Here is a 115,343-nt window from a genome sequence, read left to right as displayed (position 1 = left end):
CGCCCGCTGCTCGAGGCGGACGCCGAGGCCGCGCGGCTCGATCGCGGCTATCGTTTCCTGATCCTCCGCCAGGAAGCGCCGGAGCAGGTCATCGGCACCATCGCGCTTTCCGGCGTCGTGCGCGGCGCGTTTCACTCCGCCTTCGTCGGTTACAAGCTGGACGCCGCCTGGCAGGGCCGCGGCTACATGACGCAGGCGCTGCTCGCCGTGACCGGCTTCGCCTTCGGCGCGCTCAATCTGCACCGGCTGGAGGTCAACGTCATGCCGAGAAACCCCGCCTCCCAGCGCGTCGCAGAAAAGGCGGGCTTTGTCCGGGAGGGCCTGTCCCCGCAGTACCTGTACATCGGCGGCGTCTGGGAGGACCACCTGCACTTCGTGCGGCTGAACCCCGACTGGCGGCCGTAAGGGCAAAGCGCGGCGGCCAGGCGCCTTTCCCCGCGCGCGCCTCCGACGCGGCCGGTCAGTCCGCGGCCTCCAGGCGGCGGCGCGGCACCGTCACCACCATCTCCACCCGGTCGCCCAGGTCGCGCAGCGTATAGTCCACGGTGATGCCCGAAGCCTTCATCTGCGAGACGATGCCCCGGATCGCGTTGAGATAGAGCCGATGGTCGCGCATGAGGGGAATGACCTTGCGCCCGCCCTGCCCGGCTGGCAGCGCGCCCCGCTCGCGCTGTACCGCGCGCTCCACCAGCACCTCCGTGTCGCGCACGCTGAGCACGCATTCAGACGCCTGCCGGGCGATCGACAGCCTGTCCTGCGTGTCGGTCAGGCGGAGCAGCGCGCGCGCGTGGCGCTCGCTGAGGTGCCCCTGGCGAATCACCTCGCGCACCGGCTCCTCCAGGCGCAGCAGGCGCAGCTTGTTGGCGATGGCGGACTGGCTCCTGCCCACGCGCACGGCGAGCTCCTCCTGCGAGAGCTTGAACTCGCGGATCGCGCGCGCGTAGCCCTCCGCCTCCTCGAAGTAGTGCAGCCGCCCTCCGGCGAGGTTCACGATCAGCTCGCCGAGCTCGCCCTCGTGAATGCCCTCCGGCATGACGATCGCCTCCACCTGCGTCACGCCCGCCTGCTTCAGCGCGCGCAGCATCCGCTCGCCCGCGATCAGCTCGTACCTGCCGTCCTCCGCCGTCGCGCGCACCGTGACGGGCTGTATCTCGCCGGTGCCGGACCATGCCGCGTGCCGTGCGCTCTCGCGCATCTGTATCGACTCCACGTCGATCCAGCACACCTGTTTGCAGGGCACTCCGCCCAAAAAGACCATCTTTTCCTCCGAACGCAGCATGCGTATCCCCCTCCCTGGGGGACGCCGCCCCCAGCCATCGTACCCGCCGTTTTCTCTTTTTCACCCCCCAATTCCTGCTCAAAAGGGCGTTCCCCCGCGGCCAATCGTTCGCCGGGAAACGCCCTCTTTTTTCTTTTTCGACGCGCATGCGCCGTGTTTTTGCCGCAGCCGCCCTTTATCCGAGCGGATTTTTGCCCGGCGTGCCCGCCCTGCGCGGATACTGTCGAGCGGTTTTCTGTTTTTTCCCGCACACGAGCAGCACGTGCTGCCAGTCCCTTCCGGGGACCGGCGCTTCCAGCACGCCGCCGATCTCGCCGCCCAGCAGGTGCGCGGCCCGCTTCCCCTGCGCCAGCTCCTCCTGCACGCCCGGCCCCTTCCAGGCGATGGCGCTGCCGCCCACCTTTAAAAGCGGCAGCATGAGCTCCAGCAGCACCGGCGTCGCGGCCACCGCGCGCGACACCGCGAGGTCGTATGCCTCGCGGAAGCCGGGGCTCCTGCCCGCGTCCTCGGCGCGCATATGCACGGCCGTGGCCGAAAGGCCCAGCTCGTCGATCACCGCCTGCAGGAAGTCCACGCGCTTTCTGAGGGCGTCCAGCAGCGTCACGTGCAGGTCCGGCCGCAGAATCGCGAGCGGAACGCCCGGAAAGCCCGCGCCCGTGCCCACATCCACGACGCGCGCGCCCTGCGGGATCAGGCCCTTTGCCAGCGGCGCGGCGGAGTCGAGATAATGCCTGTCCGCCATCTCGACCGGGTCCAGCACCGCCGTCAGGTCGATGCGCGCGTTCCACTCCATGAGCAGCGCGTGGAAGCGCAGAAGCTTGCCCAGCGCCGCCCCGTCGCAGCAAACGCCCATCGCGGCAAAGCCCTCTTCCAGCCGCGCCTTCACCCTCTGATCTTCCATAGCACACTCTCCACGATAAATTTTGCCCAGCTCAGCGTCTCGCGCACGTGGTTCTTCAGCCAGTATTCGGGCTTGCTCTCGCTGCCCGCGCCCGTCGCCTCGATGCCTACCTGGCGGCAGAGCGACAGCGCGCGCGCCACGTGGTAGTCGCTCGTCACCACCGCCGCGCGGGAAAGGCCGCGCCGTTCCATGATCTCCTTTGCGAAGAGCAGGTTTTCGCGCGTGTTGAAGGACGCGGTCTCTGCGATCACGTCCTCGGGCCGCGCGCCCCGCGCGATCAGCCACGCGCGCATCACGTCGCCCTCCGGCGCGGGTTCGTCCGAGCCCTGCGCGCCGCACACGATGACCGTCTGGCGCTTTTCCCGATAGATGGAAAGCGCCAGCGTCAGCCTGCGCTCGAGCGCCACGGAGGGCGTCCCATCCGCGAGCACCTGTGCGCCCAGCACGATGACGACGTCCGATTCGCCCCGCGGGGGCAGGGCGGCCTCCCTGTACACGACATAGCCCATCAGCGCCGCGAACGCCGCGGCGCACGCAAGGATCGTCCCCATCAGCGCCATGCACAGCCTCCTGATGCCTTTATTCCGTCTCCAAAATGCCATGGTAATCCTCCACCGCGCCGTCCTGCGGAGGCGCCGCGCACTCCGCATCCGGCAGTGTCGCCATGCGCACGCGGCCGTCGAATTCCTCCGGAGCGGCGAGCTTTCCCTGGTCGATCATCTCCATGTTCGCCATGGAGCTATAGGCGGTATCCCCGACGATCACGTGATCCAGCAGCCGCACGTCGATCGCGCGCAGCGCCTCGATCACGCGCCGCGTCGTCTCGTAATCGCCGCGCGAGGGCATCGCCCCGCCGCCGGGGTGGTTGTGGCACAGCAGCACGGCGTAGGCGTTGTGCAGCAGCGCCTCGCGCACGACCTCGCGCGGATAGACCGCCGATTCGTCGATCGTGCCCCTGCGCAGCAGCACGCTCTTGAGCAGGCGTCCCTGCGCGTCCAGGCACAGCAGGTAGACGCACTCGTCCTTCTCGCCGCGCAGCAGCGCGCGGCAGTACGCGCCCGCTGCCTTGAAGTTGCGAAGGCAGGGGCGTTCCTGCCGGCGGTCGCGCTCGTAATAGCGCATCAGCTCGGGCAGGAGCGTGAGCAGCGCGGCCGCGTTCGGGCCGATGCCCGGCACCTGCATGAGCTCCTCCGCCCGCGCCTCCAGCACCGCGGAGAGCGAACCGAAGCGCTCGATGAGGCTGTGCGCGAGGGGATTGACGTCCTTCTGCGGGATGGCGAAGCAGAGCAAGAATTCCAGCGCCTCGTGCGGCGCGAAGCCCTGCAGCCCCTCCCGCAGGAACCGCTCCCGAATGCGCTCGCGGTGTCCGCTGTGCATCATGGCCTTACGCCTCCATCAGGATCGGCAGGACCTTCGTGATGTCCTGCGCGACCGGCATGCCGCATTGGCAAAGGCGCCTGCGCGTGTTGTGGCCGCCCTCCACCAGGATGCAGCGGCAGCCCATGTGCGAGGCGACGAAGGCGTCGGTCATCATGTCGCCCACGAGCACGGCCTCCTCCGGCGCGACGCCGAGCGTGGCGAGCTGGTGAAGCCCGCGCTCTTCCTTCGTGCCGCCGCGGTTGTCCTCAAGGCCCGTCACCGCGCGCATGAAGGGCAGGAGCCCCAGATCCTCCGCCTGCCGCCTCAGCGTCGGCTCGTAGCTCGAGGAGAGGATGGACTGCGTGTAGCCCGCGTCCCGCGCGGCCGCGAGCGACTCCAGCGCGCCCGGCATCAGCCCCGCGCGCAGCACCTCCCGGTCGAACTCCTCGAGAAACGCCTCGTTGATTTGGGCAAAGTCGTGCTTTTGAAGGTCCACGCCCAGGTCCTGATAGAACAGCTCGACCGGGTTTCGCATGAACGTGCGGTATTCCTCCAGCGTGATCGGCTCCATGCCCATCTGCCGCAGCAGCCTGTTGTCGATGGACAGCGCCAGCTCCGCGTCCTGCAGCAGCGTACCGTTGAAGTCCCATATAATATGACGAACCTTCGGCTTCATTTGTTGCTCCTTTCCTTTGGGGAGGGCGCTGCCTCCGGCGCGCCTTGACAGAGGGCGCGGGCGCGCTCAATCCCCCGCGAGCGCGTCGTCGAACAGCGCCCGGATGTCCGCCTCCGAAAGCTGGGTGGGCATCTGCTCCCCCGCCGTCACCATGGCGTCGAACAGTCTGCGCTTGCGCTCGCCCAATCGGACGACCTGCTCCTCGATGGAGGCGTGGGTGATCAGCCGGATCACCTGCACCTTGTTCTTCTGGCCGATGCGGTGCACGCGGTCCGTCGCCTGGTCCTCGGCCGCCGGGTTCCACCACGGGTCGTAGTGGATGACCATGTCCGCGCCCGTCAGGTTGAGGCCCGCGCCGCCCGCCTTGAGCGAGATCAGGAAGACCTGGCCCTCGCCCGCGTTGAACTGGTTTACCAGCGCCATGCGCTTCTTGGGCGGCGTCTCGCCGTCCAGGTACAGGCAGGTGATGCCCGCCGCCTCCAGCCTGCGCTGCAGGATGCGCAGCATGCGCGTGAACTGCGAGAACACCAGCGCGCGGTGCCCCGCCTCCAGCGCGCCGGGCAGCACGTCCAGCAGCATGTCCAGCTTGCCGCTCGACGCGGAGTAGTCCGGCAGGCACAGCGCCGGATGGCAGCAGATCTGCCGCAGCTCCGTGATCGCCGCCAGCACCTCCACGCGCCCGCGCTGCACGCCCTTTACGCGCAGCAGGTCGTCCACGTGCCCGCGCAGCCGCAGCAGCGACGCCTGATAGACCCTTCGCTGCTCCTCGGTCATGTCGGCCAGCAGCTGGGTCTCCATCTTCTCCGGCAGCTCGCGCAGCACGTCGCCCTTGAGCCTGCGCAGCAGGAACGGGCGGATGCGCTGGCGCAGCGCCTCGCTGTTCTGCCCCTCCCCATGCCTGTGCATGAACTGCGCGTAGCTCATCAGATAGCCCGGCAGCACGAAGTCGAACAGCGACCACAGCTCGCCCGGATGGTTCTCCATGGGCGTGCCCGTGAGCGCCAGGCGCGTGTCCGCCGTCAGCTGCTTCACCGCCGCCGCGCCCACGGACATGGCGTTCTTGATGTGCTGCGCCTCGTCCAGCACCGCGAAGCGGAAGGGAATGCCCGATAGCAGCGCGATGTCCCGGCGGATCAGGGGGTAGGAGGTGATGAACACGTCCACGTTCCCGTCCTCCCGCAGGCGGCGAATCTGCTCCTGACGCGCGGCCTGCCCGCCCTCGGCGATCAGCACGCGAAGCCCCGGCGCAAAGCGCACGAGCTCCGCCTGCCAGTTGTACACCAGGGACGTCGGCGCGACCACGATGGAGGCGCGGCCGTCCTTCTTTTCGCTCGCCCACATGAACAGCGCGATCACCTGCAGCGTCTTGCCCAGGCCCATGTCGTCCGCGAGGATGCCGCCCATGTGCAGCCGGTGCAGCGCCTGCATCCAGGCAAAGCCGCGAAGCTGATAGGGCCGCAGCACCTGCGACAGCGGCTCCGGGCAGGGATCGCCCTTCGCGCTCAGCTGCTCGGTCACCTCGCGCACCGATTCGTCCACCGCGATGGGCAGCTTGCCGCCGTCCAGCAGGCTCGTCAGGTACGCCGCGCGATACGCGGCCATGTCCACCGTGCTCGCGTGATAGCCCTCGTTGTCCGGCACGTCGGTCACGCTGCTGTCGGCCACCGTGTCCGCCAGCTCGAACCACTCGTCCAGGCCGCTCAGGTCCAGGAACGTGCCGTCCTTGAGGTGGAAGTAGCGCTTGCGGTCCCGCAGCGCCTGCAAGATCAGCAGCAGCTCCTCCACGGGCTCGCCGCTCTCCTCCAGCCTCAGCTGCAGCACGCCGCCCTGCATGTGCAGCGCGCCCGCAAAGCGCGGCTTGCGCGGCGTCATGCGCTTGAAGTCCTCCGAGCAGAAGACCTGCGCGTTTCGCTGCAGCTCCTCCAGCCCCTCGGTCAGAAAGCCGTAGACGGCCTCCGTCGCCGCCAGGTACACGCGCCCCGCGCGCACCCGGAATCCGGCGCTCGCCAGGCAGTCCAGCACGCGGTGCTCGCCCTGGGCGTCGCGCATCAGCAGGAGGCGCGACCCGCTGCCCGGCGCCTCGCGTCCCTGCGAGGCGGCGATCTCCGCGGCAAAGGGATCGATTTCCTCGTCGCCATACGCGAAGACCGTGCGCGCCGTTACCGCGCGCCCCTCCCGGTCGAGGTAGACGCGCGCCTGCAGCGGGCGGCGCACGATGCGCTCCGCCAGCGCGCCGTCCAGCGCCACGTCTCCCGCGCGCGCGAGCCTTGGCAGCAGCTCGGAGATCACGCGCTCCACCGCGCCCGCCTCGAAGCGGAAAGCCGCCTGACCGCGCTGCGCGTTCCGGAGCAGCACGCGCAGCACCTCGCGCTGCTCCGCCGGGGGCTGAAGCACCTCTCCGTCGCAGAGCACGAACTCGCAGCCCGACGTCAGCGCCCGAAGCGCGGGGGACATGTCTGCCGTCACCTGCAGCTCCCGCCCGGAGGCCTGCGCGCCGAAGTGCAGCTGTACCGGCCCCTGCACCACGTGCGGCAGCGAAAGCAGCCGGTCGCCCACCGCCAGGCGGAAGGGGCGCGCCAGCAGCAGCCGCAGCAGCCGTACGGCGTGCGCGTCCGGCAGCAGCATGTACTTCGCCTCGTCGGGCTTGACCGGGGCTGTCCCGGCCATGCGCTGGATGTATTCCACCTCGTCCAGGACGCGCAGCATCAGCGCGTCCACGCGCTCAAACGTCATCCACGTGGGCTGATAGGTAAACCCCTTGCCGAAGACGAGCGTCGTCTTTTCCTCGATCGCCTTTAGAAACTGCGCGATGCTGCGCACGACGTAAAGCCTGTCCTGTCCCACGCGCATCGCAAGGCGCAGCCGTTCGCCCGTCTGGGCCTCGCCGATCACCTGCAACGTCCATTCGATCTGGATGGGGGAATCCATCGGCAGCGCGGGCTCCATCGCGCTCATCAGCTCGTCCGCCGCCTGGCGCGCGCGCCGCCTGCGCGCCTCCTCCACCGTGCCCGAGCCGTGCGCCAGCAGCATCGCCGCCACCACGTGGCGGCAGGGGCGGTGTGTGCCCTCGAACGTCTCGCAGCTGCACTTGCCGGAAAGCCGCTGGCCGATGCCCACGCGCACCATGCGGCGCGGCTCCCCGTCCACGACGTAGCGCAGGCCGTCGCGCTGCTCCTCGAGGGGGCGCACCGCGCCGCGCCTGTATATCGCCATGCCCGCCTCGAACTCTTCCTGAGGCGTCATGCGTTTTAGCTGTTCCAATTCGGGTGTCAACCGAGCCACTCCATTTCGCAGTCGAAGGGCACTCCAAAAATGCCCGTCAAATAGGGTAACCTTTCTACTATTCTGCGGCGCGCGCGAAAACTCCTGCCGCGCGCAAGCCGTCCTTCAGCATTTTTTCGTCCCTTTTCTACCCAGTATAGCGCCCATGCCTTGAAATATGTGCGCGCGCAAGCCTTCCGCCGAAGGGGAAAACGACAAAACCCCCGCGGGGCAATGCCCTTTGGGGGGGAATAAAGGGAGGGGGATTTACTTGATTTCGATGCGCCGCGGCTCCGCCACGGTTTCCTGCGGCGTCACCTTGGGCAGCGTCAGCTTGAGGACGCCGTCCTCGTACTTGGCCGAAATCGCATCTTCTTTGATGCCGGCCAGGTTGAAGCTGCGCTGGAACCTGCCCGTGCGCCGCTCGCTGTACACGTAGTTGTCGCGCTCTTCCTTCTGTTCGCTGTTCATGTTGGCGGCAATCGTCAGCGTGCCGTCGTCCACCGTCAGCTCGATGTCATCCTGCTTGACGCCCGGCAGCTCCGCCGAGAGCTCATAGGCTTCCTTGCCCTCCTTCACGTCCACGCGGAACGCGGAAGTGCCGAACATGTCGCCCATGTCGAAGAAGGAATTGAAAAAGCGGTCGTCCCACAGGCTCGGAACCGCGCTGCGGCTGGAGAGAGAACGGTTGCTGTGAAGTGGAATCATGGAGAACATAAAGCAAAACCTCCTTTGATGTTGCCTCGTTAACCCGTCTGGTCCGTCCAAAGTTCCGGGACCCTTTATGTCCTTTCCCTTTTGACAAGTTTATTATACGCAAAAGATCAAAGATAGTCAATTTTATTAAGATCAAAGAAGGTCAATTCAGAGGCGGCAAAAACAATGTGCTCAAAAAATCGCCTTGTTTTGGACTATTTCAGGCTTTTTCTCCGTTTTTCTCATGTTTTTATTTTTTGTTTTTCTGCCTGTCCGGCGAGCCTAAAGGCGGCGGCAAAAAGAGGGAGGCGGCGCTTCCTGCCGTCACGCAGGAAGCGCCGCCTCTCCGATTGTATCCTTTCGCTCACTCGTGCGAGCGTTTCTTGGCGTACATCTTAATGTAATCGCGCAGCTCGTCCATGGGCATGGGCGGCCCGATCATGTAGCCCTGCCCCTTGAGGAAGTTCAGCTGCTCGAAGAACTCCATCTGGTCGTCTGTTTCGATGCCTTTGGCGCAGACGAACAGGTCGAGCGTATCGGCAAAGTGCGCCACCGCGACCAGCAGCTTACAGGTCTGCTCGTCGTCCGGCACGCCGGAGGCGAAGGAGCGGTCGAGCTCCAGCCCGTCAAAGTGCACCTCGCGCAGCAGGTCGATGTTGGAATGGCCGGTGCCGAAGTTGCCCAGCAGCATGGAGATCCCCTGCTCGTCGTGCAGACGGTTGATGTTCTCGATGCCCACGCGCGTCAGGCCCTGGGCTTCGCTCAGCTCGAATTGCAGCTTGTAGGGGCGCATCTTCGTCTTCTCCATGGTGGCGAGCACCTGATCGAAGAAGCCGGGCTCGTTCGCCTGCGCCGCCAGCACGTTGATGGAAAGGGTGACGTTGCTGTCCGTCTCCGCGGTGAGGCGCACGGCGGTCTGCATCGCGCGCTCCATGAACCAGGCATAGAAGAGGCGGGTCAGCTCCTCGTCGGCCTCCACCGCGTCGATGAGCTCCCGAGCGGGAACACTTTCCCCATTCGGCTGACGGATCTTCTCCGCGAATACCTCGTACGTGTTGCAGGTGTTCTTGCCGAACGTCCATTTCGGTTGACCGTAGAGTTCCAGAGCGTCCTCTTCGATCAGTTTCAAAATGCGCTCCCGATCCATTGTCATGTTGGTGTTCCCTCCCGTCTGTGTTGCGTCGGCCGCTGGCCGCGTCTGATAAATGTCAAACGCATCCATTCTGTCATCCTCTATTCGCTGCTTTCGTTCCAAATACCTCCCGTTTTACCAGTCTATTCAAATATTTTTCGACAATTTTGTCCGTTTTCCGCCTGGGTCACCCTTCTTTCTCCGCGACATACACCGGAGCGGACAGCGCCAGCACGCTCTCCCGCCCGCAGGCCTCGCCCCGGATTTCCAGACGCACGAAGGGTGTGTCCTCCAATCGGACGTCCATCGTTCCAGACGGCGCAGCCGCCCGGGCGAGCACGCGCCCTTGCCGCCCCAGCAGCACCGCTTCCTTTGCGCGGATGCCGAAGCGTTCCCACCGGCTGCGCCGCCGCTCTCCGTCGATCTCAAACCGGCACGCATAGGCGCCGGGCTTCGCGGTATCGCCGGGCGCGTAGATGCCGTCCTCCCCCAGCAGGCTCCAGCGCACGTCCGGCCCCAGGGAAAGCAGCGTCCGTCCGCCCGCAATCGCTGAAAGCGCGGATGCCTCGTCCGCGGCCTCGGCCTCCAGGTAGGTGCAGCCGCGCGGCACGGGCGAGAAGGTCTCGCGATGCCAGTCGCGCCCATACGTCGGCGCGATATGGTAGCCCTGATCGAGCAGGGAGCACCACAGGGCTACGGCACGCCGGTTGTGCGGCGCGAGCGGCGGGAAATCCTCGTTCCAGACCTCTATGTAGTTCACCCGGCTCCAGTCGCGGACGCGAAAATCCCAATAGCAGCCCGTACACATGGGGCTGCCGGGCGCGAAGGGATGCGCGATCCCCACGAGCCCGTCCTGCGCGCGCACCTGGGCGATCTTTTCGTCGATGTTGTCCATCTCCGCATCCCGCCAGTCCACGAACGCGCGCGCGCCCAGCACCAGCATATGCCCGTAAAACGTCGTCCATTCGATGCCATGGATAAAGGGAAGGCCCGTCTGCTCCATCTGCGCGTAACCCGACAGGGTGTTGTGATCCGTGAGGGCGATCAGGTCGATCTGATTATCCCGCGCCGCCTCCGCCAGCTCCTCGGGCGTGAACAGGGCGTCGGAATGCAGGGTGTGACAGTGCAGCTCGGCACAAATTCTGCTCATAGCCGTTCCTCCTCGACCGTCAGGCGAACCGTGCAGGGGCGCGTGATGACGGCGTGCGCGCTGACGCCCACGCGCCACGCACCCGGAAGCATCGGCCCGTCGGCAAAGCCGTAGGAGCTGTCCGCCGCGCGGACGACGTGTTCCTGCTCGGGATCGTGCCGGTGCGCGGCGCCGCGGTATCCGTCCGGCGCATCGAGGCTGAGCGTCACCAGATTTACCAGAGGTTTAACCTCCCGGCGAAGCGAGTTCAGCGCCGCCCGATCCTCCGGCAGCACGTAGCGCTGAAAGCCCTCGTCGATGATCGCGTCCGCGGCTGCCTCATCCGCAAGTGCTTTGGGCGCGTAGGAAAAGCGGATGCGCAGCGCCTCGCAGCCCGCTCCTACCATAAAGGGGTAATACGTCGTGCTCCTGCTCTGTTCGGGCAGGAGCGCCTGGGTGATCTCAAGAAGGGTCTTTTGCATGTTCCCTCCCCTTTCCTTTTGCTGCTGTCATTATACAGTCTCAGGCGTTCCCTGCCAATCCCGCACAGTGCGCAAAATGCGGGCCGTGCCCGCTCGCATGCGCTGCATTCGCGCTGCGCCGCTCCATTCGCGCGCGAACTTCCCAAAACGACAAAAAAGAGAGCCACTTTCGACTCTCTTTTTTGAATGGAATCCGGCAGCGACCTACTCTCCCGGGCCGTCACCAGCCAAGTACCATCGGCGCATAAGGGCTTAACTTCTGTGTTCGGTATGGGAACAGGTGGATCCCCTTCGCCATTGCCACCGGAAATCTCTCAAGGTCTTCGTACCTTGAAAACTGCACACCCAGCCTTCCAACATCCTGCGCTCTTCAACCAATCTCGCTTTTCCGTACTCTCGTACGCTCTTTTACGTTGGCCTCTTCTAAGATTCTCTCGCGGCTCTTTCCAGCCGCTTCTTAGATCAAGCCCTCGACCGATTAGTATCATCAAGCTCCAAACATTACTGCTCTTCCACCGATGACCTATCTCCTGGTAGTCTTCCAGGGGTCTTACTTCTTTCGAATGGGACACTTCTTCTTGAGGGGGGCTTCACGCTTAGATGCCTTCAGCGTTTATCCCGTCCGCACTTCGCTTCCCTGCTGTGCCGTTGGCACGACAACAGTTGCACCAGTGGTGCGTCCACTCCGGTCCTCTCGTACTAGGAGCAGCTCCTCTCATGTGTCCTACGCCCACGATGGATAGGGACCGAACTGTCTCACGACGTTCTGAACCCAGCTCGCGTGCCGCTTTAATTGGCGAACAGCCAAACCCTTGGGACCTGCTTCAGCCCCAGGATGCGACGAGCCGACATCGAGGTGCCAAACCTCCCCGTCGATGTGGACTCTTGGGGGAGATCAGCCTGTTATCCACGAGGTAGCTTTTATCCGTTGAGCGACGGCAATTCCACTCTATACCGCCGGATCACTAAGTCCTACTTTCGTACCTGCTCGACTTGTCAGTCTCGCAGTCAAGCACCCTTCTGCCTTTACGCTCTTTGAATGGTTTCCATCCATTCTGAGGGTACCTTTGAGCGCCTCCGTTACTCTTTCGGAGGCGACCGCCCCAGTCAAACTGCCCGCCTGACACTGTCCTTCCGCCGGTTCACGGCTTGAAGTTAGAATTTCAATAACAGAAGAGTGGTATCCCAACGGCCGCTCCACGAAGACTGACGTCCTCGCTTCTTAGCGTCCCACCTATCCTGTACATCCGTTATCAAAATCCAATGTCAGGTTACAGTAAAGCTCTACGGGGTCTTTCCGTCCAGTCGCGGGTAATGTGCATCTTCACACATACTTCAATTTCACCGGGCCCCCTGTTGAGACAGCTCACAAGTCGTTACGCCATTCGTGCGGGTCGGAACTTACCCGACAAGGAATTTCGCTACCTTAGGACCGTTATAGTTACGGCCGCCGTTTACTGGGGCTTCGGTTCTCTGCTTCGGGTTTCCCCTAACACTTCCCCTTAACCTTCCAGCACCGGGCAGGCGTCAGCACCTATACGTCAGCTCTCGCTTTCGCAGATACCTGTGTTTTTGCTAAACAGTCGCTTGTGACTATTCTCTGCGACCTCTTTCGAGGCACCCCTTCTCCCGAAGTTACGGGGTCATTTTGCCGAGTTCCTTAACAGGGGTTCTCCCGTCCGTCTCAGGATTCTCTCCTCGCCCACCTGTGTCGGTTTCCGGTACGGGCACCTTCAGGCTCACTAGCAGCTTTTCTCGCCAGCGTGAACTCAGACGCTTCGCTACTTATTTTCGCTCCCCGTCACGCCTCAGCTTTTAGGACTGCGTACTTCACTACAGCCCAACCTCGACGCTTGGACGCGGTTGACCATCACCGCGCTCGTCTTATCCTTCTGTGTCACTGCTTCGCTCAATCGCCTGTCGGTGGTGCAGGAATCTCAACCTGCTGTCCATCGCCTACGACTTCCGTCCTCGGCTTAGGCCCCGACTTACCCTGGGTGGATGAACCTTCCCCAGGAATCCTTGGGCTTTCGACGCCCATGTTTCTCGCATGGGTCTCGCTACTCATACCGGCATTCTCTCTTCCATGCAGTCCACTGGTGCTCCCGCTCCAGCTTCCGCCCGCATGCAATGCTCCTCTACCGATGCTTACGCATCCCGCCGCTTCGGTGTTACGTTTTAGCCCCGTTACATCTTCGGCGCTGAACCACTCGACCAGTGAGCTATTACGCACTCTTTAAATGTGTGGCTGCTTCTAAGCCAACATCCTGGTTGTCTCTGCAATCCAACATCCTTTTCCACTTAACGTATACTTTGGGACCTTAGCGGACGATCTGGGGTGTTCCCCTTTTGACCGCGGAACTTATCTCTCGCGGCCTGACTCCCGGACATCAATTGTGCGGCATTCGCAGTTTGATAGGGTTCGGTAAGCTTTGTGGCCCCCTAGCCCATTCAGTGCTCTACCTCCGTCAATCTAATCCGAGGCTAGCCCTAAAGCTATTTCGAGGAGAACCAGCTATCTCCGGGTTCGATTGGAATTTCTCCGCTATCCACAGGTCATCCCCGCCTTTTTCAACAGACGTCTGGTTCGGTCCTCCATGAAACTTTACTTCCACTTCAACCTGCCCATGGATAGGTCACCCGGTTTCGGGTCTACGTCATGCAACTCGACGCCCTCTTCAGACTCGCTTTCGCTTCGGCTTCAGACCTTCAGTCCTTAACCTCGCTGCATAACGTAACTCGCCGGTCCGTTCTACAAAAAGTACGAGATCGCACCTTTATCGTGCTCTCTCTGCTTGTAAACACAGGGTTTCAGGTTCTCTTTCACTCCCCTCCCGGGGTTCTTTTCACCTTTCCCTCACGGTACTATGCGCTATCGGTCACTGGATCGTATTTAGCCTTGGAGGGTGGTCCCTCCTGCTTCCCACCGGATTTCTCGTGTCCTGCGGTACTCTGGTACCGGCTAGCCGTGTCCGCCTTTCGCTTACGGGGCTCTTACCCTCTCTGGCGGCGCTTTCCAGCGCTCTTCTTCTAAGCTTTCACGTACATGTCGCCGGCCCACAACCCCAGCCGACCGTAGTCTGCTGGTTTGGGCTCTTTCCCGTTCGCTCGCCGCTACTTAGGAAATCGATGTTTCTTTCTTTTCCTCCGGGTACTTAGATGTTTCAGTTCCCCGGGTGCCCTCTCCCCAGGCTATCTATTCACCTGGGAGTGACGGGACATTGCTCCCGCCGGGTTTCCCCATTCAGATATCCACGGATCTAAGCCTGCTTGCGGCTCCCCGTGGCTTTTCGCAGCTTGCCACGTCTTTCTTCGGCCTCCAGTGCCATGGCATCCACCCTGTGCCCTTAGTATCTTGATCGTCTTTCATACTCTCGTATGCTGAGAATCTTTCCTGAGACCAACTGCAAAATTGTTTCGCAACTGGTTGTTTTCTTCACAAGATGTTTTCCATCTGGTTGTGCAGTTTTCAAGGTGCAAATACCACACTGTCAGTGTGGATGGTGGGCTGAAGTGGACTCGAACCACCGACCTCTCGCTTATCAGGCGAGTGCTCTAACCAACTGAGCTATCAGCCCATATAAAAATTGGTGGAGATTAGCGGGATCGAACCGCTGACCTCCTGCTTGCAAGGCAGGCGCTCTCCCAGCTGAGCTAAACCCCCATATCTCTTCCGACAAGAAACAATCCCTGAAAACGATACAGCTTAGAGATTTCTCCGCATCCGCAACCGACAGTCTCTTCTTTGACGCTCTCGCGTCTTCAGTGCTTTACACTGTTTTCTTCTTCCACACAGTCTCCTGTGCTTCTTCGACCTAAAGATGAGCTCGGATGTTTCCATCCTCGCTTTCTCCCTAGAAAGGAGGTGATCCAGCCGCACCTTCCGATACGGCTACCTTGTTACGACTTCACCCCAGTCATTGGTCTCACCTTCGAAGGCTGACCCCTTTCGGTTATCTCACCCGCTTCGGGTGCTCCCAACTCCCATGGTGTGACGGGCGGTGTGTACAAGGCCCGGGAACGTATTCACCGCGGCATGCTGATCCGCGATTACTAGCAACTCCGACTTCATGTGGGCGGGTTGCAGCCCACAATCTGAACTGGGACCACTTTTATGAGATTCGCTCTACCTTACGGTTTCGCTCCTCTTTGTAGTGGCCATTGTAGCACGTGTGTAGCCCAGGTCATAAGGGGCATGATGATTTGACGTCGTCCCCACCTTCCTCCGAGTTGTCCCCGGCGGTCTCTCCAGAGTCCTCGCCTCTACGCGTTAGTAACTGGAAACAAGGGTTGCGCTCGTTGCGGGACTTAACCCAACATCTCACGACACGAGCTGACGACAACCATGCACCACCTGTCTCAGATTGAGCAAGCTCACACCGTATCTCTACGGCTTTACCTGGATGTCAAGACCTGGTAAGGTTCTTCGCGTTGCTTCGAATTAAACCACATGCTCCGCTGCTTGTGCGGGCCCCCGTCAATTCCTTTGAGTTTCAACCTTGCGGCCGTACTCCCCAGGCGGAATGCTTATTGTGTTTACTCCGGCACAGAAGGGGTCGATACCTCCTACACCTAGCATTCATCGTTTACAGCGTGGACTACCAGGGTATCTAATCCTGTTTGCTCCCCACGCTTTCGCGCCTCAGCGTCAGTTACAGTCCAGAAAGCCGCCTTCGCCACTGGTGTTCCTCCCGATCTCTACGCATTTCACCGCTACACCGGGAATTCCGCTTTCCTCTCCTGCACTCAAGCCCAGCAGTATCCAAAGCAATTCCCACCTTGAAAGCGGGACTTTCACTTCAGACTTACCAGGCCGCCTACGCGCCCTTTACGCCCAATCATTCCGGACAACGCTCGCCCCCTACGTATTACCGCGTTTGCTGGCACGTAGTTAGCCGGGGCTTCCTCCTATGGTACCGTCACTTGCTTCGTCCCATAGGACAAAGGTTTACGACCCGAAAGCCTTCTTCCCTCACGCGGCGTTGCTGGGTCAGGGTTCCCCCCATTGCCCAATATTCCCCACTGCTGCCTCCCGTAGGAGTTTGGACCGTCTCTCAGTTCCAATGTGGCCGATCACCCTCTCAGGTCGGCTACTGATCGTCGCCTTGGTGGGCCGTTACCTCACCAACTAGCTAATCAGACGCGAGCCCATCTCTCACCGGATTGCTCCTTTGACCCCTATGCCATGTGGCACTGTGGTCTCATGCGGTATTAGCGCATCTTTCGATGCGTTATCCCCCTGTGAAAGGCAGGTTGCTCACGCGTTACTCACCCGTCCGCCGCTAGAATCATTTCCGAGCAAGCTCTTCCTTGATCCCCGCTCGACTTGCATGTGTTAGGCACGCCGCCAGCGTTCGTCCTGAGCCAGGATCAAACTCTTGTGTTCAATCCTTTATCTCCTCTTGGTGTTCCGGTTTGCACCGGCTCACAAAAGATTCAAAACTCTTCTCAGAATTAACTGTCTTTTCCTTGCGTTTGCGTTTCTTTTCTCTATTCTGTATCGTTTTCAAGGATCGTTTCTGTGCAGCTTGCGAGAAGTTTTTCACTCGCTCGCTGACAGCTTGATTAGTATACCAAACTCCTCTCCCTTTGTCAACGCTTTTTGAAAAGTTTTTTGAGCGCCGCGAGGCATCTCTTCGCGCAAACCCGAACATTTCATTCGTAACATCCCATTCCCATTCGCGAAACCGCCCTGTTTTCATTCCACCTTCGCTCCAAATTCCACAAACAGCGAGGAAAATCCGTACATTCAGCAAAGAAAAAAAGTGCGCAGAAATCCGCGTTTCTGCGCACAAAAGATGCTTGAGGGCCCGTTTTTTCCGTTTTATTGAAAAAGTTGAGCGCCCTGTGTGGCCTGTTCCCGCTGGTTATCCTTGTAGGTATCGTACCATTCCGGCTTCTCGGTAGAGAAACGCTCGATAAACCAGTCGATCATCCTGACTGCGCCCTCCGGGTTCCCGGAATAAGCCGGGACCGCCAGGACCAGTCCGTCCGGATCGATGTTGTAGTCCAGCAGCCCGTACAGCGTATCCGCCGGGATCATGCAGACCACGCGGCCCGCCGCGCCGTCGGGGAGCTTGCCGCCCTCCAGATTGATGTCCTTCACGTCGATGGCGCCGCTGTCGATGTACTCCTGAAGCGACAGGAAGAGCCCGTCGTTCTCCGCGTAGCCCAGGGTCGTCGCGCGCGTGTAGGGCAGCAGGAACAGGTCGCCCTGCTGCGCCGCGACGTAGGTCGTAAACTGCATGGTGACGTTGTAGTCGTCCTGTGTGCCCATGGCGATGAGCATAAAGTTGAGCGCCTCCATGTCGGGGAAGGCCTCCTGCAGAGCGGGCATTTCCGCAGCCTCAAAGGCGTCCAGGTCCGCGCCGGCACGCACGACGTACATGTCGATCTTCTTGTCCGCCGGGGGCCGGTACGCGGTCATGTTGTAAATGAGATCCCAGGCGATGATGCTCAGGGCGATGAGCAGCACGTACTTCCAGGCGCTGTACGTGAAGTGGTGCTTCACGCGCGCCTTTGTAATCTTGTTGTCTACCATTCTCTGTGCTCCTTTATCCCGCGGGCAGCGTCCGTCACCGCCGGACGGCCGTTTCCGTCCCATGGCGTTTGGACGCGGGCCGCGGCGGCGTATAACAGATTTCAAAAAGCCATCCGGGCTGTGCCGGACGGCTTGCGAAAATCAGAGTTCGCGCGGCTTCATCGTCGGGAACAGCAGGACGTCGCGGATGGACGCCGAGTCGGTGAGCAGCATCACCAGGCGATCGACGCCGAAACCCAGGCCGCCCGTCGGGGGCATGCCGTACTCGAGCGCGTTGATGAAGTCCTCGTCGACCTGCGCGTTGACGCCCTGCGCGCGCTTCGCGGCAGCCTGGCGCTCAAAGCGCGCCCGCTGGTCGATGGGATCGTTCAGCTCGGTAAAGGCATTGCCGTACTCGCCGCCGTTGATGAAGAACTCGAAGCGTTCCGTGATGCCCGGCTCGCCGATCTTGCGCTTGGCGAGCGGAGAAATTTCCACCGGATAGTCGGTGATAAAGGTAGGCTGGATGAGCTCGTGCTCGACGAATTCGTCGAAGCACGCCGCGAGGCAGTCGCCGCGCGTGGCGTTCTTCTCCACGTGCACGCCCTTTTGGGATACCTCCAGACGCGCCTGCTCGTCCGTCTGCCAGGCATGGAAGTCCAGTCCGCTGTACTTCTTGACCGCGTCGGCCATGGTGATGCGCGGCCAGGGCGCGGTCATGTCGATCTCCTTGCCCTGATAGGGAACCTTGAGCGTGCCGCACACCTTTTCGGTGACGTACGCGTACAGTTCCTCGACCAGCCGCATGACGTCGTTGTAATCCGCAAAGGCCTGATACAGCTCCACGGAGGTGAATTCCGGGTTGTGGCGCGTGTCCATGCCCTCGTTTCGGAAGATGCGGCCGACCTCGTACACCTTCTCAAACCCGCCCACGATCAGGCGCTTCAAGTAGAGCTCCGTCTCGATGCGCAGGTACATGTCGATGTCCAGCGTGTTGTGATGGGTGATGAAGGGACGCGCGTCCGCGCCGATTTCCAGCGTGTGCAGCACGGGGGTGTCCACCTCGAGGAAGCCGCGCGCATCGAGAAACTCGCGGATGTGCCGGATGATCAGCGAACGCTTGATGAACGTATCGCGCACCTCGGGGTTGACGATCATGTCCACGTAGCGCTGGCGGTAACGCAGGTCGGTGTCCCTGAGGCCGTTCCACTTTTCAGGCAGGGGCTTTAAGGACTTGCACAGCAGCGTGATCTCGCTCGCGTGCACCGAAATTTCGCCCGTCTTGGTCTTAAAGACCGTGCCGCGAACGCCCACCAGATCGCCGATGTCGTAGGTCTTGAACTCCGCGTAGGCCTCTTCGCCCACGTCGTCGCGGCGCGCGTAGAACTGGATGTCCCCTTTGCCGTCCAGCAGGTGCGCAAAGGAGGCCTTGCCCATGATGCGCCGCGAGACCATGCGCCCGGCAATGGAAACTTCCTTGCCCTCGAGCGCCTCGTAGCCGGAGACGATTTCCTCTGAGGTATGCGTGCGGTCGTAACGGGTCAGCTTATAGGGGTCGCGCCCTTCTTCTACGAGGCGCTGCAGCTTCGCGCGGCGAATCTGTTCCTGCTCGCTCAGTTCCCGCGAAGCCGCTTCGAGGGGCGTGTTCTGTTCGTCCATGGGCGGACGCCTCCTTTGTTTTGAATTCTCCGTTTACTGGAGGAAGATGTCCTCGATGCGAACCTTCCAGGGGCCGCTGGGCGTCTGCACGACGACCTCCTCGCCCTTGTGGCGGCCCATCAGCGCCGCGCCGACCGGCGATTCGTTGGAAATCTTGTTGTTCATCGGGTCGGCCTCCGGGCCGCCGACGATGGAGTATTCCTCCTCGTCGCCCTCCTCGACGTCCACGATCTTGACGGTCGTTCCGAAGCCGACGACGTCCGTGTTGATGTCCGCCTCGTCCATGACGATGGCGTTGCGGATGGTATTTTCCAGCTCAGCGATCTTCTGCTCGAGGTTCGCCTGCTCGTTCTTCGCGGAATCATACTCTGCGTTCTCGCTCAGGTCGCCGAACGAGATCGCCACCTTGATCTGCTCCGCGATCTGGGTGCGCCGGGTGGTCTTGTTGTACTCCAGCTCGTCCATCAGCTTCTTGAGGCCTTCCTGGGTGACAACCTGATGCTTGACTTCATTGGCCATGATTCAAAACTCTCCTTTTAAGCGTGCGAGAAGCGCACAGATGAAATGACGCACCGGACAGAACCTGTCCGGCGCTTGCTCATATCGGTGGTTAGAGCGCGCATGCGCCCCCTTCGCCTATCATGGTTCCCTATTATAATCCATAATCATCGTCCCTGTCAACCGATGCCGCGCAACTTACCACTGACCCAGCAGGCATTCGCGCAGCGCCTCGTAGGTCGTGGCGCCGTTAGCCCGCTCGCGGATGCGCGCGGCGCCCTTCAGCCCCCGCACGTACCAGGCGATGTGCTTTCGCATTTCCCGCATGGCGACCGCCTCGCCCTTTAATGCCAGCAGCATGCGCGCGTGGCGAAGCGCCGTCTGCACGCGCTCCTGCGCCGCAGGCTCGCGGCCCGCGAAGAGCCAGGGATTGCCCATCGCCCCGCGCCCTACCATCACCGCGTCGCAGCCCGTCTCCCGCATCCTGCGCGCGGCGTCCGCGAGCGACAAAATGTCGCCGTTTCCGATGACCGGGATTTTCACCGCGCGCTTTAAGCGGGCGACGGCTTCCCAGTCGGCGCTGCCCGCGTAAAACTGCCTGCGCGTGCGCGCGTGCAGCGTCAGCGCCATGACGCCCGCGTCCTCCAGCCGCCGCCCGAGCGACTCGTAGACGGCGTGCTCCTCGTCCCAGCCCATGCGCAGCTTGACCGTCACCGGCAGGTCGACCGCCCTGACCACCGCCGCGGCGACGGCGACCGCGAGGTCCGGGTCGCGCAGCAGGCCGCTTCCCTCGCCGCTGCCCGCTATTTTGGGCGCGGGGCAGCCCATGTTGAGATCCACCAGGCAAAAGCGCCCGCTCTGCGTCAGCCGCCTCGCGGCCTCCGCCATCAATTCAGGCTCCTTGCCGAAGAGCTGCAGGGCGACCGGCCCTTCCTGAGGCGACGTGAGCAGCAGCTCGCGCGCGGCCCGGTTGCCGGGGGGCGCAAGCAGCATGCCCTTGGCGCTGACCATCTCCGTATAGGTGAGCGCGCAGCCCATCTCACGACAAAGCAGGCGGAACGGATAGTCCGTCACGCCTGCCATGGGCGCCAGAAATACGTTTCCTTTGAGGTGCACTTTTCCGATGTACATGGCGTTTCCTCTACGATAGACTTTCGATGAGCTGCAGATTGCTGATTTTCCATTGGCCGTTTACGCGGGTGAGCGTCGCGCGGTAGCGCGCCTTGGGCCACGCGGGGGGCTCAAGCGCCGCCTCGCCGCCCGCGGCCACGACCTCTTCACGCTTGGCGGACTTCACCTTGCCGTCGATGGAGGGAATCTCCTCAACGAAGTCCGCGCGGGCGACCGTCTCCCACGGCCAGCTCCACATCCACTCCATCGTCACGCGGTGGTCGAATCCGCGCACGTCGTAGTTCGCGTAGGGCGACGCGTCGCTCATGCCCACGCGCAGGCGCTCGTCGCTCTCCAGGTAATCGCGCTTAAAGAACTTCGTGAGCTCCGAAGCGTCTTCCTGCATCAGGACGACGCCCGCCCGCGCCTTCATGCCGTCGGTGAGCAGGATGTGGATGTTCGTCGCGTTCATGGACATGTAAAAGGCCACGATGAGCAGCGCGGAGATCACCGTCACCCAGAAAAGGCGCGATGTAATAAAGAACAGGAACCTGCGTAAATACTTCACGTTTCGCCCTCCAGGAGTTTATTCCCCGCCGGTCAGCCGGCGTATCGCCTTTGCGTCCATCTCCGGGCTGAGCGCGCGCATCCGCCCGGCGATCCTTGCGCGCGCCTCGCCTTGCGAAAGGCCGCACGCGCCCCATTCCCCCGGCATCCAGGCGTCCACCCTCGTGTACTCGATGGACGGCCAGCCCATCTCCTCGCCGCTCGGCGCGAGCTTCGGCACGGTGCCGCTGGGCGTGATGCGCATTTCCCCCTGAAGACGCGAAAGCGCCGCTTCAAAACGGGACTTCTCCGCCTTTCCCACGCGAAGACGCGCGGTCAGCTCGTGGCGCGGCCAGGCCGCGCGCTCCTCAAAGCATCGAAAGACCCTTCGCGTCATGGGATCCAGGTTCCCCGCAAGGTAGCGCGCCTCCAGATCGTCGTGCGTCTCAAACGCCGCGCGGAACACCGGGTACCACGCGGGCGAGATCAGCGCCGCGCGCCCCCGGAAGACGCGCGCATAGGCGCCGTCCCGCTCCCGCGCGATGCGGTCCTTCCAGTCCCAGGGATCCAGCTCGTCCCCGCGATGCCAGGCGGCGGGATCGGTCGCCGCCTCCAGCGACGGCAGCCCGGCGCCTCCGCCGAAGCTCATGAAGCCCATCTGCGAGAGCAGCTCCAGCATTTGCCCGTAGGTCGTGACGCGCACGCGCCCACCGCCTTCCTTCTTCTTTCGTTTCAGGGCGCCGCCGCGCTTTGCATTTAGTATACACCGCGCGCGCCCTCATAAGCAATGACGAAATAAATCCTCGTTTTCCTGCATGTAGTATGGCGCGGCGCCGGGAAACAATACGGGACGCCGGCGAAAGCGCCGAGCGTCCCGATCTTTTTATGCCTGCGCGGCCGCCTGTGCGTTCTCCGCCTCCGTCAGGCGCCGCACGAGGATTTCCAGCACGCGCCGGGCGTCCGTCTTCGTGACCGTGACCGACAGATTGCCGTACTCGAACGCGTCGCCCTCCTGCGGGATGCGGCCCATGCGCTCCAGCACCCAGCCGCCGACCGTGCTCGCCTCGCTCTCGTCGCTCAGGTCGAACAGCTCCTCGACCTTGTGCAGCTCCTCGCTGCCGACGATGCGCCAGGTGTCCTCCGAAAGCTGCTGAATGGGCTCCACGACCTCGTCGTGCTCGTCCCAGATCTCGCCCACCAGTTCCTCCAGGATGTCCTCCATGGTCACGATGCCGACCGTGCCGCCGAACTCGTCGGTGATGACCGCCATGTGCGACTTGTTCTTTTGCAGCATGCGCAGCAGCTCCGCGATCTTGATGGACTGCGTGATGAACGTCGCGGGCTTGATGACCGAATCGAGCGGATGCCCGCCCTTGACCACGTCGTTGAAAAAGTCCTTGTGGTGGATGATGCCCACGATGTCGTCGATCGATTCCTCGTACACCGGCAGGCGCGAATAGCCCGTGTCCGCGAACGTGTCTGCGATCTCGTCCAGCGTCGCTTCCTTGGACACGGCGGTCACGTCCACGCGGGGCGTGAAGATGTCCACCGCCTTGAGGTCGTTGAAGCCGATGGCGCTGCGGATGAGCTCGCTCTCCTGTTCGTCGATGCCGCCCTCCTGCTGCGCTTCCTCCACGATGGTGAGCAGCTCCTCCTCGGTCATGCCGGGGCTGTCGTCCGTGTGAAACACGCGCGAGAGCAGGCGCTTCCACTGGGAAAAGAGGAAGTTGAGGGGGGTGAAGAGCACGATCAGCACGCGCATCACGGGCGCGGAGAGCATCGCGAACTTCTCCGGGGATTCCTTGGCCAGGCTCTTGGGCGATATCTCGCCGAAGACGAGCACCACCACCGTCATGATGACCGTGGAAAGGGAGACGCCCGCGTCGCCCAGCCACCCGACGAACAGCACCGTCGCGAGCGACGCGGAGGTGATGTTCACGATGTTGTTGCCGATCAGGATGGTCGAAAGCAGCTTGTCGTAGTCCTGCGACAAATTGAGTACCAGCTGCGCCCGCTTGTCGCCGTCGGACGCCATGTTTTTGATCCGTATTCGGTTCAGGGATGAAAACGCCGTCTCCGTCGCTGAAAAGTACGCGGATAAAGCCACCAGCACGAGAAGCGTGCCGATCAATATGCCACTGCCCATGGAAAAAACTCATTCCTCCTACAGAAAATCACGTTACAGGCGGTCAGAAAGATACGGGGTTGCCGCAATCAGGACCTGTAACGGATCACCGGGGTGTTGAGCACGACCTTGGGAACGCGGCAGATACAATCCGGTAAAGGCGGTTCGTCCATAACGGCTGATTTCATCTCCCTCTTTTTATAACGATGCTTTAGTATATCAAAAAACGCGCCGCGTTGCAAGGGGCGCGTTCCCGCCGCGCCCGTCCGGTTAAAAGTAATCGGAGAAGTACGGCTGCTCTAGCGGGATGATCCCTTCGAGCAGGCGGATGGCCGTGTCGCAGGCGGTGATTTTTTCGATGCGGCGCAGGTACGAGGGCCGCCTGTAGCCCATGAGCATCGTGCACAGCGTGCGGATGGAGAGCGCAACGTTGAGGCCCTCGGTGCAGTCCCGCTGGCAGACGGTGTTGCCCTCGTCGTCCCAGGTGACGGAGAAGTCGCCCCGGTTCCACTCGGCCATGGGGTCTTCGAGGAAAAAGTGCAGCTTGCGCCCGCTGGGCCGCATGGCGAACGGGTAGTCGAGGATGAAGCGCTCGAAGTCCACGATGCGCGCCATGAAGTAGGGGCGGATGCTCTCGTAGATCTCGCTGTCCTCCAGCAGAAAGGCCATGGGCTCGTTGGTGTAGTTGTAGCCCTTGACCTTTTCGATCATCGAGAAGTGCGCGCCCACGTAGTTCCACAGGCCGTGGCGCGCCTCCTGGCTCAGGTAGATCAGCTCCTTGATCTTGAAGACGTCCTCCTCGAGCAGGTAGACCACATAGCCCTGCGCCACGTGCTCCTGGTCGTAGTAGAGCGCGACGACGATGTCGTCCGTGTCCCAGCGCCAGTATTCCTCCCACGCGAGGTCGTCGCGCAGCAGCATGCCATGGCGCTGGCGCGTATAGCGGTCGTGCAGCTCCAGGTAGTCGGGGTGGTTGTCGCTGACGCGCTCCACCATGCCAGGCACGTCCACGAACTTGGGAAGCTGCGTGTCCTTGATGGTGTAGCTCATCTTGTCGGAGATGATCTCCCAGCCCATCTTGCGGTAGAAGGGGATGGAATACGGGTACAGGAAGGAGATGGTCTGGCGGTTTTCGCGCATCTCCTCCAGCACGCGGCGCACCAGTGCGTGCATCAGGCCCATCTTGGTGTATTCGGGGTAGGTCGCCACGCCCGTGATGCCGCCCATGTCGTAAATCCTGCCGTGGATGTTCACCTTCATGGGATACACCGCGATCTGCGAGGCCAGCTTGTCCCCGTCAAACCAGCCGATCACGTTCGCCCGGTCTAGGACGGGCGATTTCGACTGGCGAATCTCCTCTTCATCCCAGCCGATGCTCTTGAGCTCTTTATCCGTAACCTGAAACGCATAGCGCAGCAGCGCGTTGAACTGCGTCAGGTGCTCCTTCGTCACGTGCTTCAGGGTAAGCCTTTCCCGGATGCTGTTTCTGTTCATAAGAATAAGCCCCTCTCTTTATCACAAGGATAATACAAGCGAAGGGGCTTTGGCAAGGGGGAAATGCTGCCTGGCGCCCCCGCGCGGCCGTTTTCACGAGCCCGTGGAGCGGTAGTGGCGCATGCCCAGCCGCCACACGCCGTAGCAGGGCAGCAGAAACCAGAGGGAAAGCAGCGGGCACAGCGCGTTCAGCAGGCTTTGCTGCCTGCCCGTCAGGTAGAGCAGCGGATAATACTGAAACAGTGCCAGCGGCACGGTGAACGTGAGCAGGCGCAGCACGCTTTCGCCGTAGACGGAAAGCGGGTACATGCCGAACTCCCGGCCGCCGTCCGTGAAGATGTTCATGAACTCCAGCCCGTCGGTCGTGAAGAAGCACAGCCCCGCGTACAGCACGAACAGCCCCGAAAAGACCGCCGTGCCGCAGAGCACCATCAGCGCGAGCACGCCCACCCGGTCCGCCGTCCACGCGACGCCGCTTGCGGGCAGCGCGTAGCAGAAGATCAGCAGCGCCTGCAAAAGCCTGCCCACCTTCGACAGCTCGACCTTGGAGGCGAGCACCTGAAAGACCTCGTTTCGGGGGCGCACCAGGATGCGGTCGAACTCGCCGTTGCCGATCATCTGCGCGAACGTGTCGAATCCGCGCACGAAGCACTCCGCGAGGGAAAAGGCCATCAGCACCACCGCGAAGCAGAGCAGCACCTCGCTGAACGAAAAGCCCTGCACGGCGTGAAAGCGGGTCATCATGAAGTACACGCCTAAAAAGGCGGTGAACGAGGTCAGAAACTGCCCCACGACGGTGAGGAGAAAGGAGGTCCGGTACTGCATCTGGCTCTTGAGGTGGATGGACAGGTATCGAAGGTAGATTTTCATGGCATCAGCCTCCCTGTACGACGACGCGGCGCAGCGAGACGCGCATCAGCCCAACGCCGAGCGCCAGCAGCGCCGCGAGCCAAAACACCTGCAGGCACACCGCGCGCGCCATCTCCGCGCCCGCGATGTTGCCGCTGTAGATGCGAAAGGGCAGGTTCTGCATGCCCGCAAACGGCGTCAGCTCCACGATGTGCCGCACCCGATCCGGCAGGAAGGGCAGCGGAATGATTCCGCCGGTCAGAAATTCGGTCAGCGACAGCGCGACGATGCGGATGCCCAGCGGGTTGAGCGTGTAGAACGTGGCGATGTACACCAGCATGCAAAAGGCGTTGACCAGCAGCGCGGCGAGCGCCATCGTCAGAAGGAACATGGAAAACGCCGCCGCGCCGTCCGGCAGCGACATGCCGTAGGGCGCGGGCAAAAACGCCGCCACGACGAGGATCGGCGCGCAGCGCAGCACCGCGCGGCTGAGCCGCAGGGCGATGTTCTTCGTAAACCACATGCCGTACAGGTCGAGCGGACGCGAAAGCTCGTAGGCGATGTTGCCGCGCGTGATGATTTCAAAGATTTCGTTGTCGAAAATCCAGGGGGCGAACAGCGCCAGAAACGCCTGCTGCAGCCAAATGTAGGCCGAAAGCTGCGAAAGCCCCATGGGGAAGTCGGCGGGGCTGGCCTGATAAAACGCGCGAAACAGCAGGATTTCCATCGCGCCCCACGCGAACTGGGTCGCCACGCCCGCGGCGGCTGCGGCGCGGTATTGGAGCCCCGCGGAAAAGCGGATGCGGAAAAAGCTCAGATACTTTTTCATATGTGGAAGTCCTCGTAGAGCCGCGCGACCATTTCCTCCGCAGAGGAGCCGGTCACGGAAAGGTCCTGAATCTCCGCCGTGCGCGAGATCGCCTCGATCGCCCCGGAGACGGCGAGCGTCTGCGTGTCCACCTCCACCGCGGCGCGGCCCTGCTCGTCGCTCAGCACCCGCATGCCCGGCACGGGCACGACGGCGCCCGTGCCGTAGGTGATCGTGAGGGTGCGCTTTTGCGAATAGCGCGCCTTCAGCGATTCCAGCGAGCCGTCCAGCAGGATGCGCCCTTTGCCGATGAGCAGGATGCGCTCGACCAGCGCCTCGATGTCCTGCATGTCGTGCGTGGTGAGGATGACGGTGGTGCCGCGCTCGCGGTTGATGCGGCGCACGAAGTCGCGCACCGCGAGCTTGGAGACGGCGTCCAAACCGATCGTCGGCTCGTCCAGGAAGAGGATGCGCGGGCTGTGCACCAGCGAAGCGGCGATTTCACAGCGCATGCGCTGGCCCAGCGAGAGCTGGCGCGCGGGCGTCCTGAGGATCTGCGAAAGGTTCAGCATCTGCGTCAGCTCGTCCAGATTCCGCCGGAATGTCCTTTCGTCCACGCGATAGATGTCGCGCAGCAGCTCCATGCTGTCGATCACGGGCACGTCCCACCAGAGCTGGCTCCGCTGGCCGAACACCACGCCGATGTGCGCCACGTGCTCGCGGCGCTCCTTCCAGGGCGTCCGGCCGTCGATCACGCATGTTCCGCTGTCCGGCGTCAGGATGCCGCTCATGACCTTGATGGTGCTGGACTTTCCCGCGCCGTTGGGGCCGATGTAGCCCACCATCTCGCCGTCCCCGATTTTGAAGGACACGTCCCGCAGCGCCTCGATCCGCGTGTACTCGCGGTGGAACAGCGCCTTGACCGCCCGGCCGAAGCCCGCGTCCCGGCGGGCCACCCGGAACGTCTTGTTGATCCCCGAAAGCTCGATCACGTCAATCCCCCCTTCACAAAAAAGCGTTCGTTACAAGACAAGGAAAGATATATTACCATCATAAAGTTTTTTTGTCAACCAAAAGACGACAAAAATCCGGGGATTTCGCGCAAAATGAGCATCCGCCTGCACGAGATCCCCGGAAGGAACGACCAAGAGGCCCGCCCCTTGAGCGGGTCGCGGGGCAGCGCCCCACGCCCGTCCACTTTTCTTTATGACCTGCCCAGCACCCGCAGCGCTTCCTCGCAGGCGTGCTCGGCCGTGAAGCCGAACTGCTCGAACAGTACCTTCGCCGGAGCCGAAGCGCCGTAGTGATCCAGCCCGATCACCGCGCCGTCCATGCCGACGTACTTATACCAGGGCATCGAAACGCCCGCTTCCATCGCCACGCGCGCGCGCACGGCGGAGGGCAGCACGCGCTCCCTGTAGGCCGCGTCCTGCGCGTCGAACAGCTCCATGCAGGGCATCGACACCACGCGCGCGTCCACGCCCTTTGCGCGCAGCAGCTCGCGCGCGCCCATCACCTGCTCCACCTCGGAGCCGGAGGCCATCAAGATCACGTCCGGCGTCGCCTTCTCGCTGTCCGCGAGCACGTAGCCGCCCTTCAGGGCCGCCTTGCCGCTGCCCTCGTACTGCGGCAGGTTCTGGCGCGTGAGCACCAGGCAGGTCGGCAGGCCGTTTTGCAGCGCGACCTCCCAGCCCGCGGTAGTCTCCTTGCCGTCCGCAGGGCGGAAGACCAGCAGGTCCGGCACCGCGCGCAGGCCCGCCAGGTGCTCCACCGGCTCGTGCGTCGGGCCGTCCTCGCCCACGCCGATGGAATCGTGCGTGAGGATGTAGGTGACCGGAATCTTCATCAGCGCGCTCATGCGCATAGCGTTCTTCATGTAATCGCTGAACACGAAGAAGGTCGCCGCGTAGGCGCGAAGCCCGCCGTGCAGGGCGATGCCGTTGCAGATCGCGGCCATCGCGTGCTCGCGCACGCCGAAGTGGATGTTGCCGCCCGCGTAATTCTCCCTGGAGAAGTCGCCCGCGCCCTTGATGTCGCTCTTGTTGGAGGGCGCCAGGTCGGCGGAGCCGCCGAAGAAGTTGGGCACCATCTGGCTCAGCTTGTTGAGCGCCGTGCCGGAGGTCGCACGCGTCGCCGCCGGCCCCTCGTACCGCCACAGGTCCGCTTCCGCCTCGATGTCGACCGGCAGCTTGTCCGCGTGCCAGAGCGCCCATTCCTTCGCGAGCTCCGGATATTCCGCCGCGTAGCGGGCAAACAGCGCGTCCCATTCGGCTTCGTCCTGCGCGCCCTGGGCGATCTTTTCCGCCGCGTGCGCGTAGACCGCGTCCTCCACGGCGAAGCTCTCCTGCGGCATGCCGAGGAACGCCTTCGTCGCGGCGAGGTTTTCTTCGCCCAGCGGTTCGCCGTGCGCGCTCGCCTTGCCCGCCTTGGCCGGGCAGCCGTAGCCGATGACCGTCGGCACCACGATCAGCGAGGGGCGCGCGTCCTGCTTCGCCGCCTCGACCGCCGCGGCGATCTCGTCCGCGTCGTTTCCGTCCGAAACCTTCTGCACGTGCCAGCCGTAGGCGCTAAAGCGCGCGGGCACGTCCTCGCGCATGGCGATGTCCGTGTCGCCCTCGATGGAAATCTCGTTGTCGTCGTACAGCAGGATCAGCTTGCCAAGGCCCAGCGTGCCCGCCAGCGAAGCCGCCTCGGAGGAGATGCCCTCCATCATGCACCCGTCGCCGCAGACCGCGTAGGTATAGTGGTTCACGATCTCATAGCCCGGGCGGTTGAACTTCGCCGCCAGGTGCGCCTCGGCCATCGCGAAGCCGACGGCGTTCGCCACGCCCTGGCCCAGCGGGCCGGTCGTGGTTTCCACGCCCGCGGTATGGCGGTACTCGGGGTGGCCGGGGGTCTTGGAGCCCCACTGACGGAACTGCTTCAGGTCGTCCATCGTCAGGCCGTAGCCGTACAGGTGCAGCAGCGTGTAGAGCAGCGCCGAGGCGTGGCCGGAGGAGAGCACGAAGCGGTCGCGGTTCTGCCAGCTCGGGTTCTTGGGGTTATGGCGCATTTCCTTCTGCCACAGCGCGTAGGCCATGGGCGCCATGCCCATCGGCGCGCCCGGATGGCCGGATTTGGCCTTTTGCACGGTGTCCGCCGCCAGCACGCGGATGGTGTCGATGCAGCGCTTGTCCATCGGTGTCATTTCAAAACTCCCTTTCTCTTGTCCGTCTTCTCTGTCGCGTTTATGCCGTTATCGTCCGCCTGAGCGGCGAAAGGTCGAGCCCTTCGCAGTCCGAAAGCGCGTCCAGCAGCAGCCCCAGCATCCTTCGGGCGCCGCCCGGAACGTCCGACTCGCAGTTGACCGGCAGCACCGGATCGTGCACCGAAAGGCGCGCGAGCACCCAGCCGGCGTCCGTCTTCCCGTCCAGGTCGAACGACACGCGCACGCCCTCGTAATTGTCCGGCGCGAGGCGGCCGCCGTGCGCGGGCGCGTAGGCGGTAAACGCCTCGACCGCGCGCTGCCCCGCCGCGCGGAAGTCCGGCGCGGTGATGTCGATGCGCACCTCGCGGGCCTCCACGGGCTCCGAAAGCCCGGCGATGAAGTCCCCAATGTCGCCGCCCGCGGCCTTTTTCTGCATGGCTGCGACGATCAGCCGCGTCACCAAGTACATGCCGTCGTCCAGAAAATAGTTTTCGCGCAGCGCCGCGTGGCCGCTCGTCTCGATGGCGAGCGGGCAGTCCACGCCCGCCTCGTTCAGCCGCACCGCCTCGTCGATGACGTTGCGGTAGCCGCGCTTGAAGCGGTGATGCGCGCCGCCGCGCTCCCGGATGAACGCGGCGAGCCCGGAAGAGGTGACCGAATCCGTCACGACCGTGATGCCCGGGCGCTCCTTGAGCAGGATGGCCGAGATGAGCGCGATCAGGCGGTTGCGGTTAATTTCGCGCCCCGCGGAATCCACGATGGCCGCGCGGTCGCAGTCCGTGTCGAAGATGACGCCCAGATCCGCCCCGCTTTCCTTCACCGCGCGCGAGACGGCGTGCATCGCCGCTTCGTCCTCGGGGTTGGGAATGTGGTTCGGGAAGCGCCCGTCCGGCTCCAGGTACTGGCTGCCGCGCGTGTCCGCGCCCAGCTCCCGCAGCAGCCGCTCGTAAAACCCGCCCGCGCCGTTGCCCGCGTCCACCGCAACGTGCAGGCCGGAAAGGGGACGCTCCCCGCCGCCGAGCGCGCCGCGCACCCACGCCGCGAGCTGCCCCGCGTAGACGGAAAGGAAGTCGATCTCCCGCGCGTCTGCGGGGCCCTCCGGCACGTCCTCTGCGTCCCGCAGCATCGCCTCGATGTCCGCGCCCACGAGCCCGCCGCGCGCGGTGAAGAACTTGAGCCCGTTGCGGTACCAGGGGTGGTGGCTGGCGGTGATCATGACCGCGCCGTCGGCCATGAAGCCCTCCGTCACGGTCGTCATGAACATCGCGGGCGTCGTGCAAAGCCCGCAGGAGAGCACCTTCGCACCCGCCGCCGTCAGGCCCTGCGCGGCGGCCAGCGCGAGCGGCTCGCCCGTCACGCGCGAGTCGCGCCCGACCGCGACGACCGGATGTTCCTTCGCGCAGCCGCTGCTTCGCAGGAAGCGGATGAACGCCGCCCCCAGCGCGCGCGCCGCCGCCTCGGTCAGCACGGCGGGGTGCCCCTCGCGCGCCACCGCGTCGCCGCGCACGTCCGTACCGCTCTTCAGGGAAAGCCATTCCTCGTGCATGTCGTAACCTCCCGGTCTTATTTCAGTCCTGCTGCCTGCCCGGCACCATGGACTGCATCCTGCGCATGTAATGGTACAGCGGCGCAAGCGCGCGCAGGTCGCGACGGAGCCGCTCCACGATCTCGCCGGAGAAGATGAGCGAGAGGTCTTCCTCCGGATTCGTGGCCTGATGAAAGTAAAAGCCCTTCTTGTTGTAGATGGGTTTGAGCTGCTCGGGCAGCGCCTCCGGGACGGCGAGCTTTTTATAGTCCGGCCCCTCGAGCACGAAGCGGCCCGCGAAGTCCTCCGCGTTCAGGATCGCCAGCATTTCCTCCGGATGGCTCAGCATCCGCGCGCGCAGCACGTCCATCACGGGCTTGTTGGCGGCATACGCGCCGCATCCCCAGCTGCTCGACTCGGGATATGCGTCCCAGTACAGGCCGAAGATCTCGCTGCGCGGCTCGCCCGCGCAGCGCCAGCCGATCCATACGTGGTCGCGGTAGGGCGACTTGTCGCGCGAAAAGCGCGTGTCGCGCCGGAGCCGGGAACAGACGCCCGAGGGCCGCGTGTCCAGCTCCGGGTCGATCTCCTGAATCACCGGGGTGAGCGCCTCGCACAGCGCGTACAGCGGGCGCTTCACATAGCGCTCGTACTCCGCGCGATGCTCCTGAAAGTATGCCGTGCTGTTGTTAAAGCGGATCGACAGCAGAAATCCGATCATTTCCTGCGGAAACCCCTCAAACATGCCGCGCCTCCTTCCGTATGATAGGCCGCTCCGACGCCTGCGCGGCGGCAGCCCAAACATGCGCATTATACCATTTTTCGCGCGCCGCGTACAGGGGGGTGAGCCGCGCGTGCGCGCCCGTAAACACATTCATTGTATTGCAACCAGGCCTTTTGCGCAAGCAGACATCTTGCGGTCTTTTTTGTGCGACTTGTCCCCGCGCGCCCAAAACGCAAGCGCGCCGCAGTTTTGCTGCGGCGCGCTAAATGCGTTGTCCTCTTACTTTCTGCGGCGGCCGCGCTTCGCGTCCGGCTCCCCGTCCTCATACGGGTCTTCCTCGTACGGGCCGTCGTCCAGCCATTCGTCGTCCGTCTTTTTCGCCGGAATCGCCTTCGGCTCGCTGCGGGTCAGCCGGTAGCTGCCCGTGCCGCCCTGCATGAGCAGCTTGTCCTGCTCGCTGAGTTCGCCTTCCTTTTTGGCGCTCTCGCGGATGCGGCTGAGCAGCTCACGGTCGTAGAGCACGGTCTTGTCCATGTCCTCCGGCGGCGTTTCAGGCTGCTCCGCGCCTTCCTCTTCGTAATCGTCCTCGTAGTCGTCGATAAAGTCGTCCGCAGACTTCTTCTTTCCGAACAGACCGCCGAAGAGCCCCTTCTTTTCCTTCGCCGCGCCCTGCTTTCCGGCGCGCAGCGCCGTCCTTTCCCGTGCCGGACGCGCCGGCTCCTCGTCGTAGTCGTCCTCGTCTTCCTCCGCCCCGTCAGAGCCCGGTTCGTCCGCCGCAGATGCCTGCGCGTCATCGTCCGCTTCGGCTTCCGCCTCGCCGTCCTCCGGCTGCCGGCCGGTGGCGTCCTCAATGGGCCGGGTGCGTCCGCGCTGCGGCCTTTCCGAGCCTTCGTCCGCTTCCTCTTCCACGGACGCGTCAAGCGCCTGCGCCTCACGGGCGTCCTCGCCCCAGTCCTCGCGCTCCACGTCGCCGAGGTCCACGCGCTCGCGCTGCGGGCGCCTGCGCCGCTGCGCGCCGGGACGGCTGGTATATCTGCGGCTCCCGCCGCGTTCAAAGCCGTCCATCGCCGCGGCGTGCGTGCCGGAAGATTTGCGCCTGCCCGCGAGGATGAGCACCAGCACCGCCGCCAGCGCCACGACGAGCAGGCCCGCCACCACGTAGAGGATCGTCAAGCCGATGGAACCCGTCTTCTCAGGGGCGGCCGTCGGCTCCGGCTCGAGGGTCACGATCGGGGCGATGGTCGGCGGCGGGGTCACGGGCTCCGCCGTGGGCGCCACGTAGGCGATCATGAGCTCAGGCGAGCTGAACCGCTGCTCGACCGCCTCCTCCTGCCCCTCCACCTGCAATTTGTACACGGCGGTAAACTGGAATGTGCCTTCCATGCTGACCGTGAATTCGCGGACGATCTGCGCTTCCTCGCCCGCGGGCAGCGACTCGATGGTCGCCACCTTCGTCTTGCCCTGGTACAAGTCGATATTCGCTCCGTCCACGGTGCCGATGTTCCTGACCGTCACCGCGAAGGCGACCGTCGCGGGCTTGTCGCGGATGACCGTCTGCCCGGCCTGCGCCGTGACCTCTAGGTTCAGCGCCCGGTCCGTGTCCAGCGCGACGACGCTCACCTTGTTGGACGCGTTTTCAATCGTGCCGCCCGCGCTGCTGTCGCCCGTCACCGTGAACGAGTGGTCGGCGGATTCCTGCACGGTGAATTCCTTTTCGACCGTCTTTTCTTCGCCGGGCTTGATCTCCAGGCCCGATTCGATCACGCCCAGCACGCTGTCCGTGATCTGCATGCCGGTGTAGGTGATGTTGCCGGTATTCTTGAGCTTGAGCACCAGTTTCGCCTTGTCGCCGGGCATTACGCCCGTGACGTTCTCGCCCGTGAGCGTGAGATCCAGGCCGCCCGTCGCGACCTCCAGCGTCTTCTGGGCCATGTTGGCGATGGTGAGCACCTTGTCCGAGCCCTCGGCGCGGTAGGTGACCTTCGGCTTAAACGTCACCTTTTTCTTGCCCATCGTATAGGTATACTCGCGCGTCACCTTGTCGCCCGGCTCGATGCGGCTGACGTTGATCTTGTCGTTGGTCAGCTTCGTGTTGGTGATCTGCACGTTGGTCACCGCGACGTTGCCCGTGTTGGACAGCGTGTAGGTAAGCACGACCTCCTGCCCCGCCTGCGCGGGGTTGGGCGTCACGGAGTAGCTCGCCGTAAGCTTGGGCGTGGGCGCGTCCTGCTGAATGGCGACCGCGATGGTCTTGTTGACCTGAACGGGGTCCCCCTCGCCCGCCGAGAGCTCGTAGCGCAGCGCGAAGCGAAGCTTCCCCTCCTCCATCTGTTCCTTGGTGACGTTCCACGTGCCGTTCCAGCTCTGGGACTGTTTCGCTTTGAGCGTGACATCGGTGAAATCGCTGACGGCGTTTCCATCCGGATCGTACAGCGTCATGGGGCTTTGCATGTCCTCTTCCCCGCCGTTGTACACCTTGATGGTGACTTCCACCTCGCCCGGCTCCACCAGCGTCTTGGGCACGCACGCGGAAGACGTGGTGATGGGGTCGTAGTCCGCCGCCGACGCAGGCAGGGCCAGCAGCAGCGCCATTACGAGCGCCAGCACAAGCCCCCATCCAATAGACCTGCTTCTCATAGCAATGCAGGAACGCAAGCGCGCGTTCCCTCCTCCCTTCTGTTACGGCCAGGAATCTCAAAGACGCCGTTTGGCGACAAAAATCGATACGATTCCTAGTTTATTTCATTGTAGAACATGTGGGCCCCCCTGTCAAGGGAGGACAAAAAGGTCTGATTCCGATTCTCTATACAGACGCTTCGGCCCGCCCTTTTGTTGAAGAAAGTATGCTAAAAATATTTTCCTTTTATACAGGCACAGATGAAAAAAGACATCGGCCGTTCCGTTTGCCCGTCCGACCGCTTTCCCCGTTTCGTGCCGGAAAAAACTTGTGGCGCTGCGCGAAATCGCCCTGCTTTTTTCCGTCTTATAGGTAAAGGAGGGGAGGCGGATGGAGAGCGTCAAGGCACCTGACGAGGCCCGAGAAGCGAAACTTTGCCGAATGATGCGTGCCTACGGCGGCATGCTTGTGGGCCTTTGCACCGCTATGCTCGGCGACGCACAGCTTGCGCAGGATGTTACGCAGGAAACGTTCATCAAAGCTTATTATAAGATGGACGCTCTACGCGCCAAGAGCGACGGCAGTGAAAAGGCGTGGCTCGCGCGTATTGCTGTTAACCTTTGCCGGGATCAGCGGCGCGCAAAATGGTCCCGCTATGTGGACAGACACGTGACCCCGGAAATGCTTCCTGACGCGGCGAACGAGGTAAACGACGAAGACAAACGCCTCTTCGCGGCCGTCCAGTCGTTACCGGGGAAGTATCGCGAGGTCGTCCTGCTGCGCTACTATCAGGACTTGGACGTATCCGAAATAGCTGGGGCACTGGCGCTGAGCCCGTCCAGCGTGTACAGACGGCTCGAAAAGGCCCAACAGCGATTAAAGAAGACGTTGGAAAGGTGGGATTTGGATGAAGGATGAAGAGCTCAGACGTGCCTTGAAGGCCTGCCTTTCCGGGGCCGATTTCTCGCAGGCGGAACAGCAGGCGGTGCTGAAACAGATCAGAGGAGGAAAACAGATCATGAAAACAAAGATTACCCTGGCGTTCGCATGCGTCGTCGCGTTCTCTCTCGCGCTCGGTGGCTTCGCGCTGGCGGCAGGACTGGGCCTGTTCGGCCAGTTCGGCACGCAGGCGAAGGACAGCAGCGGGGAGCGGCTGCTGCGCCTCGACGAGGCGGCCAGCGACGTGGGCATCACACTGTCGGTTCGCGCGCCTGAAGCCGAAGATCCCCTCGCCGAGGCCGCCACAGATCGGGAAAAGCTCTTAGCCCGGCAGTACGGACGCTCGTTCAAGATGACCCTCGATCAGTCCTATTGCGACGGAAATCGTCTGTACTATACCTATACCTTGACGACTCCCGACTTAGGCGTAGGCTTCCAGGAAGAGCCGCCCACAGGCTTTGACGTGTGGGAAAGAGAGGAGCCTGGCGAGACCTATGCTGAGGCAGTCCCGTACTGCGACAACGACCAGCTGAAGCAGGTCGCCGACTGGATGGCCCGGCATGCGGTCGGCTTCGCCTGGTACGATTGGTTTTCGCTCGGAGACGGCGCGGATCTCGCAGACGGAACGGTGCTCACGATCGTGGATAGCGATTATGAGTGGGTGGACGGGCACACCCGACGCGGCTATCAGGAGGTCCTTCTGCCCGAGGGAGCCGCAGAAAATGAAAAGCTCGACCTCGTCTTTACCCTTCATTACGGCAGCGAAGCCGTTCTTCAGGATGAAAAGGGCGTGCATCGCGCGTATGTCTTGCAGCCCGAGAACCGCGGCATGTTGCAGCTTCCGCTGACGCTTGACGTGAACGGTCAAACCAACGCGCTTGCCGGCAGCGCCGCCTTTGACGCGTACAGCGCCAAAGCCTCGCTGAAAAAGTCAGACATAGATATCTCTGGCGAGGTCGAAATCACCGCGCCGCCGAGCTGGTACCAATCGTGGGTTGGCGATTACAATGCCGAAGACGACTACGTCTGCAATTATCTGCTCGTCGCGGACGGCGCAGCGCTGCCGAATCTGGACGGCGGCCTCCGGCGTTTCGGAAACGATACCTATGCGCTCAACGTGCGCTTTGACCTGCCCGAGTCCTTTGAGGATCTGAAGCTGCGCCCCGTGCGCGAACAAAGCGGCGAACGGCCGGACGAGGAGATTGTACTCCAATAATTTCTGCTGACGCGGGTGGGACTCCCCTTCTGTGTTCCTACCCTCTAGAGGAGGAGGCTTCGTGAAAAAAACGCTGTTTCTATTGCTCGTGTCTATCCAGTGTTTGACCATCGCCCTTGCTGGCGCGCAGAATTACGTCTCTCTGCCCGTCCTGCGCACGCAGGCCACGCAAGGCTGGCACCAAATCTATCAGGCAAACGGCCGCGAGGTCGTCGCTGATGCGGATGTCGCGCCCCTGCCCGAGGCAAAGACATGCCCGCTCGTGCAGGTGGAGGGTCTGGGCAGCGAAATAGACGACGCGCTGTTTGACGTCTACCGACAGATGCGCGGCAGCAGTATCTACAATCTACCCTGCGCCATCAACGTAGACGTGCTTGACGAGCACACCGTATATCCGAAGGGGAATCACCTGCGCGGCGACATCTGGCTGGATCAGGATGAGTTGTATCTGGATGGGGCAGTGCCGCCGCTCCCCCCAGAAAACGTCGATCTGAGTTACGCGGAGTTTCTCGAACGAATCGACGGCGACCTCAACCGTCTGACGGGCCTTTCCCTCGACACCTTTTCCATCCGTCAGGTTATCGTAACCGGCATGGCGTATGAAACCGACAAGAGAGACGGCGAGGCTCGCCGTGGAGCGCAGGCCAGCGTCATGGGCCAGTACACGTTGGAAGCGGTTCAGCATATCCGCGGGCTCCCCATCCTCGACTCGTTCGGAAAAAACGGTGCGGTTCCCGGCGGCCGTCTACTTTACGGCTACTGCAACCCGCAGTACTTCTACTTTCAGTTCGCCTGCTCCAAGGAGGTTCTGGTGCGCGAGGAGGATCTGCCGCTTCTTTCCTTTGATTCCTTTATTGAAAAGCTGGAATCGTTCATTAACGCGGGCAACTTGCGCGGCGTGGATGCGCTTGCCTTTGGCACCCTTGCCTGCTTCGAGGATGGAAAGTGGTACCTCTTCCCCGTCTGGCAGGTTACCGGCGGCTATACACAGAATCCGAACGACGAACAGGTCTTGCCTTATACGGGCAAGGACGGCGGCCTTGTCGTGCCCGAGGCGTACAACCGGCATTATTTCAATGCGCAGACCGGCGAATATATCGACGGTCTCTCCTACCGGCGCAGCGAACGTGCACTCCCCCTGCCTGAATACATCACCTGGCAGCGGTAGCGGACAGTACCCGCCTCCCGCTCCGAACAGGAGACCTCGTACTGCGCCTCTTCGTCTCGTCTGCTGCTCATCCTTTCTGCAAGGCTAAAAAGGCCGCCGCTCCCTCTGAGGAAACGGCGGCCTGTTCAACCGCTGAAATTTGCCAAATCCTACCGCGCCGCGCCGTCTTCCGATTCCATCGACTCGTTCGTGCTCTCCTGGGCAACGTAGCGGACCGGCGACGAAAATGCGGCGTCCCCCTGCACGTCGTAGGTTGTGGTCTCTCCCTCTCCTCTCACGTCGGAGACGGCCATCAGATGGTTGCCCGTCTCGGACGAGGCGTCCATGACCAGCGTCCTGCCCGCAGCGCCGTTTCCCGGCAGCAGCAGACACGCGCACAGCGCGACCGCGAGGGAAAGCGCGGGCAGCCAGGCGCCCCGGCGCGCGCCGCCTGCTCCCATCACGGCCGCCACGCGCCGCTTCACGCCCTCCTTGCCCGATAGAAAGTGCGCGGCGAGCGGAGCCGCGCTGCACGCGCCCTCACGGGCGGTGTGAATCAGCAGTTCGCTGTAGCGAAGCCTCCGCTCGGGCGTCGCGCCGCGCACCGCCGCCTCGTCGCAGGCGATCTCGCAGGCCACCCCCATGTCGTGCGCCGCCAGGCGCGCGGCGGGGTTGAACCAGTGCACCGCGCAGGCGGCCAGCGCGAGCGCCTTGCCCCAGACGTCTCTGCGCTGAAGGTGCGCGAGCTCGTGACGCAGCAGCAGACGGGTCTCCTGAAGGGACAGCCCCTCGTCCGGCAGCAGAATCACGGGCCGCCTGACGCCCAGCAGCATGGGCACGCGCACGGGCGGGCAGATGCGCAGCGCAGGCGCGTCCTTCACGCCCATGTCCGAGCAGGCAAAGGCGTAGGCCAGCCGCGTCCTTTCCGCCCGCGGGGGCTCGCTCCAGCGGCGAACCGTCCTGAGAAAGCGCGCGTGACGCCCCGCCGCCAGCAGGAGCGCCGAGGCCGCGCCCAAAAGCCAGACTGCGAAGAGCACCTCCATAAGGGGAAACGCTCGCGCCGCGCCTGCGGCGGAGGCCGCAGCCCTCTGCGCCGCAGGGCCGAGGGCCGGGCGCAGCGGCACCGCGAAGCCGAGGCACAGGAGGGTAAACAGGGCGCTGAGCGTCCGCGCGCGGTAGCGCGAAAGCAGCCATGGCAGCGCCGCGTGCAGCGCGAGCGTCAGGACCGTCATGCTCGCGGAGGAAACGGCGAGCATGCCAAGAAAACGCGTCATAGCCCCTCCTTCTGCTGCTTCGCCCAGGCGATGAGCTCGCTTACGTCCTCGTCGGTGATCTGTTTTCCGCCGTACAGGGTGTTCACCAGGTTCGTCAGCGAGCTTTCGTGGTACTGCTCGATAAAGCAGCCCGTCTCAAATCGCAGGTACTCCTCCTTGCCCACCAGCGGGACGTAGGTGCGCTCCTTGCCCTTCTTTTCCGTCTGCAAAAAGCCGTGCTCCACCAGCCTCCCAAGCAGCGTGATGACCGTCTGCACGCGCCACTGTTTGGCGCCCGAGAGCTGTTCCAGCACTCGGCCCGCGGAGACGGGCGGGTCAAGCGCCCACACCGCCTTCATCACGTCGAATTCCGCATCCGGCAGCCTGCGCATGCCGCATCGCCCCTTTTTTTCACATTTAAGACATCCGTCTGTTCCATATTGTGCGCCGGAAACGACGCTTTGTCAAGCGCTTCGCTTCACGCGGCGTCCAGACCCGCAAGCCGCCCCTGCTCGTCGTAGCGAACGCGCACCGTAAGCCCGCCCGGCTCCCGCGAGGTATAGGTGAACACGCCCCCGGGCCCCTCGTCTATGAACCTGCCGACGCGCTCCCCCTCGTAATACAGTGTGCCTTTGTTCCCGCTCTGCGCCTCGAAGCGCAGGCCGTAGTCCGCATAGCGCTCAAAGCGCTGCGAAAGCGTGATCCCGTCCGCTCCGCAGGCGCTGCCGTCCGCCACGCACGTCGCGGCGTCCGACTTCAGTCCGGCGTCCTCTACCGGTTCCGCCTCCGTACAGGCAACCCGTTCCCGGGGCTCCAGGAGCGCGCCGATGTCGCGCCGGGCAAATTCCTCCTCGCTGTACGGGGAAATCGCGGTCAGTTCCCCGAAGCCGTCCACGCTTCCGTCTTCATTTTGAAGGACGCTTCGCACCGTGTGTACGTCCACCGTACCCGCCGCATCGACGTATTCGTAGCGGACGGCAAAGATCCCTTCCTCCAGCTCATAACCGTCAAAGAAGTAACGGACGCGCGCTCCCTCGTAATACAGGCACCCTGCCTCGCTCGTGAGGCCAAACGGCGCGTATTGCGCGAGCAATGCGCGCTCCTCCGCCAGCGCGGCGGGCTTTGCCTGCGGCTCCGCAGCCAGCGCCGGAAAGCGCATCAGCAGCGCGGCGAGCGCGGCCGCCAGGATGTATCCCCGTTTCATTTCAGCACGCCTCCCCGCAGGTCGTAACGGTCGATAAACTTCACGATGCGCTCGAGAATCTCGTCGCTGCCGTCCGGATTTACCCACAGGTCCGGCTCAAAGCCGCGCCCTTCGATGTCCTCAAGGTCCGGAGGCAGGAAGAGCGTGTCGCCGCAGTACAACGCAAGACCGCTGTTTGGCAGGGATACGGTGCGGTTGTTGGCCACCGTGTACATGCCGCAGGTGCTCGTGCCCACGAAGATCACGTTCTCCATGCGGCTGAGCAGGTTTACGAACGTCTCTCCGGAGGAGGCCACGCCCTGGTCGATGAGCACGAAGACCAGGGTGTCGCTGGGGATGCGCTCCACGACCGGCTCGTATTCCACCGCCGACCATCCCTCCAGGACGCCCATCTGCAGGTGAAGCAGCGAACCCAACCCCGTCTGCAGGCATTCGCGCAGCGCTTCCCCGTCCCGCGGGTCGCAGCCCTCCACCAGCCCCATCAGGCGGACGAGGATGCTCGTCCGCGTGTCCAGGGTGCTCGAGAACACGTGATTCCACGGCTGATAGGACAGGCGCGTGAAGTTGCGCACCCAGTTCGAGGGATACTCATCGCTTCCGCCGCTGTTTCCGCGGATGTCCAGAATGAGCACGTCCTCGCGAGAGAGGGAGAGCGCGTCCTGCGTGAAGCGCGAAAGCTCCTCCTCTTCCTCGTCGCTCTCGGGGTACATGCTGCGGTTTTCCAGGACCGTCAGCCCGTCCCGCTCGTAACGGTTGTAGGCGGGCCAGCCCATGTACGAGCGATAGTTGAGCGAAAGCACCGCGTCCAGGGTTTGCGCTTCCGCGCCGCATTCGAGCGCGATGGGGACGGTCCGTTCCATCGCGATCTCCTCCGATTCGCCCGCGTTCATCCCCAGCGCGTAGCAGAACCCGCCGTCCGGATCGAGCGTGGGCCGCAGCATCGCCTCCGGCGCGCCGCCGTTTGCCGAGACGAGCCGCCAGGTGCGTCCGTCCAGCTCCGTCACGTAAGCGCCGCCCTCCTTTTGAAAGAACAGCTCGTCGTTTGAATAATAGATCGTCTCGGAGACGAAGGAGGCAAAATTGGTTTCCCCCAAAGAAAAGTGGCAATCGCGCATGACGGGCCGCAGGCGCGCCGTGATCAGCGCTTCAAAGTCCTCAGGCGAAAGGTCGCCGCCGCAGGCGTTGATGTCCGCTTCCACCTGCGCGCGCAGCGGAAGGAACGTTTCGTCGCCCCCCAGGTGCTGATAGCCCGCGTATCCGCAGCGCAGGTAATCGAAGAGGAACCCTGCGTCCGCAAGCGCCTCTTCAGGCGTCACCGTCCGCCTTGCCGCCGCGCCCACGAGGCCCGGTTCCTTTGACAGCATGCCCGCAATGCGCGCGTCCGCTTCGTCCGCCGCCTCCGGCGTCAGGTGCTCGCGTACAAGCGACAGCTTTTGTGCGTCCACAGGCGCAAAAAAGGGCGCGCGCGCCGCCTCGATGCGCGCGGCGAGCTCCGGCGGCAGTTCCGCCTGTACGCCCCCCGCGAAGACGCACAGCGCGAGCGTGAGGCAGGCGAAGAAAATCCAGCGTTTCATCAAAAAATCCTCCCACAATCATTTTAGACGTTTGTCTTTCAATATACTACATCCGTCTAAAATGATTGTCAAGAGGATTTTATACATTTGTCTAAATTAATATGCCTTTTTAGCCTTTCGTGTGCCTAAAAAGATTCGCTCCGATGTCCGCAGCCCGCCGCTTAGGCGCTCAGCTACTTTCCGGATCCGTTTTTCTCCAAGCAGGTTCTTGTTGCCGCACACTGTAAGAACTTAGTGCCAGCCCCAGCAAGACGAAGGGGATCGCAAAAAATACGCTGCGTGTCGGAACCGCGCCGTTGATAAGAAACGCAGTAAGCGGCGCTAAAATGGGCTTGATAAAAAAAGCAAAGGCTGCTGTCGAGGCCCCGCCGTTCTTTATCGCAGCAAAGTAAGCCAGGTAGCCTGCGCCCGTAACCGCCACGCCTAAAATCGTAATGCATATCGCAACCCGCGGAGTAATCGCAATTTGAGAAAACGACCGTGTACAGGACATTATGAGAAGCAGGACGACGCTCCCCAGCAGAAAGGATAGGGATATGCTGATAGCGCTGTTCACATGAACTAGATATTTTTTCGTAATGACGGTGTACAGGCTGAATAGACACGCTGCGAGCAAGGCCATGCCGATCGACTTTACGTTTTGCGGAGCCATGGGATACCCGCAAATAGCGATGCCGACTGCGCAAAGCACGATGGCTGCCGCCTGTAAAGGCCGAATCCGTTCATGCAAAAACAGTGCGGACAGGAGTATCGTAAACAGCGAATTTCCGGAAAAGACAATCGCAATGGTTGCCGGGGAATCCGCAGTTTGAACGGCAATCTGAAGGCAGGGCATACATAAAGCCACCATGATGATGCCCGTGATGCTAAGCAGTACCAAATCCTTTTTCTTTACCGATGCCGGATTTTTTCTCAGGGCTATAGCCGTGGACGGCAGAAGACAGATCGCCCCAATAAAGAAACGGATAACGGTTATCGAAAAAGCATCCACATCGTCCGCAATAATTTTGCTTATCGGTTCCAGCAAGGAAAACAGCACGCCCGTTATGGCCGCATACGCATATCCACGCTTCACCTTCAACCTTCTCCCCTTAGCTTTATCGCCCTGCGGCATGACAAAATTTTATGACAAGTGCTTTCTCATAAAGTTCAAAATCAATTCCATGATCTCTGGCTGATAAAATTCATCTACGCCATGCGCGCACCCTTCCAGCCGATAGAATTCGCAATATACCCCCTTTGCCTTTAGTTCCTTATAAAAACGCTCGCTCTGCGAAATCGGAACCTTTTCGTCCTCCGTACCATGCAGGATGAGAAACGGAACGGTATCTTCCTTCACGTATCGTATAGCGCTAAACCGATTCAGGCTCTTTGTGTCCGCCATGTCCGTTATTCCCGCCTTTTGAAGCTGTTCTATCCCCCGAATCAGATTAAGCTGCGCTGCAAATTCGTAGGAAGCGTTCAAATCCGTAATGCCGTAGATATCGATTGCCGCACTGACCCGCGTGCTCATGTCCAGATAATCCCCTATTTCGAATTCAGGGTTATCCGGCGTCACGGCCGCGAGGCTGGCCAGCATTCCGCCCGCAGACTCCCCCATGATAAATACGCGTTCAGGATCGATACAGTATTTTTCGGCGTGCGCGCGCAGATAACGAATAGCTGCTTTTACGTCGATCAGAGGCTTCGGCAGCGCGGCGTCGTTGATCGTTCGATATTCGACGCTGGCGACGATAAACCCGGCTTCCGCAATCGAAATCATTTGCGGCAGCCAAATATTGTGATCCACAACGCGCAGGCCTCCGCCGCAAAGCCAAAGAAGCAGCGGCAACGGCTTTGCATGCCGTTCCTTATGTTTTGGAACCAAAAGGCTCATTTTCAACGGCCTTTCGCTTTCTCCATACCATGCCGCCTCATTTTTATACGTAATATCACCTATCAGCGCAATCGCTTCCCGTTTTACCGTGATCTTCAAATCTTTTCTCATATTTGCCTCATCCTTTTACGGCTCCGGCCGTAAGGCCTTTTATAAAATATTTTTGCAGGCACACAAAAATAATAGTTATCGGGAGAGAAGCGATGACGATACCTGCAAATGCATAGCCATACTCGCTGACATATTCGCCAAAGAAAGAACTGATGCTCACCATCAAGGTCGGTGTACGAACACTGTTAAGCAGTGTTTTGCTAACAAGATAATCGTTCCATATCGTAATGCCCGACCGAATGCAACAGGTAGCCGTAACAGGAGCGAGTAGCGGAAGAAATACGATCCTGTAGATTTTAAACGTCGAACATCCGTCAATATAAGCGGCCTCTTCCAGATCGACCGGAATAGACTTCATGAAGCCCGTATACAGAAACGTGCAGAAAGGAACGTGCCACGCCGCGTGAATGAGCATGCTTCCCCAGACCGTATTATATGTTCCCAGCTTCGTCGACAGTCTGACCAGCATCAGCAGGCAGCTAATAAACGGCACGACCATCAGCGTTACCACATACTGATAGCTGACTCTAAAAAATTTTCCGTCGATGCGGGCCAGCGAAAATCCGGCTAACGAACTGATCAAAACAATGATCGCCAAGGCACCCGCGGTAATGAGCCCTGTGTTTCTTATCGCACTTCCGATATTCATGTTCTTCCAAACGTAGATGAAGTTCTGGACGCTCATTCGCTCAAAATTCACCGTAAAGGGATACATGACGATATCCTCACGGGTTTTAAACGCGCCAATAACAAAATAGTAAATCGGAATCCAGGCGATAATCGTCACGGCGAAAAAAAGCAGTTCCCCGGCTAGCGTAACAGCTTTCTTTTTCATTTCCATTAATAAATGTCCTCCCTTTTTTTCAATACGACCAACTGCAACAGGGAGAAAATTGTAATGACAACGATTAGAAGAACCGAAAGCGCTGATGCAATACCGTATTTATTGGTCTCAAACGAATAAAAATAGACCCGTTGCGTCAACAACCTTGTAGAGTATCCGGGCAATCCGTTTGAAACCGTGAAGGGCAGCTCATATGCCTTAAAAGCTGCTATGCTGGTCGTTATCACGTTGATCGTGATGGACGGCGCCATAATGGGCAATACCACCTTTACCTCCCGCTGCCATCTGTTTGCCCCATCGATGGAAGCAGCTTCTAGTATATCCGTCGGAATCCCCTGCAGCCCCGCAAGGAAGATAATCGCACACATGCCCAACTGGCTCCAGACGCTTGCGACGATAACCGCGAACATCGTAACGCCGTAGGTTTCAAGCCAATTCACCCTGGGCAGGCCGATCGCGTGGAGGATGTAATTCACAAGCCCGCTGTTGTAGTTATACATGATGTGCCAGATAATGCCGACGATTATCCCGCTCAACAGACACGGAAAAAACCAGAAAACTCTCATCAGCGTCCTATTAATCCGCAGCCTCCCCTGCTGGTCGAGCATCAGCGCCAGCAGATAGCCTAACACGACGACCATTGCGGTTACCCCTACCGCATAGATCAGTGTCGCCCCGGCCATCGTCCAAAACCCCTCTGTCGTAGGGAGCATTTTGTAATTATCCAAGCCGACAAACTTCGGCTTTCCGATGCCGTTCCAGTTATAGAAGCTGTAGCGAATTACGCTGAACAGCGGACAGAGTATAAAAACTGCCGTAACGAAAAAGAAAGGGACAAGAAATACTACGCCCGTAATGGTTCTGTTTCTTTGCCAGGCCGTGCTTTTTTTGCGCATTGCAGCTTTCACCTCCCTCATAATATACCTGTAGGCCGGTTTTCCGGCCTACAGGTGCGTCTCCCAGACATCTCAACGGGCGTAGCGGCTGAGAATAGAGGTCATCGCCGCGATCGCGTCCTCCACAGTGCTGTTGCCGGAATAAGCGTCGCGCAGCGCGGTCATCCCGCCGTCTTTAAATTCCGCGCCGTAGAGGTTATATCCCATGGCTACAGAATCGTACTTCGACACCTCCGGCACCAAATCGATAATGCCGTCCGGCAGGACGATCATATCCACTGGCATATCGTTCAGAACAGGAACCGTACCGCGCGCATTCTGGATAATCCTGAAATTTTCCGGCTTGAAAACCCAGTTGACGAACGTTTCAGCCGCGTTAGCGGTCGCTTGATCCTTCTGCTCTGTCAGCGCAAAGGCGACTTCGGTAGATGTGCTGATCCAGAGTTCCTTGCCCGGATTGTTGAACGGCGGAAAAATCGCTTTTCCTGCCCCATCGTGTCCGCAGTGCTTGTCGATCGCAGAAAGAGCGCCGGATGAAACCCAGTTACCGCCAAGCAGCATTGCCGCGCCTCCCTCCGCCATGATTGCGACAGCGTCGTCCTGCGTAGTTGAAGAGCTTCCCGTCATTAAATACGGAATGACCTTCTTCAGCTTTTCCATCGCCTCTGGATAGGCCGCAAAGTCGAACGTGCCGTCCTTCATGCCGTCTTCGTAAGCCTTCGCTTCCTCCTCAGACTTGAAGCAATTTGCCAGCATGAGTTCATAAAGCATATAGCAGATGGTGTGGTGGTCGCCGTTAATGAGCAACGGCGCGTAATTCGTTTTCTGTTTAATGTCTTCGCAGCATTGCAGAAATTCGTCGAAGTCATTGGGTACGTTCTCCCATCCGGCTTCTTTGAGCGCATCCATGTTGCAGTACATCGCGGAAAAGGACGCTCCCTGCGTAATGCCGGCCAGCACGTCCGCATAGGTAAAGGCATCCAGATATTTTTGCGGGACGTTCTTCGTGCACTCCATGCCCGTCATGTCCTTGATCAAACCACCCTCGATCATATCCAAATAGATGTCGGAAATGGTCAATTTGATGACGCCCGGCAAATCATTTGCAGCGATACGGGCAGAGATAAACTCCGTAATGTTCTGATCGCTTCCTACGGACTCAACGGTAATCCAAGGATACTGCGCTTCAAAAGACGCCTTCATGTCAAGCCAGGCATCGGCCCAATTCGTATCGACGATGCACACTTCCAAAGTCACCGGATCGTGCGTCTCGGCTATGCAGCCGCTGCATACCATTAACAATGCCAGGGCGGCGCCCAATAAAACTTCCCATTTTTTCCTCATTCTTTCTTCCTCCTCAACATTTTTGTCCATTAGCATACATTTTGTTTCGCCATATCGTTAAAAACATCCTATCATTTCCAAATAAAATTGTAAATAACCAAATAACATGCACTAACATTATGCTTGACAGTAACCTTCTTTCCACATATAATCCCAACATAAGCCGGTAAAGGTGGGATACGTGTGGAGCTGCTTCAGCTGCGTTATTTTTTGAGCGCCGCGAAAACACAAAACTTCACAACCACGGCAAAAATTTATCGTGTTCCTGTCTCGAACATTTCACAGACCATCAAAAAGCTTGAAAATGAGTTGGGAACACAGCTTTTTGACCGGCTCGGAAATCGGGTCTGCATCAACAAACAAGGCGCTGTTTTTTACGCCCATATATCTTCCGCTATTTCCGCAATTGACGAAGGGGTTGCTGCCGTTGCCAAATCGACCGCGCGTTCGCATGAGACGCTTTACCTTCTTGCGCTGTCCAATCGCGACATGGTTTCCACCTGTATAGCCTTATTTCACCACACCTGTCCAGACGTAGAAGTTATCTTTGAACATAATCTTCAGAAAGTGAATCTGGAATCCGCCGACCTGATTATCAGCGGGGAAGATCCCGTTTTTGACGGTTTTCCAAAGCTGCACCTTCTCGACGAGGACTTTAAAATAGCCATCTCCCGTCAGATGCTTACGACGGTACACGATGAAATTACCCCCGAGACACTGCGTAAAGCGAACTATATCACGTTGGCGAAGAGCAAAAGTTTTGAAAATGCGCTGCTTGCACTGGGAAAACACTATCATTTTACCCCCACCATTACATTTGTCTGTGAAGATCCCTTTTATGTGCTGAAATACGTTACCGACAATATGGGCATCGCTTATATTCCCTCTAAGACATGGAAACATCGCATGAGTCCTGACATCGCTTTGCTGGCTTTACCGGATTTTAAATTGGAGCGCCACACGTATTTATATCGCAATCCAGAGCGCGGCCCTTCTAACGCGGTGGAAAAGTTTATGGATATACTACAAGATATCTCGAGGAGCATGCAATAAGACCTACGGTTCCTGCAATGCCAAAAGAAGAAGGCGGTGTTGCAGATTAAAAAAATCTGCGGCACCGCCATTGGACTGTATCCCGATAAACGGACAATGAAATAAGAGACCTCCTGTTGTAGAATGTAAGAAGCAAACTACAACAGGAGGTTTATTGTATGAGGCAAAAATACACGAAGGTACAAGGCCTTGTTGAAACAATACGCGAGCGGAAAATCACGGGCGAAACGAATCGTGAAATCGGAGCCAGCCTTGGGCTAACGAAGAAACAGGCTGAGCAACTAGTCAATCGAGAAAACCGCAGAGAACGATTCATCGCACAGGGCGATGTACCTCGCCCTAAAGGCCGTCCGCGTAAAATGCCGGAGAACGGGGAAACCCAGCAGAATAATGAATTGGTAAAACTGCGTATGCAGGTGGAACTGCTGCAAAATTTTCTGTTAGAAGTTGGAAGGAGGTGAAATTGAAATATCGGGTTATAGAACGTTTTCGCAACATTTATCCTATCGTCACAATGTGTAAAGTATTTGAAGTTTGCCGAAGTGGGTATTATGCTTGGCGTAAAAAGCAAGAAAAGACGCCGAAAGATCAGTGGTTGGTCGATCTGATTGTGGAATGTCAACAGCAGTGCAACCAGACCTGCGGCATCCGCCGTGTTCGTCTCTGGATCCAGCGGAAGAAAAGAAAAAATGTAAATCTTAAAGCACTTCTGCGCGTCATGCGCAAGACCAATCTGCTTGCACAGATTCGGCGGCAAAGAAGATATACTCAACATCAGCAAAACGTGTACAAATACCCAAACCTATTGCAGCGTGCCTTTGAACAGCAACAGCCAAATCGTTTCTGGTCAACAGATATCACCTATATCCCCACACCACAGGGAATGCTGTATATGTGTGCGGTGATTGACCTTTGTGGTCGAATGGTGTTGGCCTATCGCATTGGTGGCGACATGGCCGCATCGCTGGTTACTCAGACGATCCGAGACGCTATGATAACAGAGAAGGTCACTGATGGACTCGCGCTCCACAGTGACCAGGGATCTCAATACACCTCCGAAGCATACTTCGACCTAAGCAAAGAATATCACTTTCAACCCTCTATGTCCAGTCCCGGATGTCCATACGACAATGCTGCTATGGAGAATTTCTTCGGAACGCTTAAATCGGAATGCCTTTATCGTGCCCATTATTCTACTCGCGCAGAGGTAGAGGAATTGGTTGCACAATATGCCCACTTCTACAACTTCGAACGCATTAACCTGAAATACGGCCTTACTCCCTATGAAATCAGGTGCAACGCCGCGTTAGGTTGCGTAATTCTACAATATCCTTTTATTTCCCTGTCCGTTCAACCGGATACAGTCCACCTTCCCCGTTACATCTCTTCTCCTGCGCAAAGGGATTTAAATCCCTCCATCCAGGCGCGTGCAATCAACTCGTGCCCCATGGCGGAAGGGTGCACGCCGTCTATCAGCCAGTATGCGGGATCCATGCCCCAAACCGCTTGGTCGAAACGGCGCTGCAGCGGCACAAAGCAGGCGCCGTGCACCGCGGCCACTTCGCGCGCGGCTTCAGCGCGCAGGGCGACCTCCCGCTGAAAGGTCGTAAGGCGGTCCGGCGCCTCCTCCGTGTCCATGGTGGCGGTGCCCGGCAACACGAAGGGCTCCAGAATCAACAGGCGAATACCCGGCAGCGCCTCCCGCACCTCGCACAGAAGCATGTCGTAGACCCTGCGAAACTTTGCAGCGTTCACGCCGTTTTGCCGGCTCACCTCGTGCCAAACATCGTTGACGCCGATGAGGATGCTAAGGTAATCCGGCTTTAAATTGATGATGTCCATCTTTATCCGCGCATACAGATCCACTACCCGGTTACCGCTGACGCCGCGGTTGAGAAATTCGTACCGTCCCGGTGCGTCGTAGCCCAGCCGCGCCTTCACCAGCGTGGGATAGCCGTGGCCTGCGTAATGATCGTTGTCGCGATTGCGGCTCACATCGGTAATGGAATCTCCCTGAAAGAGAATCAAGGGTTTCACGATAACAGCCTCCTTGTTTTAACAGCGTGCGGGCGGCTGCGGCCTTATCGCCGCGGCCGCCCGCGAAATGGTTACTGATTCTTTTCCTGATACAGGCGGGCATAGTCCGCGGCGATGTCCTCCCCGCCTTGCCGCTTCCACTGCTCCATGCGGTTGTTGTATTCGTCCTTGTCGATCTCGCCCATGATGTACAGCGTCGCGGCGTCGCTCAGCAGGGTGTCCAGGTCGCTGCCGATATCGTTGTACAGCTCGGAGATCAGCCCCAGCGTCGGGTCAGCGACGGCGTAAGGCGCGTTCTCCTGAATAATCTCCAGGTTACGCTGATCGCCGTAATCGTATTCTACGGGCATGGTGCGCAGGATGGGCCAGCGCACGGCCAGCGGAATGGAGTAGGGGCTGTTGATCTTTTCCTGCCAATAGGTGTTGTTCTCGGGAATCATGTGGGCCACGCCGTCTACCACTTCGTAGTTGATTCCTTCTACCCCCAGAGCCAGCAGATTGCACATCTCCTCGTCCGCAAGACGATCAAAGATGTTGATGACCCTGTCCAGGGTTTCCTTGTCCGGGATGGCCTTCTTGCTGAACAGCAGCACGCCGTTGTTGCCGCGGCCGGCCGAGGTATAGATTTCACCTTCCGCATTCGCGAACAGGTTGCTGGCGTGAAGTACCGCGTTCGGATCGGTGATGCGGTCCTGAAAGGCGGTGATGCCCGTGCTCACGTCATAATAGCTGCCTGCCTTGCCGTTTACAAAGTCGCCCTCGTAATCCGCGCGCTCGCGGATGGCGAACTCGGGATGAATGGCGCCCTCCGCGTAGAGCATGCGGCAGATGTCCAGCGCCTCGCCGTACGCTTCGGTCAGCTGCATCTTGATCATTTTCCCGTCCTCGTACAGCCAGTTATTGGGCGCGCCCAGGTGCAGGGCGACCTGGTTGAGGAAGGTCAGACCGCTGGTCACGACGCCGTAGGTGTCGTCTATGCCGTTGCCGTCCGGGTCGTCCTTGGTAAAGGCGAGCCACATGTTCACCAGGTCGTCAACGGTTTTGGGGTCGTCGAGCCCCAGATTCTCCAGCCAGTCGTAGCGGTAGGTCAGCGCGTCTCGCGAAAGGCCTCGCTCCAGGGGCAGGCCGTAAAGGCGGCCTTCGATCGCGTAATTGCTCAGCGCCAAAGGGTTGATGTCCTTAAAGTTGTCCAGGCTGCTGATATAATCCGTCACATCCCAGAATTCACCGGCCTCCATGGCGTTGATCAGGTAGCTCTTGCTAAGTTGGCTGCCGCCGACGTTGACTACCATCGGCAGGTCACCGCCCGCGATCAGCGTGGGCATCATCTCGTGCAGCACGGAGCCGGAATAAGCGTTGATCTTCATGTCCACGCCGGTGTAGTCCTCGATGATTTTCTCAATCTCGTTGCCGTCCGGCGGGAATTCGACCACACCGCAGCCCAGGTACATGGTAACCGTCAGAGGTTCTTCCGCCGCAGCGGCGCAGGCGCCAAGAAGCAGGCAGGCCGCCAGGGCGATCGCAAGAAATCGGCGGATTTTGGGGGCAGTTGTTTTCATGGGTACTCCTCCTTGATAAATTTACACAATGCACGGGACGCGCTGCCCGCGCAGATGTTCAGCCCTTAACGGCTCCCACCATGATGCCCTTTGCAAAATGCTTTTGCAGGAAGGGGTACAGACAGACGATGGGGAGCGTCGCAACGATGATGACCGCCATTTTGATGCCCTGAGAGAGCAGCGCGACCTCGCTTTCAACCGTGCCCTCGTCGCCGATGCTGGAGGACACGTAGACGATCTGGCGCAGCAGCACCTGAATGGGCCACTTGGCGTTGTTGGGGATGTACAGCAGCGCCGACATGTAGGTGTTCCACAATCCCACCGCGTAGAACAGGCCGAAGGTGGCGAGGGAAGCGGTGGAAAGGGGCAGGATAATCCGAAACAGCAGCACGACCTCGTGGCAGCCGTCGATCCGGGCGCTCTCCTTTAAATCCGGTGGAATGTTCTGGTAGAAGTTCTTCATAACGATCAGGTTGAAAGGGCTGATCAGGCCCGGGATTACCAGCGACCACAGAGAGTTCATCAGCCCCGTGCCCTTCACCACAAAGTAGGTGGGGATCATGCCGCCGCTGAACAGCATGGTGAAGATCACCAGGTTCAGGATCAGCTTGCGTCCGGGTATCATCTCGGAAAGGGCATAGGCCATCAGGCTGGTGCACAGAAGCTTGAGCAGGGTGCCCACGACGGTGATGTAGGCGGTGTTACCCAGGCTACGCATCAGGGTGCTGGTGGAAAAGATGTACCTGTAGCTGTCCAGCGTGAATTCGTCAATCAAAAAACCAGGGTTTTTAGAAAAGGACGAGGCAATGACGTACCAGAAGGGCACGACACAAAGCAGGGTGAACAGCCCGACGACGCCGTAGATGAAGGCGTCGCCAGGGGTAAAGCGCTTCCGGGCGTGTTTCACTGTGAGCTGCATGGTGCGCCTCCTTCTCAATAGATGGTCTCATCGGTGACCTTTTTGCTCAGCCAGTTGGCGGTGACGACCAGAATCAGTCCTACGACGGACTTGAACAGGCCGACGGCGGCCGTAAAGCTGTACTTGCCGTCTACCACGCCGCGCTGATATACGTAGGAGTCAAAAACCTCCGCAACGGAGCGGTTCATGGCGTTGCTCAGCAGCAGCGTCTTTTCAAGGCCCACATCCAGCAAATCCCCCATGCGCAGCACCAGCGTCACCATGATGATGGGCAGGATCGACGGAATGGTAATATACCACATCTGCTTCCAGCGGCCCGCGCCCTCCAGCATGGCGGCCTCGTACATCTGCACGTCCACATTGGACAGGGCGGCCAGATAGATGATCGTACCCCAGCCGGTGCCCTGCCACACGCCCAGCCCTACGAAGAGCGGCCGGTAGGCGGAGGCGTTCATCAGGATGTTGACCGGCGGCAGGCCCATGAGGCCGAGCAGCTTTGCGAGCACCCCGGACTCCACCGAGAACATCTGATAAGCGATGGAACAGACCACCACGGCGGAAAGGAAGTGCGGCAGGTACATCAACGTCTGTGTCACCCGCTTGTAGGTCTTGTGGCGGATCTCGTTGAGGAACAGTGCCAGGATCACCGGCGCGGGAAAGGAAAACACGAGGCTCAGCAGGGAAAGGATCAGCGTGTTGCTGAACAGCAGCTCGAAGGAGCCGTATTGAAAGAACTGTTTAAAGTGCTTGAGCCCCACCCAAGGGCTTTGCAAAAAACCCAGGCTGGGAGAATAATCTTGAAAGGCCATGGCGAGCCCAAACATGGGAATGTACTTGTAGATGATGAAATAAAGCAGGCCCGGCAGCATCAGTGCGTAAAACCAGCGGGCTTTAAACATTCGTTTGCCCAGGCTGTGCGCGGGTTGGGTCTTCACCGATGGACGCACCATGTGGTATCCCTCCTTAAAGGAAGATCTTTTCCCCTTTTTCCTAGTTCGCATTGCAAATATATCATCAAATCAGCCATGCCGAAAGAGAAAAATCCGCAGAAAATGGGCGTTTTTCCTAGAAACGGAGGGGATAAATTTCGTCCCAGCGGACAAAATACCATGTTTTTCGTCCTTTTTGCCTCGAACATGGTATACTTTAACGCATGATGAGACGAGGTGAGGCACACGCATGCACCACAAAATACAATGGCGCTATTTTGCCGCCCTGCTGATTCCTTCCCTGGTGATATTGCTGCTGGCCGTATGGCTGATCTTCTATACGCACAGCCGGGGGATAGAGGCCATGCAGCAGGACGTTGAAAAGAGTAATCTGCGCGTGGCGGAGAGCATTGCTGAAAACATGGACATGCTGCTGGAACAGATTCGGCTGAACGCTTCCAACCTGGCTATCCAGATCGACAAGGTGGATGCCGGCAAGGGAAATCAGCTGGCTCTATATCGCAGCACCATCGATCAGATGACCTATTTGCAGCTCAACACGGAGAGCCTTTTAAATCCGGCGGTAAGTCGAGGCTTCGTGTTCCTGTTTGAGGAGGATCGGGCGATTTCGCAGAGCAGCACGCTGCATCAGGCAAAGGAGCTGTTCGAGCGCTACTTCCGGCTGAACAACGAGGACTATGCCGATTTTAAGCAACGCTTTACCGCAGCTTACTGCTCGGGAACGGTGCTGCCGGACGTAGAGGTCGGCTATCTGGACGAGGTATACCGTACCTGGGTCATCGCACAAACCTTGCCCGCCGACCCAACCCAGTCGCCCCGGGGCGTAATCCTCTTCACGTTGGATCAGGCCGCGCTCCGCGAGCGGCTGAGCGAAGGGTTGGCGGATGAGGACTCCGTGTGCCTGTTGGCAGACGACAGCGGTGGACGGCTCATCAGCCGAGGCGATAGCGCACGTTGGGATGAGGGGGCGGTCGAATCCCTGTTGGCGGACGTCTCCGGGCGGCCGGCGGGCGTCCATACCCTGCGCCTCGGCGACGGGCAGGAATACCTGGTGACCGTTGCCGAGGGACGGACAAGCAGGATCGTCACCGCGCAGCCCAGGGTAAACGCTTTTCGGGGCGTCTACGACTACAACAAGGGCATGCTGCTGCTATCCGTCCTCGTAGCGCTGCTGTCCGTGACGGTGGCGGTGATCTCCACCCACAGAAACGTCAATTCCGTGCAGGGGGTTATGGACAGCATTGCGCCGGAAAACCAGTCTGCCAGCGCGACGAACGTCTTCGAGTACATGCAGGAGGCGATCCGCTCTTCTCAGCGGCGCGAGGCGCTGCTCTCCGCGCACGCCGACCAGCAGCAGAGCCTGCTGCAAGATATCTTTCTCAGGCGTCTGCTCCGGGGGGAGTTCATGCTGGAATCCGACCTGATAAGGGAGCAGCACATGGCGGGCGTCTCGCTTGAGGGAGCCTGCTACCTAGTGCTGCTGCTCGTCTTCAGGCAGGCAGAAGACGCCGACGAGCAGGCCATGCGCGAGATCAGTGGAGTCATGTGTTCCGAGTTTGGGCAGGAGCATATCCGCATGGCGGAGATGAACGCGGGCAGCGTGGCCTGCCTACTCATGATGGAGGAGGCAGAGCTTCGCGAGAGCGTGGAGTCTGTGGCGAGCCTTCTCGCGCAAAGGCTCGGCGTGACCTGTTTTGCCAGCAGCACAGTGCTTAGCGCAATGGATGTCCCCCGCGCTTACCGGGAGGTGCGGGTCATGGCCCGTATGCCGCAGAGCGGGATAGGCGAGCTGCTCTGGTACGGCGACCTGTATCAGGACGACGCGCTCTATAATTTCGAGTATGGCCAGTACACCGAGACCAAGCTGTGCAACAGCATCGCGGCGGGTAACGTTCAAAGCACGCGGGAAATCCTCGACGATTTGTACGAAAACAGCATGAAGCATAGCGTGCACGCCGCACACGTGCTGCGCTTTTTTGCCTACGACCTGTACCGCCTGGCCAGCCACATCGGGACGGACGCGCACCAAGGCGAGGACCGAAGCCGATTCCTCGTCAGGCTGCGGGACAGGATGGACTCCGTGATCGACCACCCGAAGAATTTCGACGGTTTTTTTGAGGAAATTCAGCAGTACTGCATCAGGGTCTGCGAGCGAAACATGAACCGCGGCCGCAGCGTGCAGAGCGAACTGCTGCAAAATGTTCTGCGGCACATCGACGAGCAGTTCACGGACCCGCTGCTGAGCGTTAGCGGCATCGCGCAGCACCTGGGCATCTCGGACAAGTACCTCTCCCAGCTCTTCAAGGAGCAGACCAACGAGAAGATCAGCAGCTACATTGAAAACAAGCGGATCGCCTACGCCTGCGAGCTGCTCCGGACGACGGACCTGAGTATCAACGAAGTCGCAACGGCTTCCGGCTACGCGCTGACGCATACGTTCAGGGTGGCCTTTAAAAAAGTGCAGGGCGTGACCCCCCTGCAATGGAAGAACATCAGCGTATCCTGACGCAAGCCTGTCAAGGACGCAAAGGGCCCTACAGCCGCCGAAGAATCGGAGGACTGCAGGGCCCTTATCTTGATTTTGCATCAATCTATGCCGTAAAACCGCTTGCCGTTTTCAAACGTCCGTTCCGCGAGCGCCTTCGGCTCCTCGCCGCGAATCTCCGCCACCCGCCGCGCGATGTGCGCGACGTTTCGCGGGTCGTTACGCCGCCCGCGCACGGGCTCCGGCGCGAGATAGGGGCTGTCCGTCTCGATGAGCAGCCGATCCGACGGCACCTTGCTCGCGACCTCCTGCAGGTTCACGGACTTTTTGAAGGTCACGGGGCCCGCAAACGAGATGTAGCAGCCCAGATCCAAATAAACCTTTGCGCTCTCCCAGCTCGCGGAGCAGCAGTGCAGCACCATCACGGGCAGCCGCCCCCGGTGCGCGCGCAGAAGGTCCAGCGTGTCGCCGTGCGCGTCGCGCACGTGCAGGCAGGCGGGCACGCCCAGCTCGTACGCCAGGTCGAGCTGGCGCGAGAAGACCTCCTTCTGCACGTCCCGCGGGGAGAGGTCGTAGTAGTAGTCCAGCCCGATTTCGCCCAGCGCGCGCACCTTTTTTTCCTCCGTCAGCCAGCGCGTGAGCTGCGGCACGTCCGCCTCGGAAAACGCCTTGGCGTCGTGCGGGTGCACGCCCACCGCCGCGTAGAGGAAATCGTACCGGCGCGCGAGCGCGACCACCTCGGCGCTGGAGGCCATGTCCGCGCCCACGCAGGTGCAAAGCTGAACCCCCGCGGGCGAAAGCGCCTCGATCAGCGCTTCCTGCCCGCCGTCAAACGTGAAGCGCTCGTCGTTCAGGTGCGCGTGCGTGTCAAACAGCGGAAAAAGCGCTCCGTTTTCTGCCTGCTCCATCAGCCGATCTCGCACCCCTCGTCCATGTCGCCCTCGACGCTCAGCAGCTTGAGCTCGCCTGCCGCGTCGTTCGCGGCGCACAGCAGCATGCCGCGCGATTCGATGCCCCGGATCTTGCGCGGGGCGAGGTTCGCCAGCAGAACGACCTTCTTGCCCACCATCTCCTCGGGCGTGTAGTGCTCCGCGATGCCGCTGACCACCACGCGCTCCTCGTCGCCGACCTTGAGCGTGCTCTTGAGCAGGCGGTCCGCCTTGGGCACCTTCTCGCACTTGAGCACCTTGGCGACCACGAGCTGGAGCTTTTCAAAGTCGTCGAAGGCGATCTCCGCCTTCTGCTCGAAGACGGGCTTCGGCTTCTCCGGCTCCGCGGGCGCTGCGGCCGCGGCGATCGCCGCCTGGCGCTCCGCCTCCAGCAGCTCCAGCTCCTTCTGCACGTCGATGCGCGGGAAGAGCGCCTCGCCCTTGCACACGCGGCTGCCCGGCACGGCCCCGCCGAACTTTCCGAGGGAATCCCAGGTCTTGAGCCCGCACTCCGCGACGCCGATCTGCGCGAAGATGCGCTCGGGCGTCCTGGGCATGAAGGGCCCAACCAGCACGGCCACGATGCGGCTGCACTCCAGCAGGTTGTACAGCACCGTGCCCAAGCGCGGCCTGTCCGCCTCGTTCTTGGCGAGGATCCAGGGCGTCGTCAGGTCGATGTAACGGTTGCACTCCGACACGAGCTTCCAGATTTCCGAAAGCGCGAGCGAGAACTGCAGCGCGTTCATGTGCTTTTCCACGAGCGCGGGCAGCGCTTCGGCCTGCGCGATGAGGGCTTTATCCAGGTCATCCAGCTCCGCCTGCGCGGGCACCACGCCGCCGAAGTACTTCTCGATCATCGCGACGCTGCGGCTGACCAGGTTGCCCAGGTCGTTGGCCAGGTCGGAGTTGATGCGCTTGATGAGCGCCTCGTTGGTGAACTCGCCGTCCGAGCCGAACGGCACCTCGCGCATGAGGAAGTAGCGCACCGCGTCGGAGCCGTAGCGCTCGCACAGCTTCACGGGATCCACCACGTTGCCCTTGGACTTCGACATCTTGCCGCCGTCGATGACCAGCCAGCCGTGGCCGAATACCTGCCTGGGCAGCGGCAGGCCCAGCGCGTGCAGCATGATCGGCCAGATGATCGTGTGGAAGCGCACGATCTCCTTGCCCACCAGGTGAATGTCGGCGGGCCAGTACTTGCGGTACAGCTCGTCGTGCTCCGTGCCCGCGCCGAGCGCGTTGATGTAGTTGGTCAGCGCGTCCACCCACACGTACACCGTGTGCTTGGGGTCAAAGTCCACCGGGATGCCCCACTTGAGCGACGTGCGCGACACGCACAGATCCTGCAGGCCGGGCTTCAGGAAGTTGTTGATCATCTCCGCCGTGCGGGATGGCGGCTGGATGAAGTCCGGGTGCTCTTCGATGTACTGGATCAGCCAGTCCTGGTACTTCGACAGGCGGAAGAAGTAGCTCTCCTCGCGCGTCTTTTCGACCGGACGCCCGCAGTCCGGGCAGCAGCCGTCCTTGAGCTGCAGCTCCGTCCAGAAGGACTCGCAGGGCGTGCAGTACCAGCCCTCGTATTCGCTCTTGTAGATGTCGCCCTGGTCGTACAGCTGCTTAAACCAGCGCTGCACGCCCTTCACGTGGCGCTCGTCCGTGGTGCGGATGAAGTCGTCGTAATCGACGTCCATCAGCTTCCACAGGTCCTTGATGCCCGCGACGATCCTGTCCACGTACTGCTGGGGCGTGACGCCGGCTTCCGCGGCCTTGCGCTCGATCTTCTGGCCGTGCTCGTCCGTTCCGGTCAGGAAGTACACGTCGTAGCCCGTCAGCTTCTTGAAGCGGGCCATGGTGTCCGCCGCGGTGGAGCAGTAGCTGTGGCCGATGTGCAGCTTGTCGCTGGGGTAGTAGATCGGCGTGGTGATGTAAAACGTCTTCTTTTCGCAGTCCTTACACATTGTCTTTTCCTCCTCATGAAAAAACGTCCCCCGCCAAACGGCAAGGGACGGATCTACCGTGGTACCACCCTGCTTCGCACCCCATGGGATGCCTCGCGCGGCCTATAACGGGGCCTGCCGCCGCGCCTCAGACAGACCGCCGTGGCCTGCGTTCGTCGCGGATGCTCCAAAGCCATGTTCACGCCGCCCGCCCTGCCGGCTTTCACCCAGCCCGGCTCTCTTGAAGGGGGATGCAGAGCGCTACTCTCTTCTTCATTGCTTGCCTTATTATAAATGCCGGGACGCGTCCTTGTCAATGCGCCGCGCCAAATTCCGCGCCCGATTGACAGGATGCGCCCCGGGCCGTACAATGATGCGTGAAATACGCCGTCCGCATCAAACAAACAGGGAGGTCGCCCCATGAAACTGCAATTCCTCGGAACCGCCGCCGCGGAGTGCTGGCCCGCCATCTTCTGCGAGTGCCCCGCGTGCCTGGAGGCCGCGCGCCGCGGGGGCCGGAACATCCGCCACCGCTCGGGTGCGATCGTAAACGACCGCGTGCTCATCGACCTGTCCGCCGACCTGTACGCGATGAAGCTCCGGCTCGGCCTGAACCTCAGCCGCGTGCGTCACGTGCTCATCACGCACGCGCACTCCGATCACTTCTACCGCGAGACGCTGGAAAACTACCTGCCCGGCTACGCGCACATCGCACATCACGGGCCCCTGCACCTGTACGGCAGCGCGCATACGCGGGCGTTCTTCGAGGAATACGCGCATTCCGACGCCTGCGAACCGCTCGGGGACCACGTCGTCTTCCACGAGGTCGCGCCCTTCGAGCGATTCCGGGCGGATACGCTCTGCGTCACCGCCTACCCCGCGGTGCACGGCTGCCCGGGCAGCCTCTTTTACCGCATCGAGGAGGAGGGCCGCTCTCTCCTGTACGCGCACGACACGGGCCTTTGGGGCGAGGAGGCGTGGGCGCATCTCGCGTCCGAAGGGAGGCTTTCCGCCGTCAGCCTGGACTGCACGTTCGGCCCCACGCACTCGGACTACACGGGCCACATGGGTTTTTCGCAAAACCTGCAGGTGAAGGAACGCATGGAGCGGTCGGGCCTCGTCCAGCCCGGCGCGCGCTTCATTTGCCACCACTTTTCGCACAACGGCGGCATGCTGCACGAGGAGATGTGCGCGCGCATGAATCCCGAAGGGTTTGACATCGCCTACGACGGAATGACGGTGGAAATCTGATCTTACGCTCCCGCTATGTCCGCCACCGTCTGCCCTTCGATCAGCTCACCCGGCACGAACACGAAGGGCGGGCAGAACGCCTCCGGCTGCTCGATGCGGTCGACCAGGCGCGCGGCCGCCTCGCAGCCGATGCGCTCCGTGTCCTGACGCAGGGTCGTGAGCCGCGGGCGCAGCAGCTGCGTGAGCTGAATGCCGTCGTAGCCCGCGACGGACAGGTCCTCCGGCACCCGAAGGCCCGCTTCCTCCGCCGCCTGCAAGGCGCCCAGCGCCGCGTAGTCGTCCGACATGAGGATGCACGTGGGCGGCGTGCTAAGGCGCAGCAGCCGTTTTACCTCGACGTAGGCGCTGGAGGGGTTGCAGTAGGAGCAGCCCGCGATGTAGGGCGCAAAAACCTCCAGCCCCAGCTCCCCCATGCTGGTGTAAAACCCGGAGATGCGCAGGTCCGTCACCGTCGAACGCCCGCCGTGCACGAACGCGATGCGCCGGTGGCCCTTGCCGTACACGTAGCGCACCAGCTCGCGCATCCCCGCCTCGTTCTGGGACTGGACGCAGGTGTGCCCCATAAACGGGTGGTCGATGGTCACCAGCGGCAGGTCGCTCCGGCTCAGCTCCACCACCTCGGGCGAGTAAAAGTCCACGCAGGCCAGGCACAGCCCGTCCACGTTGCGGTAGCGGCTGTGCTCCAGATACGTCATCTGCGTGCGCCCGATGTTGTGGTTGATGAACGTGATGTCGTAGCCGCGCCGCTCGGCCTCGCGCTTGAAGCTGTCGAGCACCGCGGAAAAGTAGTGGTGCGTCAGCCCGCTCTCGTTCTCGTCCACGAAGAGCACGCCGATGTTGTACGTGCGGTTCGTCTTGAGCGCGCGGGCGATGGCGCTGGGGTGATAGCCGATTTCCTCGGCCGCGCGCAGCACCGCCGCGCGCGTCTTTTCGCTGATGTCGGCGTAGCCGTTGAGCGCCTTGGAAACCGTGGAGATGGAGAGCCCGCAGTACTGAGACAGCTCTTTGATGGTCGCGGCCATGTCCTTCGCCCCCATCTAAAACGTTTTCGATCGCCCTCAGTATAGCAGACCGAAGCGGCAAAAGCAAGGGTGAAAGCGTCTCAGAGCGGAATGCCCAGCGCATCGGCGATCACGCGCAGCACGCCGTTTTCGTCGTTGGAGGGGGCCTCAAAGCGCGCCGCCGCCTTCAGCAGCGGATGGGCGTTCGCCATGGCGTAGCTGTGCGCGCAGGTTTGCATGAGCTCTAGGTCGTTCAAATAGTCCCCGAACGCCATGCATTCCTCGGGGGAGATGTGAAGGCTCCTTTGAATGGCGCGCATGGCGGTGCCCTTGTTCACGCCGGGGCGCATGATGTCCGACCACATTTCGCCGGAGAGGATGACCGAAAGCGCCGGGAAGGCGGAGCGCAGCGCCGGATTGCTGCAATGCTCGGCCCCCAGCGGGTCGAACACGGCGATCTTGCACACGTCCTCCCGCGCGCACAGGGCCAAAAGATCGGGGACGATCTCGCAGCGGGCGTAATACATCAGCGCGTTTTGCATGAAGACAGGCTCCCGGTCTTCGATGAACGCGCCCTCGGCCGTGCAGAGGATCGGGTAAGCGCCGGGCATCGCGCGCACCGTGGCGATCACGCCCGGAAGCTGCCCCGCGGGTACGGGGTCCACGAGCAGGCGTCTCCCCCTGTCCATGACCAGCGCGCCGTTTTCCGCGATAAAGAGGATGTCGTCCCGCACCTGCTCAAAGTCGCGCAGCAGGCATTCGTACTGCCTGCCGCTCGCGACGGCAAAACGGACGCCCCGCGCGGCGAGCGCGCGAACGGCGTCCTCAAAGCGGGGCGGCATATTCTTCCGGCTGTCGAGCAGCGTCCCGTCCATATCGCTGGCGATCAAACGAATCATGCGTGTCCTCCGTGCGTTTTGCTCATGTAGTCCTCGCGCAGTATCGCGTAGAGGGCGACGTCCACGTAGCGCCCCTTGTTGTAAAGCCGCCCGCGCAGCACGCCTTCCTTTTGCATGCCCGCCTTCTCCATCACGCGCCCGGACGCGGGGTTGTCCAGCTCAAACTGCGCCTCCACGCGGTGGAGCTGCATCTTCTCAAACGCGTAGCGCAGCACCGCGCGCACCGCCTCGGTCATGATGCCCCGGTTCCAGTAATCGCGCGCGAGGGAGTAGCCGATCTCCGCGCTGTTGTGATCCGCGCTGTAGGACATGAAGCCGACCGTGCCGATGAGGCGGCCGGTCGCCTTGTCGATGATGCCCCAGCTCGCGGGCTGGTCGTTTCGATAGAGGCGCTGCAAATAGCGCACGTACTCGCGCGCGTCGCGAATGCTGCGCTGCGCCTCCCAAAGCACGTGGCGGGCGACTTCCTCGTCCCGGCTGTACGCAAAGATGTCCCTGGCGTCCGCCATGGTGATCTTGCGCAGCAGCAGGCGCGGCGTCTCGATGGGGGGCAGCGCAAAAAAGCTGCCGTTAAACGCTCGGAACATCGCGCGTCCCTTCCGCCGCCCCGCTATGGTAGGACGGTGCAAGCCAAATCTCGCTTGCGACGATGCCCCTCCCTCTCGGCACGAGCGGCCTGTTTTTATGTTCGCGCGCGCCCGCGACGGCCAGGTAAATGCCTGCCGCGAGCAGCAGCGCCATGAAGAGCATGAAAAGGCGGTATAGGTGTTTCATATCCATTCTCCTGTCTTTTCCGGCCCCGCCGGACGGGGCGCAATCGCCCCTTGGCTTCATTATAGTATATGCTCCTTCAATTCGCAACAGCCCGGCCTGGTTTCTTTGCGCGAATCCGGCTTGACAAAAGGCGGCGGCGCTGGTATCCTTTTCACAAAATGCGGGTCGCCTTTCCCGGAAAACCAAAGCTGAAAGCGAGAAACAGGAGGTCTTCCCCTATGGATTTGACGTACGAATCGGCGTTTTCGTTGCTTCGGAAATACAACCAGGAGCCTTTTCACCTGCGCCACGCGATGACCGTCGCGGCCGTCATGGCCCGCTACGCGGACGCGCTGGGCTACGGCGAGGAGCGCGACTTCTGGGGCGTCGTGGGGCTGCTGCACGACATCGACTTCGAGCGCTATCCCGAGGAGCACTGCAAGAAGTGCCTGGAGATCCTGCGCGCGGAGCATCTGCCGGAGCGCCTCGTGCGCGCCGTCGCCTGCCACGGCTACGGCCTGTGCTCGGACATCGCGCCGGAGCATGAGATGGAAAAGGTGCTCTACGCCGCGGACGAGCTCACCGGCCTCATCGGCGCGGCGGGCAAGATGCGCCCCTCCGGCAGCATTCAGGACATGGAGCTGAAGAGCCTGAAAAAGAAGTACAAGTCCCCCGCCTTCGCCGCGGGCTGCTCGCGCGAAGTGATCGCCAACGGCGCGCAGATGCTCGGCTGGGATCTGGACAGGCTGCTTTCGGATACCCTGGAGCACATGAAGCCCGACGAAGACGCCATCAACGAGGCCATGGCAAAGCTGGGGCTGTAAGGAAACGCTTGGACCCGCGCGCAGAAAATTTTGCGCGCGGGCCGTTTTTTTGTCTTTCCCCTCTTGACAGGACGCGGAGGCCGCGTTAAAATGAACATAGTTCATATGAACATCGTTCATTTTGACGAACAGGAGGAAATCACATGAACCACGCTGCCGCCTCCCGCGACGCCCTGCTCGACGCGGCGGAGCGCGTCGTCTCTGACGAAGGGTTCGAGGCGCTGTCCATCCGCCGCCTTGCGGCGGAGTGCGGCGTCGCCGTCGGCACGGTGTACAACTACTTCGTTTCCAAGTCGGAGCTGGTGGTCGCGGTCATCGAGCACTTCTGGCGCAGCATGCTGCACGGTGCCGTCTGCGCGCCGCCGCCCCACCAGCGCTTCACGGACTACCTCTGCGAGCTGTACGCCGCGCTGCTGGACCGGGTGCGCCGCTTTCGGGACGGGCTGCTGCTGCGCATGGCCTCGCTCTCGGACGAGCAGCGCGCCATGGGCCTCTCGCTGGAGCGCCGATACTACGCGCACATGGAGGAAGGCCTGCTGCTGGCGCTCTCGCAGGACGAGGCCGTCGATCCCGCGGTATTCTCCGAAAGCTTCACGCAAAAAGCGCTGTGCGAGCACGTGCTGACGACGATGCTGACGCGCCTGAAGGCGGGGAAGAACGACTGCGCGTTCCTGCTGTGCCTGTTAGAGCGGATTCTCTATCCATCCCAACCCCATCAAAAAGGAGATTGAACCCAATGCAAGCGATCATGGAAACCTTATTCGACATCTTTTACCTCGTCGGCGTCGTCGTGCTGGGCGTGCTCATGCTCAAGAACGGGAAGAAGCGCGAGCACCGGCTCTTCGGGCTGATGGCCGTCATCCTCGGCGCGGGCGACTCGTTCCACCTCGTGCCGCGCGCCATCGCACTGTGCACCACGGGCCTTGAGGCGCACGCCGCCGCGCTGGGCGTGGGCAAGCTCGTCACCTCCATCACGATGACCGTGTTCTACGTGCTGCTCTACCACGTCTACTGCCTGCGCTACGAAAAGCGGGAGAAGAACGTCACCCTCGCGGTCTACGTGCTCGCGGCGGTGCGCGTCCTGCTGTGCCTGCTGCCGCAGAACGACTGGCTCGCCTACCGCCAGCCGCTGCTCTTCGGCGTGCTGCGCAACGTGCCGTTCGCCATTCTGGGCGGCCTCATCATCTACCTGTTTTACAAGGAAACCCGCGCGCGCGGCGACAGGGCCTTTTCGCCCATGCCGCTGGCGATCACGCTCAGCTTCGCGATGTACATCCCCGTGGTGCTCTTTTCCGGCCTCTATCCGCTGGTGGGCGTGCTCATGATTCCCAAGACGCTCGCATACGTCTGGATCGTGGTCATGGGCTACCAGGACATGCGAAAAAACGCCAAGTAAGAGGGGGAGAGAAACATGAAAAAGATGGTCAACACGTCCTTTATCTACGCCATCGCCGCGATGGCGGGCGGCGTCTTCTACCGGGAGTTTACGAAGTTCAATGGCTTTGCGGGCCGCACCAGCCTCGGCCTCGTGCACACGCACCTGTTCCTGCTGGGCATGCTCTTCTTTCTCGTCGCCGCGCTGCTGAGCCGGGCGCTTCCCCTCCTCTCGCACAGGCGCTTCCGCCTCTTCTACGGCCTATACAACGCGGGCGTCTGCGTGACGGCGGCAATGCTGGCCGCGCGCGGGGTGCTGCAGGTGCTGTCCGTACCCGTCGCCAGCGCGCTCGACGCCTCGATCTCCGGCATCGCGGGCATCGGCCACATCATGACCGGCGCCGGGCTGGTGGTGTTCTTCACCATGCTGCGAGGCCTCGCCCAGGACAAATGAGAACCTTTCGCCCCGCCCTGCTTCACGGCCGAGAAGTTGGGCGGGGCTTTTGCGTTTCCCGCCATCCGTTTGCCATTTTTCGACAAACCTTGCAAAAAGCGCCGCGCCCAGATACAATAAAGACAATCTACGTCCGGAAGGAAGGTGTCGGCCGGATGAAACGAGCCGCCGCAATCGTATGCCTGATGCTCCTGTGCGTCCCCGCCGTACATGCGGAGGACGCCATCGTCATCCCCGAGGAATACAGAAACCCGCTGTCCGACTTCTCCGTGAGCGACGACGCGGACGCCGAACCCGCGCCCACGCCCTTCGCCGCGCTCTACGAGGGCACGACGGGCGAGGCCGTCTCGATGGTGCGCAGCCGCCTCTTCGCCCTCGGCTACCTCGCGGACGGCTCCGGCGACGTATTCGACGCGGCCACGGCGCAGGCCGTGCTCGCCTTCCAGCAGCGCACCGGCCTCGCGCAGACCGGGCGCGTCAACACCACCACCTGGAACACGCTGATGGACGAAAACGCCGCCTCCATCGGCGGCACGACGCAGGCGATGCCGCCCACGGCCGCACCGCAGGACACCGCCGGCTGGATCGTCCCCGCCACGGCGACGCCCGCGCCTGAGGGCGGCACGGCGCTCTACGAGGGCGTCACCCTCACGCGCACGCTTACCTACGGCATGCAGGGCGACGACGTAAAGGCCGTGCAAATGCGCCTGGCGGAGCTGGGCTACTTCAAGGAAAAATTCACCGGCGGCTATTACGACAAGACGACGCAGGCGGTGGAGGCCTTTCAAAAGAAGAACGGCCTTCGGGAGGACGGCGTGGTCGGCAGCGGCACCTGGAACGCGATGATGGGCGCGGCCGTCTGCAAGGACGGCTCGGCGGCAAAGCCCGTGAACGCCCCCGACCTTCAAACGCCCGGGCCACAGGAGGGGCTTCGCCCCGCCTCGGTGCCCACGACGCCCCAGCCGACGCAGGAGCCGCAGCCCTTTTCCTACACGAAAAAGCTGGAGTACGGCTCCACGGGCGACGACGTGTCCCGCCTGCAGCAGCGGCTTACGGAGCTGGGCTATTACGACGCGAAGATCACCGGCGGCTACTACAAGCAGACCCGCGCCGCCGTGCGCGCCTTTCAGAAGAACAACGGCCTCAAGGTGGACGGCGTCGCCGGGCGTGACACGCAGGAGGCGCTCTTCGCCGACCCGCAGCCCGTACCCGCAGACGCCACCCCGCGCCCGACGGCGACCCCCGCGCCCATGCCCTACCTGCTGGAGGTGGATGTGACCAACCAGATCACCACCGCCTATGGGCTCGACGCAAACGGGGAATACAAAACCGTCGTGCGCCGGATGATCTGCTCCACCGGCACGAAGAGCAATCCCACGCCGATCGAAACCGTCACGATGCCCAGCAAGCGCGCGCGCTGGGGCTACTTCCCGGAGTGGGACTCGCACGCCCAGTACCTGACGCGCATCGACTCGCTCAACGCCTTTCATTCCGTGCTCTACAGCGCGCCCAACGAACGCGCGCTTTCGGTCAGCTCGTACAAGAAGCTCGGCGAGCGCGCCTCGCACGGATGCGTGCGCCTGCTCGTCGCGGATGCGAAGTGGATCTACGACAACTGCCAGGCGGGCACGGTCATCCGCATCTTCGAGGGCGAGGCGGATCCGGAGCTCACGGAGTCGCTCAAGCCCCCTGCGCTCGACTACGACACCCTGCTGCCCAGCGTGACGCCCCAGCCCACGGCCGAGCCCTATTACGACGGCGTGAACTTCCCCGCGTACACCGGGCTGCTCAAAAAGGGCGTAGAGAGCGAGGCCGTTTACTTCCTGCAGCGCCGCCTCAAGGACCTGGGCTACTACGGCGGCACCGTCACCGGCGGGTACTACGCGGGCACCATCGCGGCGGTCAAATCCTTTCAAAAGGACCACGGGCTCTCCACGGACGGCGTCGCGGGCAAGGACACGCTCGCCGCGCTCTACGACCCGTCGCTGAACCCCACCGCCCTGCCCGCCCTCACGCCGGAGCCCGCGGCCGTCACACCCGATCTGCCGTCCGCGATGCCCGCGCCCACCGCGCCCCCGCAGGCCGCGGGCTCCGGCGTGAGCGCCCACGCTCATCCCCGTGGATGCCGACCTCCCGGGCAACGCGGTGGGCTGAGGACTCGGCGAAATCATTAGATTATTATCTAATTCATTATTGACGCAAGTCTAACAAAGTGCTATCCTTTCATCAAGCATCGATGAAAGGTTGTGTTTCGATTGTCATCTAACGAAAAAGGTTACCGGGCGCTCCGCACGCAGCGGGCGTTTCTCCAGATGACGGCAGCGGACGTCGTCAGCCGCTTCGGGGACTCGCTGGACGCGATCGCCTATTCGCTGATGATGTACGCGGTGACGGGCAGCGCGTCGCTGATGGCGCTGCTGCTGGGTGTGAACTATCTGCCGACGATCCTGCTTCAGCCGCTCTCCGGCGTCTGGGCCGACCGGGTGAACAAGCGGCGCATGATGGCGCTGTGCGATCTGGGCCGGGGGACGGTGGTGCTGCTCACCGCGGCGCTGTACGCCGCCTCGCGCCTCACGCCCGCCCTGCTCGCGGTGTTCACGGTGACAAACTCATGTCTCGAAGCGCTGCGCGCGCCCGCCGGCGCGGCCATCCTCCCCAAGCTCTTGGACGAGGACAAGTACACCCTCGGCGCGGCGCTCTCGGGCAGCCTGTGCCGGGCGGCGGAGATCGTGGGCCTGTGCGTGGCGGGCGGCATCGTCGCCCTGATCGGCGCGGGCGGCGCGCTGATGATCGACGCGGCGACCTTTTTCTTTTCCGCGCTGCTCGTCTCCCGTCTCCGCGTGGAGGAGGCCCCCGGCGGCGCGCGCACCACGCTACGCGACGTGCGCGAGGGCTTTGCCTCCGGCATCCGCTACGCGCTGAGCGGCGACCGCTTCCTGCTGGTGCTGCTCTGCATCGGCGCGATGATGAACTTCGTGATGGTCCCCTTGAACGTGCTCGGCACGCCCTACGTGATGGATTCGCTGGGCGCGGGGCCCGCGACGCTCTCCGCCGTGCAGCTCGCGCTGGTCGCGGGCATGGCGCTGGGCGCGTTTGCGACGCCGAAGCTGCGCCTGCGGGGGCGCACGCTCTTTCTGCTCGCGGGGCTGCTCTGCGCCGCGAGCCTCGCTGCCCTGGGCCTCGCGCCCGTTGTCCCCCGCTACGCGGCGCGCGTCGGCGTAGCCGTCCTGCTGCTGCTGTGCCTCGGGGCGGGGGTTGGGGTGGAAAGCGTCCTCTTTTCCTCCGCGTTCATGCACAACGTACCGTCGGAGATGATGGGGCGCGCGAGCGGGCTTTCCAACGCCGTGCTCTGCGCCGCGATGCCTCTGGGCGCGTTCCTCTGTTCCGCGGCCGCGAGGTTTCTGCGGGTGGAGACGATCGTGCTGCTCGCGGGCGCGCTCTCCCTCCTGCTCTACCTCCTGCTCTACCGCGTCGGGAGCCTCGACCGTCTGGGGGAGGGCGCCCAGGCGGAGGACGCGCCCCAAGCGCCCGAAACCTCCGATTTTTCGTGACGCGCCGCCCCGCGTCCGTGGTATAATGGAAAAAAGTTTGACGGCGAGGATGTCGCCCGCGTCCGCGAACATCAGGAGGTTCTTGGGATGGAATTCAACCTTTTGCCCGCCTTTGACCCGGAAATGGAGTGCCTGTCGCTGCTCGCGGCCTTTGTAAACGACGGCGACGAGCCCGGCCTGCCCTGTCCGCCCGCGAAGCTTCGCGCGCACTACGCGCGCATATTCTCCCTTTCGAGCGGCCAGGCGGACGCCTGCTTCGGCCCGCTCGAGGCGGTCTACGACGCGGTCGTCGCGCGACTCCCCTTCCCCCGCGAGGCGCTCGCGCGCGACTTCGTCCTTCTGCCCGGCACGCGCGTTTCCCCCGCGCAGATGGTGCTGCACATCGAGCGCATGCTCAGGCGCGTTCCCGCAGGCGCCGCCGTATCGCAGCGCGACCTGCTTGCGCAGCTCATCCTTGCCTTCTTTGATGCGGTTCCGGACGATCAGCTCTCGTGCGTCACGCAGGGCGACCTGGGCGCGGCGCTGATGCGCTGCGACCTTTCGGACGCCGTCAAGTGGTCAATCTACGAATTCTCCCTGCAATACGACGAGCGGCGCGACGGCGTGATGAACCGGCTTGCACAGGTGAAGCCCCTGTTTTGCGAGCATTCGGCGCTTCTGAATCCCCTGCTGAGCCGTTTTTCTAAGCAGCTCGGCGAGGCCTTCCGGCAGGCCGGAGGCGCGCGGGCTTATCTGGAATCGCTCGGCTTAAAGCTCGACGCGGACGCCATCACCGCGCAGCCGACAGCCTTTACCCCGACCTCCATCGGCCTCGTGAGCGACGCCTTCTTCGCGCAGGAGCTGGGCTTCTCGGAGAGCCTGCTGCTGTGCGTCGGGGTGCTCTTTTGCGCCATGGGCGAGGCGGAGGCGAGCCGCGACCCGGTGGAAACGCTTTGCGCCCCGCTCAAGGCGCTGAGCGACAGGCGGCGACTGCAAATCCTGTTCATGCTCGCCAAGGGCCCGCTTTACGCGCAGGAGATCGTCCGCAGCACGGGCCTTACAGGCGCGACCGTCTCGCACCACATGAGCGAACTCCTGAACGAGGAGCTGGTGGACATTCAAAAGGAGGGCGTGCGTTTCCGCTACACCCTCCGCCGCGACCGTGTCCAGGCGCTGCTCGCCGCCCTGCAGCGCGAGCTCGGCTGAATCAGTTTCCCGCCCGGACGAGCAAATGCACGTCGATCTGCGCGGGGGCGGCCGCGTACGCCTGCGGCCACCCCGACTGCTCCCACGCCCCGACGGTCGCGCAGCGCCGGATCGCGTAGCGCCCAAAGCCCGCGCAGTCGCTGCCGAACGCCTGCAGCTTTGAAAGCAGCGCCCGCAGCTCCTGCTCGAGCTCCACGCGCAGCGCGTCCTCGCCCTTAGAGGCGGGCAGTTCGTGCTCCGCCGTCAGGTAGACGCGCGCCGTAAGCGTCGCCTGTCCGCCGTCAAAGCGCAAGCCGAGGCGGCTTTTTTTCGTCTGGCGAAGCATATAAGGCTCGCCGCCCAGGAAATACGTGCATTGGGTGAAGGATCCCGTCAGCACGCGCAGCAGCTGCACCTGCCTGCCCGTGAGTTCGCCTACCATCCGCTTCCCCGAAAACACCGCCGCGCCCAGGAATTCCAGCTCGCTCGCGCTCTTTCGGGGCAGGTTGCCCGGCAGGCTGTTGAGCGCGTCGTCCGGCGCATAGTCCGCCGGGGCGTCCGGGTCGTGCACCGCCGCGTAGATCACCGCCGGATCGCCCACGCGCGCGGTCATCGCGCGCAGCACGTCGCCCAGGCGGCTTTGCGGGATGTAGCCCAGATCGCTGTAATACTCGAAGAGCAGCTCCAGATAACGCGACAGCCGCGAGCCGATGTACGGACGCTGCGCCGCGATGAGGCTGCGGGCTTCCTCCCGGCTGACGACGAGGAAAGCGTTCTCCTCCGCCTCATAGGAGGACTGGATCTGCAGGAGCAGCGGGTAAAAGTCCTCCGTGCGGGCGATTTCCTCGCTGACGACGACCTCGCGCAGATGCGAAAGGCTGAGCTTTCGCGGCAGCGTCGCGGCCATCAGCGCCATGGCGTGCGGGTAATCCACGCCCTCCGCCGAGACGAGCAGGTAGCCGTCCTGCACGAGCGCGGGCTCGTCCTCGCCGCCGTCTTCCGATTTCTTCTCCTGCGCGCCGCCGTCGCCCGCCCCCTGGCTGCCCGACAGCACCTGCAGGCTGACGCGGATCTGCCCCAGCCCGGTGCGGTCGATCGCCATGGAGAGCGCGAACGCGTGCTCTTCAATTTCCATCCCGTCCCCGCAGGCGCAAAGCAGCGGCAGGCAGAGCGCGAGCATGAGGATCAGCAGCGCTCTCTTCATGCGCTCTCCCCCTTCAGATGCTTTTTTCGCGCGGCGCGCTGGGCGGCGAACGGAATCCATACCACCAGGAGCGCCGCCGCGTACCGCCAGGGCATCACCTGAAAGATCCACTCCATGCCGGTAAACCGCCCGATCCCCATCGCGGCGCAAAGCAGCGCAAACACGGCGGTAAACGCGATGCGGTCGTGCGGCGCGCGCGTGATGCGGGAAGCTGCGTGCGCGGAGAAGAGCAGCGCGCCGCCCGCGCCGAGCAGCATCGCCGTGAGCTCAAGAATCGTCATGAAGCGGTAGAGGATGCCGTTGTACAGCGCCGCGCGGCCGTGCAGGATCATGCGCTGGCCCCAGCCCCCCGCGAGCTGCCAAAGGCTGTAGGGGGCGGAGAGCGAAAAGCCGAGCAGCAGCAGCACCGCCAGCATGTGGCCGGACAGGGCGAAGGCGCAGTTCTCGCGCGCGTCCACCGTGGGGCATTCCCGCACGCCGCCGGGCAGGAACCCGAGCCCCAGCGTACAGGCCGCCGCGCCCAGGCTGCCCAGCCCCAGCGAAAGGCTCTGCGTCATGCCGTAGCCTGCGAGGGGCAGGAGATTTTCCACCGGACGCCCCCACAGCGTCCACCCTGCGCACGCGAAGAGCAGCACCGGCAGCGCCAGGCGCAGCAGGTAAGATAGCCGCTGCATGCCCGTCAGCCCAGCGTAGCCGGACAGCAGCAGCGCCAGCAGCGTCAGCGACGTGATCATGAACGGATCGCCCTCCGGCAGCAGGGAAGCGTGCGCGAGCTCCGTCAGCCCCTGCAGTGCCACCGCCGCGTCCGCCAGCAGCGTCAGCGCGCAAAGCGCGCAGAGCGCCGCCGCGACCGGGTAGGGCAGCACGTCCATCGCGATGGAAAACAGCTCCTGCCCGTCCGCGTCCCTGCGCATGCGCGAGATGGGGAGCACCAGCAGCAGCGCGCCGACCGGGCACAGCAGCGCCGCCCACCACAGCGCGCCGCCCGCGCCCGGCAGCATGCGCCCCGTACCGTCCAAGAAGAGCTGGCAGGCGGCCATCGTGCCCACCAGCGCGCCCTGCGCCAGCACCGCCGCCTGCACGCGCTGCCCCTTCTGCGCGCCCTTCGTCTTTGGCTGCGCGTTTCGCCGCTGCCGTCTGCCCGCTACCATCCGCTCACCGCTCCCTTCATTCTCCCTGTTACTTCTTGCGTTCCCAGGCGCGCACGCGCCCCCGCACGCGCGCCATGTACGCGGGCGTCGAGAAGAACCCGCGCGTGCGCTGGCACCAGATCGGCATGCGCAAAAGCAGGTCCGCGTTCCCTGGCCGCTTGGGCGCGGCGGGCGCCAGCAGCGGCGCGCCCAGCGAGGTCATGCGGCACAGCAGCGCGCCGTACACGAACGTCACCAGCAGGATGCCGTACAGCCCGTAGACCGCGCCCGCCGTCATCACGACGAGCTGCGCGATGCGAAAGCCGAGGCTGAGGCTGTAATTGGGCACCGCGAAGCCGCCCAGTCCGCTGGCCGCCACCACGATCAGCAGCAGCGGGCTCACCAGGTCCGCCGAGACCGCCGCCTGCCCCAGAATCAGGCCGCTGACGATGCCCAGGGCGTTGCCCAGGGAGCCCGGCGCGCGCACGCCCGCCTCGTTGATGAGGAAGAACGCGAACGTCATCAGCAGCGCCTCCAAATAGATCGGGAAGGGCACGCGCGCCTGCGACTCATAGACGCTGGTGAGCAGCATGGGCGAGAGAATCTCCTGATGAAACCGCAGCACCGCGATGTACAGCCCCGGCAGGAAGAGAAACACGAAGATGCCCAGCATGCGCACGATGCGCAGGAACGTGCCGTACTGCCAGCGCATGAACGTGTCGTCCGGCGTGTGCAGCAGATGAAACAGCGTCGCGGGCAGCGCCAGGGCATAGGGCGAACCGTCCACCAGCAGCGCGACCTGTCCGTCCAGCAGGAAGGAGCCCACGCGGTCGGGCCGCTCGGTGTTGATCGTCTGGGGAAGCAGCGCGAAGGGGTGATCCTCGATGAGCTGCTCCAGCTGCCCCGTGCCCGGGACATAGTCCGCCGCGATGCCGTTCAGGCGGCGGAACACCTCGTCCACGACGGATTTTTCGGCCACGCCGTCCAGATAGAGCACCGCGCACTTGGTGGGCACGCCCGTGCCCAGGCTGACCATCTCCGTCACCAGCCGGGGGGTGCGCACCACGCGGCGCACGAGCGTGATGTTCGTACGCAGGTTTTCGGTAAAGCCCTCGTGCGGGCCCAACACGACCTCCTCGTTTTCGGGCTTGCCGACGCTGCGCCGCTCGTAGCCCCGCGTATCGAAGATCCAGCCCGTGTCGCATCCGTCGCACAGCAGCAGCGTCTGCCCGTCCAGAACGGCCTGCAGCCCTTCGTCGCAGCTCTGCGTGTCCCCCGCGGGCGCGACGGAGACCACGTTGTACACCAGGTAGGTACACCGATCCTGTTCGTCGCAGTCGACCGGGCCCTCAAGGCGCATGACCGGTTTGAGGATGTTCTCGTCGATCATGTCGGTGTTCGCCATGCCGTCCATGCACAGCACCGCCGCCTGAAAGTCGCCCGCGGTGAACTCGCGCACGATCACGTCCTTGTTGCGCGGCATGCGCAGGATGTCCTTGAAGGCGCGCAGATTTTCCGCCAGCGAGCGGGTCAGGTTCTGGTTCATGGACTGCGCGATGCTCGCCATTTCCATCCCTCCGGTTTCTTCTGGCAGGTAGTATGTGCACGCGCTGGGGAAATATACAAGAAGGCCGCCTCCGCTTTCGCGAAGACGGCCGCAGGCCGGCGCGGGATATGCAACTGTAAGAAGGAACGCGCGAAGGGCTGCCTTTCCCCGCAATCGCATCGACCGGCCGGCTCGCTCCGGCGGGGCGTTTGCCGCAGGGCAATTCCTGGGTGCCGTCGGCGGGAAACCGCTTCCGTGATGCCCGCGCGCGTTTCGCCGTCACGAGAGAATTTTGCGGATTTCCCGCTTCAGGGTCTGCGCGTCCAGCGGCTTTGCCAGGTGCCCGTTCATCCCCGCCTCCCTCGCCTTTACGATGTCCTCGGAGAAGGCGTCCGCCGTCATCGCGACGACCGGCACCGTCTCCGCGTCGGCGCGCGCCATCTGCCGAATGCGCCGCGTGGCCTCGTACCCGTTCATCGTGGGCATCTGCACGTCCATTAAGATCAGGTCGTAATAGCCCACGGGCGAGACGCGGAACGCCTCGCAGCCCTGCGCCCCGTCGCACGCGCACTGAATCTGCGCGCCTGCGCTGCCCAGCAGCTCCACGGCGATGTCACGGTTAAGGTCGTTGTCCTCCACGAGCAGAATGCGGCGCCCGGCGAATTCCTGCGCGCCCGCGCGCGCCTCCTCCTCCGTTTCGGCCCGCTCGCCCAACACGTAACGCCTCAGCGCCTCGCACAGCGTGGAAACGAAGAGGGGCTTGGTGATAAAACCGTTGACCCCGGAAGCCAGCGCCTCGCCCTCGATGTCCGCAACGTCGTAGGCGGAGACGATGAGGATCGGCAGCTGCTCTCCGTACGCCTGCCGGATTCGTCTGGCCGTCTGCGGGCCGTCCATGCCGGGCATCTTCCAGTCCAGCAGCACGGCGTCAAAGGCGCCGCCCTTGCGACGCACCTCCTCCAGCAGCGCAAGCGCGCCCTCTCCGTTGTTGGCGCTTTCCACCCTGACGCCGATTTCGCCCAGCGTCTGCATCATGTGCTCGCACATCACGTCGTCGTCATCCACCACGAGGATTCGCAAATCCGGCAGGCGTCCGGGCGAATACGGCGCCTGCTCGATGCGCATCGGCAGGGTGACGAGGAAGGTCGTTCCCTTGCCGACCTCGCTGCGCACCTCGATTTCGCCGTCCAGCAGGGCGACCAGCTTCTGCGTAATGGCCATGCCCAGGCCGGAGCCCTCCGTCTTGTCCACGCGGCTGTCCTGCTCGCGGGAAAAGGGCTCGAACAGGTGGCGTATAAATTCCGGCCGCATCCCCTTGCCCGTGTCCGTGAAAATGAAGCGGAAGCGCGCCTGCCCGGGCGCGCCGTCCGAGGCCTCCTCCACGCAGATGCTGATATTGCCGCCCGACGGCGTAAATTTGGAGGCGTTGGAGAGGATGTTGATGAAAATCTGCCGCAGGCGCAGCGAATCCGAAAACACCCATTCATGCTTCACGCGGCGCAGGTGAATCGAAAACTGCTGCCCGCGCGCTTTGATGTTCGGCTGCATGATCGCCACGACGTTGCGCAGGAGCTCCGGCAGGGACATCACGCCGCTGTTGATGATCATCTTCCCGCTTTCGATGCGGCTCATATCCAGCACGTCGTTAATCAGCCCCAGCAGGTGCTGGCTCGACAGGGAGATCTTCCGAAGGCAGTCCCGCAGCTTTTCCGGCTCCTCGATATGCGCGCGGGCGATGTCCGTCATGCCGATGATCGCGTTCATCGGCGTGCGGATGTCGTGCGACATGTGCGAGAGGAAGTCCGTCTTCGCGCGGTTGGCCCGCTCCGCCGAGGCCAGCGCCTCCTTCAGCTGCACCGCCTGCTCCTCCAGGCGCTTTTGCATCTGGCGCAGCTCCGTCTCGTCGGTTACATCGATGAAGATCGCGAGATAGACCGGATCGCCGTCCTGCCAGTCCACGCAGCTCGCGTTGACCTGCAAAAAGGCTTCTTTCCCGTGGTGCTCCTTCATCTTAACGATAAAATGCGCGGGCTCTCCCGCCAGAAAAGAGCGCTCATGCGCCTTGAAGATTTCCTGATTCCGGACGAAATTGTCGCGGTACAGCGGGTCTTCCATCTCCCGCCAGCAGCCCTCGCCAAAGAAGTCGACGTAACGGTCGTTCGCCGCGAGCAGGGTAAAGCGCGGGCCGCTTTGCACCCTGTATTTCCCCACAAAGCCGGGCAGGTTGTCGTAGGTGACGGACTGCTCGATCTTCATCTGCATGATGTCGTTGATGTCCGTCATCACCGTATAGGCAACCTGGTGACCGTCGATGTACTCGTCGACAAACGTGGCCGCCATCCGAACCCAGATGTACTCTCCGCTCTTTCTGCGCATGCGGGAGGAGATGCTGTACGCCTTTTTCCCCTCCTCCATGGTCTTGGTGACCACCGCGCCGATTCGGCGCCACTCCTCCGGATCGCCGGCGTAGTAGCGGTCGCACAGGTTCTGATAAAGGCGCTCGTACTCTTCCCTCGTATACCCGATCAGGTCGTAGTAAAAAGGGTTCGCCCACACCAGGGTGAAATGCTCGTCCAAAAGGTGCTTGCTGACGCTGACGTGCAGCATATTCATGAGCGTCGTGTACTCATAATCCTTTTTTTCCACTTCAGACATCCTGTCAGCCCTCTCCGCGCTCCGGCCCCGCGCATCCTTCTTCTATTTAGCTATTAGATTTCTTCCCCATTGTAACGCATCGGAACGGAAAGCGCAAGCGGTGTTTGCTTTCGGCGGCGCGCATGGTATAATAATTTACAGAATCAATCCACATCCGGATTCCGCACCGGCAGACTGCGCGGGTTTGACCGGCAAACGGGACACGAACGACAAGAAATCGCAGATGCGGAGGACATCGATGAACGGCGAATCCACGTTATACGGCTATCTGTACCAGGCCATCGCGGCGGAAATCGAAGCCGGCCGGTATCGCTTCGGGGCGCCCCTCCCCTCGCAGGAGGCGCTGTGCCGTCAGTACAACGTCGGCATCACGACGGTGCGCCGAACCCTGAAAATGCTGGAAGCGGACGGCTTCATCGCCACCGCCCCGCGGAAGCGCGCGACCGTCCTTTACCAGGCGGACGAGCGGTCGTATGCCGCCGCCGTCCTGCAATACAAGACCGCGGTTCTTGCGCGCTTCCAGAGCTTCGAGCCGGTGCTCGCCCCCCTGCAGGCCCTGGGCGCTGCGCGGCTTTCAAACTTGGACGCGCTGAAAGCCCTGGTGGACTCGTTCAAGACGGAGCTGGAACCGGAGAGATTTTTCGAGCGCGTATCGCTCTTTTTTACGGAACTCCTCGCGCCCTACCGCAACCGCCTCCTCATCGATCTGCAGGTGGACGTGAGCCGCCATGCGCACGTTCCCTATCCGCCCTGCTTCGCCGCTCAAAGCACCGGCCGCCTTTCGCCCGAGCAGGCGGGAGAAGCTTTCACCGCCCTGCTGGATGCGCTTTGCGCAAAGGACTACCCGGGCGTCGCCCGGATGCTCAGGGCGCTGTACCTGGGCTTCATGGCCTGGACCGAACGCTTCTTTGACGCGCTCGAGCAAAGGTATCCGGACCTTTCGGTCACGCCGCTTCCGGCGGAGCCCGGCGAAAAGGCCCATCACCCCCTATATACCGCCGTCGCGCGACGGCTCTTTCGCCGGATACAAGCCGGAGAATTTGACGGGCGGAGGTATATCCCCTCGCTGCCGGAGCTCATGAGCGAATACGGCATCTCGCAGGCGACCGCGCTCAGCGCCGTCGCCCTCCTTTCCGACATCGGCGTCGTGCGGATGCATCGCAAGAGGGGGACGTCGCTCGCGCCGCCCGGCTCGCCCAACGCGCCGCTCCGCCTCAGCCGGGAAAGCATTCTGGAACACCTGATTCTCTTCCTGAGCGCCCTGCAGATTCTGGCGTGCAGCGCCGGACGCCTGAGCGAACGGATCATGTCCGGGCTTTGCGAGGCGGAGCGCAAAGAAGCCGCGGCCCGCCTGCAAAGCTGCTCCGCGCGGGGCAGCGCCCCCATCATCCGCACGCTCCTGGAGCTTTTCAGGGAGCACGCCCCCCACGACTGCCTCGCGCGGTATCTGACTGAGCTGGACGATCTGCTCATCTGGGGCTACTACCTGTCCCGTGCGAAGCCGGATGCCTGGGCGGACGCCGGGCGCCTTGCGGCGGAACGGTTCGCCCCGCTGCCCGGCACGCTCGTCCGGGGGGAAATCGCCGCCTTTTCGGAGGGCGTCAGGGAGCTGTTCGTCCTGATTTACCGGACGGCCCACGACAAGCTGGTCGCCTTCGGCGCCGACCCGGACAGGCTGCCCGCCCCTCTGGACGCGGCGGGCTGTCTCGCCTGATGAAGCCAAAAGGCCGGCCGGAGCCGCCCGCATGATTGCGGACCGCTCCGGCCGGCCTTTGTGTGCCCCACGAATGCTTTTACTTTTCGGCGAGCGCCGCGTTCACCGCTTCAATGATCGCCTTGCTGGTCACCGTCGCGCCGGAAACCGTGTCCACGTCGGTGGACTGCTTCTCGACGATCGCCGCCGGAATCTTCTCGATGGCGCCGTCGGAGATGCCCGCCGTCTCGGTGTGCGAAACCACCTCGACCTTGGCGATCTTTTCGCCGTCCATCGTCACCTTCACGCTCAGTGTGCCGCCCATGCCCTGGGCCTCGCCCATGCGCTCGTTCTCGGAGAGGGAAACGGCGCTTTCCTTCTTTTCGGGCACATAAGCGGTCTTGCCTTCCATCACGGACTTGGCCGCCACGTCGCTCTTGGCCGCCGCGGCGTTCGCGCCTGCGGCGCGGCCGCTGAACACGCATTCAGCCAGGTTGCCGCCGCCGTTGTAAATGTCGCAGTAGAAGCTGCCCAGTTCGCCCGCGCTGTAAAGGTGCGGAATCGCCCTGCCCTTGGTGTCGAGCACCTCGCACTGCACGTTGCGCTTCGGGCCGCCCTGGGTGTTGGTGAAGGTCGCCTTCAGCGGCAGCGCGTAGTAGGGCCCGGTTTCGTCCAGCGCCACCAGGTATTCCGGGATGGTCGCGTACTCCAGATCCTCGCCCGCCGCGCAGTAGCCGTTGTACTTTTCGACCGTGGCCGCGAGCGAGCCCGCCGGCAGGCCGAGCTTATCGTTCAGCTCGTCCAGCGTATCCGCTTTGATGATCCATCCCTTTTCGATCTCATCCGCATTGCCCTCGCTCCAGGACGGATAGACCGGCGCTGCCAGGCGCGCCTTCTCGTCGAAGATCATGTAGGAGGGATTGGGGATGATCTGGGAAACCCACATGCCGTGGAAGTTCACGTGTCCGTGGCTGGGGGTGACCGTCTCGTTCATGTAGCGCGTGCCGTCCGCGCCCACGACGATGGCGCTCATCTGGGTGAAGCCGGTGTACGCGCCGCTCTTGGTGGAGGTCACGCCGAAGTAGCCGGGCGCCACGCCCGTCTCAGGATTCACGAAGTTGACGTCCGGGCCGGAGAGCGTGCTCATGTGCCACAGGTCCGCGCCCACCGCCATCGCCATCTTGATGCCGTCGCCGGTGTTGTAGCGCGCGCCCTTTGAATACGCCTCGGGCATCTGCACGTAGTTCTCGATCATGTCCTCGTTGTTTTCAAAGCCGCCGCAGCAGAGCACCACGCCGTTCCTGGCGCGGATGTTCAGCTCCCGGCCGTCCTTCGCCACCTTCACGCCGTGAATGATGCGGGTCGCCGGATCCTGGATCAGGTCCGTCGCCGGGGCCTCGTACCACAGGTCGATGTTCTCCGCGACCGTGCGCTCGTTCACGTTCTTCAGCAGCAGCTGCCAGAACTTGCTGGTCCACAGCTCGCCGTCCACCTCCACGGTGCTGATGGACTCGCTGCCGGGGAGCTCCGGGTACTCGATCAGCGGGTAATGACCGAACTTCTCCGGGTCCGCGCCCAGCTTTTCGAGGAATTCCGGAACGGCCATCGCGCCGTCGACGATCGTCTCGATCACCTCGTCGCTCTGGTTGTCAAAGCCGCCGCGCATCGCCTTGAAGTAGGTGATCGCGCCTTCGCGGTCCGTCGGGCAGAGGATGATCTGCGCCGCATAGCGCGTGTTGCCGCCCGCCTCGCCTTCCGGCGCCTTTTCCAGCAGCAGCACCTTCGCGCCCGCGTCCGCCGCGGTGATCGCCGTCACCGCGCCCGCGCCGCCGAAGCCCACGACGACTACGTCGTACTCGCCGTCCCAGTCCACCGTGTCCTCAAACACGGCGTCCTCCGCCAGCGCCGGCAGCATGCACAGCGCCATCATCGCGCTAAGCAGCAGCGCGGCAAAGCGCTTCATGTTCTCCTTCATGTTTCTTCCTCCTTGTCGCTTGTGAAAACCGCCAGAAATCAAGTTTGTCTCTTTTTCGACGATTTCCTTTCGTAGCGAAGACATTATAGCATTGTATTTTGCCTCAATGCGTCGTATAATCGTCTTAACTTCAAGCGTCTTGTTTGTGTTTCTTCACAATCAAGTTCCGCGTCAGTCGGCCTTTGCGCCTCACGCGCGCGGCGCTTGTGATTTTCCCCAAGAGGAGGGCTTTGCTTGACCCCATCGCTTGCCGGCGCCGAGCGCCTCATGCGCCTCACCTTCGACGGCTGCACGATCAAACAGATGCTCGACGCCTGCGAAGAATACCTGGGCACGCCGGTGCGCCTTTCCCCCGTCGGCGCGCCGGAGAAGAGCGTCAAATCCGGCGGCTATCCGCAGGCGGACTTTCAGGAGCTGCTCGACTCCATCTACCCCAAGGACAAGCCCCTGGGCAGCGACCGCTACCTGGAGTTCATCTCCGAGCGGTACCGGCGCGAGCATTGGGACCGCCCCTTCATCGTCGATTCCTACACGCACCGGCTGAAGCTGTGCTACGTTCACATCGGCAGGACCTTCTTCGGCCACATCTCGGTGCTGGAGCTGGAAACGCCGCTGGAGGAGATCGACGACGAGCGCATCCGCCTCGCGAGCCGCTTCGTCGGCCTCGCCTGCGTCGCGGCGGGCATGAGCCACCAGATGCTCTCGCCGGACGAGCTGCTGAGCGCGCTGCTCGGGCGCAAGATCACGACGTTAACGCGCCTGATGGTCGAATCCGCCGCGCCCGCGCCGGAGGAGCACGCCCGCTACCGGCTGCTGACGGTGGTGATGCGCGGGGGCGTGCTCGAATACGTCTATCCGCTGCTGCGCCGCTCGCTGGAGGCGCTCTACCCCGGCTGCTGGATGACGCCCGCGGAGGACTGCGCCTGCGCGCTGCTGCGTGCAGAACGCACGCCCGCGCGCGGCGCCGTGCTGCTGGACGGCCGCCTCGCGGCCCTTTTGGGCAAGAGCCAATGCGCCGCCTGCGTCTCGCCCGTCTTCAGCGACCTACTTGGCTGCGCCCGCGAGCACGAACGCATGCTGGCCCTGCCCGCGCTCCGCCGCGCGCAGGCGGGCAGCGTCGTCTTCTTTGAGGATCACGCCGAGTGCGGCCTTTTTTACGAATCCGGGCTGTCGCCTGAAATCCTGCGCTCCTACTGCCACCCGCAGCTGCTCAGGATGCGCGCGGACGACGAGCGGGAGGGTACGCAGTTCTTTGAAACCCTGCGTGCGCACGCGCAGTGCGCTTTCAAGGCGTCGCGCACGGCGGGAAGGCTGTTCGTGCACGTCAACACCGTGCTCTACCGCCTCTCCCGCATCGAGGCGCTCTACGCGCTCGACCTGGAGGACGAACAGACGCGCTTTGCCCTGGCGCTCTCGCTGCGCCTTCTCGACTATCTCGAATGAAGCGCAGCAAAAACCGCCCCTTGAAGACGGGGGCCAGCCGGACGATTGCCGGCCGCCGTCTCCAGAGGCGGTTTTTTTCATGAGAAGGGGCTTGCGTTACTTCCCCAGCGCGTAGGCCGCGGCGTTCGCGCCCGCGATCTTGCCCCACACGATGCAGCTGGTATTCGCCAGGCCGCCGATGTTCGCGCTGCCGCCGACGTTGGCGCCGCCGGTCAGCTCGCCGCACTGGTACAGGCCCGGGATGGGCTCGTGATCCGCGTTCAGCGTCTGAGCGTCGGGGTTCATCAGCGGGCCGCCCTTGGTGAGCATCACGTACGGGCAGGTCTTGATGGCGTAGAACGGACCCTCGAGCTTTGCCAGGGTGTCCGCCGCGCGGCCGAATTCCTTGTCCTCGCCCGCCTGCACGTAGCCGTTGTAGGCTTCGACGGTCGCGGCGAGGCCCGCCGCGTCGATGCCCGCGTTCTGGGCCAGCTCTTCCAGCGTCTCTCCCTTGTACACGCAGTTGCCGGAGGCGAGCAGCTCGTCAAAGTAGGCCCAGCCCTCGTCCGGCTTGCCGGAGAAGCCGCCGCCGACGCTCAGGATCGGATCCTGCGTGTCCTTCATCTGCTGGGTGAGGATCATGTACACGAGGTTTTCCGGCGCGCCCGCATAGGCCGCCTTGCGCTCGCTGTCCAGGCTGCCCAGCTCCTTGACCATGCGGCTGCCGGTGTTGTCCACCCAGATGACGCCCGGGTACTGCACGGAGGCCGTGCAGGAAACGTCGAAGCCGCCGACCGGCACGCCGCCCGGATAAGCGGGCAGGTAGTCCATGTTGTTGAAGATCGCGCCCGCCTTCTCGGCGAACTTATAGCCGTCGCCGGTCACGAAGGAGGGCGACATGGTCAGCACGTTCTTGTAATTGTAGCGGTGCAGCAGCTCTTCGTTGTGGCCGTAGCCGCCCGTCGCCAGAATCGTAGCGGCCGCGCGGTACTCGCTGCCGTCCGTCAGCACGACGCCCTTCACGGCGCCGTCCTCGACGATGATGTCCGCGACCTCGGTCTCCAGCAGCAGGGCGATGTCGCCCTTTTCCACGTGCTGCTCGATCAGCGGCTTCACCAGCTCGACCATGGCGTTTCCGCCGCCCTGCACGCGGTACTCGCGCGGCACGTTAAACGCGTCGTAGGAGGAGGACATCTTCGGCTCGCGGTCACCGAAGTCCGCGCCCAGGCTGTCCAGCCAGTCGATGGCCGCGGCCGCGCATTCGGTGTGCTTGCGCGTCAGCTCTTCCACGTTGGTGCCGCCGCCCATGCGGACGATGTCCGCCTGGAAGTTTTCCGGTGAATCCTCCACGCCCGCCGCGATCTGCATCTTGGCGCCCGCCGCGGAGGTGGTGCCGCCCGCGAAGCGGATGGAGCCGCCCATGGCGTTGTTCTTGTCGATCAGGTAGACCTTCGCGCCGTTTTCCGCAGCCTCCAGGGCCGCGTTCATGCCCGAAAAGCCCGCGCCGATCACGATGACGTCCGGGTTTTCAAAGGCAGGCTTTACGCTCTCCTTTTCCGCGGGAGCGGCTTGCTGCGCGGCCTCCAGCGTCACGCCCGACTGACCCAGCGCGTCCGCCGCAGCGGCCAGCACCGCCGTGCTGGTGACCGTCGCGCTCGCGACGGCGTCCACCTCGACGCTGTTCCTTTCGACCATCGCGCCGGGCAGCTGCTCGATCGCCATGGTGCCGATGCCCGCGGTTTCGTCCGGGCCCTCTGCCTGCACGTTCGTCAGCTTGCCGTCCTCAATCGTCAGCGTCACGGTGACGTCGCCGCCAAAGCCCTTGGCCGTCGCCGTGTAGTCCTCTGCAAAGGCCGTCACGCCCAGGCAGAGCGTCATCACCAGCGCCAGCAGCATGCTGAGCGTCTTCTTTGTCATCATCCTGTCATTCCTCCTCTTTGGGCGGGCGCTTGTTCCCGCCCTTTTCCCTTATTATAAAGGTTAAAGGTATATGAGGGTCAACAGGCTTTTGATAATTCTGTGTCATTTTCCGATAGGAAACCAAAATTCTCCGCGGCTGACGGGCTCTTCCTTCGCCCCGGCGTTCCACAGCGTGCTGACGACCGGCGCGCCGCAAAGCACCCATCCGCGCCGCGCCGCCTCCCCGGCGCCCCGGCGCAGGCAATCCAGCAATTCCCCCGTTCCCGTCCGCCAGCGCATCAGGGTGTACAGGCAGGGGCAGGCGGGGATGCGCTCGATGCCAGGCAGCCGTTCCACGCCCAGGAATGCGGCATTCTGCGCATCCACGATGAACCCCAAGTCCGGCCGTTCGCCCGCCTCCAGGTCGTCCGGCTGATAGCGGATCATCCAGCGCACCAGCGGCAGCCATTCCGCCCAGATGCCCACCTGATCCATGGCGTGCGGCTCCGGGCGTTTCGCGCCCGCCCGCTTGACGACCATCGCGAAGCTCTCCGGCCGTTCACGCTCTTCATACCGGTCCATTCCCTCGTCGCCCCGGCGGGCCAGGACGGCCGTCGCGCGCAGGCTTTTCGCGATGCGAAGCTGCATCTCCGCCTGGCGCTCCAATGTCTCCGCGCGCGCCTCCAGCGCCTCGCCGATCCGCCCGCCGTCCTCCTCGCGCAGAATCTCCGCGGTCTGGGCGACCGTAAAGCCGCAGTTGCGGCACTTGCGCAGGCTCATCAGCAGGTCCATGCTCACGTCGGTGTACTGCCGGTATCCGCCCTCGCCGGTGCGTTCGTGCGTCAGGATGCCGTATTGTTCATAAAACCTCAGCGTCTGCGGGCTGATGCCCAGCATCTTGGCGGCCTCGTGAATTTTATAGCGCATATGCTCACCCCATCGTATCTATTATAAGACACAAGCTGGGGATTTGCAGCTTTTTTGAATGGATATTTTACGATTTTCTGTCATTGCCTTTTCAAGCGCGTACATCTGCCGGCCTTTACGCCAAAAGGGGCACCGGCCGGATGCCGGTGCCCCTCTGAGGATCGGGTTCTTTACTTGCTTGCGTACGCCGCCGCGTTCTCGCCCGCGATGCGGCCGAAGACGATGACGTCCGCCACCGCGTTGCCGCCCAGTCGGTTCGCGCCATGCACGCCGCCGGTGACCTCGCCCGCCGCGTACAGGCCCGGGATCACGTTTCCGTTCACGTCGATGACCTGGGTCTCCGGGTCGATCTTCACGCCGCCCATGGTGTGGTGCACGCCCGGGGCGACCTTCACCGCGTAGAAGGGCGCGGTGACGACCGGGTATTCAAGGCTCGTGCGGCCGAAGGCCTCGTCCTTGCCCGCCTCGATCGCGGCATTCCAGCCGTCCACCGTCTCCTTGAGCGCGGCCGCGTCCACGCCCATGGCGGCCGCCAGCTCTTCGACGGTGTCGCCCTGCACGGTGAGGCCCTTGTTCACGTAGGAGTTGACCGCGCTGACGCGATCGCGCAGGTCCTGATCGAACAGCAGGAAGGCATAGCCGCCCGTCTGCTCAAGCTCCGCCGCGGAAACCACGTCGCGCGTCTCGAGCTCGTCGATGAAGCGCTTGCCTTCGGCGTTCACGAGGATCGCGCCGTCGCCGCGCAGGCCCTCGGTGATGAGCGCGCTGGTGCTCTGTTCCACGGTCGGGTGAATCTGAATCTGCTCCATGTCCACCGTCGCCGCGCCGACTTCCTCCGCCATCACGATGCCGTCGCCGGTCATGCCGGGCGCGTTCGTGGTGACGAAGCCCTTCAGGCTGGGCTGATACTTGGTGTACATCTCCTCGCTGGCCGCAAAGCCGCCGCTGGCCAGCACGACCGCGCCCGCGTTGATCGTGTAATCGACCGCCGCGCTGGAGGCCTTGATGCCGGCCGCCGCGCCGTCCTTCATGACGATCTGGGTCGCCGGGGTCTCGTAAAGGATGGTGATCTTGTCGCTGTTTTCGCAGTTCTTGAGCAGGATCGGCACCAGGTAGCTGCCGACCGCCGCGCCGCCCTCGGGACGGTGCGCGCGCTTGGCGGAGGAGCCGCCCAGCATGGTCAGATCCGGCAGGGGCGCGCCGATGGAATCGAGCCAGTCGATGGCCGCGGCGGAGTTCTCCGCCAGGGTGGTGACGAGCGCCTTGTCGTTGATCTCCTTGCCGCCCTTCATCGTGTCCTCGACGAAGAGCTCCACGGAGTCCTCCACGCCCGCGGCCTTCTGCACGGAGGTCTCGGCCGCGTTCATGCCGCCCGTCGCACGGGTGGTGTTTCCGCCCGCGATAGCGGCCTTTTCCACGACGACGACGGTCTTGCCCGCGTTCGCGGCGGTGATCGCCGCGGACATGCCCGCGCCGCCTGCGCCCACGATCACGACGTCGGCCTCGATCGTCTCCTCGGTCCTATCGCCCGTCTCCGGCGCCTTCGGCGTGAGGGCGGCGGCATCCACGCCCGCCTCCTTCAGCGCCGCGGTGACAGCCTCGACGATGGCGGCGGAGGTCACGGTCGCGCCCGACATGGCTTCCACGTTCGGGCTCTGCGCCTCCAGCATCTTGCCCGGCAGGCTCTTGATCGCCTCGCTGCCGATGCCGGCGGTCTCGCCGTCTCCGGTGATGCTGATTTCGGTGATCTCGCTGTCCGACAGGGTGACGGTCGCGGCGATCTCGCCGCCGAATCCCTGCGCCGTGCCCGTATAGGTACCGGCCGTGAAGCCCTCGGCCATCACCCCCGTGCCGCAAAGCACGAGCGCGAGCGTCAGGATACAGGAAAGCAACTTCTTCATCATGTTGTTTTCTCCCTTGCTGCGAATTTGCGAACGGGGACAGGCCCGCTTCGCTGCGCAACAGCATATCACAACCCGCGCCGCCTTTCAAGGCAAAGGAACCAATTCGTCAAATTTCTGTCAATGTGCACAATTAGCGGGTTTCCGGCGGCTTTTCGCCCTTACGGAAGCGTTCCAGCGACAGCCCGGTGGCGACCGCCGCGTCGATGGCTCCGGCGAGCGACGCGCCCCGAAGCGCCGCGTCGCCGCACGAAAGGTTCACGCGCAGGAAGAACTCGACCGTGCCGCCGTTGCCCGTGACGGGCGAATGCGTGATCCCGGTGACGAAACCGCTGCGCTCCCGCTCGATGTCCGCGCACAGCGCCGCGAGTAGCGGCGCGTAAGCATCCGGCGCGATGACCCCTTCCCGCCGGGCGGCGGGGTCGTCGATCTCAAACAGCGGCTTCACCAGGCAGAGCAGCTCGCCCTCCCCGTGCAGAATCGCGGAAAAGGCGGGAATGCCCTTGCGCAGCGACAGGTAGGAGAGGTCCACCGTGCCCAGATTGGGCCTGGGGTCGAGCGAGAGCAGCTTCTCGTCCGAAATGTTGGTGCGCTCCAGGTTCACGACGGCGGGGTTTTGCCGCAGGCTGCCGTGCAGCTGGCCGAAGCCCACGTCCACCGCGTAGACGCGCGCGCAGCCGCTTTGCACCAGGCAGTCCGTAAAGCCGCCGGTGCACGCGCCCGCGTCGATGGCGACGCGGCCCGTGAGATCCATCGAAAAGGCATGGATCGCCCCCTCCAGCTTGTAGCCGCCCTTGGAGATGTAGCGGTCGAAGAGGCCCTGCACGGTAAGGGGCCTGAAAAGCTCCACCAATTCGCCCGCGCTCCTCACCGGCACCGCGCCCGCGTGCACCTTGCCCGCGAGAATCCAGCGCTCGGCCTCGGCGCGGTCCGCCACCATCCCCTCTTGCACCATGCGCTCCCACGCGGGGAGGCGCTTTCCCTTTTTCTTCATCGCTCCTCCAGAGGCAGCCATTTCAGCACCTTTTGAATCTTGTCGTCCCAGAATTCCCAGGTGTGCGCGCCCGGGCTCTCCTCGTAATGGATGTTCAGCTCGTCCCCGAAGTACTTTTTAAAGGCGCGGTTCTCTTCGATGAGGAAGTCCTCCGTGCCGCAGGCGACGAAGATTTCAGGCCGCGGCCTGTCCGATTCGATCAGCCGCTGGGCGGCCGCGAACAGGTCGTTGTCCGAGTCGATCAGCTCCTCCGGCGTGCCGAACGTGCGCGCGAGCTCCGCGCTGCGAAGCGGCGAATCGTCCTGGCGCTCCGCCGTCATGTCCAGCGCGCCGGAAAGGCTGGCGACCGCCGCGTAGCGCTCGGGCAGCAGCAGGCCCAGCTTCATCGCGCCGTAGCCGCCCATCGAGAGGCCCGCGGCGAAACGATCCTCGCGCCGGGCGGACAGGGGGAAGAAGCGCTCGCAGATCGCGGGCAGCTCCTCCGCGACGAAGGTAAAGTAGTCGTAGCCGTCCTTCTGGTCGGTGTAAAAGCCGCGGTGCACCGTGGGCATGACGACCGCCAGGTTCATGTCCGCCACGTAGCGCTCGATGGAGGTGCGCCTGTGCCAGATGCTGTGGTCGTCCGAAAGCCCGTGCAGCAGGTAAAGCGTGGGCAGCTTGCCGCCCGTATCCCGGGAAGCCATGCCGATCTGCCGGCTGGACCGCTGGGGCAGTATGACGTTCATGTTCATGCACATGCCCAGCACATCCGAAAAGAACGCGACCTGTAAAAATGCCATGGAAAAGCCTCCTCGCCGTTCATGCGGCCGGTACAAAGCCCGCGCCGTTTCTTCTTATTGTATCACACGCGCTTCACGCCGCAAAGCGAAAATTGGACGGGACGTGCCGCGTATGGTACAATATCCCCATTACATCCACATGACGGAGGGGTTCCAATGACCGCCCTTTCCCTGCTCGCGCTGCTTGCGCTGCTGCTGGGGCCCAGCGCCCTGCTCGCCGCGCGCCAAAGCATCAGCGCCTCGAAGAGCCTCGCCCCCGCGATCTGCGCGCAGGCGCTCTTTCTGTACGCCGTAGGCCTCGCGCTTCCCCTCTCCTATGGGTTTTATGCGTTGGCGTCCTGCTCCCTCGCCTGCTGGGCGGGGGCCGCGTTCTATGCCCTGCGGGACGTGCGGGGCGCTCTTCGCGCATTTTTGACGCCGGGCCTTCTCTTCTTCCTGCTGCTCTGCCCGCTGCTGTATTACGGCGCGGTCAACCGCGTGTTCATCTCCTTCGACGAATTCAGCCATTGGGGGCTCGCCGTCAAGCTGATGAACGCGACGGACGGCCTCTTCGGCAACCCCGCCGCCGCGCCCTACGTGCTGTACGACTACCCGCCCGCGCTCGCGCTCGTCGAATGGCTCGTCTGCCGCTTCCTTGGCGCGCGCGAGGGCGTGGCGCTCTTTGGCTACCAGCTGTTGCTCGTCTCCTTCCTCCTGCCCTTTGCCGAGGGCGCGCGCTGGCGGCAGCCCCTGCGTGCCGTAGCCTCGCTTCTTCTGCCCCTGCTCTTGCTGAACGCGGTCTTCCCGATGTGGACGCTGCGGCTCTTCTCAGAGCCCGCCATCGGCCTTCTGACGGGGCTGCTCTTTTATGAGCTCGCCTGCCCGGGTGAGCGCCCCTGCGCGCCGCGCGACTGCGTGCTGCTCGCCTTCCTCGTGCTTTGCAAGAACACAGGCCTCCTCTTCGGCGCGTTTTACCTGCTCGCGCTGCTCGCAGCGCGCCGCGAACGCCTGCTTCCCTGCCTGCTGACGCTGCTGCTGGCCTTTGGCTCGTGGGCGCTCTACTGCGCGGCCACGGGCGTGGGCAGCGCCTTTTCCACCGGTATCGCGCAAAACCTCTCCGCCCTGCTGTCAGGCACCCTACCCGCCGCGAACGCCGGCGCGCCGCTGCGCTTCCTTCGGGCGCTCTTCACCCATTCCTTTACCCAGGCGGGCATCTTCGGCACCTACGCCATGCCCGTTCCGCCCGCGCCGCTGCTGCTCGCAAGCGGCGGGCTCTGCGTCCTGGGTGTATCTGCCCTGCCCGCAGGAGACAGGCCGCGCGCCCGCCGGGCGATGGGCGCGCTGTGGGGGCTTACGGCGGGCTACCTCGCGTTCATCGCCTTCTCCTACCTGCTGATCTTCAAATCCTACGAGGCCGAAAAGCTCAGCGAATTCGAGCGCTACGTGACCCTCGCGCTGCTGATGACGGCGCTGCCCGGCGGCGCGCTCTGTCTGCGCGCCGCGCAGGCGGGGCGCAGGGCCCCCCGCGCCGTCTTGGCCTGCTGCCTTTGCCTGCTGGCGGTCTTCGGCAACACGCGCCTGCTCTACGAAACGCTCGTCGCGCGCACGAACGTCACCCCCATGCACTGGCAGCGCTATATGCCCGGCGAGCTGGCCTCGCTGGTACGAGCAAGCGCCGCGCCGGGGGATCGCGTGCTGTGCGTCGGCGGGGGCAACGCGATTGCCCTGCGCTATGAGCTCGCCCCCGACTACGACGTACGCGTCGTCGGGGAGGACTGGATGGCCGCATGGACGCGAGACGCCGCCGTCATCCGCGAAGAGCTTGCGGGGTTTGACTTTGCCGTGACGTTCGACCTGGAAGGCGCGCAGCTCTGTGCCCTCTTCGAAGGCGAAATGCGGGAAAACAGCCTGTACCGCGTGTCCTCCGGCGCCGAAGGGCCGACGCTATCCCTAGTCGCCTCCGCCCCAGAGCCCCCGGCGTGAGCACTGTTCGACAAATTCCGCGTTTTATTTGAAATTTGCCGCCCATTGCGGTACAATCAATAAAATAGGAAACGGCTTATTTTCGTTGCGAAAGCGAGGATGCGCATGCAGACCATACTTGTTGCCATCAAGGACCCGCATAAGCGCCGCATTGTCGTGCAGTCGGTGCGCGAAGTCCGCCCGGACGCGAACATCCGCGAGGTCGCCACGCTGGAGGACATCCCCCAGCTCGTGCGCGTCGTGCGGCCCGAGGTGCTCATCACGACGCTGGACACCCAGCGCCACAGCACCCTGCGCCTGCTGGACGACCTGCACCTGCAATGTCCGCAGGTGAACTCCGTCGTCATCTGCGGCGTGGACGACTTCGAGATCGTCCGCAGCGCGGCGACGCGCGCGGGCGCGGTGGACTTCATCCTCGCGCCCCTGCAGCTTTCCGATCTTTCGCGCGTGCTGCAAAACATCGACGTGCGCATTCACGCCCTGCGCGAGGCGGGCGCGGCCATGCCGCTGATCGCCCGCCCCGAGCCCTCGCCCGAGCAGCGGGAGGCGGAGCGCTCCTTTGCCGAGTGGATCACGGGCGGTCAGTCCGAGGCCGCGCTGGAGGAGCTGTGCTGCGGCGTGCCGCAGGGCCCGTCCTTCCTGCTCTGCGCGCAGGGCGAGGGCCTGCCGGGCGAGCGCGCCCAGCATACCGAACACCTGGGCGAGTGGTTCTCCTCCTATCTGGGAGCGGCCGATTGCCTGCTGCTCGCCAGGGACGAAGCACACGGCCTCCTGTGGGCGCTGCTGTTCCCCGCGGGCGAGCGGGGGGCGGAATGGGTGCGAGACCGCCTGGACGCCGCCGCCGCCCACATGCGCTACAGCGAGGGGCTCTCGATGAGCGTCGGCGTCTCCGGGGCGATGGAGGACATCGCCAGGGAGCTCTCGCCCGCCGCCGAGCAGGCGCACGGCGCGCTCACGTACCGCTTCTTTACGCCGCCGGATCAGACCTCCATCACGCTCTTCGAGGACCTGCTGCCCTCGGCCTCCGCCGACATCCCCTACCTGCACACGGCCGAGGAAGCGCTCTACGCCGCCCTCTGCTCGCGCTCCATGGGGCGCATCGAGGAGGAGGCGGAACGGCTGTTCAGCCAGCTCGGGGCCTGGCCCCGGCCGCGTCCCGCGCGCGTAATGCGCTACGTCAACCGCCTGGTGCAGCAGCTGCTTTTCCGCGCGGGCGACGACGGCGTGCTCTCCCCGGGCGCGGTGCGGCGCGGCACGGCGCAGGCCCCGGCGCTCTTCGGCGCGTGCGAGCGGCTTTGCGCGCTCAAGGGCTGCGTGCTCACGGTGCTGCGCAGCGCGCTCAAGTATTGACCTTGCAGGCATTTCCCCTCCCCGATCGTTATAAGGTAAAGACAGGTAAGGAGGAATGCGCATGAACAGGGCTTTGCATCTGCTCCTCGCCGCGCTGTGCTGCCTGCTGCCGCTGTGCGGCTGCGCGCAGGCGCAGGTTCTGCCGTCCATGCCCGCGCCGGTCGAGGAAGCGTCCCGGCTCGAGGTGACGTTTTTTAACTGCGGCAAGGCGGACAGCGCGCTGCTTCGCGCGGGGGACGAGACCATCCTGATCGACACGGGCACGCAGAAGGCGGGCAAGTACGTGCTTTCGCGCCTGCGGGAGATGGGCGTGACGCGCCTTGACGCGATGATCATCTCGCACCCTCACAAGGATCACGTGGGCGGCGCGGACGTCATTTTGGAGGAGATCCCCGCCTCACAGGTCTACATAGGCCCCCTTAAGGTCGAAAGCAAGCAGGTCGACCAGTTCGACGAAGCGCTTGAGGCGCTGGGCCTCACCCCCGTGCTGCTCAAGGCGGGCGACGCGTTCACCCTCGGCGGCATGACGCTGCGCGTGCTGGGCCCGCGCTACACCGATTATGAGGACGAAAACGACCGTTCGCTGGTTCTTCAGGTCGCCTACGGCGATACGAAGTTTCTGTTCGCCGGGGACGCGGAAAAGCCGCTTTTAAACGAGCTGCTCGCCTCCGGCTCCGCGCTCCAGGCCGACGTGCTCAAGGTACCCCATCACGGCCGCGCGGAGGACAATTCCCCGCTCTTCTTTCAGGCGGTTTCACCGCAGATCGCCGTCATCCCCTGCGAGCGGGGCACGGAGGACGGCCTGCCCGAGGCGCCGGTCGTAAGCGCCCTGAAGGCCGCCGGCGCCGGGGTGTACGTCACGGACGACGGCGACGTGACCGTGCTTTCCGACGGAAAGAAGGTCACCGCAAGCCAGGGAACGGCGCCCTGAAGCAGCCAAGCGCGCCGCGGCGCGATCTCCCGCCGGAGCTATATCCCGACGGGCGTTTGCGCCGCGCGCTTTTCTTTTTCTATAACGTTCAGAAAGAGGCGATTTTCCATGCAGACGGAAAAGCTGTACGAACAGGACGTGACGATGCTCGCGTTCGAGGCTACCGTCCTCTCCTGCATCCCCCACGGTGAGCGCTATCGCGTCGTGCTCGACCGCACCTCCTTCTTCCCAGAGGGCGGCGGGCAGGCCGCCGACCGCGGCAGGCTCGGCGACGCGGCCGTTTTGGACGTTCACGTGCAGGATGGCGTCATCCTCCACGAGACGGACAGGCCCCTTGCGCCGGGCAGCCGCGCCGCGGGCGAGGTGGACGGCGTGCGCCGCATGGACCTGACGCAGCAGCACAGCGGCGAGCACATCGTCTCGGGCATCGTACACCGGATGTTTGGGTACGACAACGTAGGCTTTCACATCGGCTCCGCCGCCGTCACGCTGGACTTCAACGGCGAGCTCACACCGGAGCAGCTGCGAAGCGTCGAGCGGCAGGCAAACGAGGCGGTGTGGAAGGACCTCCCGGTTCACGCGACCTACCCGCCCGCAGAAAAGCTGCAAGAGCTGCCCTATCGCAGCAAGAAGCCGATCGACGGGCCCGTCCGCATCGTGGAGGTGCCGGGCTACGACATCTGCGCGTGCTGCGGCACGCACGTGCGCCGCACGGGGGAAATCGGCCTCATCAAGGTCATCGACTGCATCCGCTACAAGGGCGGCGTGCGCGTGAGCATCCTCTGCGGCGCCCGCGCGCTTCAGGATGCCTGCCAGAAACAGGAGAGCGTGCGCGAAATCGGCGCGCTGCTGTGCACGAAGAGCGAGGAGGCGGCGCAGGGCGTCCGGCGCCTTCTTTCGGAGCGCGACGCTCTGCGCGAGCAGTTAAACGGCGTCTATGACCGCCTCTTTGAGCGCTTGGCCGCGGACGTCCCTGCGGGCGCGCCCCTGCACGCCGCGTTTGTGGAGGGACTCGCCCCCGCGCAGGTGCGCAGATGCGCGGCGGCGCTCGCCGGGCGCGCCCGCGTCGCCGCCGCCTTCTCCCCGGAGGGCGAGGGCTGCCGCTTCGCGCTGTGCGCGGCGGAGGCGGACGTTCGTCCCATCGGCAAGGCGCTGCTCTCGGCGCTCGGCGGGCGCGGCGGCGGGCCCAGAGACCTGGTACAGGGCTCGCTTCAAAGCGCGGACGAGGCCGCCATCCGCGCGGCGCTCGAGGCGGCGATGGACGCATGCGCCCGCTGACGTTCATCGTGGAGGCGGCGGACGACGGGCGCACGCTCAAGCGGCTGCTGCTCTCGCGCGTCCGCCTGTCGGAGGGAGCGATGCGCCGCCTGAAATTTCAGGACGGCATCCTGCTCGACGGCGTGCCCGCGCACGTCGCGCGGTGCGTGCGCGCGGGGCAGACCGTGACGCTGCTGCTGCCCGGGGACGACCCCGGCATGACCGTTCGCCTGCCGGAGGCCCTCTGCGTGCGCTACGAGGACGCGCACCTGCTCGTCGTGGACAAGCCCGCGCCCCTGCCCACGCTGCCCTCTGTCCATCAGTCCGGCGAGACGCTAGAAAGCCGCGTGCGCGCCTATTACGGCGATCCGCCGGGCTTCCTCTTTCGGCCCGTGAGCCGTCTGGACAAGGGCACCAGTGGCCTGCTCGTCTGTGCGCGCGGCGCGCACGAGCAGAAGCTGCTTTCAGAACGGCTGCATACGGACGCGTTCGTGCGCGAATACCTCGCCGTGGTCGTGGGCAGGCCCCCGCATGAGCGCGGCGTGGTGGACGCGCCCATCGCGCGCGCGCCGGGTGAGACCGTGCGCCGCTGCGTCGCGGCGGAGGGAAAGCCCGCGCGGACGCACTACGCGCTCCTTCACGCGCACGGGGACTTCTCGCTTTTGCGCCTGCGGCTTCAGACGGGCCGCACGCACCAGATCCGCGTGCACATGGCGTCCCTCGGCTGCCCGGTGGCGGGTGACTTTCTCTACGGCCGCGAGGACGCGCGCCTTCCCGGCAGGTTTGCGCTGCACAGCGCGCGCGTCTCTCTCCTGCATCCCCTGACGGGCGCGCGCCTCGACATCAGCTCCCCGCTGCCGGAAGCGCTCGCGGCGCTGATGCGATAAAAAAAGAGCCCTTTATGGCCGCTTCATTCAGGCATTGCACCGCTAAGGCTGGTCAAACGCCGGATTCCTTTCGCGTGCGCCGCTTCTTCGTCGGGCGCGGCTATTCAGAAGGCCTGCGCGCGGGTTTTCGCGGGATCGTCCCGGCAGTTCTATTACACTCTCGCCCCCGCGCGACCGCGACGCTGTGGCAAAAGCGCTGAAAGCGCGCGCCGTACGTCAAAACGATATTGGGAGGGACACATGACGCGACGCCTCAACCTCTTCATCGAGGGTATACCCGGCAGCGGAAAGAGCACCCTGCTCTCCTTGCTGCATGAACGCCTGCCCGATTACGCTGCCTACGCGGAGGGCGACCTCTCGCCGGTCGATCTCGCGTGGTGCGCCTGCATGCCGGAGGAAGCCTACCAAAAAGCGCTTCTCGACTGGCCGGACCTCGCCTGCGCCCTTGCGGAGAAGACGATGCAGGAGGACGGCCTGCGCGTCGTCGCCTACACGAAGGTTCGCTCTGAGGACCCCCGGTTTTACGAAAGCATGGAGCGCTGGGAAATCTACGGCGGACGCAAGGGCATTCGCGCGTTTACGGAAATCGCGCTCCGCCGGTTCCGCGCGTTTCAGGGCGCGGGCAATCTCTTTGAATGCGCCTTTTTTCAAAACATCCTCGAAGAGCTGATGCTCTTCGGGCAGTACGACGACGGCGAAATCCTGCGCTTTTACGGGGAGCTCCTCGCCTCGCTCGACCTGTCCGCGTTTCGCCTGCTGCGCCTGCGCACGCCGGACGTCGCCGGCAGCATCCAATCCATCCGGCGCGAGCGCGTAAACGCGCAGGGCGAAGAGGTCTGGTATGCCCTGATGCTGAGCTATCTCGCGCGATCTCCCTATGGCCGCGCGCACGGCTATAAGGGCTTTGAGGACGTCGTCGCCCACTTCGAGCGGCGCATCGCCCTGGAGGACCGCGTCGCCTCGCTGCTGCCCGCCGGGCGCTGTATCGAGCTGCCCAGCAGGGAATATGACCCGCAGGCGCTGCTCGGCCTTCTGCAATAGGCCTCTTTTCTAGACGGGGGCGGCGGCACGATAAGTGCCGCCGCCCCCGCTTTTATATTGTCCCCTGCATCTGCCGCACGCAGAAGTCTACGTATTCCTCGTCCACCTCCGTGCCCATGCCGGGCGCGTCCGGCAAAAGCAGGTCGCCGTCCTCCATGCGCATCTGATGGCGCAGGAAGTGGTTCTCGCCCTTGAGGCTGCCCGATTCCAAAAAGATCGCGTTGGGCAGCGTGCAGAGCATGTTGACGTTCGCCGGGCCGCCGCCGTGGCTGGCGAGCTTCAGGCCCGCCGCGTCGGAAATTGCGCCGATTTCCAGCCACTCCGTAAACCCGCCGGAGCGGCGGTTGTCCGGCTGCACGATGTCCATCATCCCCTGGCGGATCGCCTCGTAAAACTGACGGCTGGTATAGTGGTTCTCGCCGATGGCGACCGGAATATCCAGCGTCTGGCACAGGCGCGCGTGGTTTTCCACCATATAGGGGGGCATAGGTTCCTCGAACCAGAACATGCCCGCCTCTTCATAGGCGCGGCCCCGGCGCACCGCCTCCGGAAAGTCCAGCGCCTGGTTGGCATCCACCATCAGGCAGACGTCTTCCCCCACCGCGCGGCGCACGAGGCGGATGCGCTCCAGGTCGTCCTTCAGGCTGTAGCGGCCTACCTTGATCTTGAGCGCTTTAAAGCCCTCCGCCACGGCGTCCTCGCAGTTTTTGATGAACGTGGTGTCGTCGTCGTAATACCAGCCCACCATCGCGTAGGCCGGGATGCGGTCCCGGCACGCGCCCGCGACCTTCGCGCAGGGAAGCCCCAGCTTCTTGCCGACGATATCCCATATGGCGATGTCCAGCGCGGCGATGCCGAACTGCGACAGGCCCGTGACGTCGTGGTAATGCGCCGCGTCCCATAGCTTTTTGCGCGCCTGACGGCAGAAGAACGGGTCCTGACCGGCGACCGCCGGCGCGAGCTCGCCCTCGATCAGCGCCTGCAGGGTATATACGCCCCGCTTGATGCGCCCGAAGTTCGACGTCGCGTATCCGGTGATCCCTTCGTCCGTGTGCACGCGCACGACGAGCAGCCCGCCCGCGTCGTAGGTCCACATGCCGTCCATCGCGGGGTTTTTGACTTCCCGTACGACCGGCGTCGTGGTCACATGCGTGATTTTCACTCGTTCCTCAGCCCCTGTCCGATCTCCGCGCCCTGCTCCACCAGCAGGCGCTGCACCGTCTTCACGTCTACATTGCGCGCGTTCGTGCCGTCCTTTGCGCATACGGCCGCCGCGACGCCCGCCGCCTCGCCCAGCGCCAGCACGTGCGCCATCGCGCGCCAGGATTCAAAGGCGATCTGGTCGCTGGACATGCACCGTCCCACGACGAGCAGATTTTCCGCCCGCAGCGGCACCATGCAGCGATAGGGAATCTGGTAGCCCTCGTGCTCGAGGAAGCGGCGGTAGCCGTAGTAGTTGATGACGGGGTTGGCGGCCATGGCGATAGAATCGTCGAAGCGCCGTCCCTCCAGCACGTCGTCTCCGGTCAGCTTGTATTCGCCCTCGAAGAAGCGCGTCTGCCTGACGCCGATGAGCGTGCCCGTATCGACGATTTCCGCGCCCGCGAGGTCCGCGTGCTCCGCCTTCTTCTTTTCCAGGTCGTCGTAAACGCGCAGGCGCACGTCGATCTCGCTGTCCGTGAGCTCCTTGCCGTCCGCGCAGTTCATCGGCCCGGGCGACGGGCCCCATACGACCATCGTGTCCTCAAACAGGCAGCCGGGTGCCTTCGTATCCGCCGGAAAGCCCTTGATCTTGTACATCAGGCAGTCGTTCAGGCGCTTGGCCTCGTCCTTCTTCGTCTGCCAGTAGGGAACGCCCGCGCGCAGCGCCACGTCGCCGTCTCCGGAGGCGTCGATGACGGTTCCGGCCAGAATCGCCTGGCGGCCCGACTTGTTCTCGACGATGATGCCGACCACCGCGTCGCCGTCCATGACCGCGTCGCAAAAGTAGGTATGGAACAGGATGTCCACGCCCGCTTCCTTCACCATCTTCAGGGCGACGTACTTGAACTTCTCCGTGTCGAAGGCGTAGTTGTACGAAAGGTCGCCCTTCCTGTCCGAGCGGATGGCGGAGGGGTAGGCGTTGCGCGAGTGCACCGCGCCGCCCTCCGCGATCAGGCGCAGCATCAGCTCTTCCCCGATGCCCTTGGTCGTCTGCAGGGCATCCGGCTCCACCTGGTTGCGGAAGCCCACGATGTTGGCCATCAGCGACGCCGTGGCCGTGCCGCCGAAGAAGGGAAACTGTTCGACGATCAGCGTGCGCGCGCCGTTTCGCGCCGCCGCGATCGCCGCCGGGAAGCCCGCGCAGCCTCCGCCCACGACGACGACGTCGTATTCGCCGTACACGGGAAGCTCCCGCGCTTTTTCGTAAATGGTTCGCATGTGCAACCCTCCATTATCCTTTGATGGCGCCGATCATGACGCCCTTGACGAAGTACTTCTGAACGAACGGATACACGCACAGGATCGGCAGCGTCGCGACGACGATGGTCGCGTACTTGATCGTCTCGCCCACGGAAATCTGGTCGCCCTGGCTCACGGCGGACGCCGCGAGCATGCTGTCCGTGCTGTTGAGGATCAGGATCTCGCGCAGCAGAAGCTGCAGCGGGAACATGTTCCGCTTGTTGATGAAAAGCATCGCGTCGAACCACGAGTTCCACTTGGAAACCATGTAAAACAGCGTCACGACGGCGATATTGGCCATGCACAGCGGCACGAAGACGCGGAAGAGGATCGTGAAATCCTTCGCGCCGTCGATGCGCGCCGACTCCTCCAGGCTCTCGGGCACGGCGGCGAAGCCCGTGCGCAGCACGATCAGGTTATAGGTCACGATCGCGCGGGGGAGCACCATCGCCCAGAACGTGTTCTTCATGTGCATGTCGGTGCCGACCGTCAGAAAAAACGGAATCATGCTCGGCTTGAACCACATGGTGAAAGCCGCGAAGAACATGACGTATTTGACGAACATCGCGTGCGTCCTGGAAAGGGCGTACGCGCCCATGATCGTCAGCACCATGCTGATCGCCGTTCCCACGCCCATGTAGAGGAGCGTGTTGACGTAGCCGCTGCCGATATCCGGGTTTTTAAAGACGATCTTGTACGCCTCCAGCTCAAAGCCCAGGGGCTTGAACAGCGCGCCGCTGTGACGGATCAGCTGGTTTGGGTCCGAAACGGAGGCGAAGAGCACGTAGAGGATCGGGTACAGCGTGACGACCGCAATGAGGCCGAGCAGCACTACGTTGGCAACCTGAAAACTTCTTTCCGCCCTGGATTCGCGAATCATGCCCTCTCCTCCTTACCACAGTCCGTATTCGGTCTTGCGCTTGCTCAGATAGTTGGTGCCCATCACCAGCCCGAAGGAGATGAAGGCGTTGAAGAAGTCCACCGCCGTGGTGTAGCTGAAGTTCGCCTCCAGAATGCCGCGCCTGTACACGAAGGACGAAATGACATCCGACGTCTCCGCGTTGGCCGCGTTGTACAGCAGGATGATCTTTTCATACCCGACGTTGAGCACCGCGCCCACGCGCATGATGAGCAGGATCATGATCGTCGGCAGCAGGCCCGGCAGCGTCACGTGCCAGGTCTGGCGCAGGCGGCCCGCGCCGTCGATGCGCGCCGCCTCGTAGAGCTCCTGGTCGATGGAGCTGAGCGCCGCCAGGTAGATGATCGAGTTCCACCCGCAGTTCTGCCAGATGTCCGAAGCGACGTAGATCGTTCGGAACGCGTCCGGCTTCATCAGGTAGTTCTCGTTTGGCAGGCCCACGGCCGCCAACAGCGAGGTGATGACGCCGTCCTTTTTGAGGAAGTCCAGCAGCATGCCGCAGATGACGATCATCGAGATGAAATAGGGCATGTAGGTGACCGTCTGTATCACCCGCTTGTAGCGCGGCTGTCGCAGCTCGTTGATGAGCAGCGCCAGCAGAATGGGCGCCGGGAACGAGAAGAGGATGCCGTACAGGCTGATGAGCAGCGTGTTGCGCAGGAGCTTGCCAAAATAATAGCTAGAAAAGAACGCCTGAAAATGCTTCAATCCGACCCAGGGACTGCCCCAGATGCCCTTCATGGGCTTAAAGTCCTTAAAGGCGATGACGTTTCCCAGCAGCGGCCAGTAGCAGAACAGCAGATACCAGACGACGACCGGAACCAGCATGAAGTATACGTACTTATACCGCTTAAAGTCTTTGACGATGCGCTGTCCCAGGCTTTTTTTGCCCAATTCCACGCGCTGATTGGATGCGGATACCATCTTTTTTCCCCCTTTTGCAGCTTTGACGGCTCCGGCGGCCAAGCTGGCGTTCGGCACGGCGTGCCCGTTTCGGCGTTTTCGGGTGCAAAAATCCGGGACGCCGGACGTGACGTCCCGGATTCGCGGCTATGACAGCGTCATTTTTACGGACGGGCCAGGAAGCGGTCCAGGGCGGCCTGGCGCAGCTCGGTCGCGCGGTCGATTCCCATGCCCTTGAGCGTGGCGACCATCGCGTCGTAGCCCTCGTCGAGGTCTACCTCGCCCATGATGATCTTCGTCGCCTGCTCCCAGTAGTACGTCTGCACGTCGTTCATGATGGTGGCAAATTCGCTGGATTCCTCCATGGTCGGCGTGACGGCGGGGATGATGATCTCGTTCTTACAGGCCAGCCAGTTCTTGCGGCCCTCGATCTGCTCGGGCAGACGGTCGCGCTGCTCCAGCACGTCCTTCTGCTTGTAGACAGGAGAGGTGGACTGCCAGATGGTGTACTTGGCCATCGCCTGCTCGCGGCTCAGACCGTCCGGGTTCTCCGCGACCAGCGGCAGGAAGTAGGGCTTGCCGTTCTCGTCGTAGTCGTAGGTCAGGCCCTGTACGCCCCAGTTGGAGAGCATGTGGCCCTCTTCGCTGTAGAAGTAATCGTAGAACTTCACGATCAGCTCCGGGTTCTTGCAGGTGCTGGTGATCGCCAGGCCGCCGCTGTACGCCGGGCCCTCCTGGCCGACGATCGGGGTCTCGCCCTCGTTCAGCGTGGGGAACGGCTCGGGCAGGAGCTGGAATTCGGGGTTTGCGTCGCGGCACATGGCCGTGTAACGGGTGATGCTGTTGCCCATGGAGCCGATGAAGCAGAACACGCGGTCGCTGGTGACCTTCTCGTCGCGCAGCTTGGCGGTGTTCGCCGCAAACTCCACGTCCAGCAGGCCGAGCTCAAACCAGCGGCGCATGGTCTTGAGGTATTCCTTGTACTCCGGCTGCAAGACGCCGAACTTCACGGTGCCGTTGTCGTTGTAAAATTCCTGGCTGATGCCGTAGGCGCCCAGCACCACGGGGCAGGCGGTGATTTCCTCCATCTTCGCAAACAGGAAGGGGATCACGCCCGTCAGCGATTCGCTCTCCGTCACCTTGATGAGCATTTCTTCCCAGCCCGCGACGGTGGTGGGGAACTCCTCCGGCGTCATGCCGATGTCGTCCAGGAAGTCCGCGCGCACGACCGGGCCCTGGCTGACCGCCAGCTCGCGATCCGCGTAGAAGGCGGGCAGCGTGTAGAACGTGCCGTCGTCCAGGATGCACTGGCGCTTGAGGTCGGGGCGCGATTCGAGGTACGCCTTCAGATTCGGCGCGTACTCGTCGATCAGGTCGTTCAGTGGGATGATGATGCCGTCGTTGATGTAGTTCGCCGGGCCGCCGGGAACGGTAAGCCATCCGTACTGAATGGCATCCGGCAGGTCTCCGGACGCACACATCAGGTTGAAGGCGTCCTTCTCCCCGCCGACCGGCGGATGCAGGAATTCGACGGAAACGTTCGTCAGCTCGGCCATCGTCTGATAGACGAGGTTTTCGGACCAATCCGCTACCGCTCCGGCAGCCTTGTCCATCGGAGTCCACAGCGTGAAGGTCTGTTGCGTGTCGTACTTGACCGGTCCCTCGGCCGACGCGGCCACGGCGCCGACCGCCATCAGGATCGCGAGAAGCGCGGCGACCAGCTTGTGCTGGTGGTTCATGTTTCTTCCTCCTTTTTTCGGGTTTCGCCCGTAAGAATTTTGTTGTCCTCATTTTAACAGAGCGAATTGTATGAATCCATGTCGCGCTTTCAGTTCTTCTTGTCAAATCATCAGAATATTTTACGATTTTTTTGTGCCGGTCATGTGCGAGGGCGATTGCCCGAAGTATTGCTTAAAGCGCTTGCTGAACGTAAAGTAATCGCCGTAGCCCAGCTCCAGCGCGAGCGCCTGAAGGTTGCATTCTCCGGCGAGGATCGCGCGCTGCGCATGCTCCATGCGCAGCCGCGTCACAAAATCGGTGAACGTCTCGCCCGCGCTCTTGCGAAACACCTCGCTGCAGTAGGCCGTATTCAGGTGAAAGCGCGCCGCCAAATCGCTGAGGCGCATCCGTTCCGTGTAGTGCGCCCGGACGTATTCCATCATCTCGGAAAAGCTGCGGTTTGCCCCCTGGCTCCCATTTCGTTCGACGATGTCCCGCATGAGCGTATCGAGATAGGACGCCATCTCCTCCGGCCCGCCCAGAAAAGCGCGCATTCCTTCCGGATCCATCACCCATTCCAGCTCGCCCCGCAGCCGCTCGCCGCCTTCTTCGTTAAACGCATCCATCAGCCGGTTCCAGTAGCGGCAGATACTGTGCATCTGCACGCCCTCGCGCGCCATCATCCCGGCATAATCCCCGATCTGCGCGTCCCACAGCGTGAGGTCCTTGTGTCTGACCGCGTCGATCAGCGCGCTTACGCGCGCCTCCACGGCCGGGCTTTCCCCGGCGTGGTAGACGACCTTGCGCACGTGCGGGTTCACAAAATCCGTGTAGGCGCAGCTCAGCGCCTCGGACACGCGGCGGGCAAGGTGATGCGCATGGCGGCTGACGCGGCTCAGCCCGATGAAGAGGCGCTCGTGCCCGCTCAGGCTGTCCATCGCCCGCTCCAGCGCCTCGCCCACGCGCTCATCCCCGTTGGCGACGACCATCGCCTTGGTCGCGCCCAGCCAGACGAGCCGCGCGTTGAGCCCCCGAAGCGTGGGGGCCAGCTCCTCGGCCGCCGCACCGTCCACGAAGCGAAGCACCGCGACCCGCCACCATTCCCCCTCCATGCTTCGGCCCGCCTGTAAAAAGAGCTCCTCCGCGCTCATCCCGCTTTGAATCGCCTCCAGCAGCGCGGCGCTCTTGCGCGTATCCCGTCGCTCCAGCTCCGCCCGGATCTTGACGAGCAGCGCCTGCGCGTCGCCCCGTTCCACCGGCTTGAGGCAATAATCGAACACGCCCAGGCGCAGCGCCCGCTGCGCGTATTCAAAGCTTCCATACCCGCTGACCACGACGAAGAGCGGCGGCTGGGGCAGCTCCTGCGCGCGGGCGGCCATCTCCAGGCCGCTCATCACCGGCATGCGGATGTCGATAAAGACGACGTCCGGCTGCTCCGCCGAAACGGCATCCCAGCCTGCGACGGGGTCGGTGAACCGGCCGGTTACCGCGAACCCGTTCTGTTCCCATGGAAAGACGCGAGACAGGCTTTCCAGCGCCCACGGCTCGTCGTCCAGCAGCATGACAGTATACATCGCTTCCTCCTATTCCGGCGCGCCGCCCGCAGGGGGGCATCCTCACGCCTGTCGCCTCGCCTGCAACCGGAGCGTCACGGTCGTGCCCTGTCCCAACTCCGATTCGACCGTCACGCCACAGGAGGGCCCGTGCAGCAGCCGTATCCTGCGGTGGATGTTCGTCAGTCCGATGTGGGTTGAACGGTCCGCCGTATCCGCCCGGTCCAGGATCAGCCCCGCGCGCAGGCAGTCCAGCGTCTCCTTGTCCATCCCTTTGCCGTCGTCGCGTACGGTCAGGTATAGCCCGTCCGCTTCCCGCCACACGTGGATGCACAGCGCCCCCGGACGGTTGACGGTCTCCAGGCCGTGCGACACGGCGTTTTCGACGATGGGCTGCAAGATCATCTTCGGAATCAGCAAACCCAGCGTCTCGCGGTCTATTTCGTAGCAGGCGCCAATGCGCCCGCCATGGCGGATGCGCACGATGTTCATGTAGCGGACGATGCTCTCAATCTCCTCCTCCACGCGAACGTAGGCGCTCGATCGCGTGGCGTAGCGAAAGATATAGGCCATGGAGGAGATGATCTCCTCCAGGTCGCTCATGCCGCCGGCGAGCGCCATGCCGTGCATGCAGTCCAGCGTATTGTACAGAAAATGGGGGTTGATCTGGTTCGTCAGCGCGGCAATCTCCGATTGCTTCTGCGAAAGCTCCGTCTCGTACAGGCGTTCCTTGCTCTCAAGGTTTTCCCTCACCATCTCCCGCTGCCGCTTGAGCATCGCGTTCAGGCCCTGGGCGATCTGGTCCAATTCGTTCTTGGTCTTCAATTCAAGCGTGGCCTGCGGAAAATCCCGCGTCTGGCTGCGCATAAAGTCCAGAATCTGACCGATCGGCTCGTTGACCTGCTTGCGCAGCACGAAGAAGAACACGCTCAGCAGCAAAAACACGCTGATTCCCATGACATAAGCAAAGCGTACGGCCATCGCCATGCGCCGGAGCAGGGCCTCCTCCTGCACGAACGCGATCAGCTGCCAGCGCATGAGGGAGAAACCGCGCTTTTGTAAAAACAGGGTATCCACCGGCGTCTCGCCCGCGCGAAGGTCGGACATGGCCTGTGCCCGCTCCCGCCCTTCCAGCGTCACGCTTTCGATCAGGGGAATGCCGTTTCCGTCCAGCAGCAGCAGGTTCGTTCCGTAATCCTCGCCCGTCACCGCCTCCAGCTTCTGGCGCAGGCTGTCGATATTGTAGACGATGATCGTGTACAGGAACGTCCCGTCCGTCCGCGCGTCGGTTCGGTTGATACAGTACATGCGCGCGGCGCTCCCCGTCCCCAGCTGCATGTGCACGGGGTTCTTGACGACCAGCCCGTTTTGCATCGCGCGCTCCGCGCTCTTAAGCACCTGCCGGTCCATTTCCCCATAGGCGAACAGCTCTACGTCCGCAAAATCGGTCACGATGATCGAGTCGATATTGCTGGCGGCAAGCTGCGTCATGTACACCGCGGAGCGCAGCACCTGCATCATCTGCGTATCGTCGTTCGTCGATCGCACATACGCGCGCATGGCGTCGCTTCTGGAAAACGTGGCCGAGATCAGGTTGAGCTGGTACCACATTTCGTTGATGTCGTCGAACAGCTCGTCCGCGCGGGTATTGGTCAGCGTGCGCGCGCTCTCCTTGATCGATTCGTGGTAATACAAAAGAAAAATCCGCTCCACCGCTAGCAGCGAGATGAAAACCAGCAGCATCACGATCAGGAGCAGCCGTTGAATGCCTCCGCGCTTCACCCTGCGCTGCATGCACTTCTCCCCCTTTCCACCCCATTCAAATTGTACATTATAAACGAAAAATGCACAAGAAAAAGAGGAATTCACCTCATTTTTCCTGCGCATGCTCGCGGATGCTATGGGGCGCTTTTCAGCCGCCGCTTATTTGTTGACGACGTTTTCCGGCTTTCCCTCGACAAATGCGCGAAGGTTTCCGACCGCAATGTCCATCAGCCGCTGGCGGCTCTCCTTCGGGGCCCAGGCGATGTGGGGGGTAATCAGGCAGTTGGGAAGGCCCAGCAGCGGATTGTCCGGACGTACGGGCTCGGCCGACACCACGTCCACCGCTGCGGCATAGACCTTTCCCGACAGCAGCGCCTCGCGCAGGTCCGCCTCGCGGATCAGCGGTCCGCGGGACGTGTTGATCAGGATGACCCCGTCCTTCATCCTGGCGATCGTCTCCCGGTTGATCATGCCCTCCGTCTGCGGGAAGAGCGGACAGTGCAGCGAGATGACGTCGCTTTGCGCGAGCAATTCGTCCAGCGGCACGCACTCGGGCGCCTGGACGTGGGCGTCAAAGGCCAGCACGCGCATGCCGAAACCGCGGGCGACCTGCGCCGTCGCCTGTCCGATGCGCCCAAAGCCGATGATGCCGATCGTCTTGCCCGCGAGCTCCATCATCGGGTAATCCCAGAAGCAGAAGTCGCGGCAGGCCGTCCACCTTCCCTCCTGCACCGCCTGCGCGTGGTGGGCGACGTGGTGGCAGATTTCCAGCAGCAGCGCGAAAACGTATTGGGCGACCGCGCTGGTGCCGTAGGTCGGAACGTTGCAGACGGGGATGCCGCGTTCCCGCGCGGCCTCTACGTCTACGACGTTGTAGCCCGTCGCCAGAACGCCGATGAAGCGCAGCTCCTTCGCGTCCCCGATCGTCTCGCGCGTCAGCGGCGTCTTGTTCGTGTACACCGCCTGCGCGCCCCGCACGCGCTCCGCGATCTGTTCCGGGGCCGTGTAGTCGTAAACCGTGAGATCGCCCAATGCCTCCAGCCCCGCCCAGCTCAGGTCGCCGGGGTTTTCCGTGTAGCCGTCCAGAACGACAATTTTCATTTTGCACTCTCCCCTCGTTTCGGCTTGTCTTTTTGTTTTGAAGATGGTACGATGAATGCAGTTCGCACAACATAGGAGGCCCGCATGGAAAAGCAGACCCGCTTGAACCAGTCGGTTGAAAAGACCCTGCAAATCATCGAGGCGATGGCAAACGCGCGCGAGCCCGTCCGCCTGGGAGATCTGGCGCGCGAGGTGGACATGCCCGCCAGCACGACGCTGCGCATGGTGGGCACGCTCGTCGAGCATCGGTATGCCTATCAGGATCCCGTGACGCTGCGCTATGCCCTGACGATGAAGTTTGCCCAAATCGGCGCGATGGTGAGCGCGCGCTTCAGCATCCGCGACATCGCCCGCCCCACCCTGGTCGAGCTTTCGCGCCGCTGCGACGAGTCCAGCTGCCTGGCCATCGAGGAGGACATGGAGGTCATCTATCTGGACGTCGTGGACGGGCCGGACGGCATGCTCAAAATCACGCAGCGCATCGGCAAGCGCGCGCCCATGCACTCCACGGGCGTCGGCAAGCTGATGCTGACCCAGTATTCGCCTGCCCGCCTTCAGGCGCTCGTGGAAAAAAAGGGGCTGCTTCGCCTGACCCCGCACACCAAGTCCACCCTCGAGGAGCTCACAAAGGAGCTGGACGCCGTGCGCGCGCAGGGTTACGCGCTCGACGACGAGGAATGCGAGCTCGGCGCGCGCTGCATCGCCGCCCCCATTCGCGATTACGAAGGACGGATCACCGCCGCCATCAGCGTCTCCGGGCCCGTCTCGCGCATGACGCGCGCGCGTATTTTGGAGCTCGTTCCGCTCGTCACCGATGCCGCGCGCAGGATCAGCACGGCGCTGGCCTGCCCCGAATAATGCCGGAAAATCAGCCGGGGGCCGCCGCCCTTCGCGCCGGGAATACCCCCGGCGCGTTTGCGGAGCGGCCCTCTTTTTATATCAGCGCCCATGCCTCGTTCAGGAAGCGCTTGGCGTTGGCGAGCACCATTTCGCTGTCCTCCCCTTCCCAGGGCTTGACCTCGAAGGCCACCACAGGCCGTTTGCCTTCGCCCAGATAGCCCACCTCGAAGAGCTTGCGCAGAAAGCGGACGAGCAGCCTTACGTCCACCTCGCTGTTCGGAAAGCCGAAGCGCGGGTGCTGGTCGCCATAGGCGGGAGCGCCCGGCACCAGCACGGCGTTCGCGATGTGCACATGGCGTATGAAGCGCGCCACCGGGTCGATGCTTTCGTCCATCGTCTCGTGCAGCTGCGTCATGTGGCTCAGGTCGACCATCAGGCCGAAGTTTTGAAACTCCGCCGCGATCTCCCTGGCAAAGCGCGCGGCCAGCGTCGCGGGGCCGATCAGCGAGCACTTTTCCACGTCGTAGTCGAAGACCTCCAGATTTACCTGCAGGTTCCCCTTCTCCTGCGCGTACGCGCAGATTTCGCGAGTGCTCTTGACGAGCGCCTGATAGGCTTCCTCCCTGCGCGCCGCCTCGAACTTGCCCGCGAGAAACGCGATGCCCTGCGCGCCCAGCTCGCAGGCCTCGTCCACGCAAGCCTTCATGCGGTCGAGCGCGCGCAGGCGCAGGGTTTCGTCGAGGCTGTTGACGTTCTCCCCGTTGCGCATGAGCTGCGGCTGCGCGCCGTAACCCAGCGCCACGCCGCTCTGGCGCACCAACGAGGCCACCTCGCCGCGCACGGCCGGGTCGTTGATGCGCGTCAGCTCGATCGCGTCAAAGTAGTCGTCTTCGAGCACGCGGCGCACGGTTCGCGTGATCTCCCCCTCGCCCGTCATCGCGGACGGATAGGCCATAAAGTGGACGAGCCCGACCTTCATGTACTTCCTGATCGATTCCTGCATGCCAAACCCCTTTCCTTATGCGTCCTGCGGCGCGAAGCTCTTCACGTTTGCGAGGCTCCCGCCCATGTCGCAGAGCTGTTCCTTGACGCAGACCGCGTCGATCACGTATGTACGCCCGCTTCCCTTCGCGCGGCGCAGCGCGGCGGCGAGGTCCTCCGGGGTGAACACGCGCTCCGCGACGCAGCCGTAGCCCTCCGCCACCTTGACGTAATCGATGGTGCCGTCCTGGTTATAGGGCATGTCCACCGCGTACTCATAGCCGTACGCGCCCCGTTGGTTCTGGCGGATCAGGCCCAGATAAGCGTTGTTGAGGATCACCACGATGATCGGCTTTTGAAAGGCCGCGCTGACGGCGATCTCCTCGCCCATGAACGTAAAGCCGAAGTCCCCCACGACCGTGACGCTGTAGTGCGCCGGGTCCGCCACCTTCGCCCCGAAGGCCGCGGGCACCTCGTAGCCCAGCGTGCCGGCTCCGCCGGAGGGCAGGTAACGGCGCGGCTTGTCGATCTTCTGCAGCTGGCCGGACCAGATCTGCGTGATGCCGCAGCCCGTCGTGAACATCGTATCCGCGTCAAACGCCCTGTCCACCTCTTCCAGCACGCGGTGCGGCATGATCGGGCAGGTATCGTAGTGCGTTTTGCGCGCGAGCTTCTCGCGCAGCGGGGCCACCGACCGCGCCCGCTCCGGGTTTACGGGTTTCATGCCGCGGGCCTTGGCCGTGTCGATCAGCGCGCGCACCGCCAGCTTCGCATCCGCGACGATGGCCAGGTCCGGCTGGAACACCTTGCCGATCTGCTCTTCGGAGACGTCGACGTGGATGAACTTCCTTTCCCCGCGGTAGACCTTGAGGTCGCCCGTATGGCGGTCGCTGAAGCGGCAGCCGACGCCCAGCACGACGTCTGAATCCAGGAAGACCTTGTTGCCCACCGGCTGGCCCACCTGAATGCCCGCGTGCCCGGCGTTCAGCGGATGCTCCACCGGGATGCCGCCCTTGGCCATGTAGGTCGTGATGACCGGAATCTGCAACAGCTCCGCCAGCTCGATGACGTCCTCCTCCGACTCGGACAGCGTCACGCCGCCGCCCATGACGATGACCGGCGCTTTCGCCGCCGAGAGCAGATCGGCCGCTTCCTCGATCCGCCGCATGTCCGGCGCCTGCTTCTTTATCGGCAGCGGCTCGTAGCCGTCGATGTCAAATTCAATCTGCGCCTGCTGCACGTCCAGCGGCAGGTCGATGAGCACCGGCCCGGGGCGGCCGCTCCGCATGAGGTAAAACGCCTCGCGCAGCACCTGCGGAATCGTCCTGGGGTCGGTCACACAGTACGTCTTCTTCGCGACCGGCGCGCAGATCTTCGCGATGTCCACGCACTGGAACGGATCCATCCCCAGCTGCCACGAGTTCGCCTGTCCGGTGATGGCCAGCAGCGGGATGGAATCGATATAGGCCGTGTACATGCCCGTCACGAAATTCGTCGCGCCGGGGCCGGAGGTGCAGATCGCCAGTGCAATGCGGTGCGACGCGCGGTAATAAGCGTCGGCCGCGTGCGTGCATGCCTCCTCATGGCGCATGCAATAGTGTGAGATGGGCGCATCCTTCAGGTACTGATACACCGCGTTGATACCCGCGCCGGGGATGCCGAATGCATCCTGTATTCCCTCTTTTACCATGATTTGAACCAACGCTTCTGCCGCTTTCATGAAATCCTCCCGCATTTATTATTTCACTTAATGAAATCATATTTCTATGTATGAAGTTTAGCACGCTCCGGAGGATTTGTCAACCCAGAGGGCGGACAGGTATGGCCGCCTGTCCGCCTTATCATTTGAATCATCCATCCCGTTCAAGGCTTGCCGTAGGGATACGTGCGCTGAGCGCATCCAGTTTTTCCAAAAGCGCGCCGTCCAGCTCGATTGTTTCCATCTCCATAAGACGTCTCTTCTTCGCATGCGCCCCCTCGCCGGGCACGTGCAGGCCTGGCGCACGCGCCTGCATGCGTGTAAGCAGCTCGCCCGCCCGGGTTTCAAATCGAGTAAGGTCCATCAGCGCATCCGCCTTGATGGCGATCGCCGTATGCGAGGTCGGGCTCTTCTGGCCGTGCAGCTGGTCCGGCTCGTCTACAACGCAACCTTCCGATAAAATGGCCGTCAGCGCCTCTCCAAGCACAGCCAGGCCAAAGCCCTTATGGCTTCCGATCGGCAAGCGGGTGCCCTTCGCCAGTGCCTCTGGATCCGTCGTAGGCTTTCCCTCGCTGTCGAAGCCCCAGTACGCAGGGACCGGCTCCCCCCGATCCATCTTCTCTTTGAGCGCCCCGAACGACGCGTAGGCCATGCAGGCGTCGAAGAGCACCGGATAGCCGCGATCCGTCGGGAACGCATAACCCATCGGAAGCGTTCCGATGACCTTCTCCGTTCGGTTGGGTGCGCCCATTGTCGGCGCACCCTTGCACAGCAGCAGCGCAATAAAGCCCTGCTCACTCGCCCGCTGTACGTACGGCGCGGCAGCCAGATAGTGATTGCTGCCGCGCACGGCACATAGCCCGATGCCATGGATTCGCGCCGCATCCATCGCGCGCTCCATCGCGAAAGAACAGACCAATTCGCCAAGCCCGTTTCCGCCGTCCCAGCTTTCGAGCGCGCCACAGGCAGCGAGTTGGCGAAAGCTCGGGTTGATCACAACGTCACCGTCCAGCATCGCCTGCAGATGACCCGGGAAGTCGTAGATATCGTGATGCCCTACGTCCCGCAACGTGGCGCGCATCACCGTATCCGATACGCACCCAACGTTTTCCTCCGTCATGCCGAGTGCCCGCAGGCAACCTTCTATCCAGTTCTGCAAAGCACAAAGCTTTACCTGAGCCATGTCACTCCCCCGCCTTCAACGTAATGTCGTACTCTTCCATCGCCTCGCGCACCGCGCGCAGCAGCGGCCGGGTCGAGCCATCGTAATGCCCCAGCGAGAAGCCGTCTATGCCCAACTGGGCCAACTGCCCGATGCTCTCCCGAATAATCTGGGGCGTTGCGTTGGGGCGCACGGCGAACGCCGCGAGCAGCGGTTTTTCGCAGCCGATGCCCCTGCGAATCTTGCACAGCGTATTGCGCTTGTATTGAAAGCCATCCGTGACCGTACGCTGTTCTGTGTAATCGCTGTCGCGTACGGAGTCCAGGTATGGCGCCACATGCAGGTAGCTCAGGCCCGCGAGCTCCGGATAGCGCAGATAGTTGTTGTAACGGAAGTCTACGTTCGGTTTCACCAGCTTGATCGCCTCGTAAATGTCCCGAAAGAGGGAGGTAATGCTGCGCATGCGGAACTCGAGGAACTGCGAAAGTGCCGGAAATTCCATGAGCAGCCCTGCCTCCGTCAGGTTACTGTCCATCAAAAGCTGCAGCTGCAGGCACTGGTCGTTGTTGTGATAAGGCGTCGCCGTCACGATACGCTCCAGCTTTCTAAGCGAGTCCACCATCGCATCCCAATCGTAGCCCATGGAAATAGCCTTCGCGCGGCAGTGCTCGCAAAAACAGCCGCCCGTTACAACGCCGAGCAGCGCGCTGAGCTTGGGGTCTGCTTCGTGCGGTAAAAACCAGGGTGTCTTTACCGGTTCGCCCTGATGGAATAGCATCATGCAAGTCTGAATAAAATCCACGTCGTGTTCCTTCACGGTTTGCGCGAAGAGCGTGCGCATGTACTCACGCACATCTGCGTTATTGCAGCAAAAATGCTGGGCGATGGGAGCACCATGTATATCCTTTTGCAGCACATCCGGGCATTCCGTCATGGCCTTTTGCGTGTCGTAGAACGTGTGCGATACTTCCACGCCCGCCTTCAGTCCTCGCCTGCGCGCACATTCAATCAGCACGTCCAGCCAGTCCGTGTCCTTGAGAAAAGCACGCTGCGACGCCTGGGGCTTGAGCTTTGTGCGTGCAAAGGCGGACGGGTCGACGCGGTAGTACACGCGGCTGTCTTCCGGCGCGTACCACTTCCGGTCGGGGTTTTGCGTATAAAACAGGCTCGTAAGCGGCCGTTTTTCATAGTGCATGACGCCCACCAGGTAGATGCTGTTTACGCCGCTGCACTCCACCAGCTTGTCTACAATTTGGTCTACCGGTTCGTCATGCAAATCCCAGGGGTAAAGGCTCGCTGCGATTTCACGAATAATCATGCTTTTCCTCCTGCGGGCGCTGCTGTGCGTCCGCCCTCCGTTCTCTGTACTGTGTCGGCGTCATGCCCATGTACTTCTTGAAATTGCGTAAAAACGTATGCAGATCTTGGTATCCAACCTGCTGTGCAATCTGCGCGACAGGCAAACTCGTCTCGGTCATGAGGGCGCAGGCCGCCTCGACGCGCAAACGCCCGATATACTCGCACAGCGTCATGCTCATGCGTTCGGAAAACAGCCGGCTCAAATAGCTGCGGGATATGCCAAGCTCGGAGGCCACCGCCTCCAACGACAGATCCGGCTGAGCGTAACGCGCGCGGACGTATTCCAGCGCGTTTTCCACCGGCCCCTTCCGTTCCTTCTGAATCTGTCTTTCCTGGCATGCGCGCCTGTATATTTCCAGCGCGCCCATGCGCAGCTCCTCCATCGTATCGACGCCGAGCAGTCGGCTGACGTCGATCGTCTTGATGAACCCATAGGGCAGGGTGCGAAGGACCATGTTGATGATTTCATAGTAGAGGCACCTCGCGAGGCTGACGCTGAGGCTGCTGCCCGCAATCTCCCCGAACAGGCGGTTGATCTGCAGCTCGATCGCGTTGTAATTTCCGCTTTCGAGGTGACGCTGTATCTCCGCCTGGTTGCGGAACGCCTGCACGTAGCGAAGGCTTACATCATCGATCAGTCCCACGACCTCCCGTGAGAGGATTACCTGGTTATTTCCGCGGATCAGCCTGTATTCACAGGCGTTTTCGGCCTGAATGTAGGCTCTGTGCAGCCCGCTGAGCCCGTCCTGCTCCTCGCTCACGCCCACCGTGACACCGGCGCCGTATCGTTGGCGGATGCTGCCGACGATGTCTTCCGCGGCTCGGACAACCTCGTCCTCCGTCAACTGCCCCGGGCTATAGTTGAGCACTGCGGCCGTACACCCCGGCTCCACCAGCAGCGTGGAAAGCTGGCTTCTGTCCATAAAGGCGCACCCGATGATCTCCTGAACCGCTTCGTCGTCCGTGCTGTCCCAAGACATCGTCCCCAAACGGTGGACGAGCACTACGATGACGCAAAAGCGCGAACCCCGAAACGATATGCTGAACTGCTGCGCCGCCTGCGCCAGATCCGCGTCCTTCGCATAGCGTCCGCGGAGCACGTTGAGCATAAAGTGGCGCGCCGTGTACACCTGCTCTCGCTGCATGCGTTCCATCAGGCGCAGGTTGTCGCGTTTCGCACGGTCGTACGCGTCGCTGATAGCGGATAGGCCGCCGCGACGGCGAGCACCGTCCGCCGCGTACTCGCCGATATCCTGAAGAAGCGGCTGCAGCGGCTTGTAGTTACGGTAGGAAAAAAACAGCGACAGCCCGATGCCTAGCAGAACGGCCAGCAGCAAATAGACGGCCAGAATGCGCAGCGTCTCCTGAAGCGGCGCGCCAACCGCCTCCTCCGGCAGCACAAAGAGCGCGCGCAGGTTCATCCGTTCCATGCGGGTGGCGTAAACCAGAAATATCTTCCCCTCGCGGGTCATGCGCTGCCACTGTCCGTCTGCCGCCTGCGCAAGAAACGGCACGAGCGCATCCTCCTTTGCGCTGCTGAATACGACGTTCTCATCCGCCTCTACCAGAAGCATCTGCACGTCCAGCGAATGAGGCAGCACGCCCGCGAGACGCACGAAAATCGAGCGCGGAATTTCACATAGCAGGTATTGTCCGTTGTCCCGCAGGATGGAAAGGCGCCTCGCATAATAAATTTTATCCCGCATGAGCTCCGGCCTGTAGGCAAACTGTTCGTCCCCGATCTCCGCCAGGATTCGCGCGACGGCATCTTCCTCCTGCCGAAGAAGCAGGCCGTCGCTCGAGAGGATGTGCCCGTCGTTGGCGACCATGATGCGCTCGATAAAGACGTTCGGCGTCTTATATGCGTTCATCTTGCGCACGCCCTCCGTCTTTTCAATCGACGCGCGCTCGCTGCCCATCATGGCCGTCATCGTCCGCACGTCCGTATCGGTCACCAGCATGGAGGCCAGTGCGTCCATGCCCACCATGTATTGTTCCATCACAGACACGACCTGCTGCGACGCCGCCTGCATCGAGGACTCGATCTCCCTCCATAGCGCGGCGCGCATGCTGCCCCAGATGCTCGCACCCATGACGCCTGCCGGAACGGTCAGCACGAGCAAAAACATGACGAGATAGCGAAAAAATAGGCCATGCCTGGAACTGGAACGCATGCTTCATCCCTCCAAGCGCCGCCGGGAGGAGGCGGAGGAAGCCCTCCGCCCTGCCTTCCCTTACAGCGATTCCTGATACGCCTCGTTCTTCTGACGAATTACCTCTTCGCCGCCATTCGCAAGCCAGCTCGCGCAGAAGTCGTCAAACATCTTGTCCAGCGCCGTCTCGTCTGCCGCGCAGATCATCTTGGTAAATGCCTCGTCGCGCAGGGTTGTGAGGATCGTGTTGTACTCGATGTCCGCGTCCGTCGTCACGAAGATGGGAGAAATGGGTTCGCCGTAGGTCTCGAACATCCGCACGCCGTCCCACACCTCCTGACTGGCGCAGCGGTCGAACCATTCGCGCCGGAACAGGTTGGAATACTGGATGCTCAGGCCTTCCTGTGTCCGCTTGTTGATGTCTTCCCACTCCGGGGTGAAGTGGAACGTCCCACTCTCGTCCACGGTGTAGTGCACGCCCTCCTCGCCGTACCGGATGCGCAGATACCCCTCTTCCGACGCGGCATAGTTGAGCAGCTTCATCAGGCGCACGGGGTTCTCGCACTTAGCGCTGATCGCCATCGTGTAGCCGATCGAACGGTAGTCGTTCGTCCAAAGGCGCTTTACACCGTCCTTGCCCACAATCGGTTCATAAGCGATGAAGTGCGATTCGGGTTCCGCTTCGCGCAGGGCCGCTAGGCCGATGTCGAAGGCCGGATCCAGACGCTGCACCTCCGTGCTGCCGTAGCTGCCGAACTTGCCTTGACCTAGCATTTCCTCGAACTTTTCCCGGTTGTACAGCGGGAACTGCGGATCGATGTAGCCCGCGCGGAACCATTTGTTGATCAATTTGAGCGCGTCGAGCATCTCCGGCTGAATGGAGCCAAACGTCAGCTTTCCGTCCTGCAAGATCCACTGATCCGGCAGCACGCCGTAGTACAGGTAGGCGGGCAGAAAGGTCGACGTGATCGGCGCGTTCGGGCCGCTGATGCCGTACGTATCCTTCTTGCCGTTGCCGTCGGGGTCGTCCTCTGTAAAAGCCCGGATCGCCTCTTCGTATTCCTCAATCGTCGT

The 115,343-nt window shown here is 62.6% G+C and carries 92 protein-coding genes, 2 tRNA genes, 3 rRNA genes, 2 pseudogenes and 1 other annotated feature (2 of these 100 only partly in view); of the genes and pseudogenes, 25 read left to right on the top strand and 74 right to left on the bottom strand.

Features of this window, described 5'->3' with window-relative positions; genetic code table 11:
* Positions 1–405, top strand: the 3' portion of a protein-coding gene (locus C1725_RS02885; protein ID WP_346026282.1) for a GNAT family N-acetyltransferase. 150 nt of this gene lie to the left of the window's left edge; the window shows 405 of its 555 coding nt (coding positions 151–555); its start codon lies beyond the left edge, outside the window; it ends in the stop codon at positions 403–405.
* Positions 406–460: 55 nt separating this feature from the next.
* On the opposite strand, the gene C1725_RS02880 is transcribed toward C1725_RS02885, so the two are convergent.
* The 31 genes from C1725_RS02880 to C1725_RS02735 all read right to left on the bottom strand — a co-directional run bounded on the left by C1725_RS02880 (position 461) and on the right by C1725_RS02735 (position 34,567).
* Positions 461–1,279 (bottom strand): ParB/RepB/Spo0J family partition protein, encoded by an 819-nt coding sequence (locus C1725_RS02880; protein ID WP_102410179.1) that lies wholly within the window; start codon positions 1,277–1,279, stop codon positions 461–463.
* Positions 1,280–1,454: 175 nt separating this feature from the next.
* Positions 1,455–2,180 carry a 16S rRNA (guanine(527)-N(7))-methyltransferase RsmG gene (gene rsmG / locus C1725_RS02875; RefSeq protein ID WP_102410178.1) on the bottom strand — a complete coding sequence of 242 codons (726 nt, stop codon included), beginning with the start codon at positions 2,178–2,180 and terminating at the stop codon, positions 1,455–1,457.
* Positions 2,162–2,740: a YdcF family protein gene (locus C1725_RS02870; RefSeq protein ID WP_346026281.1), complete on the bottom strand. Its 579-nt coding sequence runs from the start codon at positions 2,738–2,740 to the stop codon at positions 2,162–2,164. Before C1725_RS02870 ends, rsmG begins: the two co-directional genes overlap by 19 nt.
* Positions 2,741–2,759: 19 nt before the next feature.
* On the bottom strand, positions 2,760–3,560 hold the full coding sequence (gene radC / locus C1725_RS02865) for a RadC family protein (protein WP_346026280.1): 801 nt from the start codon (positions 3,558–3,560) through the stop codon (positions 2,760–2,762).
* Positions 3,561–3,564: 4 nt separating this feature from the next.
* The gene (locus C1725_RS02860) at positions 3,565–4,215 is read right to left on the bottom strand and encodes an HAD hydrolase-like protein (RefSeq protein ID WP_102410176.1); all 651 of its coding nucleotides are present in this window, start codon (positions 4,213–4,215) and stop codon (positions 3,565–3,567) included.
* A 66-nt stretch (positions 4,216–4,281) separates the two neighbouring features.
* Complete coding sequence (locus C1725_RS02855) at positions 4,282–7,488, bottom strand: SNF2-related protein (protein WP_146009116.1); 3,207 nt, start codon at positions 7,486–7,488, stop codon at positions 4,282–4,284.
* A 255-nt stretch (positions 7,489–7,743) separates the two neighbouring features.
* Positions 7,744–8,193 carry an Hsp20 family protein gene (locus C1725_RS02850; RefSeq protein WP_102410174.1) on the bottom strand — a complete coding sequence of 150 codons (450 nt, stop codon included), beginning with the start codon at positions 8,191–8,193 and terminating at the stop codon, positions 7,744–7,746.
* A gap of 343 nt (positions 8,194–8,536) precedes the next feature.
* Positions 8,537–9,325 (bottom strand): EAL domain-containing protein, encoded by a 789-nt coding sequence (locus tag C1725_RS02845; RefSeq protein ID WP_346026279.1) that lies wholly within the window; start codon positions 9,323–9,325, stop codon positions 8,537–8,539.
* Positions 9,326–9,491: 166 nt separating this feature from the next.
* The gene (locus C1725_RS02840) at positions 9,492–10,454 is read right to left on the bottom strand and encodes a CehA/McbA family metallohydrolase (RefSeq protein WP_102410172.1); all 963 of its coding nucleotides are present in this window, start codon (positions 10,452–10,454) and stop codon (positions 9,492–9,494) included.
* A complete protein-coding gene (locus C1725_RS02835; protein WP_102410171.1) occupies positions 10,451–10,915 on the bottom strand; it encodes a hypothetical protein in 465 nt (154 codons plus the stop codon). The genes C1725_RS02840 and C1725_RS02835 overlap by 4 nt, the downstream gene beginning before the upstream one ends.
* Positions 10,916–11,106: 191 nt before the next feature.
* Positions 11,107–11,223, bottom strand: a 5S ribosomal RNA gene (rrf, locus tag C1725_RS02830).
* Positions 11,224–11,373: 150 nt separating this feature from the next.
* Positions 11,374–14,276, bottom strand: a 23S ribosomal RNA gene (locus tag C1725_RS02825).
* 140 nt (positions 14,277–14,416) lie between these two features.
* Positions 14,417–14,493, bottom strand: a tRNA-Ile gene (locus tag C1725_RS02820).
* Positions 14,494–14,503: 10 nt separating this feature from the next.
* Positions 14,504–14,579: transfer RNA gene (locus C1725_RS02815), tRNA-Ala, on the bottom strand.
* 194 nt (positions 14,580–14,773) lie between these two features.
* Positions 14,774–16,301: ribosomal RNA gene (locus C1725_RS02810) — 16S ribosomal RNA — on the bottom strand.
* Together the 16S, 23S and 5S rRNA genes with 2 tRNA genes alongside form the textbook arrangement of a ribosomal RNA operon.
* Positions 16,300–16,617 carry a hypothetical protein gene (locus C1725_RS18865; protein ID WP_346026278.1) on the bottom strand — a complete coding sequence of 106 codons (318 nt, stop codon included), beginning with the start codon at positions 16,615–16,617 and terminating at the stop codon, positions 16,300–16,302. Before C1725_RS18865 ends, C1725_RS02810 begins: the two co-directional genes overlap by 2 nt.
* A 122-nt stretch (positions 16,618–16,739) precedes the next feature.
* Positions 16,740–17,456 carry a hypothetical protein gene (locus C1725_RS02805; protein WP_102410170.1) on the bottom strand — a complete coding sequence of 239 codons (717 nt, stop codon included), beginning with the start codon at positions 17,454–17,456 and terminating at the stop codon, positions 16,740–16,742.
* A gap of 141 nt (positions 17,457–17,597) precedes the next feature.
* Positions 17,598–19,094: a lysine--tRNA ligase gene (gene lysS / locus C1725_RS02800; protein WP_102410169.1), complete on the bottom strand. Its 1,497-nt coding sequence runs from the start codon at positions 19,092–19,094 to the stop codon at positions 17,598–17,600.
* A gap of 33 nt (positions 19,095–19,127) precedes the next feature.
* Positions 19,128–19,613 (bottom strand): transcription elongation factor GreA, encoded by a 486-nt coding sequence (gene greA, locus C1725_RS02795; protein ID WP_102410168.1) that lies wholly within the window; start codon positions 19,611–19,613, stop codon positions 19,128–19,130.
* A gap of 177 nt (positions 19,614–19,790) precedes the next feature.
* Complete coding sequence (gene dusB, locus C1725_RS02790; protein WP_102410167.1) at positions 19,791–20,723, bottom strand: tRNA dihydrouridine synthase DusB; 933 nt, start codon at positions 20,721–20,723, stop codon at positions 19,791–19,793.
* A gap of 10 nt (positions 20,724–20,733) precedes the next feature.
* Positions 20,734–21,270, bottom strand: a complete 537-nt coding sequence (locus tag C1725_RS02785) for a hypothetical protein (protein ID WP_102410166.1) — start codon at positions 21,268–21,270, stop codon at positions 20,734–20,736.
* An 18-nt stretch (positions 21,271–21,288) separates the two neighbouring features.
* The gene (locus tag C1725_RS02780) at positions 21,289–21,951 is read right to left on the bottom strand and encodes an AlkZ-related protein (RefSeq protein ID WP_102410165.1); all 663 of its coding nucleotides are present in this window, start codon (positions 21,949–21,951) and stop codon (positions 21,289–21,291) included.
* 180 nt (positions 21,952–22,131) lie between these two features.
* Positions 22,132–23,394, bottom strand: coding sequence for a CNNM domain-containing protein (locus C1725_RS02775; RefSeq protein ID WP_102410164.1), 1,263 nt, complete (start codon positions 23,392–23,394; stop codon positions 22,132–22,134).
* 249 nt (positions 23,395–23,643) lie between these two features.
* Entirely contained in the window at positions 23,644–24,867 is a 1,224-nt protein-coding gene (locus C1725_RS02770; RefSeq protein WP_102410163.1) for a GNAT family N-acetyltransferase, read from the bottom strand.
* Between the two features lie 93 nt (positions 24,868–24,960).
* Positions 24,961–25,737 carry an ABC-2 family transporter protein gene (locus tag C1725_RS02765; protein ID WP_102410162.1) on the bottom strand — a complete coding sequence of 259 codons (777 nt, stop codon included), beginning with the start codon at positions 25,735–25,737 and terminating at the stop codon, positions 24,961–24,963.
* Between the two features lie 4 nt (positions 25,738–25,741).
* Entirely contained in the window at positions 25,742–26,545 is an 804-nt protein-coding gene (locus C1725_RS02760; RefSeq protein ID WP_102410161.1) for an ABC transporter permease, read from the bottom strand.
* Positions 26,542–27,516 carry an ATP-binding cassette domain-containing protein gene (locus tag C1725_RS02755; RefSeq protein ID WP_102410160.1) on the bottom strand — a complete coding sequence of 325 codons (975 nt, stop codon included), beginning with the start codon at positions 27,514–27,516 and terminating at the stop codon, positions 26,542–26,544. The genes C1725_RS02760 and C1725_RS02755 overlap by 4 nt, the downstream gene beginning before the upstream one ends.
* Before the next feature lie 212 nt (positions 27,517–27,728).
* Positions 27,729–29,711 (bottom strand): transketolase, encoded by a 1,983-nt coding sequence (gene tkt / locus C1725_RS02750; RefSeq protein ID WP_102410159.1) that lies wholly within the window; start codon positions 29,709–29,711, stop codon positions 27,729–27,731.
* Between the two features lie 40 nt (positions 29,712–29,751).
* The gene (locus tag C1725_RS02745; protein ID WP_102410158.1) at positions 29,752–31,257 is read right to left on the bottom strand and encodes a phosphohexomutase domain-containing protein; all 1,506 of its coding nucleotides are present in this window, start codon (positions 31,255–31,257) and stop codon (positions 29,752–29,754) included.
* A 22-nt stretch (positions 31,258–31,279) separates the two neighbouring features.
* Complete coding sequence (locus C1725_RS02740) at positions 31,280–31,981, bottom strand: DUF2461 domain-containing protein (RefSeq protein WP_346026277.1); 702 nt, start codon at positions 31,979–31,981, stop codon at positions 31,280–31,282.
* A gap of 258 nt (positions 31,982–32,239) precedes the next feature.
* Positions 32,240–34,567 (bottom strand): DUF7507 domain-containing protein, encoded by a 2,328-nt coding sequence (locus C1725_RS02735; RefSeq protein ID WP_102410156.1) that lies wholly within the window; start codon positions 34,565–34,567, stop codon positions 32,240–32,242.
* Positions 34,568–34,967: 400 nt separating this feature from the next.
* Here C1725_RS02735 and C1725_RS02730 point away from each other — a divergent pair, with 400 nt between their 5' ends.
* From C1725_RS02730 to C1725_RS02720, 3 genes are all read left to right on the top strand, one after another.
* Entirely contained in the window at positions 34,968–35,495 is a 528-nt protein-coding gene (locus C1725_RS02730; protein ID WP_102410155.1) for a sigma-70 family RNA polymerase sigma factor, read from the top strand.
* A 100-nt stretch (positions 35,496–35,595) separates the two neighbouring features.
* Positions 35,596–36,732 (top strand): DUF4179 domain-containing protein, encoded by a 1,137-nt coding sequence (locus tag C1725_RS02725; protein WP_146009113.1) that lies wholly within the window; start codon positions 35,596–35,598, stop codon positions 36,730–36,732.
* A 61-nt stretch (positions 36,733–36,793) separates the two neighbouring features.
* Positions 36,794–37,900, top strand: a complete 1,107-nt coding sequence (locus C1725_RS02720) for a hypothetical protein (RefSeq protein WP_102410153.1) — start codon at positions 36,794–36,796, stop codon at positions 37,898–37,900.
* Positions 37,901–38,049: 149 nt separating this feature from the next.
* On the opposite strand, the gene C1725_RS02715 is transcribed toward C1725_RS02720, so the two are convergent.
* The 9 genes from C1725_RS02715 to C1725_RS02675 all read right to left on the bottom strand — a co-directional run bounded on the left by C1725_RS02715 (position 38,050) and on the right by C1725_RS02675 (position 46,981).
* Positions 38,050–39,153 carry a M56 family metallopeptidase gene (locus tag C1725_RS02715; protein ID WP_102410152.1) on the bottom strand — a complete coding sequence of 368 codons (1,104 nt, stop codon included), beginning with the start codon at positions 39,151–39,153 and terminating at the stop codon, positions 38,050–38,052.
* Complete coding sequence (locus C1725_RS02710) at positions 39,150–39,524, bottom strand: BlaI/MecI/CopY family transcriptional regulator (RefSeq protein WP_102410151.1); 375 nt, start codon at positions 39,522–39,524, stop codon at positions 39,150–39,152. Before C1725_RS02710 ends, C1725_RS02715 begins: the two co-directional genes overlap by 4 nt.
* 86 nt (positions 39,525–39,610) lie before the next feature.
* Entirely contained in the window at positions 39,611–40,336 is a 726-nt protein-coding gene (locus C1725_RS02705) for a hypothetical protein (RefSeq protein ID WP_102410150.1), read from the bottom strand.
* Entirely contained in the window at positions 40,333–41,910 is a 1,578-nt protein-coding gene (locus C1725_RS02700; protein WP_102410149.1) for a S41 family peptidase, read from the bottom strand. The genes C1725_RS02705 and C1725_RS02700 overlap by 4 nt, the downstream gene beginning before the upstream one ends.
* 169 nt (positions 41,911–42,079) lie before the next feature.
* Positions 42,080–42,985 (bottom strand): DMT family transporter, encoded by a 906-nt coding sequence (locus C1725_RS02695; RefSeq protein WP_346026865.1) that lies wholly within the window; start codon positions 42,983–42,985, stop codon positions 42,080–42,082.
* Between the two features lie 48 nt (positions 42,986–43,033).
* On the bottom strand, positions 43,034–43,897 hold the full coding sequence (locus tag C1725_RS02690; protein ID WP_102410147.1) for a prolyl oligopeptidase family serine peptidase: 864 nt from the start codon (positions 43,895–43,897) through the stop codon (positions 43,034–43,036).
* A gap of 7 nt (positions 43,898–43,904) precedes the next feature.
* Positions 43,905–44,738, bottom strand: a complete 834-nt coding sequence (locus C1725_RS02685) for an ABC transporter permease subunit (RefSeq protein ID WP_102410146.1) — start codon at positions 44,736–44,738, stop codon at positions 43,905–43,907.
* A complete protein-coding gene (locus C1725_RS02680; RefSeq protein WP_346026276.1) occupies positions 44,738–45,637 on the bottom strand; it encodes a carbohydrate ABC transporter permease in 900 nt (299 codons plus the stop codon). Before C1725_RS02680 ends, C1725_RS02685 begins: the two co-directional genes overlap by 1 nt.
* 72 nt (positions 45,638–45,709) lie before the next feature.
* Positions 45,710–46,981 carry an ABC transporter substrate-binding protein gene (locus C1725_RS02675; RefSeq protein ID WP_346026275.1) on the bottom strand — a complete coding sequence of 424 codons (1,272 nt, stop codon included), beginning with the start codon at positions 46,979–46,981 and terminating at the stop codon, positions 45,710–45,712.
* 183 nt (positions 46,982–47,164) lie between these two features.
* Here C1725_RS02675 and C1725_RS02670 point away from each other — a divergent pair, with 183 nt between their 5' ends.
* The 3 genes and pseudogenes from C1725_RS02670 to C1725_RS19595 form a co-directional block, all read left to right on the top strand.
* Positions 47,165–48,034, top strand: coding sequence for a LysR substrate-binding domain-containing protein (locus C1725_RS02670; RefSeq protein ID WP_102410143.1), 870 nt, complete (start codon positions 47,165–47,167; stop codon positions 48,032–48,034).
* 158 nt (positions 48,035–48,192) lie between these two features.
* Positions 48,193–48,495: a hypothetical protein gene (locus C1725_RS02665; protein WP_102410142.1), complete on the top strand. Its 303-nt coding sequence runs from the start codon at positions 48,193–48,195 to the stop codon at positions 48,493–48,495.
* Between the two features lie 53 nt (positions 48,496–48,548).
* A pseudogene (locus C1725_RS19595) lies at positions 48,549–49,316 on the top strand (IS3 family transposase); the annotation flags it as partial.
* Positions 49,317–49,411: 95 nt separating this feature from the next.
* Here C1725_RS19595 and C1725_RS02655 read toward each other — a convergent pair.
* From C1725_RS02655 to C1725_RS02640, 4 genes are all read right to left on the bottom strand, one after another.
* The gene (locus C1725_RS02655) at positions 49,412–50,071 is read right to left on the bottom strand and encodes an SGNH/GDSL hydrolase family protein (RefSeq protein WP_346026274.1); all 660 of its coding nucleotides are present in this window, start codon (positions 50,069–50,071) and stop codon (positions 49,412–49,414) included.
* Between the two features lie 71 nt (positions 50,072–50,142).
* Positions 50,143–51,630 (bottom strand): extracellular solute-binding protein, encoded by a 1,488-nt coding sequence (locus tag C1725_RS02650; protein ID WP_102410139.1) that lies wholly within the window; start codon positions 51,628–51,630, stop codon positions 50,143–50,145.
* Positions 51,631–51,688: 58 nt separating this feature from the next.
* The gene (locus C1725_RS02645; protein WP_102410138.1) at positions 51,689–52,549 is read right to left on the bottom strand and encodes an ABC transporter permease subunit; all 861 of its coding nucleotides are present in this window, start codon (positions 52,547–52,549) and stop codon (positions 51,689–51,691) included.
* 14 nt (positions 52,550–52,563) lie between these two features.
* Entirely contained in the window at positions 52,564–53,499 is a 936-nt protein-coding gene (locus tag C1725_RS02640) for an ABC transporter permease subunit (RefSeq protein ID WP_102410137.1), read from the bottom strand.
* 229 nt (positions 53,500–53,728) lie between these two features.
* On the opposite strand from C1725_RS02640, the gene C1725_RS02635 reads away from it, so the two are divergent.
* A complete protein-coding gene (locus C1725_RS02635) occupies positions 53,729–56,005 on the top strand; it encodes a helix-turn-helix domain-containing protein (protein WP_102410136.1) in 2,277 nt (758 codons plus the stop codon).
* An 80-nt stretch (positions 56,006–56,085) separates the two neighbouring features.
* Here C1725_RS02635 and C1725_RS02630 read toward each other — a convergent pair whose 3' ends face one another.
* Positions 56,086–56,892, bottom strand: a complete 807-nt coding sequence (locus tag C1725_RS02630; RefSeq protein WP_102410135.1) for a TatD family hydrolase — start codon at positions 56,890–56,892, stop codon at positions 56,086–56,088.
* A pseudogene (gene metG / locus C1725_RS02625) lies at positions 56,892–58,898 on the bottom strand (methionine--tRNA ligase); the annotation flags it as partial. The pseudogene metG and the gene C1725_RS02630, both read right to left, overlap by 1 nt.
* 13 nt (positions 58,899–58,911) lie before the next feature.
* Positions 58,912–59,136 (bottom strand) — a binding site (T-box leader).
* Between the two features lie 134 nt (positions 59,137–59,270).
* On the opposite strand from metG, the gene C1725_RS02620 reads away from it, so the two are divergent.
* Positions 59,271–60,101 (top strand): MBL fold metallo-hydrolase, encoded by an 831-nt coding sequence (locus C1725_RS02620; protein ID WP_102410133.1) that lies wholly within the window; start codon positions 59,271–59,273, stop codon positions 60,099–60,101.
* A 2-nt stretch (positions 60,102–60,103) separates the two neighbouring features.
* Here the strand turns inward: C1725_RS02620 and C1725_RS02615 are convergent, their stop codons facing one another.
* The 4 genes from C1725_RS02615 to C1725_RS02600 form a co-directional block, all read right to left on the bottom strand.
* The gene (locus C1725_RS02615; RefSeq protein ID WP_102410132.1) at positions 60,104–61,123 is read right to left on the bottom strand and encodes a substrate-binding domain-containing protein; all 1,020 of its coding nucleotides are present in this window, start codon (positions 61,121–61,123) and stop codon (positions 60,104–60,106) included.
* A gap of 80 nt (positions 61,124–61,203) precedes the next feature.
* Positions 61,204–62,001, bottom strand: a complete 798-nt coding sequence (locus C1725_RS02610) for a Cof-type HAD-IIB family hydrolase (protein WP_102410131.1) — start codon at positions 61,999–62,001, stop codon at positions 61,204–61,206.
* Complete coding sequence (locus C1725_RS02605; protein ID WP_102410130.1) at positions 61,998–62,588, bottom strand: GNAT family N-acetyltransferase; 591 nt, start codon at positions 62,586–62,588, stop codon at positions 61,998–62,000. The genes C1725_RS02610 and C1725_RS02605 overlap by 4 nt, the downstream gene beginning before the upstream one ends.
* Positions 62,572–62,775 carry a hypothetical protein gene (locus C1725_RS02600; RefSeq protein ID WP_102410129.1) on the bottom strand — a complete coding sequence of 68 codons (204 nt, stop codon included), beginning with the start codon at positions 62,773–62,775 and terminating at the stop codon, positions 62,572–62,574. Before C1725_RS02600 ends, C1725_RS02605 begins: the two co-directional genes overlap by 17 nt.
* A gap of 218 nt (positions 62,776–62,993) precedes the next feature.
* Here C1725_RS02600 and C1725_RS02595 point away from each other — a divergent pair, with 218 nt between their 5' ends.
* From C1725_RS02595 to C1725_RS02560, 7 genes are all read left to right on the top strand, one after another.
* On the top strand, positions 62,994–63,578 hold the full coding sequence (locus tag C1725_RS02595) for an HDIG domain-containing metalloprotein (protein WP_102410128.1): 585 nt from the start codon (positions 62,994–62,996) through the stop codon (positions 63,576–63,578).
* A 143-nt stretch (positions 63,579–63,721) separates the two neighbouring features.
* Positions 63,722–64,309, top strand: a complete 588-nt coding sequence (locus C1725_RS02590; protein WP_102410127.1) for a TetR family transcriptional regulator — start codon at positions 63,722–63,724, stop codon at positions 64,307–64,309.
* Positions 64,310–64,314: 5 nt separating this feature from the next.
* On the top strand, positions 64,315–64,974 hold the full coding sequence (locus C1725_RS02580) for a hypothetical protein (protein ID WP_346026273.1): 660 nt from the start codon (positions 64,315–64,317) through the stop codon (positions 64,972–64,974).
* Between the two features lie 15 nt (positions 64,975–64,989).
* Complete coding sequence (locus tag C1725_RS02575) at positions 64,990–65,406, top strand: DUF2871 family protein (RefSeq protein ID WP_102410124.1); 417 nt, start codon at positions 64,990–64,992, stop codon at positions 65,404–65,406.
* A 155-nt stretch (positions 65,407–65,561) separates the two neighbouring features.
* On the top strand, positions 65,562–67,580 hold the full coding sequence (locus C1725_RS02570) for a L,D-transpeptidase family protein (RefSeq protein WP_346026272.1): 2,019 nt from the start codon (positions 65,562–65,564) through the stop codon (positions 67,578–67,580).
* A gap of 81 nt (positions 67,581–67,661) precedes the next feature.
* The gene (locus tag C1725_RS02565; protein WP_102410122.1) at positions 67,662–68,957 is read left to right on the top strand and encodes an MFS transporter; all 1,296 of its coding nucleotides are present in this window, start codon (positions 67,662–67,664) and stop codon (positions 68,955–68,957) included.
* A gap of 87 nt (positions 68,958–69,044) precedes the next feature.
* Positions 69,045–70,142 (top strand): metalloregulator ArsR/SmtB family transcription factor, encoded by a 1,098-nt coding sequence (locus tag C1725_RS02560; protein WP_102410121.1) that lies wholly within the window; start codon positions 69,045–69,047, stop codon positions 70,140–70,142.
* Position 70,143: 1 nt separating this feature from the next.
* On the opposite strand, the gene C1725_RS02555 is transcribed toward C1725_RS02560, so the two are convergent.
* The 4 genes from C1725_RS02555 to C1725_RS02540 form a co-directional block, all read right to left on the bottom strand.
* Positions 70,144–71,325 carry a Ger(x)C family spore germination protein gene (locus tag C1725_RS02555; RefSeq protein ID WP_346026271.1) on the bottom strand — a complete coding sequence of 394 codons (1,182 nt, stop codon included), beginning with the start codon at positions 71,323–71,325 and terminating at the stop codon, positions 70,144–70,146.
* Positions 71,322–72,476 carry a GerAB/ArcD/ProY family transporter gene (locus C1725_RS02550; protein ID WP_102410119.1) on the bottom strand — a complete coding sequence of 385 codons (1,155 nt, stop codon included), beginning with the start codon at positions 72,474–72,476 and terminating at the stop codon, positions 71,322–71,324. The genes C1725_RS02555 and C1725_RS02550 overlap by 4 nt, the downstream gene beginning before the upstream one ends.
* 28 nt (positions 72,477–72,504) lie before the next feature.
* Positions 72,505–74,022 (bottom strand): spore germination protein, encoded by a 1,518-nt coding sequence (locus tag C1725_RS02545; RefSeq protein WP_346026270.1) that lies wholly within the window; start codon positions 74,020–74,022, stop codon positions 72,505–72,507.
* A gap of 258 nt (positions 74,023–74,280) precedes the next feature.
* The gene (locus tag C1725_RS02540; RefSeq protein WP_102410117.1) at positions 74,281–76,656 is read right to left on the bottom strand and encodes a response regulator; all 2,376 of its coding nucleotides are present in this window, start codon (positions 76,654–76,656) and stop codon (positions 74,281–74,283) included.
* Between the two features lie 238 nt (positions 76,657–76,894).
* Here C1725_RS02540 and C1725_RS02535 point away from each other — a divergent pair, with 238 nt between their 5' ends.
* Entirely contained in the window at positions 76,895–78,370 is a 1,476-nt protein-coding gene (locus C1725_RS02535; protein ID WP_346026269.1) for a GntR family transcriptional regulator, read from the top strand.
* Between the two features lie 79 nt (positions 78,371–78,449).
* Here C1725_RS02535 and C1725_RS02530 read toward each other — a convergent pair whose 3' ends face one another.
* Entirely contained in the window at positions 78,450–80,324 is a 1,875-nt protein-coding gene (locus tag C1725_RS02530; RefSeq protein WP_346026268.1) for an FAD-binding protein, read from the bottom strand.
* Positions 80,325–80,558: 234 nt separating this feature from the next.
* On the opposite strand from C1725_RS02530, the gene C1725_RS02525 reads away from it, so the two are divergent.
* Positions 80,559–81,767: a helix-turn-helix domain-containing protein gene (locus C1725_RS02525; RefSeq protein WP_102410114.1), complete on the top strand. Its 1,209-nt coding sequence runs from the start codon at positions 80,559–80,561 to the stop codon at positions 81,765–81,767.
* Positions 81,768–81,863: 96 nt separating this feature from the next.
* Here C1725_RS02525 and C1725_RS02520 read toward each other — a convergent pair whose 3' ends face one another.
* From C1725_RS02520 to C1725_RS02500, 5 genes are all read right to left on the bottom strand, one after another.
* Positions 81,864–83,666, bottom strand: coding sequence for an FAD-dependent oxidoreductase (locus C1725_RS02520; protein ID WP_102410113.1), 1,803 nt, complete (start codon positions 83,664–83,666; stop codon positions 81,864–81,866).
* 102 nt (positions 83,667–83,768) lie between these two features.
* On the bottom strand, positions 83,769–84,572 hold the full coding sequence (locus C1725_RS02515) for a MerR family transcriptional regulator (protein WP_102410112.1): 804 nt from the start codon (positions 84,570–84,572) through the stop codon (positions 83,769–83,771).
* Between the two features lie 170 nt (positions 84,573–84,742).
* A complete protein-coding gene (locus C1725_RS02510) occupies positions 84,743–86,476 on the bottom strand; it encodes a flavocytochrome c (RefSeq protein ID WP_346026267.1) in 1,734 nt (577 codons plus the stop codon).
* Positions 86,477–86,606: 130 nt separating this feature from the next.
* Entirely contained in the window at positions 86,607–87,467 is an 861-nt protein-coding gene (locus C1725_RS02505; protein ID WP_346026266.1) for a TlyA family RNA methyltransferase, read from the bottom strand.
* Positions 87,464–88,246: an alpha/beta hydrolase-fold protein gene (locus C1725_RS02500; RefSeq protein ID WP_102410110.1), complete on the bottom strand. Its 783-nt coding sequence runs from the start codon at positions 88,244–88,246 to the stop codon at positions 87,464–87,466. Before C1725_RS02500 ends, C1725_RS02505 begins: the two co-directional genes overlap by 4 nt.
* A 156-nt stretch (positions 88,247–88,402) precedes the next feature.
* Here C1725_RS02500 and C1725_RS02495 point away from each other — a divergent pair, with 156 nt between their 5' ends.
* From C1725_RS02495 to C1725_RS02470, 6 genes are all read left to right on the top strand, one after another.
* Entirely contained in the window at positions 88,403–90,208 is a 1,806-nt protein-coding gene (locus C1725_RS02495) for a hypothetical protein (protein WP_102410109.1), read from the top strand.
* Between the two features lie 105 nt (positions 90,209–90,313).
* On the top strand, positions 90,314–91,558 hold the full coding sequence (locus C1725_RS02490; RefSeq protein WP_146009111.1) for a response regulator: 1,245 nt from the start codon (positions 90,314–90,316) through the stop codon (positions 91,556–91,558).
* A 61-nt stretch (positions 91,559–91,619) separates the two neighbouring features.
* Positions 91,620–92,489, top strand: coding sequence for a ComEC/Rec2 family competence protein (locus C1725_RS02485; protein ID WP_346026265.1), 870 nt, complete (start codon positions 91,620–91,622; stop codon positions 92,487–92,489).
* A 108-nt stretch (positions 92,490–92,597) separates the two neighbouring features.
* Positions 92,598–93,767, top strand: a complete 1,170-nt coding sequence (locus tag C1725_RS02480) for an alanine--tRNA ligase-related protein (protein ID WP_102410106.1) — start codon at positions 92,598–92,600, stop codon at positions 93,765–93,767.
* Positions 93,755–94,633: an RluA family pseudouridine synthase gene (locus C1725_RS02475; RefSeq protein WP_102410105.1), complete on the top strand. Its 879-nt coding sequence runs from the start codon at positions 93,755–93,757 to the stop codon at positions 94,631–94,633. The genes C1725_RS02480 and C1725_RS02475 overlap by 13 nt, the downstream gene beginning before the upstream one ends.
* A gap of 240 nt (positions 94,634–94,873) precedes the next feature.
* The gene (locus C1725_RS02470; RefSeq protein ID WP_102410104.1) at positions 94,874–95,674 is read left to right on the top strand and encodes a P-loop NTPase family protein; all 801 of its coding nucleotides are present in this window, start codon (positions 94,874–94,876) and stop codon (positions 95,672–95,674) included.
* 52 nt (positions 95,675–95,726) lie between these two features.
* Here C1725_RS02470 and C1725_RS18860 read toward each other — a convergent pair whose 3' ends face one another.
* From C1725_RS18860 to C1725_RS02425, 8 genes are all read right to left on the bottom strand, one after another.
* Complete coding sequence (locus C1725_RS18860; protein ID WP_346026264.1) at positions 95,727–96,836, bottom strand: mandelate racemase/muconate lactonizing enzyme family protein; 1,110 nt, start codon at positions 96,834–96,836, stop codon at positions 95,727–95,729.
* Complete coding sequence (locus tag C1725_RS02455) at positions 96,833–98,095, bottom strand: FAD-dependent oxidoreductase (RefSeq protein WP_102410103.1); 1,263 nt, start codon at positions 98,093–98,095, stop codon at positions 96,833–96,835. Before C1725_RS02455 ends, C1725_RS18860 begins: the two co-directional genes overlap by 4 nt.
* 13 nt (positions 98,096–98,108) lie before the next feature.
* Complete coding sequence (locus C1725_RS02450) at positions 98,109–98,996, bottom strand: ABC transporter permease family protein (protein WP_102410102.1); 888 nt, start codon at positions 98,994–98,996, stop codon at positions 98,109–98,111.
* Between the two features lie 12 nt (positions 98,997–99,008).
* Positions 99,009–99,959: an ABC transporter permease subunit gene (locus C1725_RS02445; RefSeq protein ID WP_102410101.1), complete on the bottom strand. Its 951-nt coding sequence runs from the start codon at positions 99,957–99,959 to the stop codon at positions 99,009–99,011.
* Positions 99,960–100,102: 143 nt separating this feature from the next.
* Complete coding sequence (locus C1725_RS02440; RefSeq protein ID WP_102410100.1) at positions 100,103–101,677, bottom strand: type 2 periplasmic-binding domain-containing protein; 1,575 nt, start codon at positions 101,675–101,677, stop codon at positions 100,103–100,105.
* Positions 101,678–101,797: 120 nt separating this feature from the next.
* Complete coding sequence (locus tag C1725_RS02435) at positions 101,798–103,231, bottom strand: response regulator (protein ID WP_102410099.1); 1,434 nt, start codon at positions 103,229–103,231, stop codon at positions 101,798–101,800.
* 42 nt (positions 103,232–103,273) lie between these two features.
* A complete protein-coding gene (locus C1725_RS02430; RefSeq protein WP_346026263.1) occupies positions 103,274–105,004 on the bottom strand; it encodes a sensor histidine kinase in 1,731 nt (576 codons plus the stop codon).
* A 129-nt stretch (positions 105,005–105,133) separates the two neighbouring features.
* Complete coding sequence (locus C1725_RS02425) at positions 105,134–106,075, bottom strand: NAD(P)-dependent oxidoreductase (RefSeq protein ID WP_102410097.1); 942 nt, start codon at positions 106,073–106,075, stop codon at positions 105,134–105,136.
* A gap of 84 nt (positions 106,076–106,159) precedes the next feature.
* On the opposite strand from C1725_RS02425, the gene C1725_RS02420 reads away from it, so the two are divergent.
* Positions 106,160–106,933, top strand: a complete 774-nt coding sequence (locus C1725_RS02420; RefSeq protein WP_102410096.1) for an IclR family transcriptional regulator domain-containing protein — start codon at positions 106,160–106,162, stop codon at positions 106,931–106,933.
* Positions 106,934–107,009: 76 nt separating this feature from the next.
* On the opposite strand, the gene C1725_RS02415 is transcribed toward C1725_RS02420, so the two are convergent.
* The 6 genes from C1725_RS02415 to C1725_RS02390 form a co-directional block, all read right to left on the bottom strand.
* Entirely contained in the window at positions 107,010–107,918 is a 909-nt protein-coding gene (locus C1725_RS02415; protein WP_102410095.1) for a TIM barrel protein, read from the bottom strand.
* Positions 107,919–107,933: 15 nt separating this feature from the next.
* Positions 107,934–109,616, bottom strand: coding sequence for a thiamine pyrophosphate-dependent enzyme (locus C1725_RS02410; protein ID WP_102410094.1), 1,683 nt, complete (start codon positions 109,614–109,616; stop codon positions 107,934–107,936).
* Between the two features lie 130 nt (positions 109,617–109,746).
* The gene (locus tag C1725_RS02405; protein ID WP_102410093.1) at positions 109,747–110,778 is read right to left on the bottom strand and encodes an Ldh family oxidoreductase; all 1,032 of its coding nucleotides are present in this window, start codon (positions 110,776–110,778) and stop codon (positions 109,747–109,749) included.
* 1 nt (position 110,779) lies between these two features.
* On the bottom strand, positions 110,780–112,075 hold the full coding sequence (locus C1725_RS02400; RefSeq protein WP_102410092.1) for a hypothetical protein: 1,296 nt from the start codon (positions 112,073–112,075) through the stop codon (positions 110,780–110,782).
* Positions 112,062–114,290 (bottom strand): helix-turn-helix domain-containing protein, encoded by a 2,229-nt coding sequence (locus C1725_RS02395; protein WP_102410091.1) that lies wholly within the window; start codon positions 114,288–114,290, stop codon positions 112,062–112,064. The genes C1725_RS02400 and C1725_RS02395 overlap by 14 nt, the downstream gene beginning before the upstream one ends.
* Positions 114,291–114,350: 60 nt before the next feature.
* On the bottom strand, positions 114,351–115,343 hold the 3' portion of the coding sequence (locus C1725_RS02390; protein WP_346026262.1) for an extracellular solute-binding protein. The gene runs 513 nt beyond the window's last position; only the last 993 of its 1,506 coding nucleotides appear in the window; its start codon lies beyond the right edge, outside the window; the stop codon is at positions 114,351–114,353.

The organism is Beduinella massiliensis (genome assembly GCF_900199405.1).
Lineage (GTDB): Bacteria > Bacillota > Clostridia > Christensenellales > Aristaeellaceae > Beduinella > Beduinella massiliensis.
This window is presented reverse-complemented; position numbering and strand designations above follow the sequence as displayed.

Bases quoted from the DNA above. Each gene is read 5' to 3' on its own strand.
- C1725_RS02650 (WP_102410139.1), bottom strand. From the start codon at position 51,630: ATGAAAACAACTGCCCCCAAAATCCGCCGATTTCTTGCGATCGCCCTG.
- C1725_RS02685 (WP_102410146.1), bottom strand. From the start codon at position 44,738: ATGGAAATGAAAAAGAAAGCTGTTACGCTAGCCGGGGAACTGCTTTTT.
- C1725_RS02555 (WP_346026271.1), bottom strand. From the start codon at position 71,325: ATGAAGAGAGCGCTGCTGATCCTCATGCTCGCGCTCTGCCTGCCGCTG.
- C1725_RS02645 (WP_102410138.1), bottom strand. From the start codon at position 52,549: ATGCAGCTCACAGTGAAACACGCCCGGAAGCGCTTTACCCCTGGCGAC.
- C1725_RS02835 (WP_102410171.1), bottom strand. From the start codon at position 10,915: ATGCAAAAGACCCTTCTTGAGATCACCCAGGCGCTCCTGCCCGAACAG.
- C1725_RS02470 (WP_102410104.1), top strand. From the start codon at position 94,874: ATGACGCGACGCCTCAACCTCTTCATCGAGGGTATACCCGGCAGCGGA.
- C1725_RS02840 (WP_102410172.1), bottom strand. From the start codon at position 10,454: ATGAGCAGAATTTGTGCCGAGCTGCACTGTCACACCCTGCATTCCGAC.
- C1725_RS02395 (WP_102410091.1), bottom strand. From the start codon at position 114,290: ATGCGTTCCAGTTCCAGGCATGGCCTATTTTTTCGCTATCTCGTCATG.
- C1725_RS02580 (WP_346026273.1), top strand. From the start codon at position 64,315: ATGCAAGCGATCATGGAAACCTTATTCGACATCTTTTACCTCGTCGGC.
- C1725_RS02595 (WP_102410128.1), top strand. From the start codon at position 62,994: ATGGATTTGACGTACGAATCGGCGTTTTCGTTGCTTCGGAAATACAAC.
- C1725_RS02415 (WP_102410095.1), bottom strand. From the start codon at position 107,918: ATGCAGGAATCGATCAGGAAGTACATGAAGGTCGGGCTCGTCCACTTT.
- C1725_RS02870 (WP_346026281.1), bottom strand. From the start codon at position 2,740: ATGGCGCTGATGGGGACGATCCTTGCGTGCGCCGCGGCGTTCGCGGCG.
- C1725_RS02490 (WP_146009111.1), top strand. From the start codon at position 90,314: ATGCAGACCATACTTGTTGCCATCAAGGACCCGCATAAGCGCCGCATT.
- C1725_RS02570 (WP_346026272.1), top strand. From the start codon at position 65,562: ATGAAACGAGCCGCCGCAATCGTATGCCTGATGCTCCTGTGCGTCCCC.
- C1725_RS02560 (WP_102410121.1), top strand. From the start codon at position 69,045: ATGGAATTCAACCTTTTGCCCGCCTTTGACCCGGAAATGGAGTGCCTG.
- C1725_RS02700 (WP_102410149.1), bottom strand. From the start codon at position 41,910: ATGAAACGCTGGATTTTCTTCGCCTGCCTCACGCTCGCGCTGTGCGTC.
- C1725_RS02665 (WP_102410142.1), top strand. From the start codon at position 48,193: ATGAGGCAAAAATACACGAAGGTACAAGGCCTTGTTGAAACAATACGC.
- C1725_RS02620 (WP_102410133.1), top strand. From the start codon at position 59,271: ATGAAACTGCAATTCCTCGGAACCGCCGCCGCGGAGTGCTGGCCCGCC.
- C1725_RS02845 (WP_346026279.1), bottom strand. From the start codon at position 9,325: ATGACAATGGATCGGGAGCGCATTTTGAAACTGATCGAAGAGGACGCT.
- C1725_RS02590 (WP_102410127.1), top strand. From the start codon at position 63,722: ATGAACCACGCTGCCGCCTCCCGCGACGCCCTGCTCGACGCGGCGGAG.
- C1725_RS02535 (WP_346026269.1), top strand. From the start codon at position 76,895: ATGAACGGCGAATCCACGTTATACGGCTATCTGTACCAGGCCATCGCG.
- C1725_RS02615 (WP_102410132.1), bottom strand. From the start codon at position 61,123: ATGGCCGCGACCATCAAAGAGCTGTCTCAGTACTGCGGGCTCTCCATC.
- C1725_RS02880 (WP_102410179.1), bottom strand. From the start codon at position 1,279: ATGCTGCGTTCGGAGGAAAAGATGGTCTTTTTGGGCGGAGTGCCCTGC.
- C1725_RS02505 (WP_346026266.1), bottom strand. From the start codon at position 87,467: ATGAAGAAAAAGGGAAAGCGCCTCCCCGCGTGGGAGCGCATGGTGCAA.
- C1725_RS02740 (WP_346026277.1), bottom strand. From the start codon at position 31,981: ATGTTTGAGGGGTTTCCGCAGGAAATGATCGGATTTCTGCTGTCGATC.
- C1725_RS02690 (WP_102410147.1), bottom strand. From the start codon at position 43,897: ATGAGAAAAGATTTGAAGATCACGGTAAAACGGGAAGCGATTGCGCTG.
- C1725_RS02850 (WP_102410174.1), bottom strand. From the start codon at position 8,193: ATGTTCTCCATGATTCCACTTCACAGCAACCGTTCTCTCTCCAGCCGC.
- C1725_RS02435 (WP_102410099.1), bottom strand. From the start codon at position 103,231: ATGTATACTGTCATGCTGCTGGACGACGAGCCGTGGGCGCTGGAAAGC.
- C1725_RS02515 (WP_102410112.1), bottom strand. From the start codon at position 84,572: ATGCGCTATAAAATTCACGAGGCCGCCAAGATGCTGGGCATCAGCCCG.
- C1725_RS02805 (WP_102410170.1), bottom strand. From the start codon at position 17,456: ATGGTAGACAACAAGATTACAAAGGCGCGCGTGAAGCACCACTTCACG.
- C1725_RS18865 (WP_346026278.1), bottom strand. From the start codon at position 16,617: ATGAAAACAGGGCGGTTTCGCGAATGGGAATGGGATGTTACGAATGAA.
- C1725_RS02410 (WP_102410094.1), bottom strand. From the start codon at position 109,616: ATGAAAGCGGCAGAAGCGTTGGTTCAAATCATGGTAAAAGAGGGAATA.
- C1725_RS02405 (WP_102410093.1), bottom strand. From the start codon at position 110,778: ATGGCTCAGGTAAAGCTTTGTGCTTTGCAGAACTGGATAGAAGGTTGC.
- rsmG (WP_102410178.1), bottom strand. From the start codon at position 2,180: ATGGAAGATCAGAGGGTGAAGGCGCGGCTGGAAGAGGGCTTTGCCGCG.
- dusB (WP_102410167.1), bottom strand. From the start codon at position 20,723: ATGTACATCGGAAAAGTGCACCTCAAAGGAAACGTATTTCTGGCGCCC.
- C1725_RS02760 (WP_102410161.1), bottom strand. From the start codon at position 26,545: ATGAAAAAGTATCTGAGCTTTTTCCGCATCCGCTTTTCCGCGGGGCTC.
- C1725_RS02600 (WP_102410129.1), bottom strand. From the start codon at position 62,775: ATGAAACACCTATACCGCCTTTTCATGCTCTTCATGGCGCTGCTGCTC.
- C1725_RS02605 (WP_102410130.1), bottom strand. From the start codon at position 62,588: ATGTTCCGAGCGTTTAACGGCAGCTTTTTTGCGCTGCCCCCCATCGAG.
- C1725_RS02770 (WP_102410163.1), bottom strand. From the start codon at position 24,867: ATGAACAGAAACAGCATCCGGGAAAGGCTTACCCTGAAGCACGTGACG.
- C1725_RS02425 (WP_102410097.1), bottom strand. From the start codon at position 106,075: ATGAAAATTGTCGTTCTGGACGGCTACACGGAAAACCCCGGCGACCTG.
- C1725_RS02530 (WP_346026268.1), bottom strand. From the start codon at position 80,324: ATGAAGGAGAACATGAAGCGCTTTGCCGCGCTGCTGCTTAGCGCGATG.
- greA (WP_102410168.1), bottom strand. From the start codon at position 19,613: ATGGCCAATGAAGTCAAGCATCAGGTTGTCACCCAGGAAGGCCTCAAG.
- C1725_RS02575 (WP_102410124.1), top strand. From the start codon at position 64,990: ATGAAAAAGATGGTCAACACGTCCTTTATCTACGCCATCGCCGCGATG.
- C1725_RS02495 (WP_102410109.1), top strand. From the start codon at position 88,403: ATGACCGCCCTTTCCCTGCTCGCGCTGCTTGCGCTGCTGCTGGGGCCC.
- C1725_RS02545 (WP_346026270.1), bottom strand. From the start codon at position 74,022: ATGGCGAGCATCGCGCAGTCCATGAACCAGAACCTGACCCGCTCGCTG.
- C1725_RS02510 (WP_346026267.1), bottom strand. From the start codon at position 86,476: ATGATGAAGAAGTTGCTTTCCTGTATCCTGACGCTCGCGCTCGTGCTT.
- C1725_RS02710 (WP_102410151.1), bottom strand. From the start codon at position 39,524: ATGCGCAGGCTGCCGGATGCGGAATTCGACGTGATGAAGGCGGTGTGG.
- C1725_RS02400 (WP_102410092.1), bottom strand. From the start codon at position 112,075: ATGATTATTCGTGAAATCGCAGCGAGCCTTTACCCCTGGGATTTGCAT.
- C1725_RS02550 (WP_102410119.1), bottom strand. From the start codon at position 72,476: ATGGTAGCGGGCAGACGGCAGCGGCGAAACGCGCAGCCAAAGACGAAG.
- C1725_RS02450 (WP_102410102.1), bottom strand. From the start codon at position 98,996: ATGATTCGCGAATCCAGGGCGGAAAGAAGTTTTCAGGTTGCCAACGTA.
- C1725_RS02775 (WP_102410164.1), bottom strand. From the start codon at position 23,394: ATGGGCAGTGGCATATTGATCGGCACGCTTCTCGTGCTGGTGGCTTTA.
- C1725_RS02705 (WP_102410150.1), bottom strand. From the start codon at position 40,336: ATGAAACGGGGATACATCCTGGCGGCCGCGCTCGCCGCGCTGCTGATG.
- C1725_RS02455 (WP_102410103.1), bottom strand. From the start codon at position 98,095: ATGCGAACCATTTACGAAAAAGCGCGGGAGCTTCCCGTGTACGGCGAA.
- C1725_RS02675 (WP_346026275.1), bottom strand. From the start codon at position 46,981: ATGAGGAAAAAATGGGAAGTTTTATTGGGCGCCGCCCTGGCATTGTTA.
- C1725_RS02540 (WP_102410117.1), bottom strand. From the start codon at position 76,656: ATGTCTGAAGTGGAAAAAAAGGATTATGAGTACACGACGCTCATGAAT.
- C1725_RS02630 (WP_102410135.1), bottom strand. From the start codon at position 56,892: ATGGAGCAGGCAGAAAACGGAGCGCTTTTTCCGCTGTTTGACACGCAC.
- C1725_RS02715 (WP_102410152.1), bottom strand. From the start codon at position 39,153: ATGACGCGTTTTCTTGGCATGCTCGCCGTTTCCTCCGCGAGCATGACG.
- C1725_RS02430 (WP_346026263.1), bottom strand. From the start codon at position 105,004: ATGCAGCGCAGGGTGAAGCGCGGAGGCATTCAACGGCTGCTCCTGATC.
- C1725_RS02480 (WP_102410106.1), top strand. From the start codon at position 92,598: ATGCAGACGGAAAAGCTGTACGAACAGGACGTGACGATGCTCGCGTTC.
- C1725_RS02500 (WP_102410110.1), bottom strand. From the start codon at position 88,246: ATGGCATTTTTACAGGTCGCGTTCTTTTCGGATGTGCTGGGCATGTGC.
- C1725_RS02445 (WP_102410101.1), bottom strand. From the start codon at position 99,959: ATGGTATCCGCATCCAATCAGCGCGTGGAATTGGGCAAAAAAAGCCTG.
- C1725_RS02725 (WP_146009113.1), top strand. From the start codon at position 35,596: ATGAAAACAAAGATTACCCTGGCGTTCGCATGCGTCGTCGCGTTCTCT.
- C1725_RS02475 (WP_102410105.1), top strand. From the start codon at position 93,755: ATGCGCCCGCTGACGTTCATCGTGGAGGCGGCGGACGACGGGCGCACG.
- C1725_RS02640 (WP_102410137.1), bottom strand. From the start codon at position 53,499: ATGGTGCGTCCATCGGTGAAGACCCAACCCGCGCACAGCCTGGGCAAA.
- C1725_RS02440 (WP_102410100.1), bottom strand. From the start codon at position 101,677: ATGAACCACCAGCACAAGCTGGTCGCCGCGCTTCTCGCGATCCTGATG.
- C1725_RS02420 (WP_102410096.1), top strand. From the start codon at position 106,160: ATGGAAAAGCAGACCCGCTTGAACCAGTCGGTTGAAAAGACCCTGCAA.
- radC (WP_346026280.1), bottom strand. From the start codon at position 3,560: ATGATGCACAGCGGACACCGCGAGCGCATTCGGGAGCGGTTCCTGCGG.
- C1725_RS02860 (WP_102410176.1), bottom strand. From the start codon at position 4,215: ATGAAGCCGAAGGTTCGTCATATTATATGGGACTTCAACGGTACGCTG.
- lysS (WP_102410169.1), bottom strand. From the start codon at position 19,094: ATGGACGAACAGAACACGCCCCTCGAAGCGGCTTCGCGGGAACTGAGC.
- C1725_RS02635 (WP_102410136.1), top strand. From the start codon at position 53,729: ATGCACCACAAAATACAATGGCGCTATTTTGCCGCCCTGCTGATTCCT.
- tkt (WP_102410159.1), bottom strand. From the start codon at position 29,711: ATGACACCGATGGACAAGCGCTGCATCGACACCATCCGCGTGCTGGCG.
- C1725_RS02485 (WP_346026265.1), top strand. From the start codon at position 91,620: ATGAACAGGGCTTTGCATCTGCTCCTCGCCGCGCTGTGCTGCCTGCTG.
- C1725_RS02745 (WP_102410158.1), bottom strand. From the start codon at position 31,257: ATGCACGAGGAATGGCTTTCCCTGAAGAGCGGTACGGACGTGCGCGGC.
- C1725_RS02610 (WP_102410131.1), bottom strand. From the start codon at position 62,001: ATGATTCGTTTGATCGCCAGCGATATGGACGGGACGCTGCTCGACAGC.
- C1725_RS02680 (WP_346026276.1), bottom strand. From the start codon at position 45,637: ATGCGCAAAAAAAGCACGGCCTGGCAAAGAAACAGAACCATTACGGGC.
- C1725_RS02765 (WP_102410162.1), bottom strand. From the start codon at position 25,737: ATGAAAATCTACCTTCGATACCTGTCCATCCACCTCAAGAGCCAGATG.
- C1725_RS02730 (WP_102410155.1), top strand. From the start codon at position 34,968: ATGGAGAGCGTCAAGGCACCTGACGAGGCCCGAGAAGCGAAACTTTGC.
- C1725_RS02520 (WP_102410113.1), bottom strand. From the start codon at position 83,666: ATGATGACAAAGAAGACGCTCAGCATGCTGCTGGCGCTGGTGATGACG.